The following is a 114,499-nucleotide window of genomic DNA, read 5'->3' on the forward strand; positions in this document are numbered from 1 at the left end:
GCCGTCCAACCATCGCGCAGGGAAGGCCGAGTGATTGGCTACACCTGTATGCTGCTGTGCGGTTTCCTTGCGCTACATTTTCGCGCAGCGGACCGCGGGTGCCAGCCGGCACCCGGCCTTCCCTGCGCCCTCTTGGCTTTGAGGGTGGAATGACCAGGCAAAGCTCGGGCGAAACGCCGCGAGGACGCGAAGGCGTGTCTACGGCTACACACTCCCTGTCATCGCCCGGCTTGACCGGGCGATCCAGTATTCCGCGACGGTGGCGTGGGCGGGATCGCAAGGCGGCGACACCGGTAAGCTCGGCATCATCGGCTTCTGCCGCGGCGGACGCACCGTCTGGGAATATGCCGCTCACAGCGGCAGCCTCAAGGCCGGCGTCGCCTTCTACGGTCCGCCGGTCGATCCAGCCAATCGGCCGTGGCCGAAGAGCCCGATGCAGCTCGCGCCCGAGATGAAGGCACCGGTGCTCGGCCTCTATGGCGGCGCCGATACCGGCATTCCCGTCGCCCAGGTCGAGCAGCTCAAGACAGCCTTGGAGCAGAACAAGAAGACGGCCGAGTTCAAGATCTATCCGGAAGCGCCGCATGGCTTCCATGCCGACTACCGCGGCAGCTATCGCAAGGACGCAGCAGAAGATGCCTGGAAGCAGGCCCAGGCCTGGTTCAAGAAGTATGGCGTGTTGAGCTGACGCTTGATCATGATCCTCCTTCCCCCGCTTGCCACAACGCATCCAGGGCGTGGCGGTAGGTCGGATAAGCAAGCGTGACGCCGAGCTCGCACTTCATTTTCGCGTTGGAGACGCGGGCGCTGCTCGCATAGAAGCTGCGGGCCATCGCCGACATCTCGGCGGTCTCGAACGGCTCTTCCGGCGGCGGTGCAACATTCATCAGCTTCGCCGCGTAAGCGATCACCTCCTGCGGCGGCGCCGGCTCGTCGTCGCAGACGTTCCACGTGCCGCCGCTCGGGTGATGAATCGCAGCCATGATCGCGCTCGCGATGTCGTCGACGTGGATGCGGTTGAACACCTGTCCCGGCTTGATGATGCGCCGCGCCGTTCGAGCGCGCAGCGTCACCAGCGCGTTACGGCCGGGGCCATAGATACCCGCAAGCCGCAGGATCGCGGCGTCGCCACCGGTCGTGTCGGTCCATGCCTGTTCCGCCGCGACCCGCATGCGCGTCCTGTCGAGGTCCGCCTTCGGCGGCGTGCTCTCGTCGACCCAGCCGCCGGCGTGATCACCATATACGCCGATCGTGGACAAATAGACGATCTTGCGGTCGCCGCCCGCCGCCAGCAGGCCGGAGAAGGCCGCGATTGCGGGATCGCCGGCACTGCCGGGCGGGATCGAAACGAGAAGGACATCCGCGTCCCTCATGCGTTCGATCGTCTCGCGTGCCGGACTGCTGCCGGAGAAAGCATGCACCTCGACGCCGGCGAGAGCGCCCCGCTGCGCGGGATCGCGCACCGTGCCGGCGATATGCGAGAAGCGGCCACCGAACAGGCGGACGAAGTGCCGCGCACTGTAGCCGAGGCCAAGGATAAAGAGCAGCATACATCTTCCTTGCAGGTCGGAGTTCCCGTTCGCGCCGCAGCGCGCCTCCGCTCATAAGAGATTTTTGGGTCCGGCAAAAGATATTGCAATTTGTCTCGCCCGCCTGTGCAGGCGATGGTCGCTCACCGGAGGGACGCATCGATCATGCAGGCAGAAGCGCCAGCCATCATGCTATCTGACGCGGCTGAGCTAGTCCGCCGCGCCGCCGCGCTGATCTTCGACGTCGACGGCACCTTGGCTGAGACCGAAGAGCTGCATCGGCAGGCCTTCAACCATGCCTTCGCCCGCCACGGTCTCGATTGGCAATGGGATCGGGCCGTCTACAAGGACCTGCTGCGGGTCACGGGCGGCAAGGAACGCATTCGCGCCCACCATGAAAGGCTGAGGATCGCCGCGCCATTATCGGATGTGGACATCGCGGAACTCCACCGCATCAAGACCGCGCATTATGCCGGACTGGTCCAAACCGGCTGCTGCCCCTTACGGCCCGGGGTGACGGATCTCCTCGTCGCTGCCAAGGCGCGCCGCCAGCGGCTCGCGATCGCGACGACCACGTCGCACGCCAACATCGACGCGCTGCTGTCGCGCGCCCTGGGAAAGTGCTGGGCCGCGGATTTTGATGCGATTGTCGCCGGAGATGACGTGCGGCATAAAAAGCCTGCGCCGGATGTCTATGTCGAGACCCTGGCGCGGCTGAAGCTCAACGCGTCCGACTGCGTCGCGATCGAGGATTCCGCTAACGGCCTGACCGCAGCTTCGCGGGCGAACATTCCCGTGCTCATCACCAGAAGCATGTTCTTCCGGGACGACGATTTTAGCCAGGCGCGGGTCGTGCTGGATGATCTGTCGGGGCTCGGGTGAGGCGGCAAAACAAAAAAACTGAAAAAACAACCCCATGCACAGTAGAATGTGCCTGCGGGCCGGGCGCCCGTTAATGGACGCGGTGGCTCGCTCTATCGTCCTCAGCTTGCTCGACAATCTGCGCGATCGGGCTGGACTGGTGGTGCACCAGGCGCCAGTCGTCGCCGACGCGCCGAAAATGGTTGGCCGCAGCCAATGCCGTGCCGTCGACGATCTCGATGCAGAGCACGCGCGCGCTGTCGCCATCGACGATGGCCTGCGGTTCCGCGCAGACGATCTGCGGCCGCTCCGGACTCTGCAGGATGTCGCGCCAGCTTCCGATCACCGTGGCCCGGCCGATGATGGCCGGCCAGCCGGGATGAATGCAGGAAATGGCGTCATCGTCCGCCCACATCCGCTCCATTTCGTCGAAATCGCCGGTCGAAAAGGCGGCGTAGAACGCTGCGTTCGCGGCGATCACCTTGCTGTCCTTTGCCATGCCTCTCGGGTGGGGCAATGACAGGCAAAAATCAAGCAAGACTTCCGTCGACTTTCCGTCGATCTGGACCGCAACGCAGCATCGCTGCCCGTTTTGTGGTCACGCCGAGACCAGAATCTCCACCGCACGCCGCGCGCCATCCTTGTAGAGCCGGCCGAGCGCAGCGGTCACGGCTTCGCGCAGGCGCGGCTCGGCGCCCAAGGGCCCGAACACTTTTCCGACGCCGAGCAGCGCGGGTGCCAATCGTTCGGCGACGGGACCTGCCTCGCGCGCCAAGCCGGCGAACTCGGCTGCGAGCGGATCGCGCACGTCGATGGTGCGGCCCTTCTCGTCAAGGCCGCTGACGTAGCGCATCCAGCCGGCCACCGCGAGCGCATGCGTCGCGATCGGCAGGTTCCTGGCGAGACGATCCTGGATCGCGCCGAGCAGGCGCTGCGGCAGCTTTTGCGAGCCGTCCATCACGATCTGCCAGGTGCGGTGATGCAGTGCCGGATTGGCGAAGCGCTTGAGCAGTGAGGCGCGATAGGCGGCCAGATCTGCGCCTGATGGCATCGTCAATGTCACCGCGGCCTCTTCCATCACCTGCGCGGCGAGGCGCGCGAAATGCGGATCCAGCATGGTGTCGGCAATGGTCTCGTAGCCTGCGAGATAGCCGAGATAGGCCAGCGCCGAATGGCTGGCGTTGAGCAGCCGCAGCTTCATCAGCTCGAACGGCTTGACGTCGTTCACCAGTTCGACGCCCGCGGCGGCAAGATCGGGCCGGCCGGCCGTAAAGCGATCCTCGACCACCCATTGCGTGAAGGGCTCGGTCATGACGGGCCATGCATCGCGTAAACCGAGCGCCGATGAAACCGCATCGCGGTCACTATCCGTCGTCTCCGGCACGATCCGGTCGACCATGGTCGAGGGGAAGGCCACCGTATCCGCGATCCACTTGCCGAGATCCTTCGAGCGCAGCGCGGCGAATTGCGTCACGATCCGCTGCACGGTGTGGCCGTTGGCGGCGAGGTTGTCGCAGCTCAGCACGGTGAAGGGCGGGGCGCCCAGCGCCCGCCGGCGCGCCAGCGCGGCGACGATGAAGCCGGGAGCCGAGCGCGGCGCGTCGAAATTGTTGAGGTCGTGCACGACATCAGGATGCCGTTCGTCGAGATCGCCGGTCTGGGGCGTGTGGCAATAGCCCTTCTCGGTGACGGTGAGGGAGACGATGCGAATGGCGGGATCGGCCATTCGCTCGACCAATCGTGCCGGGCTTTCGCGCGCGACCACGCTGTCGAGCAGCGCACCGATGATGCGGTGTTCGGTGCCTTCGGCTGCACGGACGGCAACCGTATAGAGATGATCCTGCGGGGCGAGGGCGTCGCGTGTGTCCGGGCTGCGCAGGCTGGCACCGACGATGCCCCACGAGGTGGCGCCGGCCGCAAGGCAATCATCGATGACGACGGCCTGGTGGGCGCGATGAAACGCGCCAAGGCCGAGATGCACGATGCCAGAGGTGACGCGCGAACGGTCGTAGGCCGGGCGGCGGATGCCGGGTGGCAGCCGGTCGAGATTGGCGCGGCCGAGGCGCATGTCGTCTCTCCCCTTGTTTGGCCGCTGCTTGACATGGCGCCCGTCCTCGGTCAATGCTTGCGGTCAATTGGTAAGACCAATTTTCCAAAATTGGCGGGCCGCGGGCAGCGAGAGCTGCCGGCATGACCCTTTCGGGAGGACCAGCGTGCCGCTGGAAGCTGTGGAGGCGAGACGGCTTTATCGCCAAGTCGCCGATCAATTGCGAAGCCTGATCGACAGCGGTGAGTACGCGGTCGGCAGCCGCTTGCCGACCGAGCGCGAACTCGCCGAGCAGCTCAAGATATCCAGGCCGACGGTGCGCGAAGCCCTGATCGCGCTCGAAGTCGAGGGCCGCCTTCGTATCCGCGTCGGTTCCGGCATCTATGTGATCGAGCCTGCGACGGTTGCGGCGACCGCGCCTGCTTCCGTCATCGAGGGCCCGTTCGAGCTGTTGCGTGCCCGCGAGTTCCTGGAAAGCGCCATCGCCGAAGAAGCCGCGCGCGTGGCGACGAAGGACGACCTTGCCCGCATCGATGCGTCCCTTGTCGCGATGGAGAATGTAGAACACCCCGGCGAAGCCTCGATGGTCCACGACCGCGCCTTCCACGTCGCGATCGCCGGAAGCCTCGGCAATGCCGTTCTGGTGCGCGTGGTCGGCGAGTTGTTCGACCAGCGCCTCAATCCCTATTTCGCGCAGCTTGCGCATTATTTCGAGAGCCCGGGCACGTGGCGCACTGCACTCGACGAGCATCGCGCGGTGCGCGACGCGATCGCGGCGCATGATCCCGGGGCCGCGCGCGAAGCCATGCGCGATCATCTCGCGAGATCCCAGGAGCGCTTTGCGCAGAACTTCGGCGCCGAGAGCGCGGCAGGACCGTCCTCCGGGCGCGCGGCGCGATCGACGGCAAAACCGACAAAACCGGAACGTGCGCCGAAGAAGAAGCGAGCTGCGAGCAGCAGCGCGCGACCGCGATGAGATCGTGCGGCCCGCACCCGCGTTTGGGGGCGGGCGGACAAGAAGCAGATTTAAAAGAAGCAGACTTGAAAAATGGAGGAAAAGTCAGTGTTGAAAAAGATGACAATGGTGCTGGCGGTCTCGGCCGCGGCGATGATTGCTACGGCTGGCGCCGGCATGGCGCAGACCAAGCTCAAATGGGCCCATGTCTACGAGACCTCGGAGCCCTTCCACACTGCTTCGGTCTGGGCCGCGCAGGAGATCGGCAAGCGCACCAACGGGCGCTATGCGATCGACGTCTATCCAGCGTCGCAGCTCGGCAAGGAGGCCGACATCAACCAGGGCCTTTCGCTCGGTTCGGTCGACATCATCATCTCCGGCTCGAGCTTCGCGGCCAAGAGCTTTCCGCCGATCGGCGTGACCTATTATCCCTACACCTTCCGCGATGCCGATCATCTGCTCGCCTACACCAAGAGCGACATCTTCAAGGAGCTCACCAAGGGTTATGAGGACAAGAGCGGCCACCACATCGTCGCGGTGACCTATTACGGCGTGCGCCAGACCTCGTCGAACAAGCCGATCAAGACCTGTGCCGACCTCAAGGGTCTGAAGATGCGCGTGCCCGATGTGCCCGCCTATCTCGCCATGCCGCGCGCCTGCGGCGCCAACACCGCGCCGATCGCGTTCGCCGAAGTCTATCTGGCGCTCCAGAACGGTACCGTCGAAGCCCAGGAGAATCCGCTCACCACGATCGAGGCCAAGAAGTTCTACGAGGTGCAGAAGCACATCGTGCTGACCGGCCACATCGTCGACCATCTCAACACGGTGGTGGCCGGTGCGCTTTGGAAGAAGCTCAGCGACGAGGACAAGAAGACCTTCACCGACGTCGCGCAGGAGGCCGCCGCCAAGGCGACCGCGGAGATCAAGCAGAACGAGGCCAAGCTGGTCGCCTTCTTCAAGGAGAAGGGCCTGACCGTCACCGAGGTCGACAAGAGCGAGTTCCGCGACACCGTGCTGAAGAACGTCGCGTTCGAGACCTTCGGCTACCGCAAGGCCGACTGGGAACGCATTCAGGCGGTGAAGTAATGACGTAGTCGCCATCCCGGGGCGGTCCGCTGGACCGAACTACGGTGTGCAATTGCGCACCTGAAAATCTCGAGGTTCCGGGTCTGGTGCTGACGCACCATCCCGGAACGACGTGATCAGTTTGAGGAGCACACCCATGTCCACCGCCGAAACGCACCGGCAGATCACCGCGGACGAGATCGCCCACACCTTCGAGGAAGAGGCGACGCCCAAGGTCGATCTCGGCATCTACGCTTTTGAGGACTGGGTCGCGCTGGCGATCTTCTGGGTGATGGCGCTCGCCGTCTTCCTCCAGTTCTTCACCCGTTACGTCCTCAACGACAGCTACGCCTGGACCGAGGAGATCGCGACCTACTGCCTGATCGGCGTGGTCTTCATCGGCTCCTCGATGTGCGTGCGGCTGTCGCGGCACATCCAGGTCGACCTGCTCTATCGCTATCTTCCGCACCTTGTGGCGCGCGCATTGTCGACAGTGATCGATCTGATCCGGATCGTCTTCTTCGGTTACGCCATCAAGCTGGTCTGGGTCTACATCCAGATCATCGGCGACGAATCCATGACCACCATCAATCTTCCCAAGGACTACGTCTATTACGCCGTGCTGGCGGGCTTCGTGCTGATGTTCGTCCGCTCGGTGCAAGTGGCCATACAACATTTGCGGCAGGGCTACTCGATCCTCGAACGTCCCGGCGCCTACGACGGCTTTGAAGGGTAATTCCATGTTGCTGTTGCTTGGAGGCTTCCTCATCCTCATGCTGCTCGGCGTTCCCGTGGCCATCGCCATGGCGGCGTCGTCGCTGCTCTACATCCTGGTCAGCGGCGTGACGCCCGACGTCACGCTGGCGCAGCGCATGATCGCCGGTGTCGAGAGCTTTCCGTTGCTCGCCGTGCCGTTCTTCATCCTGGCCGGCAATCTGATGAACATCGCGGGCGTCACCGGGCGCATCTATAAATTCGCCGTCGCGCTGGTCGGCTGGATGCGCGGCGGCCTCGGCCACGTCAATATCATTGGCTCGGTGATCTTCTCCGGCATGTCTGGCACCGCGATCGCGGATGCCGCCGGTCTCGGTACCATCGAGATCAAGGCGATGAAGGACCACGGCTACTCCACGGAATTCTCCGTGGGCGTCACCGCGGCCTCCGCCACGCTCGGGCCGATCATCCCGCCGTCGCTGCCTTTCGTGATCTACGGCATGATGGCCAACGTCTCGATCGGCGCGCTGTTTCTGGGGGGCGTCATTCCAGGCGTCGTGCTGACGCTCCTGATGATGGCCACCGTCACCTACTTCGCGCACAAGAACAAATGGGGCAGCGATACGCCGTTCTCCTGGCCGCAATTGGGATCGGCGGGGCTCGAGATCCTCGTCGTATTGAGCTTCCCGATGGCTGTCTGGCTTCTGACGGTCGCCGGTCTCTCCACCAATTGGGCAGTTGGTCTCGGCCTGTTCGCGCTGCTCGCGATCGACTGGTACTTCGACTTCTCCGCGGTGATGGCGCTGATGGCGCCGGTGATCCTGATCGGCGGCATGACGCTCGGCTGGTTCACCCCAACGGAAGCCGCGGTCGCCGCCGTGATCTGGTCGCTGTTCCTCGGCCTGGTACGCTACCGCACCATGACGATGAAAACGGTCGCGAAAGCGACTTTCGACACCATCGAGACCACGGCTTCGGTGCTGTTCATCGTCACGGCAGCCTCGATCTTCGCCTGGCTGCTGACGGTGTCGCAGGCAGCCCAGATGCTGTCGGACTGGATGCTCAGCATCACCCACAACAAATGGGTGTTCCTGGCGCTCGCCAACGTCCTGATCCTGTTCGTCGGCTGCTTCATCGACACCACGGCGGCGATCACCATTCTGGTGCCGATCCTGTTGCCGATCGTGCTCAAGCTCGGCATCGACCCGATCCATTTCGGTCTGATCATGACGCTGAACCTGATGATCGGTCTGCTGCATCCGCCGCTCGGCATGGTGTTGTTCGTGCTCGCGCGCGTCGCAAAGCTCTCGGTCGAGCGCACGACGGTGGCGATCCTGCCGTGGCTGGTGCCGCTGATGGTTGCGCTGATCGCGATCACCTACATCCCCGAATTGACCCTGTGGCTACCGAAATACATGGGACTTTCCAAATGACCTCAACTGCTCTCGCCGCAACCCTGTTTGGCCCCGAAGATCTGCGCATGGTCGAGCATCCGCTCGACAAGCTCGCTGAAGGCATGGTGCGCCTCCGTTTCGGCGCCGGCGGCATCTGCGGCTCGGACATGCATTATTTCCGCCATGCCCGGACCGGCGATTTCGTGGTGAAATCGCCGCTGGTGCTCGGCCATGAAATCTCCGGCGAGGTCGTGGAGATCGCGGGCTCCGCGGCAAATCTGAAGGTCGGCGACCGCGTTGCCGTCAACCCGTCGCGCTGGTGCGGCCATTGCGGCGCCTGCCGCCAAGGCCGGCAGAACCTCTGCGAAAATATCTACTTCATGGGCTCGGCCTCGAAGACACCGCACATGCAGGGCGGCTTTGCCAACTATTTCGACGCGATCCCGGCACAGTGCGTGAAGATTCCCGATCATGTGTCCTATCAGGCCGCGGCGCTCGCCGAACCGCTCGCGGTCTGCCTGCACGCCGTCGCGCGTGCCGGCAACATCGATGGCAAGCGCGGCATCATCTTCGGCGCCGGTCCGATCGGGCTTCTGACCATGCTCGCCGCGCGCCGCGCCGGCATGACCGACATCACGGTGGCCGACATCGCGCCGGCGCCGCTGGCCTTTGCGACCCGGCTCGGCGCCTCTCACGTCGAGAATGTCGCAGCCGGCGAGGAAGGCCTGAAGGCGCAGGCCACCTCGCGCCCCTACGATGTCGCTTTCGAAGTCTCGGGCACGGCTGCAGGCCTTGCCAGTGCGATCGGTATCGTCAGGCGCGGCGGCGTTGTGGTGCAGATCGGCAATTTGCCGGGTGGCCAGATTCCGGTGCCGGCCAATGCGGTGATGGCCAAGGAGATCGACCTGCGCGGCTCGTTCCGCTTCGGGCTTGAGTTCATGACGGCGGTGGAGCTGATCGCGGACGGCAGCGTCGACGTGCTGTCGCTGGTCACCGCCGAGCGGCCGCTGTCCACCGCGCCGGACGCGCTGCGGCTGGCGCTCGACCGCTCGCAGAGCGTCAAGGTCGTGCTGACCGCGAACTGATCGGGGAGAATTCTTATGATGCTCGAGGGATGGCGCTGGTACGGGCCGGACGATCCGGTCTCGCTCGACGATGTCAGGCAGGCCGGGGCGAGCGACATCGTCTCGGCGCTGCATCAGGTGCCGATCGGCGAAGCCTGGACACGCAAGGCGGTCGAGGAGCGCAAGAACTTCATCGAGAGCGGCCAACCCGGGCGCTCGCGGCTGACCTGGTCGGTGGTGGAATCGATTCCGATCCCCGACGACGTCAAGCGTCTCGGGGCTAAAGCGACGCGCTCGATCGAGACATGGATCGCCAGCCTGGAGGCGGCTGCCGCGGCCGGCATCAAGATCATCTGCTACAACTTCATGCCCGTCGTGGATTGGTGCCGCACCGATCTCGAATGGGAGCTGCCGAACGGCGCCCGCGCCATGCGCTTCGATCAAGACCGTTTCGCGGCCTTCGAGCTGCACATCCTGAAGCGTCCCGCCGCCGTCCAGGAATACTCGCCCGAGCAGCAGGCCCGCGCGAAAAAACTGTTCGAGCAGATGAGCCAGGCCGATATCGAATATCTCGTCATGGTCATCGCCAGCGCGCTGCCGGGCTCCACCACCGAGCCGTTGACCATCCCGCAATTCCGCGATCGGCTCGAAACATATCGCGACGTCACGCCAAAAATCCTGCGGCAGCATCTCGCCGAGTTTTTGGGCCGCGTCACCCCCGTCGCCGAGCAGCTCGGGGTCTCATTGACGCTGCATCCGGACGACCCGCCGCGCCCGCTGTTCGGTCTGCCGCGCGTCGCGTCCAGCGCCGATGACTATCAGGCGTTGTTCGATGCGGTGCCGTCAAAGGCGAATGGTATCTGCCTGTGCACGGGGTCGCTTGGCGTGCGCGCCGAGAACAATCTTCCCGCGATGGCCGAACGCTTCGGCCCGCGCATTGCCTTTGCGCATCTGCGCGCGACCAAGCGCGAGGCGGATGGCCTGTCCTTCTACGAGTCCGATCATCTCGACGGTGACGTCGACATGGTCGCGGTGCTGAAGGCGCTGCTGAAGGAGAACGCGCGGCGTTCGCCCGGCCAGAAAATTGTGTTCCGGCCCGACCACGGCCATCGCATGCTCGACGATCTCGCGGCCACCAAGCGCACCAATCCGGGCTACACCGCGATTGGCCGCCTCCGCGGCCTGGCCGAGCTCCGCGGCGCGATCCGCGCGATCGAGCATCGATAGAGGCCAAAACTTTATCCATACCGTCATTGCGAGCGCAGCGAACCAAACCAGAATTCCTCCGCGGAAGGACTCTGGATTGCTTCGCTACGCTCGCAATGACGCGGGGGGAGAGGTGCCTCGTCTCAACCTTGTCCCCTTAGGCGCAAAGGCAGAATACGTCCCGGGCACGCGCACAGATTGTCAAAATTCCAGCCATATGCGAAGGTAGCGTCATTCCGTTTTCGATCGACGTATTGCAGCAATAAGCCATTTAGGAGCTTGATGTGAGCATTCTGGTCGAACTTCCTCCCGATCAATATGACCGACGGGCATTTGCAAAATTCAACGAGACATCAACCGGCTTTGATCTCGACATCGCTCGCGCGATGATGTGGATGTCGCAACTCGCCTACGAGACCCATGTGCCGGACACGATCAACAGGGTCTCTCCTTTCTGGGATCTGTCCGGCGTCAAGTTGCTGAGCCAGCCGGCGCATTCGACGCTGCCGCTGACCGACACGCGCGGGATCATCGCGAGCAAGGGTGACGCAACCATTGTCGCCTTCGCCGGCACCGACCCGCTTCATCTCCTGAACTGGGTCAGCGATTTCACGCTTGGCCGACCGAAGGCGCCCGTGCACCAGGGGTTCGTCGATGCGGCGGCGGCCGTGTGGGACGACGTGAAGAGCGCACTGGCGGCAGCGCTGGCGCGCAAATCACCGATCTTCATCACTGGGCACAGCCTCGGCGCCGCGATCGCGGTGGCAACGGCGGACTTCGCGCGGGAGCAGCTCCAGCTCGCGGATGCGCAGATCTATCTTTACGGTTGTCCGCGCGTGGGCCGCGACGATTTCGTCGCCCTCTACAACGGTACGTTCGGCAGGACGACCTATCGTCTCGTGCACGGCACCGACATCGTCCCGACCGTGCCTCCGCCCGGGCTTGGCTTTCATCACGTCGGCCGTTATCTCGCCTGTGCACGCGGCGCCAAATTCAGCGCCAGCCAGCTCACGACGAATGTTGGTTCGGATGAGCCAATGGCGAATGCTGGAATTGGTGAGCAGGTCCGCAATCTCCTCAGCGGCGTATCCGAGAACACGCGGACGGATGTCGTCGGCAGGCTCACGGTGCTGCTGCCGGCAGGGATCGGCGATCACCTGCCCGATCGTTACTGTGCCGCGCTGACACCCGCCTCACTCCGGTTTTGATGCGTTTTCTTCACGTGAACCGGTCCACTTCGCCCGAAAACGCTCTAGTAGCAAGCCGCCATCGCGCCGAGCTTCGGATAGAGCCGGTCGATCGCGGCGATCTCGCTTTTCATCTGCGCGGTGATCCAGTCGCGGATCTCGGCGGCGATGGGACGCATCGGCCGGTTGCGCGGTGGCAGGAATTCGCAGATGCGGCGTGTGGTGGTGAGCGTGTCGGAGGCGGGCACCAGCGCGCCGGTCAATAGCCAGTGCGAGGCGACCGTCAGCCAACCGAGCGCGATGCCCTGGCCGAGCAGGGCGGCCTGCATCACGACGGCATAGTCCGTGAAGCTCAGCGCCTTGGCCGCACCGCGGCGCCCGGTGAGAAGCGATGCGTAATCCGCGGCCCAGTCGCCCGGCGTCTCGGCGAGCCGAATGATGGTGTTGCCTTCGGCGGGATCGGTTTCGCCGAGATAGGCAGGGCTGCACATCGGCAGCATGACCTCCTTCATCACCAGCGTGCCACCGGATGACGGCTCCTCGCGATCGCGGAAGCGCATGCCGAGGTCGACATTCTCCACTGGTCCGCGCAGCGCGCCGGAGATCAGCTGAAAGCGCAAATCGACCTGAGGAAATTGCTTCTGCAGCTTGTCGATGCGCGGCATCAGCCAATGCGTGGTGAAGGCGGAGGAGACCGACAGTGTCACCGTCTCGGTGCCCTTCCGGCGCCGCTCGATCTCGACCAGCCCGCTTTCGATGCTGCGAAAGCCTTCGAGCACGCGGCGATACAAGAGTTCGCCTTCCTCAGTGAGCACCGCGCGTCCCGCCTTGCGGTCGAATAGGCGAACGCCGAGATGGTCCTCGAACTGACCCAGCATCCGGCTCACCGCAGGCTGGGTGACGTTCAGTTCGGCGGCCGCCGCCGTGAAGCTGCCATTGCGCGCCGCTGCGTCGAAGACGAACAGGGCGTTACTTGAGGGCAGCATCCGGCGCAGCTCGGGCATAACACCATGTTATGACCCAGGTGAGAATTTGGCAATTGCCGAGTTTTGCCAAGTCTGGTGTCATTGGCGTCATAGCCAAAAGACAGGGCCTGCGAGCGAAGATGTTGGTGCGGTGCACGCTTCGACCAGGAGTGCTCAAATTCCTGTCTATAAAGCAGGCTTATGGCGCGCAGTGAAGCACGCCGGCTCAGGACATGGCGAGGTCGATCGTTGGACAAACGAGCGGAAAGCGTCGAGATCAGATCCGCGAGCAAGGCCTATGGCGCCGTTCGTGCCCTCGACGACGTGTCCCTCAATGTCGCCGCCGGCGAGTTCGTCTCGCTGCTGGGCCCCTCCGGGTCCGGCAAGACCACATTGCTCGGCATCCTCGGCGGCTTCATCCTGCCATCGAGCGGAACGATCCTGTTCGGCGGCCGCGACGTCACCTGGATGCCGCCGCACAAGCGCGACATCGGCGTCGTGTTCCAGAACTACGCGCTGTTCCCGCATATGAGCGTCGGCGAGAATGTTGCCTTTCCCTTGCGCGCGCGACGGCTGCCGAAGGCGGCCTGGCCGGATAAGGTGCGCGCGGCGCTTTCGATGGTCGGTCTTGCCGGCTACGAAGAGCGCGGTATCGCGCAACTCTCCGGCGGCCAGCGCCAGCGCGTGGCGCTCGCACGCGCCATGATCTTCGAGCCGCGGCTGATCCTGATGGACGAACCGCTGTCCGCGCTCGACAAGCAACTGCGCGAATCCATGCAGATCGAGCTGCGCGCGCTGCACAAGCGCATCGGCGCCACCATCATCTACGTCACCCACGATCAGCGCGAAGCGCTGACCATGAGCGACCGCGTCGCCGTGATGAAGGACGGCAGGCTGATCCAGATCGACGCGCCCGAGCGCCTGCACGATCATCCCGCGGATTCCTTCGTCGCGAGTTTCATTGGCGAGGCCACGATGCTTCCCGTGCGACGCGTCGATGCCTCCGGCGTTGCGCTCGGCAATGTGCTTCTGCGCAGCGCCCGCGCCATTCCCGACGGGGACGCGCTGATGCTCGCCGTGCACAGCGAAAAACTGCTGATCGACGATGGTGCGCCGGACACCGCCTGCAATCGGCTCACCGGCACGGTCACCGACATCGTCTATCAGGGCGAGAGCCTGCGCATCTTCCTGGCGCTCGCCGATGGCATCGTGCTCAGCCTGCGCCAGGCGAGCTATCACCAGGCCTACAGCCGCATCCCGCCGCTGGGCGGCAGCCTTACCGTGACCCTTCACCCCGAGGACACCATCGTCGTGCCCAGGGTGAGGGACTGAACCCAAGCCTTGTCCAACCGAGAGAAGAAGCCAAAAATGTCGTCAGCAGCCTCGTTCAGCAATTTCAAGGTTCTCACCTTCGACGTCGTCGGCACCTTGATCGATTTCGAGACCGGCGTGCTCTCCGCGGTGCGCCGGATCTCGGGCAAGTCGCCGGCCGAGCTCAGCGACGACAAGATCTTCGAATCCTACAAGCGCGGTCGCGACAAGCACCACGAGCGGTCGAGCGAGGTGATGTTCCATGTCTATCGCTATCTTGCCAAGGAACTCGGGCTGCAGGCCGATGACGCCTCCTGCGACGTGTTCCAGCTCGCGGTGCTGCGCTGGGGACCGTTCCCAGACTCGGTCGAGGCTCTGAAGCGCCTGAGAACCAAATTCCGCCTGGTCGCGATGACCAATGCCGACCGCGTCGCGCTGTCCTGTTACGCGCACGCGCTCGGCAATCCCTTCGACGATACCGTTTGCGCCGACGAGACTGGCGTTGCGAAACCCGATCCGGAGTTTTTCGCCTACAACAAGGGCCGCCAGTCCGCTTTCGGCTACAAGCAGTCCGATATCCTTCACGTCGCGCAGAGCCAGTATCACGACATCGGGATTGCGCGGAAACTCGGCTACAAGGTGTGCTGGATCGAGCGCCGCCAGGGCATGGCCGGTTTCGGAGGCACACCGGCCGTGGAGACGCTGACCAAGCCGGACTTCCATTTTCCGACGTTGAAGGCGCTTGCCGATGCGGCCATCGGGCCGGCGGCGTAAGGCATGAGCGGTGGCATGACACGGGACTGGAAGGCGCTGCCGTCGGCCAACTCGCTGTGGGCCGCCACGGCCGAGCCGGCGCGCGAGTTTCCGGTCGTGTCAGGCGAGCACCAGGCGGATGTGGTGATCATCGGTGCGGGCTACACGGGCCTGTCTGCTGCGCACCACATCGCCAAAAGCGGTTTGTCGCCGATCGTACTCGAGGCCAACCGCCCGGGCTGGGGCGCGAGTGGACGCAATGGCGGCGTGATCACCGCAAAGTTCCGCCTCTCGTTCCGCGAGATCGACGCCGTGCACGGCCGCGCCATGGCGCAGCGCATGCACGGGATCGCGCATGAATCCACTGATACCGTCGAGGAGCTGGTCTCCGAATTTGGCATCACCAGTGCCGCGTTGACGCGCACCGGCCAGGTCAAGGCCGCTCACAACGAGACGACCCTGAAGGCCGCGATCGACGAGGCCAACTGGATGAAGCGCGAGATGGGGGATGCGGAGGTCCGCATCCTCGACAAGGGGCAAGTGCGCGACGAGACCGGCTCCGACATCTTCGTCGGCGGCGTGCTCAATCCCGGCTCCGGCGGCATCCATCCGCTGAATTATCTGCGCGGCCTTGCCGATGGCGTGGCGCGCCGCGGCATCCCGATTTTCCAGGAGTCGCCGGTCGTAAGGCTCCGCCGCGACAACAGCGGCATCGCCGCTGAAACGCCGCAAGGCGCAGTGCGGGCAAAGCAGGCGATCATCGCCACCAACAGCTATTCCGACCTCACCGGCGCGACCGCGAGCATGCAGCGCACGCTGATCCCGTTCCGCAGCGCCATCATCGCGACCGACAGGCTGCCGCGCAACCTCGCGGGAAGCCTGATGCCGACCGGGCGCACCTACACCGAGACCAAGCGCATGATGCGTTGGTTCCGCATGGTCGACAATCGTGTGATTTTTGGCGGCCGCGGCGCCTTCGGCAAGCAGGATTCGGAAACCGCTTTCGACGCGTTGCGCAAGGCGATGGTCGGAATCTTTCCCGACCTTGCCGACGTCCCGCTCGCCTACAAATGGTCGGGCCTGGTCGGGATGACGTTGGACTCGGTGCCGCATATCGGCCGGCTCGACGACCGCACGCTGTTCTCGATGGGCTACAACGGCGCGGGCGTGGCGATGTCGAGCCTGATGGGCCGCTATCTCGCCGCCTTTGTGCGCGGCGAGACGCCAGAGGTCGGGCTGCTCGACGCGAGGCGATTGAAAGCCATCCCGTTCTATCCGTTGCGCGAGCCCGCCGTGCGCATGGTCGCCGGCTGGTACCAGTTTCTCGATGCGATCGGACAGTGACATTTATCTGGAGGAGGCGAGGATGAATACGAATCGGATTTTTGGACTTGGCTACACGCTGGTTGGTGCGATCGCGATAAGCGGCACGGCTGCCAGGGCTGCCGAACAGATCACCTTCGTCTCGCAAGGCGGCGCCTATCAGCAGGCGCAGACGGTGGCGATCCTCGATCCCACGGCAAAGAAGCTCGGCATCACAATCAACCAAGATTCGATTCCCGACGCCTGGCCTGCGATCAAGACGCAAGTCGGCAGCGGCAAGCCGATCTGGGACGTCGTGGATACTCCGACCGGCAACTGCCTGCGTGGGGGCGAGCAGGGGCTGATCGAGAAGCTCGACTTCTCGAAGATCCCGAATGGCGCCGCGATGCCGGAGTCCTATCGCAGCCCCTATTCGGTTTCCTACGAGTTCTATTCCAGCGTACTGGCCTACAGCCAGAAGACCTTTCCGAAGGACGCGCCGAACAGCTGGGCCGATTTCTGGGACGTCCAGAAATTTCCCGGGCGCCGCGCACTGCGCAACCACCCGTTCGCGACGCTCGAGGCGGCACTGATGGCCGACGGCGTCGCGCCCGACAAGCTCTATCCGCTCGACGTCGACCGGGCCTTCAAGAAGCTGGAAGAGATCAAGCCGCACATCACGGTGTGGTGGACCTCCGGCGCACAGTCGGCGCAACTGCTCAACGACGGCGAGGTCGACATGGAGATGGCCTGGAATGGCCGTGTCAGTGCGGTCGCGAAGGAAGGCGCCAAGGTCGCCTTCACCTACAACCAGGGCGTTTTACAAAGCACCTCGCTCTGCATCCTCAAGGGCGCGCCGAATCTCGAGACGGCCGTCAAGTTTCTCAACGAGGCCGTCGATCCCGTGCACCAGGCCAATCTGCCGCTCAATATCGATTACGGCCCGGGCAATCCCAAGGCGTTCGATACCGGCGTGATCAAGCCGGAGCGCGCCGCGCAATTGCCAAGCGAGCCGGCCAATGCGGCCAAGCAGGCCCTGATGTCCTACGCCTGGTGGTCCTCGCCGGCGGGCGAAGCCACCGAGAAGCGTTGGGCGTCGTTCATGCAGAAGTAGGCGAAGCGAGGCCGCGTCGATGACATCCGTGCCGGATCCCTCCCAAAAGCATCAGCGTCGCGAACACGGCCTGATGCTGGCATTGGTGTCGCCGGCGCTGCTGGTGATCTTGGCTCTGATCGTGCTGCCGGTCGGCTGGCTCGCCTGGCAGTCGATCTACCATGACGGCTTCACGCTGGAGAATTATCGCCGCGTCTTCACCGAAGACATCTACTGGCGCAGCTTTGCGCTGACCTTCGAGATCAGCCTCGTGGTCACGGGAATCGCGCTGCTGCTTGGCTATCCCGTGGCCTACCTCGCCAACTCGGTGCCGAAAGGATGGAGCATTCTCATCCTGTCGCTGGTCGTGCTGCCGTTCTGGACCAGTGTGCTGGTGCGCGCTTATGCCTGGCTGGCGCTGCTCCAGCGCACCGGTGTGATCAACCAGCTTTTGCGTTATCTCGAGGTGACGAGCGAACCGCTCGCGCTGGTGCACAACACCTTCGGCACGGTGGTTGCGACGGTACACATCCTCTTGCCGTTCATGGTGCTGCCGCTCTACGCCACCATGCAGAAGATCCCGTCCGACCTCATGCAGGCCGGCGCCAGCCTGGGAGCGAGCCCGTCGCTCACCTTCGTCCGCGTCTTCCTGCCGCTGTCTCTGCCGGGCGTGCTGGCAGGCTGCACCATGGTGTTCGTGCTCTGCCTCGGTTTTTACATCACGCCGGAACTGCTCGGCGGCGGCCGCACGGTGATGGTGTCGATGCTGGTGAGCCGCAATGTCGAGCTATACAACCAGTTCGGCGCGGCGAGCGCAGTCGCCGTCGTGCTGCTCTTAAGCGTGCTCGCGATCTTCTTCGTCGTCAGCCGCTTCATCTCGCTCGATCGCATATTGGGGCAGAAATGACGCGATTGTCACCCGCCCGGATCGCCCTCTATGTGATCAGCGCGCTGGTGCTGATCTACCTGATCCTGCCGGTGCTGATCATCGCGCCGATCTCCTTCTCCAGCGCGCGTTTTCTGACCTTTCCGCCACCGTCGTTCTCGCTGCGCTGGTATCAGCAGTATTTCTCCAACGCGGCCTGGATGCAGGCGACGCGGGTAACGCTGACGGTCGCGCTCCTTACCGTGCTTATCGCAACGCCGCTCGGCGTCTCCGCCGCCTATGCCATCAGCCAGTCGAAGCTGCGGATCATGCGGCTGATCCACATGATGCTGCTGTTGCCGCTGGTGGTGCCGATCATCATCACTGCGGTGGGGATCTTCTTCCTCTATGCCAAAATCGGCTTGGTCGCGACGCTGCCGGGCCTGGTGCTCGCCAATGTGATGCTGGGGCTGCCTTACGTGATCATTTCGGTGCTGGCGGGCTTGCAGAGTTTCGATCCGGCGCAGGAGATGGTCGCACGCAGCCTCGGCATGAATCGCCTGCGTAGCTTCTTCGCGGTGACCTTGCCGCAGATCAAGTCCAGCGTGGTCGCAGGCGGCATCTTCGCCTTCATCTCGGCGATGGACGAGACCATCGTCGCGCTTTTCATCTCCGGCGGCCAGTATCAGCCGCTGACCAAGCGCATGTTCACCGCCCTCCGCGACGAGATCGACCCGACCATCGCTGCCATCTCGACGCTGATGACGGCGGCCTCCTTCGTGCTGGTACTGCTGGCGAGCGCGCGGCAGAAAAAGGGCGGGTGATTTTTGTTCATCGTCCTGGCGAAAGCCAGGAGGTCCTGGCTTCGCCAGGACGACACCGAATGCTTGGCACGAACCTCGCCGTCTCACGCTTTCGCCGCCAGCCACGCCAAAATCATCTCCACGATCTGTGCCCTGCTGTTTGCCGGCACGTCGGCCTCGCTGAGGTCGCGGTCGAATAGGGCACCGATCTGGTTCGGCCAGGTCGTCAACGAAGGCGTCGAAGCTCGCCACCTCTCGTCCGGCAAGCGGCTGCGACATGGGCTGCAGTGCAACCAGCAGGGGCGGGCATGACGCCTGCGCAGGGTGCGAGGAGCCTTTCGATCTTGCGCGCCCTGTCGGCCTGTCCTACGCCAGCTCCGAGCAAAATTTCGCGAAGCTGCGAAACGCATCGCCAAAGCCTTGAGGGAGCCGTCATGACCATTCGCAACGCCCGCACCGGGGGCCAGATCCTGATCGATCAGCTCGTCGCCCAGGGCGTCGAGCGCGTCACCTGCGTGCCGGGCGAGAGCTATCTGGCGGCGCTGGACGCGCTGCACGACAGCCCGATCGACGTCATGATCTGCCGCGCCGAAGGCGGTGCGGCGATGATGGCGGAAGCCTATGGCAAGCTCACCGGGCGTCCCGGCATCTGCTTCGTCACCCGCGGCCCCGGCGCCACCAATGCGAGCCACGGCGTCCACATCGCGATGCAGGATTCCACGCCAATGATCCTGTTCGTCGGTCAGGTCGACACCGGCATGCGCGAGCGCGAGGCGTTTCAGGAACTCGACTACAAGGCGGTGTTCGGCACCATGGCGAAATGGGCGGTCGAGATCGATCGTCCCGACCGGATTCCGGAGTTGGTCGCGCGCGCTTTCCGCGTCGCCATGCAGGGCCGTCCCGGTCCCGTGGTGATCTCGCTGCCCGAGAACATGCTGACCGAGACCGCAGCCGTTGCGGACGCCATGCGCATCGAGCCGGCGGTGAGCTGGCCGGCGCCTGCCGATATCGAGCGCGTCGGCGCCATGCTTGCGAGCGCCAAGGCGCCGCTCGTCATTCTTGGCGGCTCGCGCTGGACGGATGAAGCGACCCGGAGCATCGCGCGCTTTGCCGAGCGGTTCGACCTGCCGGTCGCGACCTCCTTCCGCCGGGCCTCGCTGATCGACGCCGATCACTCGCATTATGCCGGCGATCTCGGCATCGGGCCGAGCCCGAGCCTGAAGGCGCGCCTCGACCACGCCGACGTCATTTTGCTGATCGGCGGCCGCATGTCGGAAATGCCGTCCTCATCCTACACGCTGCTCGACATTCCGACCCCGCGGCAGAAGCTGATCCACGTTCATCCCGGCTCGGAAGAGCTCGGCCGCATCTATCAGCCTGAGCTCGCGATCCAGGCCACGCCCGCCGCCTTCGCGGCCGCGGTCGAGACGCTGAAGCCGGCAGGCGCCGTTGCCTGGAAGGGCGAGGCCGCCAAGGCGCATGCCGACTATCTTGCCTGGACCGAAAAGGCGCGCGAGCTGCCGGGCACGTTCCAGTACGGCCAGGTCATGACCTGGCTGCGCGATCGCCTGCCCAAGGACGCGATCGTCTGCAACGGCGCCGGCAACTACGCCGGCTGGATCCATCGCCATCATCGCTTCCACAGCTTTGCCGCCCAGCTCGCGCCGACCTCGGGCTCGATGGGATATGGCGTGCCGGCGGCGGTGCTCGCGAAACGGCAATATCCGGATCGCACCGTTATCGCGTTCGCCGGCGACGGCTGCTTCCTGATGAACGGGCAGGAATTCGCGACTGCCGTGCAATACGATGCGCCGCTCGTCGTCATCATCGTCGACAATGCGCAATACGGCACCATCCGCATGCACCAGGAGCGCGACTATCCGGGACGCGTGGTCGGCACCCAGCTCAAGAACCCGGATTTTGCGATGTACGCAAAAGCGTTCGGCGGCCATGGCGAGCGCGTCGAGCGCACCGAAGAGTTCGCGCCGGCGTTCGAGCGTGCGCTCGCCTCGGGCAAGCCGTCGATCCTCCACTGCATCATCGATCCGCGCGCGATGTCGGTCGGCAAGGACTTCGCCCCTGCGGTGAAGGCTTAAGCGATGTCGGAGGGCCGCCACGTCGCCATCATCGGTGCCGGCGCGGTCGGCGTGATCAGCGCCATCGAGGCGCTGCGCGAGGGATATCGCGTCACGCTGATCGACGCCGGCGAGCCCGGTGGCGAACAGGCGGCGAGCTACGGCAATGCCGGCTGGCTCTCTTCGCATTCGGTAATCCCGCCGGCCGAGCCCGGTGTCTGGAAGAAGGTGCCGGGTTATCTGGTGGACCCGCTCGGGCCGCTCGCGATCCGCTGGTCTTATCTGCCGAAGGCGCTGCCCTGGCTGGTCAAATATCTGCTCTCGGGCTGGACCGAGGCGCGGGTCGAGACGACGGCCTTCGCGCTACGCGGCCTCCTGAAGGACGCGCCGCAGTTGCACAGGAAGCTCGCGGAGGAGGCGGGCGTCCCTGAATTGATCGAGCGTAACGGCGTGATGCATGTCTTCCCGTCACGCGGCAATTTCGACAACGATCTCGGTTGGCGCGTGCGCAAGCGCGTCGGCGTCGAATGGCTTGAGCTTTCGTCCGACGAGATGCGTCAACGCGAGCCGGATTTGCATCCGCGCTACACTTTTGGCGTGGTGGTGGAGGAGGCCGGGCGCTGCCGCGATCCCGGTGCCTATGTCGCGGCGCTCGCGCAACATGCCCTAGCAAGCGGCGCCAAGCTCGTGCGGGCCAAGGCAATTGGGCTGAAGCTATCCGGCAACAAGCTCGTGGCTGTCCTGACCGAGACCGGCGAGATTGCGTGCGATGCCGCGGTGATTGCCGCCGGTGCGCATTCGAAGCGGCTCACGGCGTCCATCGGCGATCCGCTGCCGCTTGAGACCGAGCGCGGCTATCACGTCATGATCGAGAATCCGGAATCGGGGCCGCGCAGCTCGATGATGGCCTCGGATGCGAAGATGGTGGTGAACTGGACCGACAAGGGTTTGCGCGCCGCCGGCACGGTCGAGATCGCCGGCCTCGAGGCCGCACCGAACTGGAAGCGCGCCGAGATCCTGCGCAACCATCTCGTCAGCATGTTCCCGAAACTGCCCACGGACATTCCGGCTTCGCGTATCAAGACCTGGTTCGGCCATCGGCCGAGCATGCCGGACGGACGTCCCTGCATCGGTTACGCGCGGGCCTCGCGTGACATCGTCTATGCCTTCGGCCACGGCCATATCGGCCTGGTCGGCTCGGCCCGCACCGGTCGTCTCGTCGCCCAGCTTCTGAGCGGCAAGCCGCCGGAAATTCCGCTCGCACCGTTTTCGCCCGATCGTTTTCTCTGAGATCGCATCATGACCGCTCCAGCCAACTCGTCCCCCCGAATAGCCCGCGGCGGCAAGGCCATCTATGGAGCGCCGCTCGGCATCCTGATGCTGGAGGCGCGCTTTCCCCGCATTCCCGGCGACATGGGCAACGGCACCACCTGGCCTTTCCCCGTGCTCTATCGTGTGGTGAGCGGGGCTTCGCCCGAGAAGGTGGTATTGAAGGGCGCCGCCGGTCTGCTGCCTGATTTCATCGACGCGGCAAAGGACCTGGTGCGGCTCGGGGCCGAGGCCATCACCACCAATTGCGGCTTCCTCTCGCTGTTCCAGAAGGAGATCGCGGCCGCGGTCGGCGTTCCCGTTGCGACCTCGTCACTGATGCAGGTGCCGTGGGTGCAGGCGACCTTGCCGCCGGGCAAGCGCGTTGGCCTCGTCACGGTATCCGGTTCGACCTTGACGCCGGCCCATCTCGCAGGCGCCGGCGTGCCGCTCGATACGCCGCTGGTCGGCACCGAGCACGGCAAGGAATTCTTCCGCGTCTTGATCAAGGCCGAGAAGGAGGACATGGACATTGCGCAGGCCGAACGTGATGTGGTCGAGGCCGGCAAGGAGCTGATCGCCAGGAACCCGGATGTCGGCGCGATCGTGCTGGAATGCACCAACATGCCGCCTTATGCAGCGGCGCTTCAGGCCGAGGTCGGATTGCCCGTCTACGATATCTATTCCATGATCACCTGGTTTCATGCCGGGCTGCGGCCGCGCCAGTTTGGCTAGAGGTCGAGAAGTTGTCTATGACTCCTCTTCCTTCTCCCGTGCGGGAGAAGGTGGCGCGAAGCGCCGGATGAGGATATCTCTCCGCGCATATGGATGCGGATGAGTTCGCGGAGAGATACCCCTCACCCAAATGAGTTTGTATCTGTCAGCGGTGATGTCCTCTCCCGCAAGGGGAGAGGGCGCAGCCATGCGCATCGTGCGCTGTCCCACCGGCAGCGGAAGAGGCAGCTATACAATCCCTCGATACCTGATCGCGCCAGACGGTCAGAGCTTTGGCGCCTGAACATCGCTAGAGTGCCTCTCGAAATCCACGGAGACCAGCGGTGCACAGCCTTCAATCCAATCCCGACACGCGCGCAGACGATTGGCCGTCCGAGCTCTACCGCATCCTGAAAGCCGCCGACGTGCGGCAGATGTTCTACGTTCCCGATGCCGGTCACAGCCAGCTCATCCGCCTGTTCTCCGCCGACCGCGACGTCACCACCAACGTGCTGACGACGGAAGAGGAGGGCGTCGCCATCGCCGCAGGCGCCTGGCTCGGCGGCCAGCGTAGCGTGCTCTTGATGCAGTCGAGCGGGGTCGGCAATTGCATCAACATGCTGTCGCTGTCGGCGATCGGACGATTTCCACTGCTGATGCTGGTGACGATGCGCGGCGAATGGGCCGAGTTCAATCCCTGGCAGGTGCCGATGAGCCGTGCGACGCAGCCCTCGCTGGAAGCGATTGGTTTGAAGGTGATGCGCGCGGAGACGGCGGAGGATCTGGTCGAGACCGTGGAATCGGCCGCAGCGCTCGCCTACGATTCCGATCAGCAGATCGCGGTGCTGATCGGGCAACGCCTGATCGGCAAGAAGAAGTGGTGATGCCAATGCAAGCTCAGCTCGACCGCCGCGCCGCCGTCGCCGCGCTCCTGAAGAATCGCAAGGACACGCTGGTCGTGTCCGGCCTCGGCTCGCCGACCTATGATCTTCATTCGGTCGGCGACCATGACGGCAATTTCTATCTCTGGGGCGCCATGGGCGGCGCCGCGCTGATCGGGCTTGGCCTCGCGCAAGCCCAGCCGGGAAAGCGCGTCCTCGCTTTGACCGGGGATGGCGAGCAATTGATGGGCCTCGGCGGCATCGCCACCATCGGCGTCGCGCGCCCGCGCAATCTCGACATCGTCGTGATCGACAACCAGCATTTTGGCGAGACCGGTATGCAGGCCAGCCACACCGGGCGCGGCGTCGATCTCACTGCGATCGCTGTGGCCTGCGGCTTTGCCGCGACCGGGACCGTGCGGACGCTCGAGGAGGTGGAACGTCTGGCGACGCAGCTCGACGAGCCGGCCGATGGCCCGCGCCTTTTTGTCATCAAGGTTCTGGCCGAAAATCCGCCGCGCTCGCTACCCTCGCGCGATGCCGTCTTTATCAAGAACCGGTTCCGTGCTCATCTTAGCTTCGCGTCGGTCTGAGCCGGGTTTCTCGCCCGGCGACAGTCTGCTGTCGAAGCAGCTACTCTGGAGTGAGACCATGAAACTATCCGGCAAGGTCGCCGCCATCACCGGCGCGGCGCGCGGTATCGGCAAGGCTTGCGCAAAGCGATTCCTGGACGACGGCGTCAAGGTCGTCATCTCGGATGTCGATGCCGAGGGCTTGGCCGCGACGGCCGCCGAACTCGCGCGACCGGATGCCTTGCGCACTGTCGTCGGCAATGTCGCAAAGCGTGCCGATGTCGACCAGCTGGTCGCAACTGCCGCAAAAGAGTTCGGCCGGCTCGATATCATGGTCAACAATGCCGGCGTCGCTCGCAACCGGGACCTCCTGGAGATCTCCGAAGAAGAATTCGATGAAATCATCGGCATCAACCTGAAGGGCGCGTTCTTCGGCGTGCAGGCGGCGGCGAAGCAGATGATCGCGCAAGGCGGCGGCGGGGTCATCATCAACATGTCCTCGGTCAATGCACTGCTGGCAATCCCGGCGCTTGCGACCTACGCCATGTCCAAGGGCGGCATGAAGCAGCTCACCTCGGTCGCTGCCGTCGCACTCGCTCCGCACAATATTCGTGTCGTCGCGGTCGGGCCGGGCACGATTCTGACCGACATGGTGGCATCGTCCATCTACACCTCGGAAGATGCCCGCAAGACCGTGATGTCACGCACGCCGGCCGGCCGTGGCGGCGAGCCGAGCGAAGTTGCCTCCGTCGTCGCGTTTCTTGCGAGTGACGATGCGTCCTACATCACGGGGCAGACGATCTATCCAGATGGTGGGCGGTTGATTCTGAATTACACGGTGCCGGTGAAGTAGATCACTCCGCCGCAGCCGTCATCCCGTGACCCAGTCGTTTCGAAATGCCGCCCGCGCAATCGCGTAGCGCATGGGCGATCGGGCTGTCCCAGCGCGCGTCAAAAGTGCCTTCCGGCCCCATCGCGGTGATTACCAGCGCGACATGGCCGGAATGATCGAACACCGGCGCAGAGAATGCGTTGACGCCGGGCAGGGGGTCGCCGAGCGCGCGGGCGAGGCCGTGCTTGCGGACCTCTGTGAGCATCTCAGTGACCTTCGCGCCTTTCACGGCGCGCTTCGGATTATAGCCGACGCCATGACGATCGAGGCCGCTTTCGAGCGCGGCGTTGATCGTCTTCTCCGGCAGGAAGGCCGCAAAGGCGCGGCCCGTGGCCGTCTCCAGCAGTGCCATCACCGAGCCGGCGCGCATCACGATGTGAACGGGCTGGCCGGGTTCTTCGAGCTGCACCACGGTCGGGCCGTGCGTCCCCCACACCGCGAGCGAGACCGCATGCCCGATCTGACTTGCGAGCGCCGCGATCTTCGGTCCTGCGATGCGTACGCCGGATAGTCGGCGCAGGCTGATCAGGCCGAGCTCCAGCGCCAGCGCGCCGATCTCGTAACGGCCGGTGGTCTCGTCCTGCTCGATCAGGCCGATGCGGGAGAAGCTGGCGAGATAGGGATGCGCTTTGGCCGGCGTCATGCCGGCCTCGCGCGCGAGATCGCGCAGCATCATCGGCTCGCCGCATCTTGCAAGCGCGCGGAGCAATTCTCCGCCGACCTCGATCGACTGGATGCCGCGGCTCTCTCTTTTCATGCGCCTCCTGGCGTGGCTTACGCCGCGTTGCGCTTGGCGGCGCTGTCGGCGAGATGACGGCCGGCAATGTAGCCGAAGGTCAGCGCCGGCCCAAGCGTGATGCCGGCGCCCGGATAATTGCCGCCCATGATGCTCGCCATGTCGTTGCCGGCGGCATAGAGCCCGGGAATCACCCGTCCCTCCGCATCGAGCGCCCGCGCGTTCTCGTCGGTGACGATGCCGGCATAGGTGCCGAGATCGCCGACCACCATCTTGATGGCGTAGAACGGGCCGTTCTCGATCGGCGCGACGCAGGGGTTCGGGCCGTGCAGCGCATCGCCCTGGTAGCGGTTATAGGCCTTTGAGCCCTTGCCGAAGGCGGCGTCGTGTCCCTGTGGTGCGGTCGCATTGAACTGCTTGACGGTCTCGGTAAACGCGCTGGCATCGATACCCGCTTTTGCCGCGAGTGCCTCCAGTGTCTCGCCGCGCATGAGATATCCCGTCTTGAGGTGATGACCCAGCGGCATCGGGAACGGCGGCACGCAGCCGAGGCCGTATTTGCGCAGGGTCTGGTGATCGCAGACCAGGTACGCCGCGATCTCCTCGCCGGGTTTCGCCGCCTTGACCATGGCCTGGACGAAGTCGTGATAGGAATTGCCCTCGTTGGCAAAGCGCTTGCCGTCACGCATCACCGCGATCACACCGGGTTTGGCGCGGTCGATGAAATGCGGCATCACGCCGTGTGAGCCGTCCTTGCGCTTGGTGACCGAGACCGGGACCCAGGCTGCCGCGTTCGGCAGCCTGTCCTCGACATGTCCGCCGGCGCGTTCTGCGAGCCGCAGCCCATCGCCGGTGTTGCCGGTCGGTCCCGGCGAAAAATGCTCGTTCCCGGTCGGCGCGTGCGGGAACATCTTCTTGCGCCGTTCGACATCATGCGGGAAACCGCCGCAGGCGAGCACGACGCCTTGTCTCGCACGAATGCGGACGTCGCGTCCGTCGCGGGCGACAATGGCGCCCGTGACAGTGCCGTTCTCGACAGTGAGCTCGCGCACCGGCGAGGACAGCCACATCGGTATCTTCAGGTCCTGGGCCGATTTTGCCAGGCGCCCGGCGAGCGCATTGCCGTTGGTCAGCGTCATGCCGCGGCCATAGCGCAGTACGTCCATCAGATGCCGCGACAGGCGCTTTGCGACATAGACCGCCGAGCTTAGGGACTTCGTCGCGCGCATGAAATGGACGATGTCTTTGCCGGATCCGAGCATCATGCCGAATACGGTCAGCTCGGGCAGGGGCATGCCGAGGGTCTTGATCTGGTCGCCGAGTTCGCGGCCGTCGAACGGGCGCGCCACCATCGAACGACCACCCTGGGCGCCGCCGGGCGCCTCGGCGTGGTAGTCCGGGAACACCAGCGGCATGTCGAAACGGAGCGCCGTCTTGCTGGTGAAAAAATCGATCGCCTCGGGCCCGGCGCTCAGGAATGCATCGACGCGCGCGGCTTCAAAGTTGTTGCCGGCTTCGTGCCGCAGGTAAGTCCGCGCCTGCTCCGGTGTCTCCTCGATGCCGTAGGCCTTGGCCAGCGAGGTACCGGGAATCCAGAGCCAGCCGCCGGAGCGGGCGGTGGTGCCTCCGAAGCGCGGCTCCTTCTCGACGATCAGCACGTCGAGGCCGCGATAGCGCGCGGTGATGGCGGCCGACATGCCGGAGCAGCCCGATCCGGCCACGAGCACATCGCACTCGTAAGTCTCGTTGCGCTCGTTGCCGGTCATGCAGGCCTCACTTCTTGAGCAACGGACATTTCGACTCGGAGACCGGGCGGAAGGCGTCCTCGCCCTTCACCGTCTTGATGATCTCCAAATAATCCCACGGTTCCTTGGACTGCTCGGGTGTTTTCACCTTGGCGAGATACATGTCGCGAATGACGCGGCCGTCCTCGCGCAAGCGTCCGCCATGAACGAATGTATCCTCGATCGGCAGCTCGCGCATCTTGGCCATCGCCTTGGCGGGATCATCGGTGCCGGCGGCCTTGATGGCCTTGAGATAATGCAGCACCGAGCCGTAGACGCCGGTCTGAATCATGGTCGGCATCACCTTGGTGCGCTCGTAGAATTTCCGCGACCATGCGCGGGTCGCCTCGTCCATGTTCCAGTACGAGGCCGTGGTCATGTAGGTACCCTGCGCGGATTTGAGGCCGATCGCGTGGACATCGGTGTCGAACATCAGGAGGCCGACCAGCTTCTGGCCACCCTGCACCAGGCCGAACTCGCCGGACTGCTTGATGGCATTGTCGGTGTCCTGGCCCGCATTGGCGAAAGCGACGACGTCCGATTTCGAGCTTTGCGCCTGGAGTGCAAAGGACGAGAAATCGGCCGTATTGGTGGGGTGCTTCACCCCGCCCAAAACCTTGCCGCCCATCTCGTTGATGAAGCGCGTGGCATCCTTCTCGAGCTGCTGCCCGAAGGCGTAGTCGGCGGTGATGAAGTACCAGGATTTTCCGCCTTCCTTGATCACGGCGGAGGCCGTCACCTTCGACAGCGCGTAGGTATCGTAGGTGAAGTGCACGGTGTTCGGGCTGCAAAGCTCGTCGGTCAGCGAACTCGCGCCGGGCCCGGAGAGCAGCGCAATCTTGTTGCGCTCGCGCACCATATTGTGGACGGCGATCGCGATGCCGGAATTGGGGATGTCGACGACGGCATCGACCTTGCCGTTGTCGAACCAGCCGCGCACAATCTGCACGCCAACATCGGTCTTCATCTGGTGATCGGCGCTGATGATCTCGATCGGCTTGCCGAGCACGGTGGGCCCGAATTCCTCCAAGGCCATTTTCGCGGCCTCCACGGAGCCCGGCCCGCTGTTGTCGCGGCCCCAGCTCGACAGATCCGTCAGCACGCCGATCCGCACGGCGTCGTCGGAGATTTGCGCGTTCGCAACGGTGGTCATGGCAGCCGAAGTCATGGCCGCGAGCATGGCGCAGGCCAAAAACCCTCTCATCGTCGTTCCCTCTCGTTTATGGGCGCGCTTGGCGCGGCCGGTTATTGTGGCAGCAAGTTAGATATTAGCAAATAAGTTTGTCAATGGAGAATAAAGGCTCCGCGTCGTCTTGGCGAAGGCCGGGACCCATACCGCGTGATCTCTCGAAGTCGGGCGGTCGCAGTACCGGGGCGCCGGTCTTTGCCAAACTCCTCCCTGTGATTATGGGTCCCGGCCTTCGCCGGGACGACAGTGAGGAGGCAGTGGCGCGAAAATCTCGCATTCTGATCTTGGGAGAACTAACACTCCCGCAAGTTGCAACCGCCACAACGATTGGCCATCATGTCGCCCAGGAATCTTGGGGCGGATGGCAATGACGGCAGCATCGGGAGTCTCCACTGCGGCGGAGAAATCGACGACGGCGCATGTGGTGTGGGCAGCCGCGCTCGGCACCGCGATCGAGTGGTACGACTTCCTGATCTACGGCACGGCGGCGGCGCTCGTGCTGAACAAGCTGTTCTTCCCGAGTTTCGATCCCATGGTCGGCACGCTGGCGGCGTTCTCGACCTATGCGGTCGGCTTTGTCGCGCGGCCGATCGGCGGTGCGATCATCGGGCATTACGGCGACCGGCTCGGCCGCAAGAAGATGCTGGTCGCGACCATGTTCGCGATGGGACTGGGCACGTTCCTGATCGGTTGCCTGCCGACCTACAGCCAGATCGGCGTCTGGGCGCCAATCTTCCTCGTCATTTTGCGCTTCGTCCAGGGCATCGGGCTCGGTGGGGAGTGGAGCGGCGCGGTGGTCATGGTGGCCGAGCACGCCGGCAACCGTCGCGGCTTTTACGGCAGTCTGGTGCAGATCGGCTTCCCCGTCGGCGTCGCCGCGTCCACCGGCATTTTCGGTCTGATGACGCAGCTGCCCGAAGCGGACTTCCTGAGCTGGGGCTGGCGCGTGCCGTTTCTGATCAGCATCCTGCTCGTCGGTGTCGGCTTCATCGTGCGGCTGAAACTCGCGGAGACGCCGCACTTCAAGGAGGTGCTCGAGCGCAAGGAGGTGCTGGCGCAGCCGGTGCTGGAAGTCCTGCGCCGCGACTGGCGCAGCTTCCTGCTGGCGATCGGCATCACGGTGTCCGAAGTCGGGCTCGCTTATCTCCTCACTGTTTTCACCGTGGTCTATGCCACGACGCAGCTCGGCCTTCCGCGGCAGGTGATCCTCAACGCGGTGGTCTATGCCGCGCTCGTCGAGCTCGCGACGCTGCCCCTCGCAGGCTGGCTGTCCGACATCTTCGGCCGCAAAGCGCTGTATCTCGCCGGCGGCGTGTTCTCGGTGGCGCTGGCGTTTCCGTTGTTCTGGTTCCTCGACACCAGGGAGCCTGCGCTGATCACGCTCGCGCTCGTCGTGACGATGACACTGACGCATGCGCTGTTGTTCGGGCCGAAGGCGGCCTTCATGCCGGAGCTGTTCCGTACCCAGGTGCGCTATAGCGGCGCATCGCTGGGAGCCAACGTTGCCGCCGCGCTCAGTGGCGGCTTCTCGCCGCTGATTGCGACGGCACTGCTTGCATGGGCCGCCTCGTACCGGCCGGTGTCGGTGTATATCATCGCACTGTCGGTCATCACGATCATCGCAACGTTGATAGCGCCGGAGACCGCGCGGGACTCGCTCAGGTCCTGAGGGCCGCCTTCATCTTATGCGCGTTGCCAAAAGCCGGTGCAGCGGGGCGAATCATTAGCCGCGTTTATGCAGCGAATTTTTACTTCCAATTTTACTTCACGACCTCCCGCCCATAGCCTCCCTCGCAATTGATCACATCCGCAGCCGGTCAATGGCGACCGGTGCGCACGTTCATTGTAGCCAACGAGGGTTGCCATGCTTGACAGGGACAAGGGGACATCCACTGCCAATCCGGCGGGGACGAGCGACAAGTCTGCGAAAAAGCTGAGCAGGCGCACGCTGTTGAAGGGCGCCGCGGCGGTGGCCGGCGCGGCTGCAGGATCGGACGCGATCCGCGGATTCCCAACCATCTGGGCGCAGGAGATCAAGGACATCGAGCTGCGCCATGTCGGCGTGTCCTATTCGGTGGTGAAGGCGATCGGCGACCAGGCGGCCAAGGATCTCGGCTTCAAGGTGACGATGCAGAACCTCGACACTTCCGCCGCTATCAACCGCTTCATAAGCCAGCCAAATACGGTCGATATCGCCGATCTCGAGGGCTGGCAGGCCAAGCTCGCTGCCAAGCGCGGCGTGATCCAGGGCATCGAGGTCAAGAAGGTCAAGGAGTTCGACAACATCCTGCCGATCTTTACCAAGGGCGAGATCGACGGTCACAAGATCCCGCGCCAGGGCATCTCGCCCTACGAGGCCATGTATATCGCCAAGCCCGATTCGACCGATTTGAGCGACGGCGTGACCGAATGGGCGACCTTCCTGCCGCAGGTCTACAACGCCGACTCCATCGGCTATCGCCCCGACCTCGTCGGCCAGGAAGTCACGGAATGGAAGGATCTGATCGATCCGAAATTCAAAGGCAAGGCCGCGATCCTCGACGTGCCCGCAATCGGCATCATGGACGCCGCGCTCTGCTTCGAAAGCGCCGGGCTGATCAAGTACGGAAACAAAGGCAACATGACCAAGGAGGAGATCGACTTCACCTGCAACAAGCTGATCGAGCTCAAGAAGCAGGGCCAGTTCCGCGCGACCTGGACCACCTTCGACCAGTCGGTGCAGCTGATGGCGGCGGGCGAAGTGGTCATCCAGTCGATGTGGTCGCCGGCGGTTGCCGCGGTACGCGTGAAGGAAATCCCCTGCGTCTACGCGCCGGTCAACATCAAGAACGGAAAGGAAGGCTATCGCGGCTGGTGCAACGGCATGGGCCTGATGAAACATCTCTCCGGCAGGAAGCTGGACGCGGCCTACGAATATCTCAACTGGTATCTGTCGGGCTGGCAGGGCGGTTTCGTCGCGCGCTACGGCTATTACAGCCCGGTCCCTTCGACTGCGAAGAAATTCCTCACGGCGGCCGAATGGGCGTTCTGGTACGAGGGCCAGCCCGCGCCCGAGGTGTCAACGACCCCTATGGCGTGCCGATGGAGAAGAGCGGCACCAAGCGTGACGGCGGCTCGTTCCTCGACCGCGTCAAGAACATCTCCTGCTGGAACACGCTGATGGACGAAGCCGCCTACATGAACAAGCGCTGGAACGACTTCAAGGTGGCCTGAAACCTGCTTTCCCTGACGTGAACGAAGCGCCGGCGCGGCGATGCGCCGGTGCCAAATGACCGACTTCGAGGCGTTTGCCGACATGCAGCCAAGTCTTAGTCCAGCTCAAACCCCACCACGCGCAAATCTCGCCGGCTGGCTCTACGTGTCGCCGCTCGTGCTGGTGCTTGTACCGTTCTTCGTGGCGCCGATCCTGGTCGTGCTGGCCGCGAGCTTCTTCGCCACCGACGGCTTCGGCGGGCTGACGCCGGGCTTCACGCTCGCAAGCTATGTCGAGGTGCTGCATTCGGCGCTGACGCTGAAGCTGTATCTGGCGACGATCAAGTTCACGTTGCTGACCTGGATCTTCACGCTGATCATCGGCTTCTTCGTCGCATACTTCCTGGTTTTCCACGTCCGCAACCAACTACTGGCGATTGGCCTGTTCCTGCTCTGCACGGTGCCGTTCTGGACCTCGAACATCATCCGGATGATTTCCTGGATTCCGCTGCTCGGCAAGGAAGGCCTGATCAACCAGGCGCTGCTGGGACTCGGTGTGATCCGCCAGCCGCTTGAGGTGCTGCTGTTCTCCGACCTTGCGGTGGTCATCGCCTATGTCCATCAGCTCACCATTTTCATGATCGTGCCGATCTTCAATTCCATGGCACGGATCGACAAGAAGCTGATCGAGGCCGCGATCGATGCCGGCGCCAGTCGTTTCGACATCATGCGGCTGATCGTGGTGCCGATGTCCAAGAGCGGCATCGCCCTCGGCACCATCTTCGTCGTCTCGATCGTGATGGGCGATTTCTTCGTGGTCAAGGTGATGTCCGGCGGCGGCTCGGCCTCTGTGGTCAGCGCCTTCTACGAGGATGTCGGCGTGCTGCAATATCCGACCGCGGCGGCGAGCGCAGTATTGCTGACGCTGGTGCTGGTCGCGATCGTCTCGCTGATCCTGCGCACGGTCGACATCAGGCAGGAGATCACGCGATGAGTGCGGTTCTCGCCGACATGCCCAAGGCTGATGTGTCAAAGGCGATCGCGCCGGTGACAAAGGCGATTGCGCCGAGCAAGGGCGGTCGGCCGTGGACGTTCTATGTTCTGGCGACACTGTTCGCGTTCTATGTGATTGCGCTGTACGGCCCGATGTTCTGTATCTACGTCCTGTCGTTCCAGGACATCCGTGGCGGCCTCGTGTTCCCGATGAAGGGCACTTCGCTGCACTGGTTCGTCGATCTCTTCACCCAAGTGCGGACCGGCGACGTCAAGGGCTCGTTCGATCGTTCGATCAAGCTCGCGATCATCGTCACTATCATCACAGTGGTGGTGTCGTTCCTGGCCGGGCTCGGTTTTCGCAAGCGCTTTCGCGGCGACACCGTCGTGTTCTACATGATGATCGGCAGCCTGGTCGCACCGGGACTCGTGCTCGGCCTCGGTACCGGTCTGTTGTTCCAGGCCCTCGGCCTCAATGCGAGCTGGTACACCTCGGCGCTCGGCGCGCAACTGTCATGGACGCTGCCGTTCGGCGTGCTCGTGATGTTCGCGGTGATGTCGCGCTTCAACCACGTCTGGGAGGAGGCGGCCTACGACCTCGGCGCCAGCCGTTGGCAGTCGATCCGGCTGGTGATGATCCCGGTGCTGGCACCCGGCCTGGTGGCGGTCGCGCTGTTCGGCTTCACGCTCTCCTACGACGAGTTCGCCCGCAGCCTCCAGACCGCGGGCTCGCTCAACACGCTGCCGCTGGAGATCTGGAGCATGACGCTGAACGTCACCTCGCCTTCGCTCTATGCGCTCGGCACCGTGACTACCATCGTCTCCGTCATTGTCATCGGCGCGAGCCTGGGCAGCATCGTGCTGATCCAGAAGAAGCGCGGCAGCAGCACAAAGGGTTGAGCTGGGAAATGAAGAACGATCGCGGCGATATCGAACTGGCGGGCGTCTGCAAGAGCTTTGACGGAGTCGGCAATGTGGTCGACGGCGTCAACCTCAAGATCGCCGACGGCGCCTATTGCTGCTTCATCGGCCCCTCCGGCTGCGGCAAGACCACGATACTGCGCATGATCGCCGGCCACGAGGACCCGACCGCCGGCGAGATCGTGATCGGCGGCCAGAACGTCGTCGGGCTCGCGCCGGTGCAGCGGCGCACCGCGATGATGTTTCAGTCCTACGCGTTGTTCCCGCATCTCACCGTGCGCGAGAACATCGCCTTTGCGCTCCGCGTGCGCGGCATGTCGAAGGCCGATCGCCTCCGCGCAGCCGATGCCATGATCGAGAAGGTGCATCTGACGCAATTCGCCGACCGCCTTCCAGCGCAGCTCTCCGGCGGCCAGCAGCAGCGCGTGGCGCTGGCGCGTGCCGCGATCACCGAGCCGAGGGTCCTGTTGCTCGACGAGCCGCTGTCCGCGCTCGACGAACAGCTCCGCGTGCAGATGCGTCAGGAGCTCAGGCGAATGCAGCAGGAGCTCGGCATCACCTTCGTCCACGTGACCCACACCCAGCTCGAGGCGATCGCGCTCGCCGATCTCGTGGTGGTGATGGAGCAAGGCAGAATCAAGCAGGCGGGCGCGGCACGCGATGTCTACGCCCATCCGCATGATCGTTACGTCGCCGAGTTCATGGGCGGGCAGAACGTGCTGTCGGGACGGGTCGAGAAGGTCAACGGTTCGACCTTTACGCTCGCACAGGCCGCGCCTGATGGCATCGAGGTCCCGCTTCAGGCGCGGTCCACGGTCAGCGTCGGCGACAAGATCGACATCGCCGTGCGCCGCGACGATGTCGCGCTGGTCCGGCCGGGCAGGGCGCTGCCGCCGGGCTGCTCCACCTCGCTGCCGAGTCGCGTGCTCGCGATCGAATACCAGGGCTATTTCGTCAAGGTCATGCTCGACACCGTGCCGGACGACGCGTTCGTGGCCTACGTGCCGGAAAAGACTTTCTTCGCGGATCCCTTCACCGTCGGCGATGTCGTGATGGCCACATGGGCCACCGGCAGCGCGCTTCCACTCGCCTAAAGACCCGTCGCGCACAGGAGTATGATCGTGCAGATATCCTTCACACTCAACGGACGGCCGACAACTGTGGATGTCGAACCGGCGACGCTGGTCGCCGAGCTGCTGCGCGAGCGGCTCAACCTCACCGGCACCCATATCGGCTGTGACACCAGCCAGTGCGGCGCCTGTGTCGTGCACCTCGACGGCCTGCCGGTGAAGAGCTGTACGCTGCTTGCGCCCGCGCTCGACGGTGCGACGCTGCTCACCATCGAGGGCCTGCAAGGTGTGCCGGGTTCGAACCGGCTGCATCCGATGCAAGAGGCATTTCGCGAGCATCACGGTCTGCAATGCGGCTTTTGCACACCCGGCATGCTGATGACGGCGGTGGCGCTCGCGGCCGAGAAGCCGAACCTGACGGAGGTCGACGTCCGTCACGGCCTCGAAGGCAATATCTGCCGCTGCACCGGCTATCAGAACATCGTCCTCTCGGTCATGGCAGGCGCCGCCGCCATGAACGTGGCCAAGGGAGAGTGACCATGGGCCATGTGATCGGGATCGGCGCTTCACCTAAACGGAAAGAGGACCAGCGCTTCCTCACCGGACGCGGCAGTTACGTCTCCGACATCAAGCGTCCGGGCATGACGGCGGGTGTGTTCGTGCGCTCGCCGCACGGACACGCGATCCTGCGCGGCATCGACAAGAGTGCGGCCCTGGCATCGCCCGGCGTCATCGCGGTGCTGACCGGCGAGGATGCCGCCGCCGACAAGCTGGGCTCGCTGCCCTGCGGCTGGGGTATCTCGGATGCCAAGGGCGTGCCGATGAAGGAGCCGCCGTTCCCGATGCTGGCGCAGGGCAAGGTGCGCTTCGTCGGCGACATGGTGGCTTTCGTCGTCGCGGAGACGCCGGCGCAGGCCGGCGCGGCAGCCGAGCTGCTGACAGTCGATTACGAGGTGCTGCCCTCGGTGGTCGGCGTGCTCGAAGCCGTGCGGCCCGGCGCGCCGCAACTGTTCGACGACGTTCCGAACAACATCTGTTGCGATTGGGAGCTCGGCGACAAGGCCGCGGTCGAGACCGCCTTCCGGAAGGCGGCCCATGTCGCAAAGCTCAGCCTCGTCAACAACCGGTTGATCGGCAACCCGATGGAGCCGCGCGCGGCGATCGCCGAATACGAGCCCGGCACGGATCGCTTCACGCTTTGGACCACCAGCCAGTTCCCGCATGTCGTGCGCTTCCTGATGGGCGCGCTGGTGCTGAACATTCCGCAGCACAAGCTACGCGTGGTCGCGCCCGATGTCGGCGGCGGCTTTGGCGTCAAGCAGTTCCACTACGGCGAAGAGGCCGTGATTACCTGGGCCGCCAAGCGCGTGATGCGGCCGATCAAATGGGTCGCGAGCCGGTCGGAAGGCTACGTCTCCGATCGCCACGGCCGCGATCACGTCACCGAGGCCGAACTCGCACTGGACGAGACCGGAAAATTTCTGGCCTTCCGTGTCAACACGCTCGCCAATATGGGCGGCTATCTCTCGACCTTCGGACCGAACATCCCGACCAATCTCTACGGACCGCTGCTCGGCGGCGTCTACACCACGCCAGCGATCTACTGCAACGTGAAGGTGGTGTTCACGAACACGGTTCCGGTCGACGCGTATCGCGGCGCGGGCCGACCCGAGGCGACCTTCGTGCTGGAGCGCATCGTCGACGTCGCAGCCAGCGAGATGGGCATCGACCGCGTCGAGATCCGCCGACGCAACATGATCCCGAAGGGGGCCTACCCGTATCAGACGCCGGTGCTGGTGCAGTACGATTCCGGCGATCCGATGGGGTGTCTCGACGGCGCTCTTGTCGCGGCCGACGTCAAGAACTTCGGTATCCGCAAGGCGGAGTCGGCGCGCAGGGGCAAATTCCGTGGACTCGGCTACTCGACCTATGTCGAGGCCTGCGGCCTCGCGCCGTCACGCTTCGCGGGGCGATTGGGCGCGCGTGGCGGGCTCTATGAGAGTGCCACCGTGCGGGTGCATCCGACCGGCCAGGTCACGGTCATGATCGGCACGCACAATCACGGCCAGGGCCACGAGACGACGTTCGCGCAGATCGTCTCGGAAAAGCTCGGCGTCGCGTTTGACAATGTCGACATCGTGTTCGGCGATACCGATCGCGTGCAGTTTGGCATGGGTACCTATGGCTCGCGATCGCTGGTGGTCGGCGGCGCGGCGCTGTCGAAGGCGACGGACAAGGTGGTCGCGAAAGGCAAGAAGATCGCGGCGCATCTGCTTGAAGCGGCCGAAGTGGATATCCAGTTCGAGGCCGGAAAATTCTCGGTCGCGGGCACCGACCGCATGAGGACGTTCGAGGAGATCGCGGGCGCCGCCTACGTGCCGCACGACTATCCGCTCGAAGTGCTGGAGCCGGGGCTCGAAGAGCAGGCTTATTATGATCCCGTCAACTTCACCTATCCCGGCGGCTGCCACATTGCCGAGGTCGAGATCGACCCGGAGACCGGCACGGTGACGCTGGTCAATTACACCGCGGTGGACGACGTCGGCACTGTCATCAACCCGATGATCGTGGAGGGCCAGTTGCACGGCGGCATCGTGCAGGGCGTCGGTCAGGCGCTGTACGAGAACGCGGTCTATGACGAGGGCTCGGGCCAGCTGCTATCGGGCTCGCTGATGGACTATTGCATGCCGCGCGCCGACCACATGCCGATGATGAACATCGCGACCCATTCGACGCTGTGTACGCACACGCCGATGGGCGTGAAGGGCTGCGGCGAGGTCGGCACCATCGGTTCGCCGGCCGCCGTCATCAACGCGGTGGTCGATGCGCTGTCGCATCTCGGCGTCACCCATGTCGACATGCCGGCAACGCCGAACCGGATCTGGCGCCTGCTGCAGAACGCGTCGCTGCCGGTCGCTGCGGAATAGGGAGGATGACAATGAAGCCGTTTGCCTATCACCAGCCGGACCGGATTCCCGACGCTGCCAAACTGCTGACCTCGATCGAAGACAGCAAGCTCCTCGCCGGCGGCATGACGCTGATCCCGACGCTGAAGCAGCGGCTCGCCAGTCCGCCAGCCCTAGTCGACCTGTCGAGGCTCGGAGATCTGAAGGGCATCACCAACGACGGCGGCACCATCACCATCGGTGCAATGACGCCACATGGCATGGTAGCAGCCTCGAAGCTGGTGCAGACGAAGATCCCGGGTCTCGCCGCGCTGGCCTCGATGATCGGCGATCCCGCCGTACGCATCCGCGGCACTATCGGTGGCTCCGTCGCGAACAACGATCCGTCGGCCGATTATCCGGCAGGTGTGCTCGGATTGGGCGCGACCATCGTCACCAGCACGCGCGAGATCGCGGCCGACGGGTTCTTCCGTGGTCTGTTCGAGACCGCGCTTGAACCTGGCGAGATCATCACGGCGATCCGCTTTCCCGTGCCGCTCAGGGCGGGCTACGCCAAGTTCAAGGCGCCGGCGTCGCGCTATGCGCTGGTCGGCGTGTTCGTCGCGAAATTCGCCGATGGTGTTCGCGTGGCCGTGACCGGCGCGGGCTCCGGCGTATTCCGCGTTCCCCCGATGGAAGAAGCACTGTCGCGAAATTTCGATCCGTCCGCGATCGCGGCGATCAGGATCGACACCGACGGTCTCACCTCCGATGTCCACGCCGAAGCCGACTACCGTGCACATCTCGTCACGGTCATGGCCAAGCGCGCCGTCGACGCGGCGCTCAGCTAGCTCTTTTAGGGTTGATGATGACTGATGGTTCCGGCCGAACGGCCTTCCCGCCGGTGCCGACTGGCCTTGGCTCGCTTTCCGCAACCGAGATCCTGGCCGGCTACCGGCGCAAGGCGTTCACTCCGCGCGATGTCGTCGACGACACCATTGCCGCACTGGAGGCGACGAACGAGGCCTGCAACGCGGTGGTGACGCCGATGTACGGGCAGGCGAGGGCGGAGGCCGACCGTCTCACCAGGGAGATGCGCGCCGGCGAGACCAAGGGAGCGCTCGCCGGTGTCCCCGTCACGATCAAGGACCTGGTCTTTGTCGCGGGCGTGCCGGCCTATGGCGGCTCACCGATGAACAAGGCGTTCGTGCCCGATGTCGACGCGGCGGTTGTCTCAGCGCTGAAGGAAGCGGGTGCGATCGTCACCTGCAAGACCACGACCTGCGAGTCCGGTTACAAGTTGACGGCGGACAGCCCGGTCACCGGCACCACGCGCAATCCCTGGAACCCGGGTCGCACCAGTGGCGGATCGAGCGGCGGCGCGGCGGCGGGCGTTGCCGCCGGCTGCGGTCCGATCGCGATCGGAACCGATGGGGTCGGCTCGATCCGCGTGCCCTCGTCCTTCTGCGGTGTGTTTGGCCTGAAGCCGACCTTTGGCCTGGTGCCCCGTTCGCCCGGCTTCTCGCCACCGTCCTGGGGCTCGCTCGCGCATACCGGGCCGATTACGCGCACGGTCGCGGATGCCGCGCTGACGCTGGAGATCATCGCTGCTTACGATCTGCGCGATCCCGCGAGCCTGCCGGTGGCGGCGCGTCGGTTCGATACGAAGGCCGCGCCGTTGAACGGCATTCGCATCGGCGCCAGCGTCGATCTCGGCTACGCCGCGGTCAGCCCCGATGTGCGCGCGGCGTTCGGCAAGGCGCTGGCCATTCTCGATGCCTGCGGCGCGCAGGTCACCATGGATGGTCCGGGCCTCGATCCCGGGATCCTGGAGCACACGCTGAAGCCGATCGCCTTTACCGAACAGGCGGGCGCGGTCTCGAGCAAGACCACGGCCGATCTCGCCAGCTCCGAAGCAGATTATCTTGACGTCATCAGTGCCGGCAGGCGCTACAGCGGCACGGACTATATCGAAGCAGGGTATCGCCGCGCCCAGGCTCGCAGCAGCTTCCTGAAGCTGTTCGAGCGCGTCGATGCGCTGGTGACGCCGACCGTCGCGGTGACCGCGTTCGAGGCCGGCCGCCTCGGCGTCGACACGATCGACGGCGGCAATGTCGATCCGCATCTCGGCTGGTCGCCCTTCACCTGGCCGATCAATCTCGCCGGCCTTCCGGCCGCGACGCTGCCCTGCGGCTTCGATCGCGATGGGCTGCCGATCGGCTTGCAGATCGTCGCTCCCTGGCTCGACGAGCCCACGATCTTCCGCATCGCCGCTGCGTTCGAAGCGGCCCAGCCATGGGCGGCGTTCTGGCCGCAGCTGGCGTTGCGCGAACCGGATCGTGCCCGCGCGAAGGCGTGAGCCGAACCCGGCCTGGAGCGGGCCGGCCGCGTCCTGCCGGTCGGCCTCTGCGCCCGAAAAATTTTTCGAGGGGCCCTCTTGAAGTCGACTTGCGTTCTTCTAAGTCATTTTCGCCGCGAGAGCGGTGTGCCGGGTGCCCGCGAGGGGCCCGGAGCGGGCGCCGGGCCGGTGTCTTTGGACCCGTCTAAAACCCTGTCCTGCGCTCCTTCGTATCCATCTTGCTCTTTGGAGGACTTGGTTATGAGGACCACGTTTGACTTCGCGCCCCTGTGGCGCTCCACCGTCGGCTTCGATCATCTGGCGGGTCTCGTCGACAGCGCGCTGCGCCAGGCGAGCGAAGACAACTATCCCCCCTATAACATCGAACGCTCCGGCGAAGATCACTACCGGATCAGCCTCGCTGTGGCGGGCTTTGGCGTCAACGATATCACGGTGACGGCCGAACAGAATGCGCTGACCGTCGAGGGCAAGAAGCCCGAAGGTGCGACGGGCGAATATCTGTACCAGGGTATCGCCGCACGGCCGTTCCGGCGCGTGTTCAACCTGGCCGATTATGTCCAGGTGAAGCAGGCGTCCTTCCAGGACGGCCTCTTGATCATCGACCTCGTCCGTGAGGTTCCGGAAGCGATGAAGCCGCGCCGGATCCAGATCGCGGGCGCGGCCTCTCCTGCAACTCAGATCGAGCAGAAGAAAGCAGCCTAAGCGCTCGATCGAGGGGAATGGTGGAACGCGGCGCTCAGATATGCGCGCCGCGCTCCCACATGCATGAGAGAACGGCCATTCGATCATCAGCACATCCATCCCTTCGAAAGGAGCGTCAGGGGAGGCCCAACCGATGACAAACGTGAATACGAATTCCGGAAATCTCAACCCGCTGTTTCATCCCGCGGTTCACTACGGTTCGCCCGCGGATGTCCTGAATGCAAAGGAGCTCTCCACGCCGGAGAAGCGGATCATTCTGTCGTCATGGGCGTCCGACATGTACGCCGTCGAATCCTGTCCCGCTTTGCGTGAAATTCCCGGCATGAACCGTACGATTCGGCTCGCCGATATTCTCGCGGCCCTGCGCCGGCTCGACGGCGACAATGACGACGACCCGCCGCGCGGCGGCGGCGTCCCGATGCGCTTGCGGCGGCCTTGGGCCGCCGCAGAACGGCGAGGCGCGTGATGCTCACGCAGGCCGTTCTTGCTCTGGTGCTGGTCGGCCAGGTCTCCGCGGCCTGGGCCATTCCATTTCTAGCCTTGCAAGGCTGGCTCGACGTGCCGCCAGACAAACGTGAAGCGGCTCTCTGATTTCAATCTCAGACGATGCGACTGGTCATGAAGACGATTGCTATGCGTTCGTTCTCGCTTGCGTTGCTGGTGCTGATACTGACGGCGTCACATCCCGCCGCAGGCCAGATCCCCGATCTGAAGCCGGGCGGCTCGGTGCCGACTTTGGCGCCTCTGGTTCGGCAGGTGACGCCGGCGGTGGTCAACATCTCGGTGCACGGCCGGGTACGCGAGGACAATCCGCTCTATCGTGACCCGCTGTTCCGCGAATTCTTCGACGTTCCGAGGCAGATCGAGAAGGAAGTCAGCGCGACCGGCTCCGGCGTGATCGTCGATGCCCGGAGCGGCTACGTGCTGACCAACAACCACGTGGTCGAAGGCACCTCCGCCCTCCAGATCACGACCAAGGACGGCCGGCAGTTTTCCGCAAAGGTCGTCGGCCGCGACTCGCCGACGGACGTCGCCGTGCTCCAGATCCAGAATCCGACCGGACTGAAGGCGCTTCCCCTCGGTGACAGCGACGCACTGGAAGTCGGGGACTTCGTGCTCGCGATCGGCAATCCCTTCGGCCTCGGCCAGACGGTGACGTCGGGCCTCGTCAGCGCCCTAGGCCGAACCGGCCTCGGCAAGCAGGGTTATGAAGACTTCATTCAGACCGACGCCGCTATCAATCCCGGCAATTCCGGCGGCGCGCTGGTCAGCCTGCAGGGCAAACTGGTCGGCATAAATTCGGCCATCATCTCGCCCGCTGGCGGCAATGTCGGTATTGGCTTTGCCATTCCCGTCAACATGGCGCGCAAGGTGATGGAGCAGATCATCGCCACCGGCAGGGTCGAGCGCGGTCGCATCGGCATTTCGCTGAAGGACCTCCACCCGTCCGTCAACAAGGGACGCACCGAAGGCGCGCTCATCGCCGAAGTTGCCGCGGATTCGCCGGCCGAGAAGGCTGGCCTGCACAAGGGCGACATTGTCACCACGGCGGAGGGCCGCCCGATCCGCACCGCCGCGCAGCTGCGCAATACCATTGGTCTTGCGCGGGTCGGCGACGAGGTGAAGCTCGCTCTGCTGCGCAACGGCACACCGCTCACGGTCCTCGTCCGAGTGGCTCCAGCAACCGAGCCGCGCAATGCCAATGCAGGAAGCAACCGCCTCGTTCGCTAGGCCAATCAAAGAGGATATCACCGCAGCAAGCCGGTCGCTCTTTGTCTGCGATCGTGGACCCGGGACGCAGTTTGGGACGACCGCTGCGCGAACGTCCGGATGGCTTTATCCCAGCTCGATCGGCTCGCCGCGGCCGCTGAGCTCCTCGTCGAGGCGCAGATAGTGCGCGAGATAGTCGTGCAAGGCGGTCGCCGCCTTCGAGGTCGCGCCGCTCGACTTGTAAAGCAGCAGCTCGATCTTCGGCAGCGGCGGCAGGCCCTCGTTCGGGCCGATCTCGCGCATCGCCGGCACCAGCGCGCTGCGGCCGAGTACGGTCACGGCCATGCCGGCGAAGGCCGCCGCCTGGAGGCCGCCGACGCTTTCGCTGACGCAGGCGATGCGCCAGCGCAGATTCGCACGTTCCAGCGTGTCAATCGCGTAGTCGCGATAGATGTTGCCGGGCGGCAGCAACGCCAGCGGGATAGGCCGTTCCTGGTGCGCGGAGGACTGCTCGCCGGTCATCCAGACCAGTTGCTCGCGCCGTACCACCTGGCCGCCCGTAAAATCGTTCATGCGGGTGACGAGCGCGATGTCGACATCGCCGCGCTTGACGAGGCCCACCAGCGGCGTCGAGAGCGCGCAATTGAGCTCGACCTGGACGCGCGGGAATGATTTTCGGAACACGCTGAGGATCTGCGGCAGCATGAAGGCGGCATAGAGGTCGGGCGTGCCGAGCACGACCTGACCCTCGATCTCCTGTGACGCCAGCTGCGAAATCAATTCGTCATGCAACCTCAGGATGGATTTGGCGTAGGTGAGAACCGTGGTGCCGTCCTCGCTCAGCGTGAGCCGGCGCCCGACATGCTCGAACAATTGCTTGCCGGTGAGCTCCTCCAGCCGCTGCAATTGCAGAGTGATCGCCGGCTGAGTGCGGCCCAGCCGCCGCGCGGTCTCGGTGATGCTGCCGGTCTCGACCACGGAGATCAGCGACCGGAGCATGCGGATATCGAGGCTGATGAGGTTCATGCGGCGTCCATGTCGCCCAGAATTTATGCAAGTTCCATGCTAGGGTGAAAGGGAGCCGGTTCGGAAGGCTCGGCTGCAGCCGGCCTGTTCTAAATTAGTCGACGTGCCGGTCCAGCATTGCTGGCATACTGAATATTGATTATCAGGCGGCTCGGCGCGCATTATGCGCCCAACGAACATAAAAAGGGAGCACAAGCCATGAAAGAGACATCAGCAACGCGACGGGAGCTGCTCGCAATTGCCGCGGCGGCAAGTGCTGCCTCAATCGCGGAAGTTGCGCCGGCCGCGGCGCAGGCCGGCCCGAAGCCGATCTTTCCAGTGCCGATGGTCACCATCCCGATCGTCGGCGAAACTCAGGTGTTCCAGGTCCGCCGCATCTACTGCATCGGGCGCAACTACGCGGCGCACGCGATCGAGCGCGGCTCGGACCCGAACCGCGAGCCGCCGTTCTTCTTCCAGAAGCCCACCGACGCGATCCAGAACGTCGCCGTGGGCGAAGTCGCCGATCATCCCTATCCGTCGCTGACCAAGAACTATCACCACGAGGTCGAGCTGGTCGCCGCGCTGAAATCCGGCGGCAGCAACATCCCGGCCGAGAAGGCGCTCGACCACGTCTATGGCTACGCGCTCGGCCTCGACATGACCCGGCGCGATCTCCAGAACGGGATGGCCGCGGAGAAGAAGCCGTGGGAGATCGGCAAGAGCTTTGACCACGCCGCGGTGATCGGCCCGATCCACCCGGCCAGCAAGACCGGGCATTTCGACAAGGGCGCCATCTCGCTGGCGATCAACGGGACGGTGAAGCAGAGCTCGGATCTCAGCAAGATGATCTGGAGCGTGGCCGAGCAAATCGCAAAACTGTCGGAAGCGTTCGAGCTGAAGGCCGGCGACATCATCTATTCCGGCACGCCGGAGAATGTCGGCCCGGTCGTGAAGGGCGACGTGCTGTTGTGCAAGCTCGACGGCTTGCCGGATATGTCGATCAAGATCGTCTAACGCTCCCCTCTCCCCGCCTGCGGAAAGTGAGGGGCCGGACGTTTCGCTTCGTCATGCCCGGGCTTGTCCCGGGCATCCACGTTTTGGGTGCCGGTTGCGTGGAAGCCCTGGATGGCCGGGACAAGCCCGGCCACGACGACGCTGAGAGTGGCTTCGATCCCATCTGTCGCAGCGCGGCGTCCTGATCTAACTCTGGCCGAGGATCTTCTTTGCGGCGCGAAGATGCGGCTTGTCGATCATCTGGCCGTCGAGGCGCAGCGTGCCGGAGTTCGGATTGCTCGCGAACGCCGCGATCACCTTCTCGGCCCAATTGCGCTCGGCTTCGGTCGGCTCGAACGCCGCGTTGACCACGTCGACGTGCTTGGGATGGATCAGCGCTTTCGCCGAAAAACCGTCACGCCGCGCCGCGCGCGTTTCCTGTTCGAGTCCGGTGAGATTGTCGATGTCGGTATAGACGGTGTCGATCGGCGCGACCTCGGCCGCGGCGGCCGCCATCAGGCAGAGATCGCGGGCCAGACGATAAGGGCTGTGGAACACGCCGCCCGCCGCTTTCTCAGTCGCGCCGAGCGAGGCCGAGAGATCTTCCGCGCCCCACATCAGGCCCGCGAGGCGAGGAGAGCAGCCCTTGTAGCTGCCGAGCCCGAAGATCGAAGCTGCGGTTTCGGTCGCGACGCAGACGATGCGTGTTGAGCCAATGGCGATACCAGCCGCAGCTTCCAAAGCTTCCAGCCAGGTCGCGACCTGTCGCACGTCGTCGCCGCCCTGCGATTTCGGCAGCACGATGCCGTCGGGCTGGCCCGGAATCACCGCGGCAAGGTCGGCGAGCGTCATGCCGGTGTCGAGCGCGTTGACGCGGACATAGAGCTGGTGGGGCTTGTTGCGGCCCTTCAGCATCGTCAGCGTCAACCCGCGCGCCTCCGGCTTCTTGTCGGTGACGACGGAATCTTCGAGATCGATGATCAGCGCGTCGGCGTTGCCTTCGCTGGCCTTCTCGAATTTGCGCGGGGAGTCGCCCGGCACGAACAGCATCGAACGCATCAGACCGGCCTCTTGTGCATCATCGCCATGCGGCGGCATTTGCCGACGATCTCGTCGTTCTGGTTGAGAGCGTGGTGCTCGAACTCGACGATGCCCGCCTTGGGGCGCGATTTGGATTCCCGCAACGAAAGCACCTTTGTCGTCGCCCGCAGCGTATCGCCATGGAAGACCGGTTTCGGAAAAGTGACGTCCGTCATGCCGAGATTGGCAACGGTGGTCCCCATGGTCGTATCATAGACCGTCATGCCGATCATGATGCCGAGGGTGTAAAGGCTGTTGAAAATGCGCTGGCCGAACTCGGTCTGGGCCGAAAAATGTGCGTCGATGTGCAGCGGCTGCGGATTGAGCGTCAGCAGGCTGAACAGGGTGTTGTCCATCTCCGTGACGGTCCGCGTCAGGGGATGCCTGAACTCCTGGCCCACCGAAAACTCCTCGAAATAAAGTCCGGCCATCGCGGTTTCCTCCCTGCGAAATAACGGCGCGCTCGCATCCTCGCGCCGCATGACCCTATGCATGCTACACACAGTTGATAGGGAAATTCACGTATCTGTACCCTGCTTTTCAAGTTAAAGAACGCAAGCGAAGGCACGTTCGGGCGCACCAATCCGCCACGGCCTTCGCGTGGGGAACGCGACGAGGGGGAGATTGCGCGTTCGCTTCTCCCAAGAAGGAGATCAAGAATATGGATTTCGCGCTCACCGCTCAGCAGGAAGCCATTCGCGACGCCGTCGCAAAGGTTTGCGAAGACTTTCCCGACGCCTATTGGCTGAAGAAGGACCACGACGGCGGCTTCCCGCACGACTTTCACAAGGCCATGGCGGACGCCGGCTGGCTCGGCATCTGCGTGCCGGAGGAATATGGCGGCTCCGGCCTCGGCATCACCGAAGCCGCGATTATGATGCGCGCCATCGCGGAATCCGGCGCCGGCATGTCCGGCGCCTCCGCGGTGCACATCAACGTGTTCGGTCTCAATCCCGTGGTCGTGTTCGGCACCGAGGAACAGCGCAAGCGCATGCTGCCGCCGATGGTCGAGGGCCGCGAGAAGGCGTGCTTTGCCGTGACCGAGCCCAACACCGGCCTCAACACCACACAGCTCAAGACCCGAGCGGTGGCCAAGAACGACCGCTATATCGTCAACGGCCAGAAGGTGTGGATCTCCACCGCGCAGGTCGCGCACAAGATCCTGCTGCTGGCGCGCACCACGCCGCTGGAGGACGTGCGCTCGCCGACGCATGGGCTGAGCCTGTTCTATACGGACTTCGACCGCAACAGGATCAAGGTCCACGAGATCGAGAAGATGGGCCGCAAGGTCGTCGATTCCAACGAGCTGTTCTTCGAGGACTTTGAAATCCCGATGGAGGATCGCATCGGCGAAGAGGGCAAAGGCTTCCAGTACATTCTCGAAGGCATGAACCCCGAGCGCATTCTCATCGCCGCGGAAGCCGTCGGCCTCGGCAAGCTCGCGCTGTCGCGCGCGACCGAATACGCCAAGACCCGCGTGGTGTTCAACCGGCCGATCGGCAAGAACCAGGGCATTCAGCATCCGCTGGCTGTAAACTGGGTCGAGCTCGAGGCGGCCTGGTTGATGGTGATGTCGGCGGCCTGGCAATACGACAAGGGCATGCCTTGCGGTGGCGCCGCCAATGCCGCGAAATACATTGCGGGTGAGGCCGGATATCACGCCTGCGAGCAGGCGGTGATGACCCATGGCGGTTTTGGCTATGCCAAGGAGTTTCACGTCGAGCGTTACTTGCGTGAAGTTCTGATTCCGCGCATCGCGCCGGTCAGCCCGCAGCTTGCGCTGAGCTTCATCGCGGAAAAGGTGCTTGGACTGGCCAAGTCATACTAAGCTCGAACACGTACCATTGCCGGGCGCCGCGATATTCGCGCCCGATCACCGTGACGCGCTACGGCAGAGCTATTCGGCCGCGATCCGGTCCATCGCCATGGCCCGAAGCCGGGCGCGCTGGATCTTGACGCCGTTCGCGCTGTCGGTGACGGGGAAGGCCTCCACGACGTAGATCCGAGCCGGGACCTTGTAGCCGGCGAGCCGCTCGCGCAGGCGCGCGATCAGCGCGTCCTGCCGCGGCGGCTCGTGGTGGGTTTCCCGAGCGGGGATCACGAAGGCAACGCAGCGTGCGTTTCCCTTCAGATCGACCGCGACGACCTGGGCGTCGGCCACGCCAGCGCACGATTTGAGTTCGTCCTCGATCTCGCCGGGCGCAACCAGGAAGCCGCCGAGCCGCATGGCGTCGCCCGCGCGGGTTTCGTAGACGAAGGAGCCGTCGCCGCGCAGCTGGCCGATATCGCCGGTGCGGAAGAAGCCGTCCGCGGTGAAGGCGTCGCGCGTCGCGTCGGGATTGTTGTAGTAGCCGAGAAAGAGTGACGGCGCACGGATCTCGATCTCGCCGGAGACGCCGCGAGGGGCGAGTTCGCCGGTCTCGGTGTCGCGCACCCGGACCTTGGCCTCCGGCGACATCGGCCAGCCGCCGCCCTCGATGCGATCGGCGAAGCCATCACTCGAGCGTGCGATCGAGAACAGCGCCTGCACCTCGCTCGAACCGTAGAGGCCGTGCAACGGCATGCCGCGCGCTTCGGCCTCCGCCGCAAGCTCGCGCCAGCCGGGCTGGAACGCGGCAAAGCCGCATGCCTCGAGATGCGGAAATGGATGCGGCGCGTCGGTGAGGGCGAGGATGCGGCGGAACATCTCGTCGGAACCAAAGGCGTGCGTGATCCCGCACTCGCGGAGAATCTTCAGCGCCGGCGCGGCCTCGAAGGCGTCGAGCGCATGGACGGCCGCGCCCGCTGCGACGAAGCCGAGCAGGCTCGTCATGCCAAAAGTGCCGCAGAACGGCAGCATCGCCAGCAGCGCATGGCGCTGCGGCGAGAGTTTGAGCGCCTTGGCAACGGCGGCGGCGTGCGTGGCCAATGTTCGCTGTGAATGCGCGACAAGCTTCGGTCCCTTGGTGGTGCCCGACGTCGTGTAGAGCAGCAGAGGCAGACCGACGTCCTCCTCCTCCGGCGTAGCCGGCGGATAAGGCTTGTCGAAGGCGTCGAAGCGTACGCATGGCCATTGGGCGGGAATCTCATCCGCGCCGACCACCGCGAGTTCTCGCAGCGCGGGCACCTCGTCCTTGGCGACGTCGGCGAGAATAGCGGCAAAGTCGATCGAGCGGAACGCGGCTTCGATCACCATCACACGGGCGCCGGACAGCTTCAGGAGATGCGCGACCTCCGCGCTGCGGTAGCGTGTATTGACGGCGGCGACGATTGCCCCACGCCGGGCGGCGGCGAACAGCAGTGCGATCCATTCGATCCGGTTGACCAGCCAGACCGCGACGACGTCGCCCTTGCCGATACCGCGCGCGGCAAGCCAGGCGGCGGTCTGCTCGATCTGTTCCGAGAATTCGGCGCGCGAAACCAGCGTGCCGTCGAACACGAAGGCGGGATCAGCGGCCGCCTCGGCCCGGATCAGCGATTGCAGCGAGAATTCATTGGCGCTCATGGCAACCGGACTAACCCGACCGCGCGAACCTGTCTACTTGGTGCCGAACATCCGGTCGCCGGCGTCGCCCAACCCCGGCACGATGTAGCCGTGGTCGTTGAGCCGCTCGTCGATCGCGGCGGTCCAGACCGGCACGTCCGGATGCTCGCTCTGGAACTGCGCGATACCTTCAGGCGCGGCCAGAAGGCAGACGAAGCGGATGTCGCGGGCGCCGCGCGCCTTCAGCAGCGAGGCGCCGGCGCAGGCCGAGTTGCCGGTCGCCAGCATCGGATCCATCAGGATCACGGTGCGATCCGACAGGTCCTGCGGCGCCTTGAAGTAATACTCCACGGCCTGCAACGTATCAGGATCGCGGTAGAGCCCGATATGAGCGATGCGCGCCGAGGGCATCAACGCCAGCATGCCGTCGAGGAAGCCGACGCCGGCGCGCAGGATCGGCGCCAGCGTGAGCTTCTTGCCGGCGATCTTGGGCGCCCGCATCGGCGCAATCGGCGTCTCGATCTCGACCAGCTCCAGCGGCAGGTCGCGCGTCACCTCGTAGCCGAGCAGCATCCCGATCTCGTTCAGGATTTCGCGAAAGCTCTTGGTCGAGCGGTCCTTCTCCCGCATCAGGGAGAGCTTGTGCTGGACCAGGGGATGGGCGACCACGTTGACGTTGCTGATGCTCATGAAACCGATCTACACGGTTCCGTGAAACTGCGCCAGATCGGCCGAGTGTTTTTGGTGTGGGAGACGTGCCCTCAGCCGGGCGTCGCGACCGCGCTGCGGAGCCGGTTGCTCGCCCCGTAGGCAGCCATGGTCAATTCGCGGTCGATGGGCGTGACGGTTTATGCTCCGAGCCCGCGCGCCACGAGTGTGATGACGAGCGTCAGGACCGCGCCCACTAGCCGAAATTTTCGCAGCCTACCGGCTCGTAGAGCGGGTCAGGCGCGGGGCGAACAGTGGGAACACTCGGACGCGAAACTTCCAGGGCCAATGCCTGAACCTCGATGAAAGCCGACAGCAGTGCGAGCGCGAGATCGGAGTAGCGCGCCTCGACCGCGGCGTCGAGCCAGTCCGGCAATTCGCGCTCGCGCGAGAGAGCGCAATGCCATTCACCCTCGTCATAGGCGATGCGGCGGACTTGCCAGAGCGGCAGCTCCAGCTCCATCAGTGCGCGGCATCGGCCCAGGCCTCTGCTTCGATCAGGCGCGTGACGCGCGCGGTGGGCTCGATCTGTCCGAGCTGAAGGGAAGTGCCGACACGCCTTGTCGATGATCTCGAGCATCAGCGGTTGCGTCATCACCTGCGCATTGCGCAAGCGGTTGCCAAGTGACGGTGGATCGTAGTGTCGGAGAGCGGCGGTGGTCATGTCAGGCCTCCTGGAGGTGGCGTCGGTCAGTCGGCCGGCCTCTCCAAGATGGCCAAAACGGCATTTGAAAACGAGATGGGGGCGGGGCGGGAGATATAGGGATTTCATAAGTGCGGGATGGGGGCGGTCGCGCGCCATTCTCCGCCTTCGCCGGGACGACGATGTGATGTGCCTCGCGAGCGTTGTCCGACCAGGCCAGCCTCGGCCTTTTATGAGATTCCTATAACTTCGCCACGGCCCTCGTCTCGAAAACCTATGCCTGGGGTGGCACTTCAGCACGGTCAAAGGTCCCGGTGGGCGCGGTGGAAATGCACTGGCATTTCCTTTCACGCGCCGACCGGGTCTCCCGAGAAACGGTTGCGTCCAAATCAATGGCGCAACGAGGAGTATCTCCATGATGGACATTCTGATGCTGGCGCTGGGCTTCGGCTTCTTCGCCCTTGCGATTGGCTACACCTACGCCTGCGAACGGCTTTGAAGGAGCGGCCATGATCTTCGATTATTCGCTCGCCGGCGCCGTTTCGCTCGGCCTCCTGTTCTACCTCACTTACGCGCTGCTGCGGCCCGAGCGGTTCTGACCGTGCTCACGAAGCCTGAAGGGTTGATATCATGACTATGATCGGTTGGCTCCAGATCATTCTCTTTTGCGTCATTACCGTCGCGCTCACAAAACCGCTCGGCTGGTACATGACGCGCGTGTTCAACGGCGAGCGGACCTTCCTGTCTCCGGTGCTGCGTCCGATCGAGGCCGGCATCTACCGGTTCTCCGGCGTCGACGAGAAGCGCGAGCAGCATTGGCTGACCTATACGGTCGCCATGCTGTTGTTCCATGTCGGCGGCTTCCTCATCATCTACGGCGTGATGCGGTTGCAGGCCGTCCTGCCGTTCAATCCGGCCGGCCAAAGCGCTGTCGCCGCGGATCTCTCCTTCAACACCGCGATCTCCTTCATCACCAACACCAACTGGCAGAATTACGGTGGAGAGAGCACGCTGTCCTATCTCGTGCAGATGCTCGGCTTGACGCACCAGAACTTCTTGTCGGCGGCAACCGGCATCGCGCTGGCGGTCGCCCTGATCCGCGGCTTCTCGCGCGCGTCGGCGCGCACCGTCGGAAATTTTTGGGTCGACGTCACCCGCTGCAGCCTCTATGTGCTGTTGCCAATCGGTATTGTCTATACGCTGTTCCTGGTCTGGCAGGGCATCCCGCAGACGCTCGGTGACTATGTCGAGGCCACCACGCTCGAGGGTGCCAAGCAAACCATCGCGGTCGGCCCGGTCGCCTCCCAGGTCGCGATCAAGATGCTCGGCACCAATGGCGGCGGCTTCTTCAACGCCAATGCGGCGCATCCGTTCGAAAATCCAACCGCGCTGTCGAACTTCGTGCAGATGCTGTCGATCTTCGTTCTGGGTGCGGCGCTGACCAACGTGTTCGGCCGCATGGTCGGCAACCAGCGCCAGGGCTGGGCGATCCTGTCCGTGATGGGTGTGCTGTTCGTCGCCGGTGTCGCCATCACCTATTGGGCGGAAGCCAACGGTACTTCGACCCTGCACGCGCTCGGCCTGACCGGCGGCAACATGGAAGGCAAGGAGGTTCGCTTCGGCATCGTCGCGTCCTCCCTGTTCGCGGTGATCACGACGGCCGCCTCCTGTGGCGCGGTCAACGCCATGCATGACAGCTTCACGGCGCTCGGCGGCATGATTCCCCTGATCAATATGCAGCTCGGCGAAATCATCGTCGGCGGGGTCGGCGCCGGCCTTTATGGCATGCTGCTGTTCGTCGTGCTCGCGATCTTCGTGGCAGGCCTGATGGTCGGCCGCACGCCGGAGTATGTCGGCAAGAAGATCGAGGCGCGCGAAGTGAAGATGGCGATGCTCGCGATCCTGGTGCTGCCGCTGATGTATCTGGGATGGACGGCGGTCGGCGTGGTCTATCCGGCGGCGGTCGCCTCGATGGCGAATGCCGGGCCGCATGGCTTCACCGAGGTGCTCTATGCCTTCACCTCGGCGACCGGCAACAACGGCTCGGCCTTCGCGGGCCTCACCGGCAACACCTTCTTCTACAATCTCACGCTCGCAAGCGCGATGTTCGTCGGCCGCTTCTTCATGATCATCCCGGCGATGGCGATCGCGGGTTCGCTGGCCGCCAAGAAATCGATCCCGCCGTCCGCGGGCACCCTCCCGACCACGGGCGGGCTGTTCGTCGGCCTCGTCGTCGGCGTGATCCTGATCATCGGCGGCCTCACCTTCTTCCCGGCCCTCGCCCTCGGCCCCATCGTCGAGCATCTCGCGATGAACGCCGGCCAGGTGTTCTGAACGACTAGTGTTCTGATCGACCGCCTTCTGATTGTTTGGAGTGACCTCCATGGATACCACGAAACTGCAAAAACGCGCGTCCGTCTCGGCGATGCTCGATCCCAAGATCGTCGTGCCTGCGATCCGCGCGTCCTTCATCAAGCTCGATCCGCGCTTGATGATCAAGAATCCGGTGATGTTTGTGGTCGAGATCGTGGCCGCGCTCACCACTGTGATCTTCCTGCGCGATCTCCTCACCGGCGGTGAGAATCTCGGCTTCACCTTCCAGATCATCGTCTGGCTCTGGTTTACGGTGCTGTTTGCCAACTTCGCCGAAGCGGTAGCAGAAGGCCGCGGCAAGGCGCAGGCGGAATCGCTGCGCAAGACCCGCACCGAGAGCCAGGCCAAGCTACTGACCGGCTCTGACCGCACCTTCAAGTTGGTGCCCGGCACCAGCCTCAAGGTCGGCGACATCGTGCTGGTCGAGGCCGGCGATACCATTCCCTCCGATGGCGAGGTGATCGAGGGCGTCGCGTCCGTCAACGAGGCCGCCATCACCGGCGAGTCCGCACCCGTGATCCGCGAATCCGGTGGCGACCGTTCGGCGGTGACCGGCGGCACCCAGGTGCTGTCCGACTGGTTTCGCGTGCGGATCACGGCAGCGCAGGGCTCGACCTTCATCGACCGTATGATCAAGCTGGTCGAGGGCGCCGAGCGGGCGAAGACTCCGAACGAGATCGCGCTCAACATCCTGCTGGCGGGCCTCACCATCATCTTCGTGTTCGCCACCGTCACCATCCCGAGCTACGCGGCCTATGCCGGCGGCTCGATCTCGGTGGTTGTGCTGGTCGCGCTGTTCGTGACGCTGATCCCGACCACGATCGGCGCACTGCTGTCGGCGATCGGCATCGCCGGCATGGACCGTCTGGTCCGCTTCAACGTGCTGGCGATGTCCGGCCGTGCGGTCGAGGCCGCCGGAGACGTCGACACGCTACTGCTCGACAAGACCGGAACGATCACGCTCGGCAACCGCCAGGCGACCTCCTTTCGCCCGGTGCGCGGGGTCACCGAGCAGGAGCTCGCGGACGCGGCCCAGCTCGCCTCGCTCGCCGACGAGACCCCGGAGGGCCGTTCGATCGTGGTGCTGGCCAAGGAAAAATACAGTATCCGTGGCCGCGACATGGCCGAGTTGGGAGCCACCTTCATCCCGTTCACGGCGCTGACCCGCATGAGCGGCGTCGATGCCGGCGGCTCGTCGGTGCGCAAGGGCGCGGTCGATGCGATCCTCAACTATGTCGGTGGCGGTGCGCCGCTGGTGGTCGCCTCCGGCAACACGGCTCGTTCCATCCAGCCCGCCGGGCTCTCGGACATCGGCCGCGAGATTCAGACCATCGCCGACGACATATCGAAGGCCGGCGGCACGCCGCTGGCGGTCGCCCGGGACGGCAAGCTGCTCGGCATCATCCAGCTCAAGGACATCGTCAAGGGCGGTATCCGCGAGCGCTTTGCCGAGCTGCGACGCATGGGCATCCGCACCGTCATGATTACCGGCGACAATCCCATGACGGCGGCCGCGATTGCAGCGGAAGCCGGCGTCGACGACTTCCTGGCGCAGGCAACTCCCGAGGACAAACTCAAGCTGATCCGCGACGAGCAGGCCAAGGGTAAGTTGGTGGCGATGTGCGGCGACGGCACCAACGATGCGCCGGCGCTCGCGCAGGCAGATGTCGGTGTCGCCATGAACACGGGCACCCAGGCGGCTCGCGAGGCCGGCAACATGGTCGACCTCGACTCCAATCCGACCAAGCTGATCGAGGTGGTCGAGATCGGCAAGCAGCTCCTGATGACGCGCGGCGCGCTGACTACATTCTCGATCGCCAACGACGTCGCGAAATATTTCGCGATAATCCCGGCGATGTTCCTGGCGTTCTACCCCCAGCTCAATGTGCTCAACATCATGAATCTGTCGAGCCCGCAGAGCGCCATCCTGTCGGCGATCATCTTCAACGCGCTTGTTATCATCGCGCTGATCCCGCTGGCGCTGAAGGGCGCCGCCTATCGCGCGGTCGGGGCCGGCGCACTGCTCCGGCGCAACCTGCTGATCTACGGCCTCGGCGGAATCGTCATTCCCTTCATCGGCATCAAGGCGATCGACCTCGTGGTGACCGCTTTGCATTTGGCCTAACCCCGTCATTGCGAGCGAAGCGAAGCAATCCAGAATTCTTGCCGCGGCTGAGAGACTGGATTGCTTCGTCGCTTCGCCCCTCGCAATGACGAAAGAAATAGGAGAAACACATGCTCAGAGAAATCCGCCCCGCCATCGTCCTGCTGCTGGTGCTCACCGCCATCACTGGCTTAGCCTATCCGCTCGCGATGACCGCTATTGCCGGCGCGATCTTCCCCGCGCAGGCGCAGGGCAGCCTGATCGAGCGCGACGGCAAGGTGGTCGGCTCCGCCCTGATCGGGCAGGAGTTCAAGGACGACAAATATTTCCACGGCCGTCCCTCGGCGACGGTGGCGCCGAATCCGAACGATTCGACCAAGACGGTACCGGCGCCCTACAACGCCGCGAATTCGGGTGGCTCAAATCTCGGCCCGACCAGCAAGGCGCTGGCCGACCGGCTGCAGGAAGACGTGGACAAGCTCAGGGGCGAGAATCCGAATGCCGCCGTGCCGGTCGACCTCGTGACGACCTCAGCCAGTGGCCTCGATCCGGATATCTCGCCGGAAGCGGCGCAATTCCAGGTGCCGCGCGTCGCGAAGGCGCGAAACGTGCCGGAGGATCAGGTCAAGCAACTGGTGGCTTCCAACACCCAGGGCCGCCTGCTCGGCCTGATCGGCGAGCCCCGGGTCAACGTGCTGACTCTGAATCTCGCGCTCGATCGTGCCACGAAGTAGTCTAGGCTAGGTCCGCGCGGATGATTATATTGATCTGATGGTCCGAGAGCGCCGCGATCCCGAACAACGTCCTTCGCCCGAGGCGCTGCTGGAGGCCGCGCGCCGGGAGGAGGGCGTGAGCGGCAAGCTGAAAATCTTCGTCGGCGCCGCTCCCGGCGTCGGCAAGACCTACGAGATGCTGCAAAGCGCCCACGCCAAGCGCAAGGCCGGCATCGACCTCGTGGTCGGCTTCGTCGAGACCCATGGCCGGGCCGAGACAGAGGCGCTGGTGCGTGGGCTGGAAGTGATCCCGCGCAAGAAGCTCGACTACCGCGGCCAGATTGTCGAAGAAATGGATCTCGACGCCGTGATCGCGCGCCGCCCGAAAATCGCGCTGGTCGACGAGCTCGCCCACACCAATGCTCCCCTTTGCCGCCATCCAAAACGCCATCTCGATGTCGAGGAGCTGCTGTCCCACGGCATCGACGTCTACACCGCCGTCAATATCCAGCACATCGAGAGCCTGAACGACGTTGTCGCGCAGATCACCCATGTGCGGGTGCGCGAGACCGTGCCGGATTCGGTGTTCGACCGCGCAGACGCCATCGAGCTGATCGACCTCACGCCCGACGACCTGATCCAGCGCCTGAAGGAAGGCAAGGTCTATGTCCCCAGGCAGGCCGAGCGGGCGCTGGAGCATTATTTCTCGCCGGGCAACCTGACCGCGCTGCGTGAACTCGCGCTGCGGCGCACGGCCGAACGGGTCGACGAGCAGCTACTCAGCCACATGCAGGCGAACGCGATCGCCGGTCCCTGGGCCGCAGGCGAGCGCATCCTCGTCTGCATCAGCGAAGATCCGCGCGCGGCCAGCCTCGTGCGTTACACCAAGCGGCTGGCCGACCGGCTGCACGCGCCGTTTATCGCGGTGTCGATCGAGACGCGGCGGTCCCTGCAAATGTCCGATGAGGAGCGCGACCGGCTCGCCGATACGCTGCGGCTCGCGGAATCGCTCGGCGGCGAGGCACTGACGATTCCGGGCGTCGGCCGCCGCCTCGCCGACGACGTGGTCAACTTCGCGCAGGGCAACAACGTCACCCAGATCGTGATCGGAAAGTCCACGCGCTCGCTCTGGTTCGAGATGACGCGCGGCTCCGTCGTGCACGATCTGGTGCGCCGCGCCGGTAACATCAGCGTGCATGTCATCCCTGGCGACGAATTCACGAACGAGCCGCCGCCGAAGACGGCGGTACAGACCGCAACGCGATCGGACCCGTTCGATGGGCGGCCCTATCTGAAGGCGGTCGGGATCACCGCGCTTGGCCTCGCTGCCGCCGTGGCGATCAAGCCGTATTTCGGCATTGAGAACGTCGACCTGATGTTTCTGACCGCCGTGGTGACGGTTGCCGTGCGCTACGGATTGTGGCCGTCGTTGCTTGCGAGTGTCGCGGCGTCCCTCGCCTACAATTTCTTCTTCCTGCCGCCGGTCTATACCTTCACCATTACCGATCCGACCAATGTCGCGGCGTTCTTTTTCTTCATGCTGATTGCGTTCGTGGTGTCGAATGTGGCGGGGCGGGTCCGCACCCAGGCTGATGCTGCGATCGGCCGCATCCGGACCACCGAGCAGCTCTATGCTTTCAGCCGCAAGCTCGCCGGCACCGGCACGCTCGACGACGTGCTGTGGGCGACCGCCTACCAGATCGCGCTGATGCTGAAAGTCCGCGTGGTGCTGCTGTTGCCGGACGAAGGGCTGCTCACGGTGAAGTCGGGCTATCCGCCCGAGGACGATCTCGATCAGGCCGACCTTGCGGCCGCCAACTGGGCCTGGAGCAATGACCGGCCTGCAGGCCGCGGCTCGGACACGCTGCCTGGTGCAAAACGGCTATTCCTGCCGATGCGCACCGGGCGCGGCCCGATCGGGGTCATCGGAATCGACAACGACCGCAGCGGTCCCTTGCTGACGCCGGACCAGCGCCGGCTGCTCGACGCGCTGGTCGACCAGGGCGCGCTGGCGATCGAACGCGTGCTGCTGGTCGAGGACGTCGATCGCGTCAAGCGCTCCGTCGAATCCGAGCGGCTGCGTTCCGCATTGTTGACCTCGATTTCACACGACCTGAAGACGCCGCTCGCATCCGTGCTGGGTGCGGCCTCGACCATGCGCGATCTCGCCAGCGCGCTCTCCGACACCGAGAATCGCGACCTGCTCGCGACGGTCATCGACGAATCCGAACGGCTCAACCGCTTCATCGCCAATCTGCTCGACATGACCAAGCTCGAATCCGGCGCCATCGTGCCCAACGCTGCGTTGCACGATCTCGGAGAGATCGTCGGCAGCGCGCTCCGGCGGGCAGCCAAGATCCTCACCGCCCACAAGGTGGAGCTGGAGTTGGCCGCAGACCTTCCTATGCTCCAGCTCGATGCGGTGCTGTTCGAGCAGGTGCTGTTCAACCTGCTCGACAACGCCGCCAAATATTCGCAGCCCCACGCGACGGTCTCGATCCGCAGCCGGCGCGACAGCGATCATGTGGTGCTCCAGATTGCCGACGAGGGCGACGGCATTCCGTCTGAGGAGCTCGAGAGGGTGTTCGACAAGTTTTATCGCGTGCAGAAGGGCGACCATGTCCGTCCCGGCACCGGGCTCGGGCTCGCCATCTCCCGCGGCTTCGTCGAGGCGATGCGTGGCACGATCTCGGCGGCGAATCGCAGCGACCGGAGCGGCGCGGTTCTGACCATCCGTCTGCCCATTCCCGCCCGGACCCGTGCATTGGATACCGCCGCATGAGCGCCGCCCCGATCAAAGTGCTGGTCATCGACGACGAGCCGCCGATCCGCAAATTGCTGCGGATGGGGCTCTCGACGCAAGGCTATGAGATCCTGGAGGCGTCGAACGGCAAGACCGCGCTGGAGAAGCTCAGCGAGGATCCCGCGCTGATCATCCTCGATCTCGGCCTGCCCGACATCCAGGGCCATGAGCTGTTGCGTACCATCCGCGCCCGCAACGAAGCTGTGCCGATCGTGGTGCTGTCGAGCCGTGGCGATGAGGCCGGCAAGGTGCAGGCGCTGGATCTGGGTGCCGACGATTACCTGACGAAGCCGTTCGGCATGGACGAGCTGCTGGCGCGCCTGCGCGCCGCGCTGCGCCACCAGCTTCAGATCCAGGGCGAACGGCCGGTGTTTCGTGCCGGCGATCTCTCGGTCGATCTGGTGCGCCGGGTCGTCAGGGTCGGCGAGCGCGACGTCAAACTGTCGCCGAAGGAATATGACCTCCTGCGTGTGCTGGTGCAGCACGCCGGCAAGGTGCTCACCCACCGCTTCCTGCTGAGGGAGTTATGGGACGAGCTGACCGACGCGCAATATCTCCGCGTCTATGTCCGCCAGCTCCGGCAAAAGATCGAAGCGGATCCGGAACGGCCGCAACATGTGCTGACGGAGACGGGGATCGGCTATCGGCTGAAGGCGGGGGATTGACGCTGCATCCCTCATCCTGAGGAGCGCGGAACGCGCGTCTCGAAGGATGAAGGTCCCGACTGTTGCAGCGAGGCCTGCATGGTTCGAGACGGCGCTTCGCGCCTCCTCACCTTGAGGGAAGAGAGTGAGGTGCGCGGTGGAGAGCTAACCCGCCTTCCTCTGCCGCGCTGTCGACCGATGCGTCTTCTTCGCGGCGCCCGTTCGCCCCGACGCCCGGCGCGCATGGGACTTCGCCGCCGTCTTCTTCCCGCCGCGTCCCTTCAAGCTCTGCTTCAGCGCATCCATCAGGCTGACCACATTGCTCGGCTTCTCCTCGGGCTCCGGCAGTTCGATTGTCTTGCCGCTGGCCTTGCGCTTCACCAGGGCCTTCAGCGCGGTCTCGTAGTCGTCCTTGAACTTGCTGGGATCGAAATGGGAGGTCTTGGTCTGGAGGATATGGCCGGCGAGCTCAACCATGTCCTTGGTGATCTTCGGGCTCTTGATGTCGTCGAAGAACTGGTCCTCGTCGCGCAGTTCGTAGGGGAAGCGCAGCGTGGTGCCGAGCAGGCCCTTGCCGAGCGGCTCGATCGCGATGATGTGCTCGCGATTGGTGAGCACGATCTTGGCGAGCGCGACGCGATCCTGGTCCTTCATGGCGTCGCGGATCACGGCAAAAGCATCGACCGCGGCCTTGCCGTCGGGCGCGATGTAGTAGGGGTGGTTGAGATAGCGCTGGTCGATCTCGTCGCTCGGCACAAAGCTCTCGATGTCGATGGTGTGGTTGCTCTCGATCTGGACCGCTTCGAGCTCCTCCGGCTCGATCTCGACATATTTGCCCTTGCGCAGCTCGTAGCCGCGCCCCTTCTGGTCGCTCTCGACGACGTCGCCGGTCTCGGCGTCGATCATCTGCTGCTTCAACCGGTTGCCGGTCTCCCGGTTGATCATGTGAAACCGCGTCTTCTCGGCCGCGGTGGTCGCCGGATAAAGCACAACGGGGCAACTGACCAGCGAGAGCTTCAACGTTCCCTTCCAATAGGCGCGCGGTGCCATTCCGTTCTCCAGCGTCTGCGAGTCATTTTGGAACCCCAACCGTCCCGCGGGGTTTTGGTTCCGGGTGGGATGCGGGCCGTGATAGGCTTCACGCCAAAGAGAATCCGGGACCAGTCGTGCTGCAAAAGCTCTCCAAGTATCGACAGAAACGTGATTTCGAGAAGACGCCCGAGCCATCGGGCAAGACCGCGGTGGCGCCGTCGAAGCAGCGCCGCTTCGTGATTCAGAAGCATGACGCTTCGCGGCTGCACTACGATCTGCGGCTCGAGTTCGATGGCGTCTTCAAGTCCTGGGCGGTGACAAAAGGGCCCTCGCTCGATCCGCACGACAAGCGGCTGGCCGTCGAGGTCGAGGACCATCCGCTCGACTATGGCGACTTCGAAGGCACGATTCCGGAAGGCCAGTACGGCGGCGGCACGGTCATGCTGTGGGATCGCGGCACCTGGGAATCCGATGATCCCGAACGCGGTTTCAAGAAGGGCGATCTGAAGTTCACGCTGCACGGCGAGAAGCTGCACGGCAGCTGGGTCCTGGTGCGCATGCGCAACGACCGCACCGGCGGCAAACGGACCAATTGGCTCCTGATCAAGCATCGCGACGAATATGTTCGCGAGGGCGCAGACAACGACATTCTCGAGGAGGACAAATCGGTCGCCTCCGGCCGCGCGATGGATCAGATCGCCGAAGGCAAGGGCCGTGCGCCAAAACCGTTCATGCTGGCGAAGGGCACCAAGGCCAAGGCCGACGCGGTCTGGCAGTCCAACCGGGCGGACGAGGCGAAAGAGCGCACGGTCAAGCCGGCGCCCCGCGCGGCGTTGAAAACCGGCAAAACAGTCAAGAAGAAAGCGACGACCGCGACGACCGCGAACAAGGCGGCGGAGATGCCGGATTTCGTGGCGCCGCAGCTCTGTACGTCGGTCGAGCGCCCGCCGAGCGGCGACGGCTGGTGCCACGAGATCAAGTTCGACGGCTACCGCGTGCAGCTGCGGGTCGAGGGCGGCAAGGCGACGTTGAAGACGCGCAAAGGCCTCGACTGGACCGAAAAATTCGCAACTATCGCGAAGGAGGCGGGCGCGCTGCCGGATATGATGGTCGACGGCGAGATCGTCGCGCTCGACCACAATGGAGCACCCAATTTTTCGTCGCTCCAGGCGGCGCTGTCGGACGGCAAGACCGAGGAGCTCATCTTCTTTGCGTTCGACCTGCTGTTTGCGGAAGGCCTCGATTATCGCCGGCTGCCGCTCGGCGAGCGCAAGGCGCGCTTGAAGGAGCTGCTGGAAGCGCGTAAGCGCAAATCGAGCCAGATTCGCTATGTCGAGCATTTCGAAAGCGGCGGCGACGCCGTGCTGCAATCCGCCTGCAAGCTCGAGCTCGAGGGCGTGGTGTCGAAGAAGCTGGACGCGCCCTATCGTTCGGGGCGGACAGAAAGCTGGACCAAAGCAAAATGCCGCGCCGGCCATGAGGTCGTGATCGGCGGTTACAAGACCACCAATGGCAAATTCCGTTCGCTGATGGCCGGCGTGCACCGCGGTGATCATCTCGCCTTCGTCGGCATGGTCGGCACCGGCTTCGGCGCGGACAAGGTCAAGCGCATCATGCCGTCCTTGAAGGCTATGGAGGCGAAGCAAAGCCCCTTCGGCGGCAAGAACGCACCGAAAAAGACGCGCGAGGTGCACTGGCTGAAGCCGGAGCTCGTGGCGGAGATCGAGTTCGCCGGCTTCACTGCCGACGGCAATATCCGCCAGGCCGCCTTCAAGGGTTTGCGGCAGGACAAGCCGGCGGAGGAGGTCGAGGCCGAGACACCGGTCGATACCGAGCTTGCCGAGCCCTCGACGAAGCAGCGCGCGAAGCCGCGCGCGCAAGCGAAGACCGGTGCACGAACAGCGCAAGCCGGCACTGCCGAAGTGATGGGTGTCGTGCTCTCGAAGCCGGACAAGGCGCTGTGGCCGGACGACGGCAATGGCGATCCCGTTACCAAGCTGGATCTCGCGCGCTACCTCGAAGCCGTCGGCGAATGGATGATCGTGCACCTCAAGGGCCGGCCGTGCTCGCTGATCCGCGCCCCTGATGGCATCAAGGGCGAATGCTTCTTCCAGCGCCACGCCATGCAGGGCACCTCGAACCTTCTGGAGCTCGCGCGGGTCTCCGGCGACCGCAAGCCCTATTTGCAGATCGACCGCATCGAAGGGCTCGCGGCCGTGGCGCAGATCGGCGGCGTCGAGCTGCATCCCTGGAATTGCGCGCCCTACGCCTACGATACCCCGGGCCGGCTGGTGTTCGATCTCGATCCCGCGCCCGACGTCGTCTTCGCCGAGGTCGTCGAGGCCGCCAAGGAGATGCGGCAGCGGCTGACCGACATCGGCATGGACAGCTTCTGCAAGACCACCGGCGGCAAAGGTCTGCACGTCGTGGTCCCGCTGCGTCACGGCGCGCGCGACCAGGTGAGCTGGAAGGAGGCCAAGGCCTTCGCGCAAGGCGTCTGCCAGTGGATGGCGGACGACGCTCCCGAGCGCTATCTGCTCAACATGTCGAAGAAGCTGCGCAACGGAAAGATCTTCCTGGACTATCTGCGCAACGATCGGATGTCGACGGCGGTGGCGCCGCTGTCGCCGCGTGCGCGAGATGGTGCGACTGTGTCGATGCCGGTCACGTGGGCGCAGGTGAAGAGCGACCTCGATCCGAAGCGGTACACGGTGCGGACGGTGCCCGGCTTGCTGGCGCGATCGAAGGCGTGGGATGGTTATGACGATGCAGCGGCGTCGATCAAGGCGGCGATCAAGAAGCTCGCCGGGAAAACGAAGTAGGGTGGGTAAAGCGAAGCGTGCCCACCATCTTCTCTCAGCCGAGCAAAAAGGTGGGCCCGGCGCATTCCGCCTTTGCCCACCCTACTAGATCTTCGTTTGGTGGCTAGATCCGTCCCAGCAGGAGCAGGATCAGCAGGATCACGATGACGAGCCCGAGACCGCCGCCGCCGTAATAGCCGGTGCCGTAGAACGGGCCGCCGCCGATGCCGCTGAAGCCGCCGAGCAGCGCGATGACCAAAATGATCAGAATGATCGTACCGATAGACATGCGGAAATCTCCTCCAGCCCTTCGTTAGAAGGGTCGTTTGCAACCTGTCCCGTGGTGCGAGGGCAACTTGCCGCAGGTTCTAAAGTTCCGCCAATGAAACACCGTGCACGCGCAACTTGCATGGAACCTTTGTGGTACCGCCGGGCATGACTATGTGAGGTTCAATCACTAACCGGGCAGAGCCATGTCAGCACCGCTTGTCGTCTCCATTCCCCACCGCTTGGGCCGCGAGGAGGCGGTGCGCCGGCTCAAGACTGGGCTAGGCCGTGCTGCGGCGAGCATTCCCGTGATGCAGGTCGAGGAGGAGAGCTGGAGCGGCGACAGCATGAATTTCCGCATCCGCGCGCTCGGGCAGATCGCGACGGGGCAGGTCGACGTCGCCGACGACCATGTCAAGGTGCAGGTGGTGCTGCCCTGGCTATTGCAGCGCTTTGCGGAGATGGCGCAGGCCACGATTCGCAAGCGCGGCCAGCTGCTGTTGGGCAAGGACGGGAAAAGCTAGCGTTCAAGCGCGGGTGCGCTGTCGCACCGGCTTCGCCGCGCCCGCTGGGCGCGCGGGGATGACCGAAGCGGGAAAACCGCGAAGCGCCTGCGCGAGCGGCAGATCGTTGCCGGCGAAACCCGGCACATTATAGCCCGTGACGTCAATAGTGGCGTCGGCCCCATCGAACGCCGGCCATTCGCGGCCTGCTTGCGTGAAAGGTGCGAACTGGCGCCCGACCACGACGATCGCCGCAGCCCGGCCGTGGCGGCGGGCAAACGCTACGACATGGTCGGCATGTGCGCCCCGCACCTGAAGCGGCTGGTAGTCACCTCGCGCGAAGACGTCGGGCAGCTCGTTGCGCAGCTTGAGCAGGTGCCGCGTCCAGGCCAGCTTGAGCTGACCGTCCGGCCAGCTCTTGATCAGATGATTCCAATCCGGGTTGTCCAGCGTGCCCAGCGCCGCGTGTCGCGCGGAAAAATCCACCGGGCGGCGGTTGTCGGGATCGACCAGCGACAGATCCCAGAATTCGGTGCCCTGGTAAAAGTCGGGCACGCCCGGCAGTGTCGCCTTGAGCGTGAGCTGGCTCAGCGCGTTCAGCGCGCCGAGCAGCGCGACGCGGCGAGCCAGCGTGTTCAGCGCCTCCAGGAATTCGCCTGATTGCGCGGGATCGAGGATCTTCGCGATGAAGCTCTTGACGCCGTTCTCATAGGCCTCGTGCGGGTTGAGCCAGCTGGTCTCCTCCTTGCCCTCGCGCGCGGCCTTGAGCGCATAGGCCTGGATACGCGCGACGAAACCGGCATCGGCCGGCTCCACGAGCGGCCAGGCGCCGAGCAGGGTCTGGTAGAGCATGTATTCGAACGTGGCCGACGGAGCGCGCAGATTGCCGTCGAGCGCGAGGTGCGGTGCGTTCAGGACTTTCCAGCGTGCCACAGCGCTGGTCCATTCGCCGGGAATTTCACTTAAGGCAGCGATCCGCGCCCGGGCGTCCTCGCCACGTTTGGTGTCGTGCGTGGCGGTCGCCGTCATCCCTTGCGGCCATTCCCTGGCGCGGGCCTGCATGGTCTCGTGGAAAGCGGGAATGGTGAGGCCCTTGCTCGCGGGATCGCCGCCGACTTCGTTCAGGGCGAGCAGCCGGTGAAATTGATAGAAAGCAGTGTCCTCCAACGACTTCGCCATCATCGGCCCGGTGAATTGCTGCACCTTCAGCGCAAAGCGGCGCACCCGCGGGGCACTGTGCGGGGGACGGCCAGGCTTGAGCAGGTCCATGGTGAGGGCGTCGCGCAGGAAGTCGAAAATGCCTTCGTCCGCGGCGAACCATTCCCGGCGAGCGTGCTCGATGGTGTTGTCGATCAGCTTACGATCGTTCGCCGTTGGCGCGCTTGTCGTCAAATAGGTGCGGTACACCGGAAAATGCAGCACATAGAGCTCGAGCGCCTGCCGCAGGCTGTCAGCGGAAAAGTCGCGGGTCGAGTAGTGCCCGTTGGCGATGCGCGCAAGCAGGCGCGTCAGAACCGTGAATTCGCTGGTCAGCAGCGTCTCCAGCACGCGCCGTTTGGCATCCTTGACGTAAGGCGCGAGCCGCGGCGGCCGGTTGCTGATCTGTCGCCAGGTCTCGTCCATGGCCTCCAGCCCCTTGGCGTCGACCAGAACGTGAGTGATGGCATTCATCCACTCATAGCCGGTGGTGCCCTGGACGCCGGCGAAATGCGGCAGGCGCTCGTGCTCGCACAGGATTTTCTCGATCACCGTATAGAACGGCTTTGTGGTGCCCTGAGCGTCGCGCACCAGCCGGCGCAGCCGCTGGCAATATTGCGCGGGATCGCGCAGGCCGTCGATATGATCGAGCCGGATGCCTTGCAGTTTGCCGTCGGCAATGAGTTGCTTCACCAGCCGGTGCGTGGCGGCGAACGTGCCGGGATCCTCGACGCGCATGCCGGCGAGCCCGTTGACGTCGAAGAAACGTCGATAGTTGATGTCGCTGGAGGCAAGCCGCCAGTGCCCCAGCTTGTAGTGCTGGCGCTCCAGCAAATGATGCAGCGCCAGCGTCTGCGCGGGACGGTCCTTGGCCGCGCGATAGGCGCCGAGGCCGCGCCCGATGATATCGGCGCTGCCTGCGATCTCCCTGAGCTCCGCCTTGAAGCCGGGTGCTTCCTTGCGGTTGGGGCGGCGCAGTCCCGTGTAGCGCGCCGCGAGCGACAGCAGGCGCTTGCCCGTCTCGGTCTCGGCGGCGTCGGCGTCCTTCACGATCATCCGCAGCACCTCGCCATAGCGCTCCGGCGCGATCGGCAATCGATGTTCGAAATACCAGGCGGAAAAACTACCTTCGTTGGGATCGTAGCGCAGCTCGATATCGCCGCTCTCGAGCGCTTCGCCATAGGACGCTCCGAGGATCGGCAGCAGCACGCCGCCGCGGGCGCGGAAGGCCAGTTGATCCCAGTCGATATCGAAGGAGACGGCGTGCGGCGAGGCCTGGCCCCATTCCAGCACGTCCAGCCACCAGGGATTGTCGGCGAAGTGCACGCCGACATGGTTCGGTACGAAGTCGATGATGAGGCCGAGGTCGTGTCGCGTCAGCGCCTCGCTCAGCCGCGCGAAGCCGGCCTCGCCGCCGAGCTCCGGATTGAACTGGCTGTGGTCGACGGTGTCATAGCCGTGCGTCGAGCCCTTGCGGGCCTTCATCACCGGCGAGGTGTAGAGATGCGTGATTCCCAGCGCCTTCAGGTAGGGCACCACCGCGGCGGCCTTGTCGAAGTCGAAATCCGCGGTGAGCTGAAGCCGGTAGGTTGCGAGAGGAATGGCTGGAGGCATCTCAACCTCCGAGGCGCCAGACCACCGACCAGGGCGCAAGCCGGTCGCCGGTTGCGCCGCCCCAGATCAGGGTCCCCACACCGCCGTCGGAACACGCGATGTCCTTGTCGGAGAGATTGGCCACGAGGCGCAACGTCGCGCCATCTCCCATGTGCCAATGTGCGGTGAGCAGGCCGCTATCGGCCACGGCGGCATCACCGAAGCGCGCACCTTTCAGTCGTGGCGCGATCTCCTTGTGGCGGAGTGCGAGCAGCTCCCGCACCAGCGCGAGACGCGCATCCTGCTCCGGCGTGTGGTCGGTCCAGTCGAGCACGGCCGATTGCAGTGTTGCCGGATCGAGCGGGTCGGGCACCTCGTCGCCGTACTTTTCATAGGCCCAGGCGTATTCCTGCCTGCGCCCCCTGCGGACGGCATCAGCCAGTCCGCCCTGGAAGTCGCAGAAGAACGGGAAGGGCGCGATGGAGCCCCACTCCTCGCCCTGGAACAGCATCGGCACCATCGGTGCGAGCAGGGTCACCGCGAGTGCGGCTTCGATCTGCTCGGGCGATGCCAGGCTTTCGAGCCGGTCGCCAAGCGGCCGGTTGCCGATCTGGTCGTGGTTCTGCAGGAAGTTGACGAAGGTTGCCGGCGGCAGCTCGCCGCTGTTCTCGCCCCGCGGCTTCTTGCCCCAGAATTCCGAGATCTCGCCCTGATAGACGAAGCCGGAGGCGAGCGCGCGTGCGAGATCGAGCCGCGGCGTTTGATAGTCCGCATAATAGCCGGCGAGTTCGCCCGTCAGCATCACGTGCCAGACGTGGTGGTAGTCGTCGTTCCACTGGCCGCGATATTTGCCGTTCGGAGGCTCCTGCGCCGCGTCGAGCAGGCTCGCGCGGTTGTCGCCGTTCTCCAGCACGAGATGGATATGGCGCTCCGTCGCCTTGGCAAGCTCGCCCGCGGCGACGCTAAGGTCTTGCAGCATCGATTGCTCGCCGGGGATCGCCATGATGTGATTGGCGGCATCGAGCCTCAGGCCGTCGAAGCGATAGTCGCTGAGCCACGACAGCGCGTTCTCGACGGCAAAAGCGCGAACCTGCGGCACGCGATAATCGATCGCACTGCCCCATGGCGTGTGCGCGTCGGTGAAGAAGGCCGGCGCGTAGCGGCCGAGGTAATTTCCCTCGGGGCCGAAATGATTGTAGACGACGTCGAGGAACACCATCAGCCCGCGCAGATGGGCTTCGTCGATCAGCGTCTTCAATTCATCGGGATGACCATAGGCGCTGTCGGGCGCGTACCACAGCACGCCATCATAACCCCAGCCGCGGCGACCGGCGAAGTCAGCCAGCGGCATCAGTTCGATCGCGGTGATGCCGGTCGCGACGAGATGATCGAGCTTGTCGATCATGGCACGATAGGTGCCTTCCGCAGTGAAGGTGCCGACATGCGTCTCGATCAGCACCGTCTCTCCCCACGGGCGGCCGCGCCAATCGGATGCGCGCCAGGCGAAGGCGTCATGATCGATCACCTCGCTCGGGCCGAACACGTCGTCGGGTTGGAATGCAGACGCCGGATCGGGCACGTCGATCTCGTCATCGATCCTGAATTTGTAGTTGCTGCCGACGGGCAGATTGGCAATCTCGGCGACATACCAGCCATCCTGCCGGCGCTGCATCGCGTGTCGTCTGTCGAGCAGGAGATCGACACGGCGCGCGGCAGGCGCCCACAGCCGGAACGATACGCCGTCCCTCGTCGGCCTCGCCCCGAAGGATGGCCTCATAGCGCCCCCGCGAAAACGAGCACGGAGCGCGGCGGCGCCTTGCTGTCGCTCCCGGGCTGGAAGTCGATCGTATTCAGCTTGGCGTCGGTCGTGTTCAGGATCTGCTGCCAGCTCTTGTATTCAGTCATTTTTGGCAATTTGAATGCGATCTCTTCGGGGGCTGCGTTGAGTACGATAAAGATCGCGGCGCTGCCCGGTTCCATCGGCCCCATCACATAGGAGAGGAACCGCCCTTCCGGGAATTTCCAGTCGCTTTCCGTCATTTCGTCGCCGGCCGGCGTCAGCCACAGCGCGCCATAGGAGATGCCGTCCTTGGGGCGGCCGTCGAGCCAGCGATGGCTGCGAAGCTGCGAGAACCGGCGGCGGATATCGGCGAGTTCGGCGACAAAACCGACCATGTCGTCGCCGTCCTTGCCGAGATTGTCCCAGCCGACCCAGCCCACCTCGTTGTCCTGGCAATAGGCGTTGTTGTTGCCTGATTGCGAATTCCCGACCTCGTCGCCTGCGAGGATCAGCGGAATGCCCTGCGCCAGCATGAGGCAGGCCAGTACGTTCTTGCGAAGCTGCCGGCGCAAGCTGACGATTTGGGGATCGTCGGTCGGACCCTCGACACCGCAATTGTTGCTGTGGTTGTCGTTGGAGCCGTCGCGATTGTCCTCGCCATTGGCCTCGTTATGCTTCTCGTTGTAGCTGAAGAGATCGGCCAGGGTGAAGCCGTCATGCACGGTGATGTGGTTGATGCTGGCGCGCGGCCGCCGTCCGTCGTGGTTGAACAGGTCGGAGGACGCCGTCATGCGGCTGGAGATATCGCCGATCAGGCTGCCTTCGCCGCTCCAGTAGCGGCGCATGGCGCTGCGGTAACGGTCGTTCCACTCCGACCATTGCGAGGGAAATGCGCCCACCTGATAGCCGCCAAGGCCGAGATCCCAGGGTTCGGCGACGAGCTTGACGCTCGCCAGCACCGGGTCCTGGCGGATCGCGGTCAGGAACGAGCTGCCTCGATCATAACCGTTCGGTCCGCGGGCCAGCGTGGTTGCGAGGTCGAAACGGAAGCCGTCGACGTGGCAGACCTCGACCCAGTAGCGCAGTGAATCCATCACCATCTGCAGCACGCGCGGGTGGGTGAGGTTCACCGACGAGCCGCAGCCGGTAAAATCGTCGTAGTAGCGCGGGTTTTCGCGGTTCAGCCAGTAATAGGAGGCGTTGTCGATGCCGCGATAGCACAGCGTCGGACCGAGATGATTGCCCTCGGCGGTGTGATTGTAGACGACGTCGAGCATCACCTCGATGCCGGCATCGTGCAGACGTGCGATCGTGGTGCGGAAGGAATCGAGAGCGTTGTCCTGGGCGTAGCGCTGCTCGGGCGCGAAGAAGGACAGGGTGTTATAGCCCCAGTAGTTGACGAGCTTCTTCTCCACCAAGATGCGGTCGTCGACGAAGCTGTGCACCGGCAGAAGCTCTACCGTGGTGACGCCGAGCTTCTTCAGGTGCTCGATCATCGCGGGCGAGGACAGGCCGCCATAGGTGCCGCGCAAATTCGGCGGCACGTCGTCGCGCTTCTGTGTCAGTCCCTTGACGTGGGCCTCGTAGATGATGGTATCTTCCCAGGGAATGTTGGGCCGGATCTCGCGGCGGCCCCAGTTGAAGGTCTCGTCGACGACGACGGCCTTCGGCATGCCGCGCGCGTTGTCGCGCCGGTCGAACGACAGGTCTTCGCGCGGGCTTCCGGTGCGATAGGCGAAATGCGCGTCACTCCAGACCAGCCGCCCGGAAAGCCGCTTGGCATAGGGGTCTAGCACGAGCTTGTTGGCATTGAAGCGGTGGCCGTGCTCCGGCTCGTAGGGGCCATGCACGCGGTAGCCGTAGAGCTGGCCGGGCGAGACGTCGTTGAGATAGCCGTGCCAGACATCCTCGGTGCGCTCCGGCAGCTCGACGCGCTCGAGTTCGCGGCGGCCCTGCATGTCGAACAGGCACAGCTCGACCTTCTGCGCGTTGGCGGAGAACAGCGCGAAATTGGTGCCGCGTCCGTCCCAGCTTGCGCCGAGGCGTGCGGGCGATCCAGCAGTCAGGCGCATCGTTCAGCTTTCCGGAACGAGGAAGATCGCGGCGAGCGGCGGAATGGTGAGGCGGAGCTCGCCATTGACGGCGTGGACTTCGCCGATGTTGCCGACATTGCTGCCGCCGTAATGAGCGGAGTCCGAGTTGAACACTTCCTTCCACTTGCCACCGAACGGCGCGCGAACGCGGTAATTGCGATAGACATTGGGTGAGAAGTTGACGATCACCATGCACCGGGCGTGCTCGTCAAATCCCTTGCGCAGCCAGGCGAACACGTTGCGGTTGGCGTCGTCGGTGATCAGCCATTCGAAGCCGGCCTGCTCGCAGTCCATCTGGTGCAGGGCGGGCACCGCGCGATAGAGCCGGTTGAGATCGCGGATCAACGCCTGGATGCCTGAATGGGGCTTGTACTCGAGCAAGTGCCAGTCGAGCGATTGGTCGTGATTCCATTCTCGGCTTTGCGCGATCTCGGCGCCCATGAACAGCAGCTTCTTGCCGGGATGGCCGAACATGAAGCTGTAATAGGCGCGCAAATTCGCGAAGCGCTGCCATTCGTCGCCGGGCATGCGCCCGAGGATAGAGCGCTTGCCGTGCACGACTTCGTCGTGCGACAGCGGCAGGACGAAGTTCTCCGAGAAGGCGTAGTGCAGGCCGAACAGGATGTCGCCGTGATGATGCTTGCGGTGGATCGGGTCCTTGCTGATGTAGTTCAGCGTGTCGTGCATCCAGCCCATATTCCACTTGTAGCCGAAGCCGAGCCCTCCGAATTCGACCGGGCGCGAGACCTGCGGCCAGGCGGTGGACTCTTCGGCGGCCGTGGTCGCCTGCGGGAAACGCGCGAACAGCTCGGTGTTGAAGCGGCGCAGGAACGCGATCGCCTCGATGTTCTCCCGGCCGCCATGCTGGTTCGGAATCCACGCGCCGGGCGGACGGCTGTAGTCGAGGTAGAGCATGGACGCGACGGCATCGACGCGCAGTCCGTCGATCGCGTAGCGCTCGAGCCAGAACAGCGCGTTCGAGACCAGGAAGTTCGTCACTTCGGTGCGGCCGTAATTGTAGATCAGCGTGCCCCAATCGAGATGCCGGCCCTGGAGCGGATTGGCGTGCTCGTACAGCGCTGTGCCGTCGAAGCTGCCGAGCCCGTGCGGATCGTCCGGGAAGTGGCCGGGCACCCAGTCGAGCAGCACGCCGACGCCCTCGCGGTGGCAGGCATCGACCAGCGCGGCAAAATCCTCCGGCGTGCCGAAGCGGCTGGTCGGCGCATACAGCCCCGTCGGCTGATAGCCCCACGAGCCGTCGAAAGGATGCTCGCTGACGGGGAGGAATTCGAGATGGGTGAAGCCCATGTCGCGGGCGTAGGCCGGCAGCTGCTCGGCCAGCTCGCGATAGGTCAGCCATTCATTGCCGTTCTTGCGCCGCCATGAGCCGAGATGGACCTCGTAGATCGACATCGGCGCGGACAACGCGTTGATGCCGTCGGGCGCCGGTCGCGGCCGGGGCAGATGTGCTTCGTCGAACACGATAGAAGCGGTCTTCGGGCGCACCTCGCTTGCAAAAGCCATCGGATCGGACTTCAGCGGAAGCAGATGGCCATGCGGTCCGATAATTTCGAACTTGTAGTGGTCGCCGGCCTTGGCGTGCGGGATGAACAATTCCCAATAACCCGCGCCGCGCACCCGCATCGGATGGCGCCGTCCGTCCCAAAAATTGAAATCGCCGACCACGGAGACGCGCCGGGCGTTGGGCGCCAGCACCACGAAGCCGATGCCATCGATGCCTTCGAGCCGCATCGGATGCGCGCCGAGCTTGTCGTAAAGGCGCTGGTGGGTGCCTTCGCCAAGCAGATAGAGGTCGAAATCGGTCAGGATCGGCGGAAAGCGATAGGTGTCCTCGAATTCGATGACGTTGTCGCCGAACTTCGCGCGGAGCTGGTAGTGCTTCGCGCCGTTCGGCAGAGCTCCGATGAACAGGCCGGCATCATGGACGCGATCGAGCTTCGCCACCTCGCCGTGCTCGCCCACCGCCTCGACGTTGGAAGCATCGGGAAGAAACGCGCGCACCACGCTCTTGTCGCCCTCGGGATGCAGCCCGAGATAGTGGAACGGATCGGAGTGGCGACCCTCGATGATCGCATAGGCCTCGGCAGGGAGTTTAGGCATGGGCTTCGCTCTCGATACTGGACAGAATGCGAAGCAGTCCGGACAGCGGCGCATGGAGCCCCTCAGGCCGGTGGGACAGCTCGTACTCTACTTCCTCGAACGCTTGATCAAGCAGGAAAAACCTTAACAGGCCAGCCGCAGATTGCGGATCTTCCGGCCACAGCCGCCGATCGGTCATGGCTTCGCGGTAGGCGGTGAGGAACGTCGCGGTGGTGCGCTCGCGCCATTCGTCGAGCGCTGCCGTGAGACGGCCCTGTTCGTCGGAGGCGCCCGTGAGCGCGCGGTGAAGCGCCGCGTTAACCGAAAGATCAATCGAGCGGATCAGGCCGGCAACGTCACGCGCCGCAGGCAGCTTGCGCCGCTTGTCGGCCAGCGGCAAACGCGGATCTCCGTCGAAGTCGATGATGAAGATATCGTCCTTCACAATCAGAGTTTGCCCGAGGCGGAAATCGCCATGATGACGGATGTTCAACCCGCCGAGCTCGGAAGGTAAGAGCGCGTTGAGCCGGCCGGACAGGGTCGCGCGCTCCGCGGCGAGCTGATTGATCAGCGGTCGGTCCACCTCCCGCAGGCGGTCGGTGCTGGCGGCCAGCCGCTCGAAAACCCGCTCGGCCCGTGTCTCGAGCTCGGATGACCAGCGCTTGACGTGTGCGGAGCCAATGGGCTCCGGCGCGAGATCTCCGGGCTTTGCAGCGGCCAGAGCCACATGCAGCTCGGCGAGCCGTCGGCCGATCTGCGTAATGAAGTGCAGATAGGGCGCTTGCTCCTGGGTCTCGCGGGGCATCTCGCCCGGTGGCAGCACCCGTTGCTCGTCGATATAGCGGTCGAGATAGCCCGCGGTGACGCCCCAGCCGTCGCCCTGGTTCTCGACATAGGCGTGCAGCACGCCGACTGCGCTGCGACGGTCGTCTTCGACCAGCTCGACGCTGCCGAGCAGTGCCGGCGTATTGGCAAAGCGGGCGATCTCGGTGAGGTAGGAGCCGATCTCGATCTCGGGATTGATGCCGGCTTCGAGCTGACGATAGATCTTGGCGACATACTGGTTGTCGACCAGCGCGGTGCTGTTCGACTGCTCGATCGTGCGGATGCGTTCGGGCTCCTTGATGGTGTACTCGGCAAACCGGCTGGTCGCCTTGAACTCCAGCCGCAGATTGTTTTCTTCCACCACCAGGTTCTGCGACAGATTGCGCAGGAACAGGCCGATGAAGATCTGCTCGGTTGCCACGTCCAGCAGCGTCCCTTCGCGGGCCCCCTGACGCACGGCGGCGAGCGCCCTGGGATTGAAGCGTTCGCGGTCGAAGCGCACCCATTCGATCTGCATCGGCAGCACGTAGCGCGTGGTGACGTCGCCCTGCGCCGCCTCGAAGAACGCGATCCAGGGCCTGTTGTCGCCGATGTCGCAGAACGGCACCGCCGAGGTCAGCGTCGGCTTGATGTGCTTGGGATTGTGCTCCGGATACCAGCGCGTGCGCGACAGGAATCCCGGCAGCACCTCGTGCTCGAACACGCCGCGCTCGCGCGCCAGCGACACCCAGGTCGAGTTCACCGGCACCACCAGCGTCTCGAATTCGGGCACTGCGCGCGGCGTCACCGGCTCGGACTTGTCGCGCTCGGTGAGCTGGAACCAGTAGAAGCCATAGGGCCCCAGCGTGACCATGTAGGGCAGTTCGCCGATCGCCGGAAAACGCGTGCGGCCGAGCATCTCCTGCGGGATGCGGTCCTTCCAGGGCGACAGATCGAGCTCGGTCGCCTGGGCCGCGCGCGACAGATTGGCGACGCAGAGGATCACCTCGTCGCGGTACTGCCGGACATAGGCCAGCACGGCGCGGTTGGCCGGGCGGATGAAGGTCATGGTGCCGCGGCCGAAGGCGAGCGTCGATTTGCGCACCGAGATCAGACGCTTGGTCGCGCTGAGCAGCGAGGACAGGCTGCGCGACTGCGCCTCCACGTTCACCGATTCATAGCCGTAGACCGGATCCATGATCAGCGGCGCGTAGAGGCGGGCCGGGTCGCAGCGCGAGAAGCCGCCGTTGCGGTCCGGGCTCCACTGCATCGGCGTGCGCACGCCGTTGCGGTCGCCGAGATAGATGTTGTCGCCCATCCCGATCTCGTCGCCGTAGTAGATGATCGGCGTGCCGGGGAAGGACAGCAGCAGCGAGTTCATCAGCTCGATCTTGCGCCGGTCGTTGTCCATCAGCGGCGCGAGGCGCCGGCGGATGCCGACATTGATGCGGGCGCGCGGATCGTTGGCGTAGGTGGTCCACAGATAGTCGCGCTCGACGTCGGTCACCATCTCCAGCGTCAGCTCGTCATGGTTGCGCAGGAACAGCGCCCATTGGCAGCTCGCCGGAATATCCGGCGTCTGGCGCAGGATGTCGGTGATCGGGAAACGGTCCTCCTGGGCGATCGCCATGTAGATGCGCGGCATCAGCGGGAAGTGGTAGGCCATGTGGCACTCGTCGCCGCGGCCGAAATATTCCTGCACGTCCTCCGGCCATTGATTGGCCTCGGCCAGCAGCAGCTTGCCCTTGGAGTAGGAATCCAGCTCGTGGCGGAGCCGCTTGATGATGGCATGCGTCTCGGGGAGGTTCTCGTTCGAGGTGCCTTCGCGCTCGCAGAGATAGGGAATGGCGTCCAGACGGAAGCCGTCGACGCCGGCATCCAGCCAGCGCTTCATCACCTGGATCAGCGCGCTGACGACGCGCGGATTGTCGAAATTGAGATCCGGCTGGTGCGAGAAGAAGCGGTGCCAGTAGAACGCGCCGGCCTCGTGATCCCAGGTCCAGTTCGACTTCTCCGTGTCGGTGAAGATGATACGGGTGCCCTGGTATTTCTGGTCGGTGTCGCTCCAGACATACCAGTTGCGGGCGCTCGAGCCTGCCGGGCTGCGGCGAGCACGCTTGAACCAATTGTGCTGGTCCGAGGTGTGGTTGACGACGAGCTCGGTGATGACGCGCAAGCCTCGCTTCTGGGCCTCCTGGATGAAGCGCTTGAAATCCTTCATCGTCCCGAAATCGGGATTGACCGAACCGTAGTCGGCGATGTCGTAGCCGTCGTCGCGGCCGGGCGAGGGATAGAACGGCAGCAGCCAGAGCGCGGTGACGCCGAGCTCCTGGAGATAGGGCAGCTTCTCGGTCAGCCCGGCGAAGTCGCCGATGCCGTCATTGTTGCTATCGGCAAACGCCTTGACGTGAAGCTGATAGATAATGGCGTCCTTGTACCAGAGCTCGTCCACGATCTCGGCAGCCTCGGCTTTCTTGGTGTCGACGGAAGACAATACGTTCATGGCGTGCGCCCTTACGCCAGGCAGCGGAACAGCAGCGCCGGATCGCGCTCGGGATCGATACGCAACCTGATCCCGCCCCATTCGATGCGGGCCTGTTCGCCGGTGAGGAGGTTTTCGAGTGCCGACACATGGTGTCGCTGCCCGCCGGCGTCAACCGTGACGTCGCCGAGCGGCAACCAGAATTCGCGCACGTGGCACGAGAGCGCAACCACGGCCACGACGATGTTGGCCGGGTCGGTCGCTTCCTTGACGAAGGCGATCGTCTCGCCGTCTTCGATGCCGAGGAAGCGCAGGTTCGCCGTCTGCTGAAGCGCAGCATTCTCGTTGCGGATGCGATTGATCTCCGTGATGTAGGCCTTGATGTGGCCGGGCTTGTTCCAGTCGCGCTGCTTGATCTGGTATTTCTCGGAGTTGAGATATTCCTCGCGGCCGGGGATCGCGTCGTGCTCCAGCAGCTCGAACCCGCTGTAGACGCCGTAATTGCCGGACAGCGTCGCCGCCAGCGCGACGCGCGATTTGAACGCCCATGTCTCGCCGCCCTGGAGATGATAGGGCAAAAGATCGGGCGTATTCACGAACAGGTTCGGCCGATAGAAGTCACGTTCGGGATAGCGCGTCAGCTCGCCGAGATATTGCTCCAGCTCCCACTTCGCCGTGCGCCAGGGGAAATAGCTGAACGATTGCGCAAAGCCGAGCTTGGCGAGGCCCTTCATCAGCTTCGGGCGCGCGAACGTCTTGGAAAACAGGATCACCTCGGGATGCCGGCGGCGGATGTCACGGATCAGCCACTCCCAGAAGGCGAGCGGCGCGGTGTCGTGATTGTCGATGGCGAAGATGGTGACGCCGTGGTCGATCCAGAACAGCATGGCGTCGCGAAACGCGTTCCACAGTCCAGCCCGGTCGACGGACGCGAAATCGGGGATGACGATATCGGAATAGGGCCCGTCAGCCGTCCGCACCGACCGATCCGGGCGCCATTTGAACCATTCCGGATGCTGCGTCAGCCACGGGTGGTCCGGCGAGCATTGCACGGCGAAGTCGAGCGCGAGTTCGAGGCCGTATTCCAGGCAGGTCGCGACCAGCGCGCGAAAATCCTCGATCGTGCCGAGTTCGGGGTGCAGCGCGTCGTGCCCGCCCTCGATGGCGCCGATCGCATAAGGCGAGCCGGGATCGCCGTCGCCCGCCACCGGCATGTTGTTGCGGCCCTTGCGCCGGGTGCGGCCAATGGGATGGATCGGCGTGAAGTACAGCACGTCAAAGCCCATCGCGGCGATGTCGGGCACGCGCGCGATGCAGTCGCGAAGCGTGCCATGCTGTCCTGGCACCACGCTCTGGCTGCGCGGCATCATCTGATACCAGGCGCCGAAGCGTGCCTTGTCGCGGTCGACGAACAGTGGGAATAGCGCCGAGCGCGTGAGATCAGGCCGCAACTGGCTCTCGGCCATGGCTGCGCCGAGCTCGGTTGCTAGCAGCGGGGCAACGTCGCCGGTCTGAAGATAGTCCTCGCATCGCCTGACGATGACGGCGGCGGCGTCCTGCTGCGCGCCATGCGCCTTGGTCAAAAGGCCGGCGCCCTCGATCGCATCGAGCGTGACGTCGGCACCGGAGCGCTGCTTGCGCGCGACCGCGTGCGACCAGGTGGCGAATTCGTCGGTCCAGGCTTCGATCGCATAGACATATTTGCCGGGCTCGACGGGTGTGAACGCGCCGAACCAGCGGTCATTGCCGTGAGGGATCATCGGCTCGCTCTGCCATTCGCGGTCCTGCTCCTGTCGCCAGATCAGCGCTGCGCCGATCACGGCGTCGCCGTCCCGGTAGATGTCGGCCCAGACCTCGACCGGTTCGCGCGCGATCCGCTTCACGGGGAAGCGCCCGCCGTCGATCAGGGGATAGACGTCCTCGATGAGGAAAGTGCTGCCGGCTGCGGCACTCTCGACAGTTTGAATTGTCTTGTTCACGGTGATGCCATTGACAAGAAAGCAGGAGCCCGTTTCCCTTGCCGGGAACCTACGCTTGATACCACTATAGAAAGCCGCTTGTGTGTCATTGGTTCCCTGGGGAACGGCAGGCGCGGCTCGCGAGTTAACCCTGACTAACTTCTTCCGCGACCTCGTTAAAATCGATGCCCCCGGCCACAAAATGGCCTGCAAGCTGCGTGCCGAATGGATCTTTTAGCTCAAGCCCGGATCAAGGGCGTTCAATCCGAATTCGTCGATGCCCTCGGAAAGCTGCGGGTCACCGATCCCGTGGCCCTCAAATCCATCCTCGACGCCTTGCCGGAAAAGCGGGTTTACCGCTTCGTCAGCGGGCCTGTGGTGGTACGCGCCTTGGGCCATCCGCGCACCGAATTGGTGACGATCGGTGCGCCGCCGCTCAAATGGAAGATGACCGGCAACGGCAATTTGATCGCGCAAGGTGAGACGCGCGAGCCCGTGATTGCCTGGCCGGCCGGCCTGCCGCTCGGCTATCACCGGCTGACGCTGACGGATGCCGGAGGCGTGACGGAAGAGGTGCCGATGATCGTGGCGCCGGAGCGGGCCTTCGGCGGCGATTTCGACCGGGGCTGGCTGCTTGCCGTGCAGCTCTACAGCGTCCGCTCGGACCGCAATTGGGGCATCGGCGATTTCACCGACCTCGCCGGTCTGGTCCGGCTCGCGAAGCAGTTGGGCGCCGACGGCGTCGGGCTCAATCCCCTGCATGTGTTGTTCGATGACCATCCGGCCGATTGCAGCCCCTATTCGCCGAACAGCCGGCTGTTTCTGAATCCGCTCTATATCGACGTCGAGGCGATCCCGGAATTTTCCCCCGACCTCGTCCCCGATGCGGCCGCGACCGCCGCGCGGCTCCGCGACGGTGATCGTGTGCCCTATCCGGACATGGCGGCCTTGAAATGGTTGGCCTTGCGTGCCGCCTTCGACAGCTTCGTGAAAACCGCGAGCGGCGTCCGCCGCAACCAGTTCGACGCCTTCCGGGCGGCTCGCGCGCCGCTGTTGTCCCGTTTTGCCTGCTTCGAGGTGCTACGCCATCGCTTTGCGGCGCCGTGGTGGGAATGGCCGCAGGAATGGCAACAGCCGGATGAGACGAAATGCGCCGAGCTGCGCAACGGCCCGGACAAGCACGAGGTCGAGTTCGTCGAATTCGTGCAATGGACCGCCGATAGCCAGTTGCATGCGGCCAAGGAGCTGGCCGGCCAGCTCGGCATGCGGGTCGGGCTCTATCTTGACGTTGCCGTCGGCGTGCAGTCGAACGGCTTCGATGCTTGGAACGAACAGGGGGCGATCTCCCGTCATCTCGCCGTCGGCGCGCCGCCGGACGTGCTCAATACCATTGGCCAGGATTGGGGCTTGGCCGGCTTCAATGCCGGCGGCCTGGAGGCGCAATCCTTCGTGCCATTCGCCGATATGCTCGCGGCTTCGATGCGCCATTCCGGAGCCATCCGTCTCGATCACGTGCTCGGCTTGAAGCGGCTTTATCTGGTGCCGCGCGGCTTCAAGCCCGACAACGGCGCCTATGTGCAGATGCCGTTCGAGGCGCTGCTGGCGACCGTGGCGCGGGAGAGCGCGGCCCATAAGTGCATTGTGATCGGCGAGGACCTCGGCACGGTGCCGGAAGGTTTTCGCGAGACCATGCAGGATTTCGGCATCTGGTCCTACCTCGTCATGATGTTCGAGCGCGACGATGCCGGTCACTTCCGGCCCGTCGATCACTACCGGCCCAACGCGCTGGTGACGTTGAACACGCATGATCTGTCGACCTATGCCGGCTGGCGCTCTTTCAGCGATCTCAGGATGAAGCGCTCGCTCGGGCTCGATCCGGGCGAGAACGATCAGGCCCGCTGGGATGCGCTCGGCCTGCTCGACGAGATCCTGCGTGCCAACGGCATCCGTGCCAATGATGTCTATTCGGTGCTCGCCTTCCTGTCGCGCACGCCGTCGCGGCTGCTTGCGGTGTCGCTGGAGGATCTGCTCGGCGTGATCGACCAGCCCAACATTCCCGGTACGATTGACGAGCATCCGAACTGGCGCCAGCGCCTGCCTGTGACGCTCGACAAGATCGTTTCGAAGGTCGATGTCGCAGCCTTGAAGGCCGCGACACGGGAACGCTCGTTACCCGGCGGGCGTTGATCGCCGGGGTCTCCGGACGTCGTTTTCGAGGCTCGCACGACATTGTCTCAGAGGATTGAAGATTATGCGCTGATCGGCGACTGCGAGACCGCGGCGCTGGTCGGCCGCAACGGCTCGATCGACTGGCTGTGCTGGCCGGCCTTCGATTCCGACGCCTGTTTTGCAGCGCTCCTCGGCACGCACAAGAACGGCCGCTGGCTGATCGCGCCGGACGAGGGCGTCACCGCCACGTCGCGCCGCTATCTCGGCGACACCCTCGTCCTCGAAACGCGCTTTGAGACTGACGGCGGCACCGTTGCGCTGATCGACTTCATGCCGCCGCGCGGCAAGGCCTCCGACATCGTGCGGCTGGTCCGCGGTGTCAGCGGCACGGTGAAGATGCGGATGGAACTCGTCATCCGCTTCGGCTTCGGCGTCGACATCCCTTGGGTGCGGCGGATCGATCATTCCCTGCTGGCGGTCGCCGGGCAGGACATGACTGTGCTGCGGACACCGGCCAAGACCCGAGGCGAGGATCTGACCACGGTTTCCGATTTCGAGGTGAAGGCCGGCGAGACCGTGCCGTTCGTGCTGACCTACGGCCCCTCGCATCTCGAGCCGCCCGCGCCAATCGATCCGGAGGTCGCACTCAAGGAGACCGAGAAATTCTGGCAGGACTGGTGCAGCCACTGCAATCGCGATGGCGACTATCGCGACCTGATCGTGCGCTCGCTGATCACACTCAAGGCGCTGACCTTCGCTCCGACCGGCGGCATCGTCGCGGCGCCGACCACCTCGTTGCCGGAGAAGCTCGGCGGCGCCAGGAATTGGGACTACCGCTTCTGCTGGCTGCGCGATGCCACCTTCACGCTGCTGGCGCTGATGAACTCGGGTTACACCGAGGAAGCCTCGGCCTGGCACAATTGGCTGTTGCGTGCGGCGGCAGGCTCACCGGCGAACATGCAGATCATGTACGGCATCTGGGGCCAGCGGCGGCTGCTGGAATGGGAGGCCGGTTGGCTCGATGGCTACGAGGGCGCACAGCCGGTGCGCGTCGGCAATGCCGCGCATGCGCAGCTCCAGCTCGACGTCTACGGCGAACTGATCGACGCCTTCCACCAATCGCGGATGGCCAAGCTCAAGCTCGACGACGAGAGCTGGGCGCTGGAATGCGCCGTGCTCAAGCATCTCGCCGAAGTCTGGGACCAGCCCGATCACGGCATCTGGGAGCGGCGCGGACAGCCGAAGCACTATGTCTTCTCCAAGGTGATGACCTGGGTCGCCTTCGACCGCGGCATCAAGAGCGCCGAGACCTTCGGCTTCAAGGCGCCGCTGCTGCACTGGCGCACCTTGCGCGACGCCATTCATCGCGACGTCTGCAACCGGGGCTTCGACGCGGAGGAGAATGCCTTCGTGGAGTCCTACGGCTCGAAGCTGCTCGATGCCAGCGTGCTGCTGCTGCCGTCCGTTGGCTTCCTGGAAGCGTCGGATCCGCGCATTCGCGGCACCATCGCGGCGATGGAAAAGCACATGATGCCTGACGGCTTTGTGCTGCGGCACGATCCGCGCGAAGTGTCCGAGGAGAAGCAGCCGATCGAGGGCGCCTTCCTCGCCTGCAGCCTGTGGCTGGCCGATGCCCATGTACTGGCGGGCGATCTCGACAAGGCGCAAGCCTTGTTCGATCGCGTGGTCGGTGTCGCGAATGATGTGGGACTGCTGGCCGAGGAATATGATTCAGGCGCCAGGCGTCAGACCGGCAATTTCCCGCAGGCGCTGACTCATATCGCGCTGGTCAACACCGCGCATAACCTGTCGGCCGCAAGGCAGGGCAGCAAGAAGCCTGCAATGCAGCGGTCGAAGCAGTGACCTAGGCGACCTCGTTCCGCTTCAAAATCATCTCCATCGCTTCCGCAAAACCGTCGTGCTCGTTGGTCGCGGTGACGTGGGTGGCCTGGTCCTTGACGTTGTCGGCCGCATTGCCCATTGCGATCGAAACGCCGCTGACGCGAAACATCGCGAGGTCGTTCTGCATGTCGCCGATGGTGGCGACCGCGTCCGTTGAAATGCCGAGGCGCTTGGCCATGGCTTGCACGAATGTGCCCTTGTCGAAGCCGGGCGGGGTGATGTCGAGGTAATAGGTCTGCGAGCGCACCGCCATCGCCTCGCTGCCGAGCGCCTTCTGCATCGCCTTCTCGCAAGCTTCGAGGCCGGCTGCATCGGCGCTGGCCCCGACGATCTTGCAGGCGCTCGCGAGATACGGCGAGAAATCCGTCACGATGGTCGGGTCGGAGCGGATGGTGTGCTGCTCATGTGCCACGTATTGGCCATCAGGCTTGTCGATCAGCCATTTGTCGGTGGTGAACAGCCAGATGTCGGCGCCGAAGTCCCGCAGAATTTGCAAGCTTCGCTCGGCCGCCGCGGCGGGGATGAGATGCTGTTCGACCGGATTCATCTCGGGGTCGACGATCGAGGAGCCGTTGAACGGGCCGACCGGCAGCCAGAGCGCCAGCGGTTCGATCAGGAAACGCATGCCGATCGCGGGGCGGCTCGACGTAATCGTGAAGCCGATGCCGGCCTGGTGCAGACGCTGAACCGCGGACCTCGCGCGGTCGGTCAGCGTCTTGTCCTTGGTCAGCAGCGTACCGTCGACGTCGGAGACGACGAGCGAGATTTTTGTCATGACGGTCCCTTGGGTGTTTCTTGGGTGTTTGGCCTCAGCGTTTCGCGCCGCCCAGTTTCAACTGCCGCACCGCGCCGTCTACGATCGCTTCCACGGATTCGTCGATCGAGACTGTGATCACGTGCTCGCCAGCCTCCGGCGGCTCCAGCGTGTTGAACTGGCTCGTCAGCAGGCCGGGCGGCATGAAGTGCCCCTTACGTTGCGCCAGGCGTGCGGCGATCAGCTCCTTCGTGCCCCTCAGGAAGATGAAGCGGACGTCGTCGCGTCCGCGCAGGAGCACGTCCCGATAAGTATGCTTCAGCGCCGAGCAGGCGATGATGACGTGCTCGCCCTTGTCACAGACCCTCGCGATCTCGTCGGCAATGGCGTTGAGCCAGGGCCAGCGGTCCTCGTCGGTGAGGGGATGGCCGGCCCGCATCTTCTCGACATTGCTGGCGGGATGAAAGCTGTCGCCGTCCTCGAAACGCCAGCCGAGGCGCTCGCCGAGCGCTTTTGCAACCGTGCTCTTGCCCGAGCCCGACACGCCCATCACGATCAATGCACAAGGTGCTTCAACGCCGGCCACGAATTCCCTCCGGAAGCGCGGCCCGGTCGACCAGCCAGACGGTCTCGCCATTCGAGCGCGCGCGTACAGCCGGCAGAGTCTCGCCATTGAGCAGGCGCGTCAAGATCGGCTGCTTGTCGTGCCCCGCTATCTCGAACAGCATTTCGCGGCAGGACGCCAGTGCGGGCAGGGTGAGCGAGACCCGCGGCACTAAGGGGGCAACATTGGCCTTGGGGACGCCGACCACCCAGCGTCCCGTCTCCTCGATCGCGGGGTAGCCCGGGAAGAGCGAAGCCGTGTGGCCGTCCGGCCCCGCGCCCATCAAGACCATGTCGAACAGCGGCCGTGCCGGATCCAGGCTTTCCGCGCCGTAGAAAGACTGCAGCTCGCGCGCATAGGCCTCGGCGCTCTGATCAGGGTCGTCAGCCGTCGTCGGGATCGGGTGAACATGGCCGGAGGGCGCGTTGCGATCGAGAAAGGTCGCGCGCGCGACCGCCATGTTGTTGAGGGGATCGCTTTCGGGCACGAAGCGCTCGTCACCGATGAACCAGTGCACGCGCTCCCACGGGATTTTTTCGCGCCAGGCCTCGCTGCCCAGCAGCTGGTAGAGCCTCTTCGGGCTGGAGCCGCCGGTCAGGCAGATCGCAATGCGCCCGGGATTGGCCGCGATTTGCGCCATCACCCGTTCGGCCGCGCCTCGCGCGAGAGCCTCGGCGTCGGCCTCGACGATCAGCTTCGGCTGTCTCGCCGCCGTCACGAAAACTTACGCCAGCTTCGGCCGTCGCGGCGGAGCAATTCATCGGCGCAGGCGGGGCCGTCGCTGCCGGCTTGATAGGTTTCGATGCCGTTGCTGCCCGCGTTCTTCCAGGCGTCAAGGAACGGCTGCACCGCCTCCCATCCGGCTTCGATGCCGTCGGCGCGCTGGAACAGGATGTTGTCGCCGATCATGCAGTCGTAGATCAGCGTCTCGTAGCCGGTCGAGGGATCGGCCCGGAAATAGTCGCCATAGCGGAACTTCATCTCGACGCCGTCGATGGTGACGCTCGGCCCCGGGATCTTGGCGTTGAACTGGAGCTCGATGGTCTCGGTGGGTGCGATGCCGATCGTGAGGAAGTTTTGGGAGAGGCGATCGACAGCGGTGCCTGAGAACATCGACAACGGTGCCTGCTTGAACTTGATCGCCACCTCGGTGCGCTTGTGGCCGAGCGCCTTGCCGGTCCGCAAATAGAACGGCACGCCGGCCCAGCGCCAATTGTCGATCATCAGCTTCAGCGCGACATAGGTCTCGGTAGTGCTGCCGGGTTTGACATCCTCGGTCTTGCGATAGTCCGGGATCTCATCGTCGCCGATGCGCCCTGCGAGATATTGGGCGCGCACCGAGCTCTTCAGCGCTTCCTCTTCGCTCGGGCGCTGAATCGAGGTCAGAATCTCGGCCTTCTCTGAGCGCACCGAATGGGCGTCGAAACGCGCCGGCGGCTCCATCGCGACTAGCGACATCAGCTGGAACAGGTGGTTCGGCACCATGTCGCGCAGCGCGCCGGTGGCATCGTAGAAGCCGCCGCGATGGCCGACGCCGAGCTTTTCCTCCACCGTGATCTGGATGTGGTCGATATGGTTGCGATTCCAGATCGGCTCGAACATGCCGTTGGCAAAGCGCAGCACCAGGATGTTCTGCACCGTCTCCTTGCCGAGATAGTGATCGATCCGGTAGATCTGGTGCTCGTCCATGATCTTCAGCAGCTCGCCATTCAGCGCGCGCGCCGAGGCGAGGTCGGTGCCGAACGGCTTTTCGATCACCAGGCGCCGCCACGCCCCGTTCTCCTTCATCATGCCGGTGCGGCCGAGCTCGCGCGCGGTCGGCGCGAACGCAGCCGGCGGGGTCGCGAGGTAGAACAGCCGGTTGCCGCCGGTATCCTGCGCGCATTCCAGGGAATCCAGATGCTCGCGCAGGCGATCAAAGGATGGCGGATCCTTTGCGTCGGCTTCGACGAAGGTCACGCATTCCAGCAGCTTCTTGGCAATGTCGTCGTCCACCGGCCGGGTCGCGAACTGGCGCAAGCCCTTCAATAGGCTGTCGCGCAGCTCGTTGTCCGACTGGCCCCGGCGGGCGACGCCGACCACGCAGAACTTTTCGGGTAACAGATGCTCGGCCGCCAGATTGTAGAGCGATGGCATCACCAGCCGATGGGTGAGGTCGCCGGTGACACCAAAGATGACGAAGGCGCAATTTTCCGGCTTGCGCTTGGCTTGCGGGTCTTTTGTCACGAACTATTGGCCTTCGTTCTGCTAATTGCTATTTCGGCTTCGAAGCAGTCGGCTGCTTCGGCTCCTTGTGGCCGCCAAAACCGGCTCGCATCGCTGAGAGAATTTTCTCGGCGAAAGTGTGTTCCTTGCGGGAACGGAAACGTGCGAACAGCGCCGCGGTCAGGACTTCGGCCGGCACGGCCTCGTCGATCGCCGCGTTCACGGTCCAGCGTCCTTCGCCGGAATCCTCCACGAAACCCGAATACTCCGCCAGTGCAGGGCTATCCGCGAGCGCGGTCGAGGTAAGGTCGAGCAGCCAGGACGGGATCACGCTGCCACGCCGCCACACCTCGGCGATATCGGCGAGATCGAAATCGTAACGATGATCCGCCGGCAAGGCCTCGATGTTGGCGTTCTTGAGGATGTCAAAACCTTCGGCGTAGGCCTGCATCAGGCCGTATTCGATACCGTTGTGGATCATCTTGACGAAATGACCGGCGCCGACGGGGCCGGCATGGATGTAGCCCTGCTCGATGCGGGGATCGCGCCCCTCACGTCCCTCCGTGCGCGGAATGTCGCCGGCGCCGGGCGCGAGCGCGGCGAAGATCGGATCGAGCCGATCGACCACCTGTTTCTCGCCGCCGATCATCATGCAATAGCCGCGGTCGAGGCCCCAGACGCCGCCGGAGGTGCCGACGTCGACATAGTGGATGCCGCGCTCCTTCAGCGCCTTGCCGCGGCGGACGTCGTCCTGCCAGAACGTGTTGCCGCCGTCGATGATGACGTCGCCGTCCTGCATCGCAGCCGCGATCGTGTCGATCGTGGTCTCGGTGATGTGGCCGGCCGGCAGCATCACCCAAGCCGTGCGCGGCCGCTCCAGTTTCGCAATGAACTCTTCGAGCGTCGCCGAGCCTGTCGCGCCGTCTGCGGCAAGGCCCGCGACGGCCTTGGCGTCCTTGTCATAGACCACGGTCGAATGTCCCTGGCGCATCAGGCGGCGAACGATATTGCCGCCCATCCGGCCGAGGCCGATCATGCCGAGTTGCATTTGAGGAATTCCCTTAGTTCAGTGCGTCGTTAAGCGCCGCATTGAGCGTCGCGAGACCCTTCTTGAGCCCGCCCTTCAAGTGGACCCGCAGCGCGCGCCGGCCGCGCTCGGTAAGCACGTCGAAGTCGCCGCGTGCCTGCGCGGCCTTGATCACGCCGAAGCTGGCCTTCTGGCCCGGCACCGGCAGGTCCCTGGCATCGTCGGCGGTGATCTGGAGGAACACACCGGTGTCGGGGCCGCCCTTGTAGGCCTGTCCTGTCGAGTGCAGGAAGCGGGGGCCGAACTCGGCGCAGGTCGCAACGTGTCGTTTCTCGCGCACCTCGAGCCGCATGGTCTGGAGCGCGTCGATCGTCGCCTTGTCGCGCGCGATGTAGCCGAGCAGGGCGACATAATCGCCATGGTTGGAGCGCGACAGATGCGCCTTCAGCCACGAGGTGAGGTCGCCGTTGGCGCCGGCGGCGCGCAGGGCTGCGGCATTGGTCTCGTCGGTGTAGAGATCGGCCTCGGTGGTGCTGACCACCGGCTGCTCGGCCGGCAGCGCGCCGGTCTTTTCGAACGAGGCGGTGAGCTCTCGGGTCTTGATCTTGGCCGCTTCCACGTCCGGCTGGTCGAACGGGTTGATGCCGAGGATGCTGCCCGCGACCGCCGTTGCCATCTCGAAGCGGAAAAACTCCTGGCCGAGATGGTCGATCGACTTCATCACGATGCGCACGACGGGATGGCCGGCCGCTTCGATCGCAGCAAGCTGCGAGTCATGGGCGGCGTCCGCTTCGCCCTCGATACGGATGTCGATGAAGAGCCGGTCATTGCCGTAGACCGCCGGCTCGCCCAGCGGCTCGCCGTCGATCGGGATCAGGCCCTTGCCGTCCTTGCCGGTCGATTCCGCGATGAGCTGCTCGGCCCAGGCGCCGAAATCGGCAATCTTCTTCGACGACAGGATCGTCACCTTGTCGCGGCCTTCGAGCGCTGCATGGCCCATGGCAAGGCCGAGCTGCACGCCGGGGTTCTCGGCCGGCGGCACGTCCGGTCCGCAGGAGCGGGCCATCGCAAGCGCGTGCTTGATGAAGGTCTTGATATCGACGCCCGCGGTTGCCGCCGGCACCAGGCCGAACGGCGAGAGCACCGAGTAGCGTCCGCCGATGGAGGGCTCGCCGTGGAAGATGCGCGCATAGCTTAGCGTCTTCGCCGCCGTCTCCAGCGACGATCCGGGATCAGTGACCGCAATGAAGCGACGGCCGGTCTTGACCTTCGGTCCGACCGCCTGCGCGACGCGCTCGTGGAAATAATCCTTCATCGCATTCGGTTCGGTGGTGCCGCCGGACTTGCTGGAGACGATGAACACGGTGTTGGCGATGTCGATCCTGGCCTCCATTGCCCGCACCTGCGCCGGATCGGTGGAATCCAGCACGTGCAGCTTCGGGAACCCGGGCTTCTTGCCGAAGGTCTCGGCCAGCACCTCCGGCCCGAGGCTTGACCCGCCCATGCCGAGCACGACGGCGTCGGAGAATTTCTGGCCTTTCACGCGGCTGGCATAATCCTCATAATCGGCGACGTCGGCCTTGGCGGCGCTGTCGAGCCAGCCGAGCCATTTGTCCTCGTCGGTGCCGGTCCAGACCGATTTGTCCCGTTGCCACAGCCTGCGGATCTTTGCCGACGCGCGCCATTCCTCGGTGCTCTTGGCCACGGCCTTGCCGAGGCCGTCGCCGAGCGAGAGCAGCTGGCGGTCGATCGCAGGCCCGAGCACGGTGGCGCGCTTGTGGGCGACAGCGCCATAGAGCTTGTCGGCGGCGTCGGCGAACTGCTTGACGCCGTCCTTGACGAGTTCCTCGGTGATAGCATCGAGCGAGACGCCGGAGCGCTCCAGTTCTTCCAGCACGCGCCTGGCGTCGTCGACATTCTCTTCCAGGCTGTCCCGCGGCGTGCCGTGGTCGCGGAACGCATCCAGTGTCGCCGGCGGCACGGTGTTGATGGTGTCGGGACCGATCAATTCCTCGACATAGAGGACGTCGCTGTAGTCCTTGTTCTTGGTGCCGGTCGAGGCCCACAGCATGCGCTGCGGCTTGGCGCCCTTGGCCGCGAGCTTGTCCCAGCGCGGACCTGAGAACAGGCGCTTGTAATCCTGGTAGGCGACCTTCGCATTGGCGATCGCGACCTTGCCCTTCAGCGCGGCGAGCCGTTCCTTCTCACTCGGGTCGTTGGCGCGGGCGATCTTCTCGTCGAGCTGTTTGTCGACCACCGAGTCGATACGGCTGACGAAAAAGCTCGCCACGCTCGCCACGTGCAAGGGGTCGCCGCCGCCTGCGACGTATTTCTCCAGGCCGGCGATATAGGCCTCGGCAACCTGCAGATAGACGTCCCTGGAGAACAGCAGCGTGATGTTGATGCTGATGCCGTCGCCGATCAGGGTCTCGATCGCCGGCAGGCCCTCCGGCGTCGCCGGCACCTTCACCATCAGGTTCTTGCGGTTGACGTCCTTCCAGAGCCGCCGCGCCTCGGTGACCGTGCCGGCGGTGTCCATCGCCAGATAGGGCGAGACTTCCAGGCTGACATAGCCGTCGCCGCCCTTGAGGCGGTCATAGACCGGACGCAGCACGTCGGCGGCGTTCTGGATGTCCTCGACCGCGACGGCCTCGAACAGGTCGGCGACCGACTGATCGCCGCGCTTCAACGCCTTGCCGATCGGCGCGTCGTACTCGTCCGAGCTGCCAATCGCTTTCTCGAAGATCGAGGGGTTGGAGGTGACGCCCTTGACGCCGTCGGTATCGATCAGCCGCTTCAGGTCGCCCTTGGCGATGAAGCCGCGGGCCAGGAAGTCCAGCCAGACGGCTTGTCCGTGCTTTTCCAGTTCTTTGACGGGATTCATGATGCTAATTTATCTCCAAGCCTGCGGGCGAGGGGTTTCCGCGCCGGTCCTGACGCGCTATCCTCTAGCTTACATGCTTCCTTGAGGGAACCAATCAAGGGTATGGGCGTCATATCCTCCAGTGTAACTCCGTCGCGATCATGGCGATCCGCGTAGAGGGAGCCGAGTTGCGTAAAAGGTCGTTGGCCGTGAGGAATCGGCTAGGCCCTTGTTGTGTAACGCCAGCTGCCTCGCCTCGCCGCCAGCGGCTGCGTGGAGTACTCATCAGCGGATTCCGGTCCGCCTGATGCATCGTGGCTCGGTCGCGAATGGCCATGCTGGGGGAAAGCATGCAAGCACATCATGACCGTCTGGCGCTCGCTGTCACAGACAGCCCCCAGTCGGTCACGTCGACCGGATGCGTCGATGCGTCCCACGATCTCGAAATCGGTCCATGTACGACCCAACTGCGGTTGCTGATCGTTGCGGGTTTCGCCATGACGCTGCTCAGCGCAACGCTCGCCTTGGGCTGGTGGAACGCTTTTGGCGATTACGACACGACGGTCGGCTATGCCGGCGTGGTGGCGTTCGCCGCGATGACCGGCCGGCTGATCTGGATGCTCCCCGCCGAGCGGGCATCGGTGGTGATCGTCACCCCCTATGGCATTCGCGACCTTCGCATCGGCAATGAATTTCTGCTGTGGGACTCGATCGCGGAGATTTCGGCTGAAGAACGCCGCGGGCGCAAGGTGATCGTGCTGACGCCGACGCCGGCCTTGCAGAGGCAGCTCTGCAGCATCCGCGGCTTGGCCCGCGGTGTGACGGACGATCGCATCGTCATCCGGTCGGAGGGCCTGGCGACCGATTTTGATACACTGCTGCGCGTTTGCCGCGACTGTCACGCCGCCGGCGGTCCACGCACCGCATTGCAGCAGGAAGATGAACGCGCCACGCAAGGCTTCGCCGCACAAGCGTCATAAGATCGCCGTTCGCAGACGGCTATGATGCGGCGCCGGATGAACGCATCCCCGGTAATGCCCGGATGTTGCGAGCGAGTGACATTTTCTGGAAATGAGCCAATATAGACAAAGATTCGCTCAAATATCAGGCAGGTGCCTGTTCGTAACTCACCCTGTGCCTACGTTGTGCGTTGCGCCGAGAAGGCGCCCGGGTGTCGAATGATCGTCATGTGCTCACGCTGATTCGAGAGTGGCGCTAAGGAACGGTCCGGTCGCTGCTTTCGTTCAATTGTGTAGCGGAACTCACGCGGAGAGGGATCATGTACAACGATTCTCTATTCAACGCTTTCGCTAAGTCGTTCGAGGCGAGAAGCCAACACGACATGTCGATGGCGGAGTATCTGGAATCGTGTCGAAGCGATCCCATGAAATACGCAAACGCGGCCGAACGACTGCTAGCAGCGATCGGTGAGCCCCAGACGATTGACACGGCCAAGGACCCACGCCTTGGCCGTATTTTTTTGAACCGCACGATCCGCACCTATCCGGCCTTCGCCGGCTTCTACGGCATGGAAGAAACCATCGAGCGCATCGTCGGTTTCTTCCGTCACGCGGCGCAGGGCCTCGAAGAGCGCAAGCAGATCCTGTATCTGCTCGGTCCGGTCGGCGGCGGCAAATCCTCGCTCGCCGAGCGGCTCAAGTCGCTGATGGAGGTGCATCCGATCTACGTGCTCAAGGCCGGCGACGAGCTCTCGCCCGTGTTCGAAAGCCCGCTCAGCCTGTTCGATCCGGATCAGCTCGGCCCAATGCTGGAAGAGAAATACGGCATTCCGCGCCGCCGTCTCACCGGCCTGATGAGCCCGTGGTGCTACAAGCGGCTGGAAGCCTTCGGCGGCGACATTTCCCAGTTCCGGGTTGCAAAGATCCAGCCGTCGCGGCTGCGCCAGATCGGGATCGCGAAGACCGAGCCGGGTGACGAGAACAACCAGGACATTTCCTCGCTGGTCGGCAAGGTCGACATCCGCAAGCTCGAAACCTACGCGCAGAACGATCCCGACGCCTACAGCTATTCCGGCGGCCTCAACCGCGCCAACCAGGGCGTGCTCGAGTTCGTCGAGATGTTCAAGGCGCCGATCAAAATGCTGCACCCGCTGCTCACCGCGACGCAGGAAGGAAACTATATCGGCACCGAGAATATCGGCGCGATCCCCTTCACCGGCGTCATCCTTGCGCACTCCAATGAAGCCGAGTGGTCGAGCTTCAAGGCCAACAAGAACAACGAGGCCTTCATCGACCGCATCTGCGTGATCAAGGTGCCGTACTGCTTGCGGATCACGGAGGAGCAGAAGATCTACGAGAAGCTGATCCAGGGCTCCGAGCTCGCGGCCGCGCCTTGCGCGCCCGCGACGCTGGAAACGCTGGCGCGGTTCTCGGTGATGTCGCGCCTGCGCAAGCACGAAAATTCCACGATCTACGCCAAGATGAGGGTCTACGACGGCGAGAGCCTGAAGGAGACCGATCCGAAGGCGCGCAGCGTCCAGGAATATCGCGATGCCGCCGGCGTCGACGAGGGCATGGACGGTGTTTCCACCCGCTTTGCCTTCAAGATCCTGGCTGCGACCTTCAACCACGATCCGCAGGAAGTCGCCGCCGACGCCGTGCATCTGATGTACGCGCTGGAGCAATCGATCAAGCGCGAGCAACTGCCCGAGGAAGTCGAGAAGCGCTACCTCGAATTCATCAAGGCCGACCTTGCGCCGCGTTATGCCGAGTTCATCGGCAACGAGATCCAGAAGGCTTATCTCGAATCCTACTCGGATTACGGCCAGAACCTGTTCGACCGCTACGTCGACTACGCCGATGCCTGGATCGAGGACCAGGATTTCAAGGACGCCGACACCGGCCAGCTGCTGGATCGTGAGCTTTTGAACCAGGAGCTGACCAAAATCGAGAAGCCGGCGGGCATCGCCAACCCGAAGGATTTCCGCAACGAGGTGGTCAAATTCTCGTTACGGTCGCGCGCCCAGAACGGCGGCAAGAATCCGACCTGGATCTCCTACGAGAAGATTCGCGATGTGATCGAAAAGCGGATATTCTCCCAGGTTGAGGACCTGCTTCCGGTCATCTCCTTCGGGTCGAAGAAGGACGGCGAGACGGAGAAGAAGCATGGCGAGTTCGTCGCACGCATGGTGGAGCGCGGCTACACCGAGCGTCAGGTTCGCCGGCTCGTCGAATGGTACATGCGCGTGAAGCAGGCCGGTTGAGGCGGATGGAAAAGTGCCGATTCACATTATTGACAGGCGCCTGAATCCAGGCGGCAAGAGTCTCGAGAACCGGCAGCGGTTCTTGCGTCGGGCCAAATCCCTGGTGCAGGGCGCCGTCAAGAAGACCTCGCAGGAACGCGACATCAAGGACGTCCTGGAGGGTGGCGAGGTCACCATTCCGCTCGACGGCATGCACGAGCCGCGTTTCCGCCGCGACGGCGGAACGCGCGACATGGTGTTGCCCGGAAACAAGAAGTTCATCGAGGGCGACTATCTCCAGCGCTCCGGCCAGGGCAGTGCCAAGGATTCCGGTCCGGGCGAAGGCGACAGCGAGGACGCCTTCCGCTTCGTGCTCAGCCGCGACGAATTCGTCGATCTCTTCCTCGATGACCTCGAACTTCCTGATCTCGCCAAGCGCAAGATCGCGCAGACCGAGAGCGAGGGCATCCAGCGCGCCGGCTACACCACGTCGGGCTCGCCATCCAACATCTCGGTGAGCCGGACGGTTCGGCGCGCAATGGCGCGCCGTATCGCGCTCAAGCGTCCCAGCAAGGAGGAGATCGAAGAGCTTGAATCCGCCATCGCTGCCTGCGCAGATGAGGACGAGCGTCTGCTGCTGCTAGCCCAGCTCGAAAAACTGAAGGCGAAATCCAAGCGCATTCCCTTCATCGATCCGCTCGACATCCGCTACCGCCGCTTCGAGACGGTTCCAAAGCCCGTTGCCCAGGCTGTGATGTTCTGCCTGATGGACGTGTCGGGCTCGATGTCCGAGCACATGAAGGATCTCGCCAAGCGCTTCTACATGCTGCTCTACGTATTTCTGAAGCGCCGCTACAAGCATGTCGACATCGTCTTCATCCGCCACACCGATCGCGCCGAGGAGGTGGATGAGCAGACCTTCTTCTATGGCCCGGCTTCCGGCGGCACGCTGGTCTCCAGCGCGCTGCAGGCCATGCACGAGATCGTGCGCGAACGCTTCAGCCCGTCGGACTGGAATATCTACGCTGCGCAAGCTTCCGACGGCGACAATTCCTATTCCGACGGCGAGCTCGCGGGCATGCTGCTGACCGACAAAATCCTGCCGGTCTGCCAGTTCTTCGCCTATCTCGAGGTCGGCGAGTCCGGCGGCAGCGCCTTCGATCTGTCCGACTCCTCGCTCTGGACCCTCTACGAGCGCTTGCGCAACAGCGGCGCACCGCTCTCGATGCGCAAGGTCAGCGAGCGCAGCGAAATTTTTCCGGTGTTCCACGATCTGTTTCAGCGCCGCGACACTGCCCAGGAGAAAGCCGCTCCATGACGGAACGCTTGTTCGAAGGCGCCGATTGGGATTTTCACACCTTGCAGCGCATCACGGATGCCTGCGAGGAGGTGGCGACGAAAGATCTCGGGCTCGACGTCTATCCGAACCAGATCGAAGTCATCACCGCGGAGCAGATGCTGGACGCCTATTCGTCGGTCGGCATGCCGCTGTTCTACAAGCACTGGTCGTTCGGAAAGCACTTTGCGTATCACGAGGCCTCATACCGCAAGGGCCTCATGGGCCTCGCCTATGAGATCGTGATCAACTCCTCGCCCTGCATCTCCTACCTGATGGAAGAGAACACGGCGACGATGCAGACGCTGGTGATCGCGCACGCCGCCTTCGGCCACAATCACTTCTTCAAGAACAACTATCTGTTCAAGCAGTGGACCGACGCCGATGGCATCCTGGACTATCTGGATTTCGCCAAGAACTACGTCATGCAATGCGAGGATCGCTACGGCCGCGTGGAGGTCGAGCGCACCCTCGATGCCGCGCATGCGTTGATGTCGCATGGGATCGACCGCTATCCCGGCAAGAAGAAGCTCGACCTCCGCGCCGAAGAGAAGCGGGCAGGGCGCCGCCGCCAGCACGAGGAGGAGGTCTTCAACGACCTCTGGCGCACCGTGCCGGCGGGAAAGAGCAAGACCCGGTCCGCGCTCAGCATCGAACGCCGCCGCAAGCTGCTCGGCCTGCCGCAGGAGAACCTGCTGTATTTCCTCGAGAAGAGCGCGCCGCGGCTGGCGCCCTGGCAGCGCGAGCTGTTGCGCATCGTCCGCCACATCGCGCAATATTTCTATCCGCAGAGCCAGACCAAGGTGATGAACGAGGGGACGGCGACCTACGTCCACTATCGCATCATGACCAAGCTGCATCAGCAGGGCCGCATCAGCGACGGCAATTTCCTCGAATTCCTGCAGTCGCACACCAATGTCGTGTTCCAGCCCGAATTCGATGACCAGCGCTTTTCCGGCTTTAATCCCTATGCGCTCGGCTTCGCCATGATGCAGGACATCGAGCGCATCGTCACCAGGCCGGAAGACGAGGACCGCGAATGGTTCCCGGACATCGCCGGCAAGAACGACGTGATGGGCGTGCTGCGCGACGTCTGGGCCAACTACCGCGACGAGAGTTTCATCGCCCAGTTCCTGAGTCCGAAGCTGATGCGGCACCTCCGCATGTTCCACCTGCATGATGACCCCGAGGAACGCGCCGGCATCCGGGTCGACGCCATTCACGACGAGCGGGGCTTCCGCCGCGTTCGGCGCGAGCTGGCACGGCAGCACGATGTCGGCTACATCGACGCGAATATTGAGGTGGTCGACGTCGATCTCTCCGGCGACCGGCGGCTGATCCTGCATCACCATGTCATCAAGGGCGCGCAGCTCAACGAGACCGACGCCAAGCGCGTGCTCCAGCATCTGGCCGATCTCTGGACCTACGACGTCGCACTGATCGAGGTCGACGCCAATGACAAGGTGCTGCGCGAATATGTCGTGAGCCCGCGCCCGATCTCGGCGGTGGCCTGACGCTGCTGACTATGCGGAGCAATACGGCGAGATGCGCGTTGATGCGCCCTCGCCCCTTGTGGGAGAGGGCGGCGACGCTCGGAGACACAAGCTCACTGCGGTGAGGGGTATCTCTCAACGTTTCCCGTGTCGATAGAGACCCCTCATCCGGCGCTTCGCGCCACCTTCTCCCACAAGGGGAGAAGGAAAGCGTTCGTGGCTCCACAACGGCTGTTCTATCCGGAACGTTTCGCCGGCTTCTTCTTGGACGCATTCAGCGCCACGGCTGCGCGGATCAGCGCCTTCAACGCCTTCTCGTTGATCTTCTCGCCTTCGCGAATATCGATCGCGCGCCGCACGTTGCCGTCGAGGCTCGAGTTGAACAGGCCGGCTGGATCGTCCAGCGCTGCGCCCTTGGCAAACGTCATCTTCACCACGGCCTTGTAGGTCTCGCCGGTGCAGATGATGCCGTCGTGCTCCCACACCGGAACGCCGCGCCATTTCCATTCCTCGACGACGTCAGGATCGGCCTCCTTGATCAGGCCGCGGATTCGTCCGAGCATGTCGCCGCGCCAGTCGCCGAGCTCCTTGATCCTGCCGTCGATCATCCTGGATGGCGAAGCGCCATCCGCCTTCGTCGCGCTGCTGTTTTTCACGGTGACGGCCTTCTTCATGTTCACGCCTCTTGTCGGGCGCCGCGGCGGCGGCCGAGATATGGCAGCGCGAACATGTAGAGTCCGGTCGCAAGCAATGGGATCAATGGGACGAAGGCGAGCAAGCCGATCCACGTCGCCTGGACTTGCAGCGTCAGGGCGACGATGTTGGCGATGACGGCAAGCGTGAAAGCGATCGACAGCCAACGATGGATCTGTCGAACCCACATGTTTCCGGTCAATGAAACCTCCTCTTGAGATGATTGAATGAAGGCCGGCGGCCGAGCTAGTCTGCCCTTGCCAGCAGCTCGTCCAGCTTGGCGAGAAACTGCTTCCAGCCGGCATGCGCGCCGCCAAAAGCCTGCTTCTGCGTCGGGCTGAAGCCCGCTTGCTCGACGCGCAGATGCGTGCCTGCGCCCGCCGGCGTCAGCGTGAAGGTCACGACACTCTTGAGATCGAACGCCGCGTCGTCATGCGAGAAATTCCAGGTGTAGGCGAGCGTCTTCTGCGGCTCGATGGTGAGGACCTCGCAGTCCAACACGCCGCCCCACTCGCCGCGAAGGTTGAAGCGGTGGCCCACGGTCGGCTTGAAGTCGTTCTTCATCAGCCATTCCTCGATCAGATGCGGCTGCGTCAGCGCGCGCCAGATCCGCTCTGCCGGAAAGGCATATTCGCGCTCGACGACGACAGATCGGGTTTCGGTGGGGGATTCGTTCATTGGTCCATCCTCTTCAGGAGATCGTCGAGCGCATCGAGCCGGTTCTGCCAGAATCCGGTCATCTGGCTGGTCCAGTCGATCAGCGGATTGAGCGCGCCGGGCTGGGCGCTGTAATGCGTCTGCCGCCCTTGATGCCGGTCGCGCACCAGACCAGCCTGCTTCAGCGCGCCGAGATGTTTTGAGACTGCGGGCTGGGAAACGCCCGACAGTGCTGTCAGGGCTCCGACCGTCTGTTCGCCCTCGCGGCACAATCGCTCGAAGATCGCCCGACGAGTGGGGTCGGCGAGCGTCCTGAACAGAAGGTCGTGGGCGATGGCGGGCATAAAATCCATAACCTGCAAGTTATGGATATATTCATAACCCTGGGGTTATGGGTACGTCAAGGGGGATGTCGAGCGCGCGCTCCTACGGCCGCAGATAGAGATAACCCTGCGACTGGAGCTCGGCCAAACGGACGACGCCACCCTTCTCCGCGCTGACGAAGCCCGGCAGGAGATCCGTGAGCGTGACGTTCTGCGCCTTCATCGTGTTGCCGCAGGCGGCAAGCTCGACGCCATCCTTGGAAAAATCGCCGACGCGCTTGCTAATGTCAGGGTTGGCCTGCGCCGAGTGAAACGCCTTCAGTGCCGGGCCGTGGATCACCAGCGCGATCGTCACATGGTCGGGGCCGCCGACGCCATCGATGTGGTTCTGGATGTTGCCGAGGACGAAGTTGACCTTCTCGGCATCGCTCAGGTGATAGACCACCTTCAGCTTGTTGCCCGTGCCGGCCTCGGTCGCGGCCTTCGCGCTGGAGGCGCCAAGTGCCGCGCCCAGGCCTGAGACGGCGCTCCACAAGATGTTCCGGCGGTTCATGACGATCTCCCCTCGATTGTGCCGGACACATATCATTTGTGGCGGAGCGCGGCGAGTTCCTTGCGGTCGGTCACGAGCGAGGCGCATTCCTTATTGTCCGTTCGATCTAGGCGGAAAATCCCGTCGTCGGCCCCGGCGACCAGTGACAGTTCGGCATCGTCGTCCGGCTTGTTGTTCTGCCAGACCCTGACCCGCGCCAGCCGCACGATCGCCGATTTGTCGTCCTTCGAGAGCGCGACGCCGATGCCGCCGCCCTCGCAGTCGACGCCGCAACCGAGGCGGATTTCGGTGCCGTCCTTGGTGAACACAGCGTGATGACAGGAGCCGCTGGAATCGAAATCGCCGGAGCGGTGACGATATCTGAAGCCGAGGCGGAAGGAGTTGTGGAACTGCTTGTCTTCGGTGTCCATCTCCGCCGAGATCAGCAGCTTCATCGAGGCGACCTTCTGCTTCGGATGGTGCGCCAGATGCTCGGCATCGTAGCGGCGCACGAAGCAGGCATAGGCCTTGTTGCCGGGTTCGCCGGCATACATGCGCGCGTTGAAGGTTTCGGCTTCGGCCTTGATGGCCTCACGGATATCGTCGGCCTCCTCGGCGTGAGCGGCGCCGCCGAGCGCGGCAAGGAAGACGGCCGCAACGAGAAAAGACTTCATGATGGCCTCGCGTGCAGCAGCTGAGCTGTACGCTGTAGACGCAGCCCCGGTGCGACGCGTTCAACGTCCGCACAGCTGACAGCATCATCGCAGGGCGGAGCGAGGTGATTAGTTCCACGCCGGGCATTAGTCGTCGGTGGGGTCCTGAAGGTTCATTCGACGTGACGCCTTCGCCTTTCGGAACTCGGCGCCTGCGATTCCACGGACATTGCCCGATTCCATCGATGTGATAGCCTTCACAGACGATCGCCTTTGGCAGTCGTAGGCTGGGGTCTGCCTTTGCAAGTTTGTGGAGTCCCCGCAATGGGCGAAATTCGCAACTTCAGATCCGGGAATGACGAGCCGCCTTCGCACGGCCCTATGCCTCGTCGCCTCGCGGCCATCATTGTCGGTGACATCGCTTCCTACAGCCGCCTGATGCAGGCCGACGAAGAGGGCACGCACGTCCGCGTCAAGCGGATCGAGCGGGATCTCATCCAGCCCAGCATCGTCGAGCACAACGGAAGTCTGGTGAAGACGACGGGCGATGGCTTCATCGCGATTTTCGACAGTCCGGTCGAGGCCGTCCGATGCAGCATCGTCATCCAGCAGAATCTCATCGGCCGCAACGCCTCGCTTCCGAAGAACACCCGGATCGAGTACCGGATTGGCGTCAATCTCGGTGACGTCATCGTGGAGCCTGACGACGTCTACGGCGACGGCGTCAATATCGCCACGCGTATCGAGGGCATCGCCGAGCCAGGCCAGGTCTTTATCTCCGGCGCGATCTACGAGCAGATCAAGCACAAGGTCGTGTGCGGTTACGAGTCGCTCGGGGACCGCAAGGTCAAGAACATCACCGATCCCGTGCGCGTTTATAAAGTGCTGCCGGATGCAGACGCGGTCGGCAGGACGCGGGGGCGGCGCGAGAATGCCCTGATCTTTCTCCTGGGTATCACGCTGTCGGTGATGGCCGCCGGCGTGCTGTGGTATCTTCTGGCTCAGGCGCCGGGCAGGGTAGGCGAGCAGGCCGCCGTCACTCCCGCCTCTCCTGCCGCATCGCCGAGCCCGCAGCCTCCGCCGCGCGAAGCGGCGCCGCAGACGCCGCAGCCTTCTCCCTCGTCGGCTTCATCATCTCCATCGCCCGCTCCGGCGCCAAATCAATCGACGAGTCAATCGGTAAGTCAATCGCCGATTCCCGTCCGCGAACCCGAGATGGTCGCCATTCGCGGCGGCAGCTTTGCGATGGGAAGCAACGACGACCCGACCGAGCGTCCCGTCCATCAGGTGACGGTGAAGCCGTTCTCGATCAGCAAATATCCCGTGACCGTGCAGGAATGGAACGAGTGCGCCGCTGCAAAGGCGTGCAGCTTCACCGCCATCGGCAAGGACGATGCGCCGGTCAGCAATGTGAGCTGGACCGACGCGCAGCAATATGCGGCCTATCTCGCCAAGGCGACGAAGAAGACGTATCGGCTTCCGAGCGAAGCCGAATGGGAATATGCCGCGCGGGGCGGAACGCAGACCAGATATTGGTGGGGCGACAAGCTGCAGCCGGGCATGGCCGGTTGCAAGGATTGCGGTGATCTCGCGGCCGAGCAGCCAGCGAAAGTCGGCAGCTTCAAGCCGAACCCGTTCGGGCTCCACGACATGGGCGGCGGCGTCGATCAGTGGGTCGAGGACTGCTGGCACAAGACCTATCAGGGCGCGCCCACCGACGGCTCGGCATGGAGCAGCGGGGACTGCAGCGCTCATGTCCTGCGCTCGGGCTCCTGGAAGAACGATTCGAGATATGTGCGGCCGTCCAACCGCGATGGCTACGACACCAATGTTCGTTACCCCACGCACGGATTCCGCGTGGCGCTCAGTCCTTAAGTGGTGGAGTTGGTTTGATGCAGATCCTTCGTTGCGTCGCGCTGGCGGCGGCGCTCGCATTGCTTCCGGGGGCAGCCTTTTCGCAGGGCAAGGCAGCGCCCAAGGACGCAAAGCTCTATTTCATCACCCCGCGTGACGGGCAGAAGGTGCGCGGCGGATTCTGGGTCCGGTTCGGCTTGCGCAACATGGGAGTGACCCATGCCGGCGACGAGTACCAGAACGCCGGTCACCATCATCTGCTGATCGACGTCAACGACCCCATCGATCCCAAGGAGCCGATCCTGCAGGACAAGTCGCATCTGCATTTCGGGGCAGGGCAGACCGAAACGCTGCTCGAGCTTCCGCCCGGGACGCACACGCTTCAACTCGTGCTGGGCGATGCCAAGCACTATCCGTTCGAGCCGCCCATCGTGTCGGAGAAGATCACCATACGCGTCCGGCAGCCGGCCGCGGCACGATAGGCAATCACCGCAGGCTGGCGTTGAACTTGTCCAGCGCCGCCGAGCCGGGGCAGAGCGTGTCGGCTTCCAGCGTGTTGAGCGGCGTTTCGACCGTGTTGAGATGCTCGTGCAGGTCTTCCGCGTCGGGATCGACATAGAGCAGGCCGGTGACGATCTGTCCCTTGGCGGCGTGCTTTTGCAGGAAGGTTTGGGCGCCGAGCCGGTCGTGCGGATCGTAGTCGGCATCGATCTTGCGCAGCGCGATCCTGCTGCCGTCATGCTGCTCGACCATTTGCACGGTGCCGGGTGCGTAATCCACCGCAATCGGATCGCGGCTGACCAGCACATCGAGCCGGTTCACCGCGTCATTGTGCTCGCGGACATAGTCGAAGCTCTTGGTCGAGCCGGCATGGTTGTTGAAGGCGATGCAGGGGCTGATGACGTCGATGAACGACGCGCCCTTGTGGCGGATCGCGGCCGCGATCAGCGGCACGAGCTGGGTCTTGTCGCCGGAGAACGAGCGCGCGACGAAAGTCGCCCCCAACTGCAGCGCGATCGCGACGAGGTCGATGGCGTTGTCGGTGTTGGTGACGCCCTTCTTGGACTTCGAGCCGCGGTCGGCGGTCGCCGAGAACTGGCCCTTGGTCAAACCGTAGACGCCGTTGTTCTCGACGATATAGGTCATGTTGACGCCGCGCCGGATCGAATGCGCGAACTGGCCGAAGCCGATCGAGGCGGAATCGCCGTCGCCGGAGACGCCGAGATAGATCAGGTCGCGATTGGCGAGATTGGCGCCGGTCAGGACGCTGGGCATGCGGCCGTGCACGGAGTTGAAGCCGTGCGAATTGCCGAGAAAATAGTCCGGCGTCTTCGACGAGCAGCCGATACCCGAAATCTTGGCGACCCGGTGCGGCTCGATCGAAAGCTCATAGCAGGCCTCGATGATGGAGGCCGTGATCGAGTCATGGCCACAGCCGGCGCACAGCGTCGAGATCTTGCCCTCGTAATCGCGATGGGTGTAGCCGAGCTCGTTCTTCTTCAGCCCGGGATGGTGGAATTTCGGCTTTGCAATGTAGGTCATGACACGGCCTTGCGGAGCGGGGTCACCTTGATGTGATCCTGGTGGTCGCCAATGGCTTTTGCGATGAAGCGGGCGGTGATCGGCGAGCCGTCGTAATGCACGATCGGCACCAGCCGCACCGGGTCGATGCCGTTTTCGTTGACGATGAGCTGGCGCAGCTGGCTGTCGCGATTCTGCTCGACTACATAGACGAAATCGTGCTCGGCGAGGAAGCTCGCCACGCTGGAGTGGAACGGGAAGGCGCGGATGCGCAGGCGGTCGAGCTGATGCCCGCGCGCTTCAAGCAATCCGATCGCCTCGTCCATCGCCGGCGTGGTCGAGCCGAAATAGATCACGCCGTATTTGGTTGGCCGTTCCGCATTGGCCTGGAGCGGCCGCGGCACCAGATCCTGCGCGGTCTCGAACTTGCGCATCAGGCGCTGCATGTTGTCGGCGTAGACCGAGCCTTCTTCGGAGTAACGCGCATAGCGGTCACGCGACGTGCCACGGGTAAAATAGGAGCCCTTGGTCGGATGCGTGCCGGGATAGGTTCGGTAGGGGATGCCGTCGCCGTCGACGTCGAGATAGCGGCCGAAATCGCGGCCTTCGTCCAGCATCTCCGCGGTCATCACCTTGCCGCGGTCATATTGCTTGGCGTCGTCCCATTTCAGCGGACGGCAGAGCCGGTGGTTCATGCCGATGTCGAGGTCGAGCATCAGGAAGATGGTGGTCTGGAGCCGCTCGGCGAGATCGAAAGCCGCGGCCGCGAACTCGAACGCTTCGGCGGGATCCTCCGGGAACAGCAGCACATGCTTGGTGTCGCCATGTGAAGCATAGGCGCAGGCGATGATGTCGCATTGCTGGGTACGGGTCGGCATGCCGGTCGAGGGACCGGCGCGCTGGATGTTCATGATCACGGCCGGGATTTCGGCGAAATATGACAGGCCGATGAACTCGGTCATCAGCGAGATGCCGGGGCCGGAGGTCGCGGTGAAGGCGCGCGCGCCGTTCCAGGAGGCGCCGATCACGATTCCGATCGAGGCGAGCTCGTCCTCGCCCTGCACGATGGCGTATTTCGCCTTGCCGGTTTCCGGGTCGTGCCGGTACTTCTTGCAGTGCGCGGTGAAGGCCTCGGCCACGGACGAAGACGGCGTGATCGGATACCACGCGCACACCGTGGCGCCGCCATAGACGGCGCCGAGCGCGGCGGCGCTGTTGCCTTCGATGAAGATGCGGTCGCCGACCTTGTCGGACTTCTTCACCCGCAGCCCGGTCGGGCATTTCAGGTTTTGCAGTGCCCAGTCGCGGCCGAGATGCAGCGCGTGGACGTTGGACGAGAGCAGCTTCTCCTTGCCCTTGTACTGCTCGCCGATCAGCTGCTCGATCAGCTTCGGATCCATGTCGAGCAGCGCCGAGAGCGCCCCGAGATAGATGATGTTCTTGAACAGCTGGCGCTGGCGCGGATCGGTATAGGTCGAGTTGGTGATCGCGGTCAGGGGGACGCCGATCACGGTGATGTCGTCGCGGAATTTGGTCGACGGCATCGGCTTGGTGGAATCATAGAACAGATAGCCGCCGGGCTCGATGCCGGCGACGTCCTTGTCCCAGGTCTGCGGGTTCATGGCGACCATCATGTCGACGCCGCCGCGGGCGCCGAGATGGCCGTCTTCGGTCACCCGCACCTCGTACCAGGTCGGCAGGCCCTGGATGTTGGAGGGGAAGATGTTACGGGGGCTCACCGGAACGCCGTGGCGCAGGATCGCGCGCGCAAACATCTCGTTGGCGCTGGCCGAGCCGGATCCGTTGACGTTGGCGAAGCGGACGACGAAGTCGTTTACGCTGCTGATCGGCTTTTTGTCGGACATGCTGAACCTGCGTGAGTCATCTCGATCAAATATTTCTGCATGTCCCAGGCGCCGGTGGGGCAGCGCTCGGCGCACAGCCCGCAATGCAGGCAGACATCCTCGTCCTTCACCATCACCCGCCCGGTCTTGAGGTCGCTGGAAACATAGAGATCCTGGTCCGGATGCAGCGAGGGTGCTTTCAGGCGCTGACGGAGATCGCCTTCCTCGCCGTTGTCCGTGAAGGTGATGCAATCCATCGGACAGATGTCGACGCAGGCATCGCACTCGATGCAGAGCGAGGTCGAGAACACGGTCTGGACGTCGCAGTTCAGGCAGCGATGAGCTTCGCCCAGCGCCAGCTTGACGTCATAGCCGAGCTCGACCTCGGTGCGGATGTCCTTCAGCGCGATCACCTTGTCGCGATGCGGCACCTTGTAGCGCTTGTCGTTGGAGATGTCGTTGTCATAGCTCCATTCGTGGATGCCCATCTTCTGCGAGGAGATGTACACGTCGGGCAATGGCCGCTCGGTGATGTCCTCGCCCGAGAGCATTTTGTGGATCGACAGCGCGGCGTCATGGCCCTGCGCCACCGCCCAGATGATGTTTTTCGGCCCGAACGCGGCGTCGCCGCCGAAGAACACCTTCGGGTTGGTCGAGACGAAGGTTTGCGGATCGACCTTGGGCATGTGCCATTTATCGAACTCGATGCCGCAGTCCTGCTCGATCCAGGGGAAGGCGTTCTCCTGGCCGACCGCGACCAGCACGTCGTCGCATTCGATGGTCTGGTCCGGCTCGCCCGAGGGCACGAGGTTGCGGCGGCCCTTGGCGTCATATTCGGCCTTCACCTTCTGGAAAGTGATGCCGATGAGCTTGCCGTTGTCGTGGACGAAGGCTGTGGGCACGAGGAAGTTGAGGATCGGGATGTCCTCGTGGAGCGCATCTTCCTTCTCCCAGGGCGAGGCCTTCATTTCCTCGAAGCCGGAGCGTACGACGACCTTCACCTCTTCGCCGCCGAGGCGACGCGCAGTGCGGCAGCAATCCATCGCGGTGTTGCCGCCGCCGAGCACGATGACGCGCTTGCCGATCTTGTCGGTATGACCGAACGAGACCGAGGACAGCCAGTCGATGCCGATATGGACGTTGGCGGCTGCTTCCTTGCGTCCGGGGATGTCGAGCTCGCGGCCGCGCGGTGCGCCGGAGCCGACGAAGATTGCGTCGTACTTCTCCGCGAGCAGCGCCTTCATGCTCTCGATGCGATGGCCGCCCTTGAAGTCGACGCCGAGACCCAGGATGTAGCCGGTCTCCTCGTCGATGACCGAATCCGGCAGGCGGAATTTCGGGATCTGCGAGCGCATCATGCCGCCGGCTTGGGCATCGGCGTCGAACACGGTGCAGTGATAGCCGAGCGGCGCGAGATCGCGGGCGACCGTCAGCGAAGCGGGACCACCCCCCACGAAGGCAACGCGCTTGCCGTTCTTGGCCGAGGGGCGCGGCAAGCGCTGCGTGATGTCGTCCTTGAAGTCGGCGGCGACGCGCTTCAGGCGGCAGATCGCGACCGGCGTCTCCTCGACGCGTCCGCGGCGGCACGCCGGCTCGCATGGACGATCGCAGGTCCGTCCCAGAATTCCGGGAAACACGTTCGATTTCCAATTGATCATATAGGCGTCGCTGTAGCGGCCTTGGGCGATCAGTCGGATGTATTCGGGAACGGGAGTGTGCGCAGGACAGGCCCATTGGCAATCGACCACTTTGTGAAAGTAGTCGGGGGCCGCAATATCGGTCGGTTTCATTCCTACCCTGTCCGCGCAGGCTCAAAGACCCCGCGGCCTTTTCTTGAGCTTGCGAACGCTAACGCGCGGCGATCTGGTTTCTGAATGACGTCATTAGGTTAGCTTATTAGAACCGCTCCGAAGTACAACGGCAAATTTCGCGCTTCCCCTCTTTCATGGGAGCTACGCGCGCACAGCATTAACGGCCGTGCGCAGTATGTGGCGGTGCAGCATGTTGCGATGCGTCCGATGGCTTAGTTGCGCGCGATGTCGCTCTTCGCGAGGTCCCACATCAGGCAGTAGGAGCCGACCGACACGGGAAGCGGGAATGGCGAGGCGGCAGGGCCGGTGAAGCGCTCGGCGATCACGGACGAGACCGCGCCGACATGCGTGCCGTCGATCAGCACGAACCAGTCGCGCGCGCCTTCGTTGCGCACCGCCGGAATATCCGCGGTCGCGCCTGATAGTTCCGGCTCGCTTTCGAGCAGATGCATGGAGATGATGCCGTCGTGTTTTTCCGGCGCCAGCCGTTCTTGCAGTGCGTCACGCCACGCGACTGCATTGTCCGGCGTCGGCCGCAGCCGCACGAGGCCGAGCGCCGCGCCGCGTCCGGTACCGTTGCTGATCGTGATGCGGGCGACCACGCGGAGCATGTCCTTGAAATGCGCCATGCTCCGCCGCGACCATTCGGTCTGATTGGCGAGCCTCGCCCGGTAGGCGGGACTGTCGAGCACGTCGAGCGTCGCGGTTGAATACAGCGAGAGATATTTGGGATTGGCGGCGTGCGCGACATAGCGCCGCGCTTCGAGAAAGCCCTCGATCGCAACGCGCTCTTCCAGATGCTCGCGATCGTACCAGCGGTTGAAATCGGGTTCATTTGGAACGTCGATATTCATCGACGTGAGCAACATGCCCTTCCCGGCGAGTGGCATTTTCTTGTCCCGCTATCGCGAAATCTTCGAAGCGATATCTGCGATCGACTTCATGACCGCGTCCCGCACGCCGGTATCATAGAGCGAATGGCCGGCTTCTTCCACGATGCGAATCTCGGAACCCGGCCACACTTTCGCGAGCGCCTGCGATGTCTCGGGAGGGCACAACAGATCGTAGCGGCCCTGGACGATGATGCCGGGAATGCCGTCGAGCTTGCCGGCGTTCCGCAACAACTCGTTCTCCGTCATGAAGCTGTCTTGGACGAAATAATGCGCCTCCATGAACGGCGTCGCCGGCAATGTGCGCCACACGTTCAGCGACGCCAGATCCAGCCGTGTCTTTGCCGCCTTGTGCTCCGACAAGGCGCGTTCGGTATCGTGCCAGGCGCGCGAGGCCGGGCCATGCACCGCCGGATCGGGATCGAGGATGCGGCGATAGTAGGCTTCCACCGGTTGCGCGCGCTCCTCGACCGGCAGCACGCTCAGAAAATCGTCGTAGAGCGCGGGGTAGAATTGCGACAGGCGCGAGGTGAAGGCGATCTCGACTTCAGCACGCGTGCCGAGAAAGGTCGCGCGCAGCGCAATTCCGGAGACGCGCTCGGGATGCGCCTGCGCATAAGCCAGCGCCAGCGTCGCGCCCCAGGAGCCGCCGACCACCATCCAGCGCGCGACGCCGAATTTCTCGCGGATCTTTTCCATGTCCGCGATCAGATGCTGTATGGTGTTGTGCTGTCGCGATCCCTTCGGCCGGCTGCGACCGCAGCCGCGCTGGTCGAACAGCACGGCATGGAAACGGTCGGGATCAAACAGGCGGCGGTGGTCGGGCTGGCAGCCGCTGCCGGGGCCGCCATGCAGATAGACCGCGGGGATGCCGTCGGTGCGGCCGACGCTCTCGACATAGAGTTCGTGGCCGTCGCCGACGTCGAGCATTTCGGAGGTCAGCGGTGCAAAGGGATCGGCGCGCTTGACTGAGCTGGCCGCGTCGGCGTCAGGCACCATTCTCGGATTCCAGGGTGCCGCCGGCGAAATTGCGATAGAGGAAGCGGTTGGTTTCGCCCTCAGCCTCGCGCTCGGCCTGCTTGAAGATGGTCTCGTGCAGCGGCGACAGCGCGCAGGCGGGATCGGTGTTGGCGGCGTCGCCGGTCAGCGCAAAGGCCTGGCAGCGGCAGCCGCCGAAATCGATCTCCCGGAATTCGCAACTCTTGCACGGCTCCTTCATCCAGCCGGTGCCGCGGTAGCGGTTGAAGGCGTCCGAGTTCTGCCAGATCCAGGCGATCGAATGGTTGGAGCGCACGGATTCGAAGTCGAGCCCGGTGATGCTCTCGGCGGCGTGGCAGGGCAGCACCTTGCCGGCCGGCGAAATGTTGAAGAACTGCCGACCCCAGCCGCCCATGCACTTCTTCGGCCGCAGCGCGTAATAATCGGGCACGACATAGTCGATCGTGAGCCGGCCCTTCAGCCGCTCGCGCGCCTCCTCGACGATGCGGGTGCACTCGTCGAGCTGCGCCACCGTCGGCATCAGCGCGGCGCGGTTCTTTAGCGCCCAGCCGTAATATTGGACATTGGCGACCTCGAGCCGGTCGGCGTCGAGGTCCACCGACATCTGGATGATATCAGACAGCTGGTGCAGGTTTTGCCGATGCATCACCGCATTCACGGTGAGCGGCAAATCGAGCTCGCGCGTCCATTTTGCGACTTCGAGCTTCTTGCGGTGCCCGTTTTTGTAGCCGCCGACGCGGTCGGCGAGGGCTTCTTCAACGCCCTGAAAACTGATCTGGACGTGGCAGAGCCCGGCATCGGCAAGTTCGCTCAGCCGCTCGCGCGTCAGCAGCACCGCCGAGGTGATGAGGTTGGTGTAGAGCCCGACGTCGCTCGCATGCTTGACCAGTTCGACCAGGTCTTTGCGCGCCGTCGGCTCGCCGCCGGAGAAATGCACCTGCAGCACGCCGATCTCGGCGAGCTCGCTCAATACCTTCTTCCATTCCTCGGTGGTCAGCTCCTTGCCCGAGCGGTCGAGCTCGACCGGGTTGGAGCAGTAGGGACATTGCAGCGGGCAGCGATGGGTGATCTCGAGCAGCACGGCGAGCGGAATGCCGAATGTCTCTGCCGTCGAGCGGCTCTTCTCCAGCACCGCGAGGCTGTCGCTGGCGTCGGGCGGGATGGTGGGATTGCCGAGCACATCGCTCATGACGTCTTCTCCCGGGCCTCCGTGAGAAAGCCCTTGTCGGCGAGATCCTGCAGCATGACAATGACGTCGGCCAGGATCGCCTCGCGCGGCGCGGCGTATTTTGCCGCGAGTTGGTCGGACATTTCGCCGACATTGCGCTCGCCGTCGCAGAGCTGCAAGACCTCGACCGCGATCTCGTCCGGCGCCAGCACGCGTTCGGGCGCCAGGATCACCCAGACTTTTCGCGTCTCGTCATATTTCAGCTTGGCGTGCCGCGGCAGAACCGGCCGGCTGGTCTCGCTGACGCTGATGTGACGCGGCTCGGCCATCGCTCGTTCCTTAGCTCGCCTTTTGGTGTTCTTGGGGCACGAACGCGCCCGGCGGAATGTGGCCCTCGACATAGGCGTGCTGGAGTGCGTCGAGCTGCACCCATAGCACGTTGGTCTTGAAGATCAGCGCATTGCAGACGGACGCGCGTTGCTCGGGCGTGGTGGCATGCGCCTTGACATAGTCGAGCGCAAACCCGGCGTCGCGCGGCGCCTGCGCCAACCGGCGGTTGAAGTAGCTCATGATATCAGGATTGACGAAGTCGTAGTGCTCCAGCATCCCGGAGATGCGCTCTTCGTGCAGGTTCGGCGCGAACAATTCGGTGAGCGAGGACGCGATCGCCTCCAGCGGCGACTTCTCGCGGCAATAGTGCACATAGGCTTCCACCGCAAAGCGCGTCGCCGGCAGGATGCCTTCGGTCGATTCCACGTAAGCTGTGTCCAACCCGAGGCCTTCGGTCAGCTTCAGCCAGCGCTCGATACCGCCTTCGGAGCCGATGTCGCCGTCATGATCCTCGATGCGGTGGCGCCATTCCAGCCGCGTGGCGCGGTCGCGGAAGCGCGAGATCACCACCGCGTCCTTGATCGGGATGGTGCTCTGGTAATAGTAGCGGTTCAGCGCCCAGGCCTGCACCTGGCCCTTGTTGAGCTTGCCGCCATGCAGCAGTCTATGGAACGGATGCAGGCTGTGATAGCGCGTCGCACCGATGTGACGCAGCGCCGCCTCCAGCTCCTCGGCGCTAGTGAGCCTGATGTCCTTGCCGATCGAGAGCGCGGTCATTCCAGTCAGTGACGCGGCATTCACAGCACGATCTCCGTTCCGTCCGCGGGTATCTGCCAGCCCGCCGCTTCAGCGGCCTTGCGCTCCGGGGAAGCGGGCAGCAGCGCCGGATTCGAATTATTGATATGCAGAAATATCTTCCTGTCGAGTGTGAGGTCGGCGAGCCGCGCGATGGCGCCGTGGTCGCCGGACATCGCGACGTGGCCCATGCTTTTGCCGGTCTTGTGGCTAAGCCCGGCCTTGATCATCTCGTCGTCCTGCCACACCGTGCCGTCGAAGAACACCAGCGCAGCGCCGTCGATCTCGGCCTTGAGCGCGTCGGTGACCTCGGCGCAGGCGGCGATGAAGTAGAAGCATTTGCCGGTTGCTTTGTCGGTGATCTTCAGCCCCAGCGTATCGCCTTCGCCGCTGTCGCCGCCCGGATGCGTCTTGCCTTCCAGGTACCAGGCCGATTTGCCCGAGACCGCGAAGGGCAGCACCTCAAGTCCTGAGCGCGCCCCGTCCGGCAGCCGCGGCTCGAACGGCTCATTGATGTCGACCGGCAGGCGCTGCACGTTTTTCTCGTTCAGCACATTGAAGATGCTGTTCGCCTTCAGGATCGCCAGCACCTTCTCGTGCGCATAGACCGTGAAGGGCGAACCCTCGCGCATCGACAGCAGGCCGGCCACTGCGTCCACCTCGCTGTTGGTCAGGATCACGCCTGCGATCGGCGTATGGCGCAGCGCGCCTGCCTTCGGATGCAGCTGTGGCGTCGCATTCAATTGCTGGCGGAGGTCGGGGGAGGCGTTGATCAAGAACCAGTGCTCGCCGTCGCCGCTGAAGGCGACCGAGGCTTGGGTCCGTTGCAGCTCTTGGCCGTTATCACGGGCCGTCCGGCAGCCCTCGCAGCCGCAATTCCATTGCGGCACTCCGCCGCCGGCTGCGGCGCCCAGGACGACGACGCGAAGCATGATCCGTCTCCTGGAGGCAATGTCGCGAGGTGGACCTCACGCAAACACAAATCCTGTCTTCCGGACATGCATCGTGACCGAAAGATCCACCTGCGCAGAACGCGAACTCACCAACCGCTTACTTGCGGGTGGCGCTCACATACATGTTGATTTCCATGCCACAGGGCACTTCGACGATCTTCGGGGCTTTCCAGGCCATTTTCGGCTCTCCATTTTCGAGAATTCGGACGTATCCGCCCAATCCTTAAGTTAGTGCGGGTGGAAAAGTTCGCCAGTGAAATTTTCCCGAGAAAGCCATGTTGCGGCGCAAAAAATGCTGCCGGAACGATACTTGCTGGTGATGCTGCCTTGCGCCCGGCGCATTCGGTCGCGAACCCTCTCCTGATAAAGCGGTTGTGAGTGCAGTGCAGCTTTCAATCCGGTACAGGCGACCCAACTGGAACTTCGTGATGCCCAGATATTTCTTCAACACCCGTATCGGCGACGAACTGATCGTGGATCCTGAGGGAGAGGATTTGCGCAATCCCGATCGCGCCTGGGAGGTTGCCCGCCAGATGATTCTGGAGGTGCTGAGATCGGAAGGCACCCAGCCGGCCCTGCTTGAGGCCGTCATCGAGGTCACCGACCGGGAAGGCGAGATCGTGCTCGAATTCCCCTTCACCGAGGCACTCCTGGACATTCCGGACCAGTCCGCCACCCGGCATTAAGGCTTGCTCTCGCCACCGTCGCAATGGCGGAGGAATCCCTGCGAAATCCGCATGGCTTTGCCGCGTTCCCGGGGCTAAAAGACGCCGGTTACACGGAGCAAGTCATGCAAGATCTCTGGCGCCTGTCGGCGGCCGACCTCGCCGATCTCGTCAAAACCAAAAAGGTCTCCGCCAGGGAGGCCGCGCAGGCCGGCCTCGGCCGGCTCGACGCGGTCAATCCGAGCCTCAACGCCGTGATCGACCACCGGCCCGAGGACGTGCTCAAGCAGGCCGACGCCGTCGATGCCGCCATCGCCAGGGGCGAGGACCCCGGCGTGCTGGCCGGAGTGCCCGTCACCATCAAGGCCAATGTCGACCAGGAGGGCTTTGCCACCACCAACGGCCTCAAACTCCAGCGCGACCTGATCGCGCGCGAGGACAATCCGGTGGTCGCCAATTTCCGCAAAGCCGGCGCCGTTCTGCTTGGGCGCACCAATTGCCCGGCCTTTTCCTATCGCTGGTTCACCACCAACCTGGTCCACGGCGACACCAAGAACCCCCGCGACGCCTCGCTGACGCCGGGCGGCTCGTCCGGCGGCGCGGGCTCGGCGGTCGCGGCCGGCATCGGCCATATCGCCCATGGCACCGACATTGCCGGCTCGATCCGCTATCCCGCCTATGCCTGCGGCGTGCATGGCTTGCGCCCGACCTTGGGCCGCATCCCGGCCTTCAATCCGGCCCTGCCGGAGCGCCCGATCGGGCCGCAGATCATGGCGGTGTCGGGGCCGCTGGCGCGCACCGTCAACGACATCAGGATTTCGCTCGCGGCCATGTCGGCCCGCGACATCCGCGATCCCTGGTTTGTGCCGGTGCCGCTGGAAGGCCCCGCGCGGCCGAAGCGCGCCGCGCTCTGTCTCGACCCGGACGGCCTGGCCAGCGCGCCCGAGGTGAAGGCCGCCGTCATCGACGCCGGCAAGCGGCTCGAACGGGCCGGCTGGACCGTCGAGACAATCGAGAACACCCCGCCGATGCGCGAAGCGGTCGAGTGGCAGATCAAGCTCTGGCTCGGCGACGGCTATGAGGCGCAGCTCGAGATGGCCGAGCGTGAAGGCGATCCCGGCGCGCTGGCGTGCCTGCGTGGCAACCGTGCCAGGGTCACGCCGATGGACCAGGCCAATTACGCCAAGGCATTGACCCGCCGCGCCACGCTGACCCGCGACTGGATGCTGTTCTTCGAGACCTATGCCGTGCTGCTGACGCCGGTCTCCGGCGAACTGCCGTTCCCCGATCATCTCGACCGCAAGGACGACTCTTCCTTCAAACGCGTCTGGGAAGCGCAGTTGCCGCAGATCGCCATTCCCTTCATGGGCCTGCCGGGCCTCGTGGTCTCCACGGGCCTCGTCCGCAAGGCGCCGGTCGGCGTGCACATCGTGTCGGGCCGCTATCGCGAGGATCTCTGCCTGCTCGCAGGCGAGGCGATCGAGGCGGGCGGCGTGCCGCCGTCGCCGATCGATCCCGTAGGTTAGCGATGTCCGCGATCTACGACTTCAAGGCCAACTCGCTTCTCGGCGAAGAAGTGCCGATGCGCAGCTTCGAGGGGCAGGTGCTGCTGATCGTCAACACCGCGAGCAAATGCGGCTTCACGCCGCAATATCGCGGGCTGGAGGATCTGCATCGCGACCTGTCCCCGCGCGGCTTCTCGGTGCTCGGCTTTCCCTGCAACCAGTTCGGTGCGCAGGAGCCAGGGCAGGCGAGCGAGATCCAGGCGTTCTGCTCGACCAATTACGACGTCACCTTTCCCCTGTTCGAGAAGATCGACGTCAACGGCAGCAATGCCCATCCGTTGTATGAGTACCTGAAACGCCAGCAATCCGGCCTGCTGGGCGCCTCCATCAAATGGAATTTCACGAAATTCCTGGTGGACCGCGCCGGCAAGGTGGTTTCGCGCTATGCGCCGACCGCGCGGCCCGAAGGATTGCGGCAGCAAATCGAGACCCTGTTATGAGCGAGACAATCATGAGCGACGAATTTCCGGACCGCCTCTCGGTCGATCCGAACAGCCCCTTTTACAATGCGGACATCCTGGCGCGCGACGTCGGCATCCGCTTCAAGGGTGTCGAGAAGACCAATGTCGAGGAATACTGCATCAGCGAAGGCTGGGTCCGCGTCACCGCAGGCAACGCCAAGGACCGCCACGGCAACCCGCTGACCATCAAGGTGCACGGCCCGGTCGAGCCGTATTTCAGGGATAAGAAGTAGTTTTGGAATGCGAAGCGTGCTTGGGGCACGCCGTCATGCCCGGGCTTGTCCCGGGCATCCACGTTCTTCGAGCGGCTAAGACGTGGATGGCCGGGACAAGCCCGGCCATGACGAGAGGAGGGAGCCCGCAGAAAGCCAAACCCCATGTCCGTCCGCATCGTCGACGTCCGCGAGATCACGAAGCCGATCTCTTCGCCGATCCGCAACGCCTATATCGATTTCACCAAGATGACGACGAGCCTCGTGGCCGTCGTCACCGACGTCGTTCGCGACGGCAAGCGCGTCGTCGGCTACGGCTTCAACTCCAACGGCCGCTACGGGCAGGGCGGCCTGATCCGCGAGCGTTTTGCCTCGCGCATCCTGGAGGCCGATCCGAAATCGCTGCTGAACGCGGCCGGCGACAATCTCGACCCCGACAAGGTCTGGGCCGCGATGATGACCAACGAGAAGCCGGGCGGTCACGGCGAGCGCTCGGTCGCGGTCGGCACCATCGACATGGCGGTGTGGGATGCGGTCGCGAAGATTGCGGGCCAGCCGCTGTTTCGCCTGCTGGCTGAGCGTCACGGCGTCAAAGCCAATCCGCGCGTGTTCGTCTACGCTGCCGGCGGCTACTACTATCCCGGCAAGGACCTCTCGATGCTGCGCGGCGAGATGCGAGGCTATCTCGATCGCGGCTACAACGTCGTGAAGATGAAGATCGGCGGTGCTGATATCGAGGACGACCGCACCCGCATCGAAGCGGTGCTGAAGGAAATCGG

Annotated in this window: 98 protein-coding genes and 3 pseudogenes (1 of these 101 cut by a window edge); 57 read left to right on the forward strand and 44 right to left on the reverse strand. The window is 64.1% G+C overall.

What is annotated here, in order from left to right; translation table 11 throughout:
- Positions 1-253: 253 nt before the first annotated feature.
- Positions 254-688, forward strand: a pseudogene (locus tag IVB36_RS35895) (dienelactone hydrolase family protein); the annotation flags it as partial.
- 7 nt (positions 689-695) lie between these two features.
- Here the strand turns inward: IVB36_RS35895 and IVB36_RS35900 are convergent.
- Complete coding sequence (locus IVB36_RS35900; protein ID WP_085351943.1) at positions 696-1,550, reverse strand: SDR family oxidoreductase; 855 nt, start codon at positions 1,548-1,550, stop codon at positions 696-698.
- Positions 1,551-1,694: 144 nt separating this feature from the next.
- Between IVB36_RS35900 and IVB36_RS35905 the strand changes: the two genes are divergently transcribed.
- On the forward strand, positions 1,695-2,411 hold the full coding sequence (locus tag IVB36_RS35905; protein WP_204512155.1) for an HAD family hydrolase: 717 nt from the start codon (positions 1,695-1,697) through the stop codon (positions 2,409-2,411).
- A gap of 70 nt (positions 2,412-2,481) precedes the next feature.
- Here the strand turns inward: IVB36_RS35905 and IVB36_RS35910 are convergent, their stop codons facing one another.
- Positions 2,482-2,889, reverse strand: a complete 408-nt coding sequence (locus tag IVB36_RS35910; protein WP_018453996.1) for a nuclear transport factor 2 family protein — start codon at positions 2,887-2,889, stop codon at positions 2,482-2,484.
- Positions 2,890-2,988: 99 nt separating this feature from the next.
- A complete protein-coding gene (locus IVB36_RS35915) occupies positions 2,989-4,458 on the reverse strand; it encodes a mannitol dehydrogenase family protein (protein WP_204512154.1) in 1,470 nt (489 codons plus the stop codon).
- A gap of 145 nt (positions 4,459-4,603) precedes the next feature.
- Between IVB36_RS35915 and IVB36_RS35920 the strand changes: the two genes are divergently transcribed.
- From IVB36_RS35920 to IVB36_RS35950, 7 genes are all read left to right on the forward strand, one after another.
- On the forward strand, positions 4,604-5,413 hold the full coding sequence (locus IVB36_RS35920) for a FadR/GntR family transcriptional regulator (RefSeq protein ID WP_204512153.1): 810 nt from the start codon (positions 4,604-4,606) through the stop codon (positions 5,411-5,413).
- 105 nt (positions 5,414-5,518) lie between these two features.
- Entirely contained in the window at positions 5,519-6,478 is a 960-nt protein-coding gene (locus tag IVB36_RS35925; RefSeq protein ID WP_018453999.1) for a sialic acid TRAP transporter substrate-binding protein SiaP, read from the forward strand.
- 136 nt (positions 6,479-6,614) lie between these two features.
- On the forward strand, positions 6,615-7,193 hold the full coding sequence (locus tag IVB36_RS35930) for a TRAP transporter small permease (protein ID WP_018454000.1): 579 nt from the start codon (positions 6,615-6,617) through the stop codon (positions 7,191-7,193).
- A gap of 4 nt (positions 7,194-7,197) precedes the next feature.
- Positions 7,198-8,604 (forward strand): TRAP transporter large permease, encoded by a 1,407-nt coding sequence (locus IVB36_RS35935; protein ID WP_085351941.1) that lies wholly within the window; start codon positions 7,198-7,200, stop codon positions 8,602-8,604.
- The gene (locus IVB36_RS35940; protein ID WP_085361528.1) at positions 8,601-9,650 is read left to right on the forward strand and encodes an L-idonate 5-dehydrogenase; all 1,050 of its coding nucleotides are present in this window, start codon (positions 8,601-8,603) and stop codon (positions 9,648-9,650) included. Before IVB36_RS35935 ends, IVB36_RS35940 begins: the two co-directional genes overlap by 4 nt.
- Positions 9,651-9,665: 15 nt before the next feature.
- Positions 9,666-10,856: a mannonate dehydratase gene (gene uxuA / locus IVB36_RS35945; RefSeq protein ID WP_204512152.1), complete on the forward strand. Its 1,191-nt coding sequence runs from the start codon at positions 9,666-9,668 to the stop codon at positions 10,854-10,856.
- 263 nt (positions 10,857-11,119) lie between these two features.
- Positions 11,120-12,043, forward strand: coding sequence for a lipase family protein (locus IVB36_RS35950; protein ID WP_247394751.1), 924 nt, complete (start codon positions 11,120-11,122; stop codon positions 12,041-12,043).
- 44 nt (positions 12,044-12,087) lie between these two features.
- Here IVB36_RS35950 and IVB36_RS35955 read toward each other — a convergent pair whose 3' ends face one another.
- Entirely contained in the window at positions 12,088-13,026 is a 939-nt protein-coding gene (locus IVB36_RS35955) for a LysR family transcriptional regulator (protein ID WP_204512151.1), read from the reverse strand.
- A 210-nt stretch (positions 13,027-13,236) separates the two neighbouring features.
- Between IVB36_RS35955 and IVB36_RS35960 the strand changes: the two genes are divergently transcribed.
- Genes IVB36_RS35960 through IVB36_RS35985 form a run of 6 tightly spaced genes read left to right on the forward strand, consistent with a single transcriptional unit; the run spans position 13,237 to position 19,135 of the window.
- Positions 13,237-14,319, forward strand: a complete 1,083-nt coding sequence (locus IVB36_RS35960) for an ABC transporter ATP-binding protein (RefSeq protein ID WP_018454006.1) — start codon at positions 13,237-13,239, stop codon at positions 14,317-14,319.
- 36 nt (positions 14,320-14,355) lie between these two features.
- On the forward strand, positions 14,356-15,072 hold the full coding sequence (locus IVB36_RS35965) for an HAD family hydrolase (protein ID WP_018454007.1): 717 nt from the start codon (positions 14,356-14,358) through the stop codon (positions 15,070-15,072).
- A 15-nt stretch (positions 15,073-15,087) separates the two neighbouring features.
- Positions 15,088-16,395 carry an FAD-binding oxidoreductase gene (locus IVB36_RS35970; RefSeq protein ID WP_247394753.1) on the forward strand — a complete coding sequence of 436 codons (1,308 nt, stop codon included), beginning with the start codon at positions 15,088-15,090 and terminating at the stop codon, positions 16,393-16,395.
- 22 nt (positions 16,396-16,417) lie between these two features.
- On the forward strand, positions 16,418-17,467 hold the full coding sequence (locus IVB36_RS35975; protein ID WP_247295057.1) for an ABC transporter substrate-binding protein: 1,050 nt from the start codon (positions 16,418-16,420) through the stop codon (positions 17,465-17,467).
- Between the two features lie 19 nt (positions 17,468-17,486).
- The gene (locus IVB36_RS35980; RefSeq protein ID WP_026232651.1) at positions 17,487-18,353 is read left to right on the forward strand and encodes an ABC transporter permease; all 867 of its coding nucleotides are present in this window, start codon (positions 17,487-17,489) and stop codon (positions 18,351-18,353) included.
- Positions 18,350-19,135 (forward strand): ABC transporter permease, encoded by a 786-nt coding sequence (locus IVB36_RS35985; protein ID WP_085361521.1) that lies wholly within the window; start codon positions 18,350-18,352, stop codon positions 19,133-19,135. Before IVB36_RS35980 ends, IVB36_RS35985 begins: the two co-directional genes overlap by 4 nt.
- Before the next feature lie 83 nt (positions 19,136-19,218).
- Here the strand turns inward: IVB36_RS35985 and IVB36_RS40230 are convergent, their stop codons facing one another.
- Positions 19,219-19,344, reverse strand: coding sequence for a hypothetical protein (locus tag IVB36_RS40230; protein ID WP_256464935.1), 126 nt, complete (start codon positions 19,342-19,344; stop codon positions 19,219-19,221).
- A 204-nt stretch (positions 19,345-19,548) separates the two neighbouring features.
- Between IVB36_RS40230 and IVB36_RS35990 the strand changes: the two genes are divergently transcribed.
- The 6 genes from IVB36_RS35990 to IVB36_RS36015 all read left to right on the forward strand — a co-directional run bounded on the left by IVB36_RS35990 (position 19,549) and on the right by IVB36_RS36015 (position 25,517).
- Positions 19,549-21,210 carry a thiamine pyrophosphate-binding protein gene (locus IVB36_RS35990; protein WP_247295055.1) on the forward strand — a complete coding sequence of 554 codons (1,662 nt, stop codon included), beginning with the start codon at positions 19,549-19,551 and terminating at the stop codon, positions 21,208-21,210.
- A 3-nt stretch (positions 21,211-21,213) separates the two neighbouring features.
- Positions 21,214-22,479: an FAD-binding oxidoreductase gene (locus IVB36_RS35995; protein ID WP_085351932.1), complete on the forward strand. Its 1,266-nt coding sequence runs from the start codon at positions 21,214-21,216 to the stop codon at positions 22,477-22,479.
- A 9-nt stretch (positions 22,480-22,488) separates the two neighbouring features.
- Positions 22,489-23,232, forward strand: coding sequence for an aspartate/glutamate racemase family protein (locus tag IVB36_RS36000; RefSeq protein ID WP_085351931.1), 744 nt, complete (start codon positions 22,489-22,491; stop codon positions 23,230-23,232).
- A 323-nt stretch (positions 23,233-23,555) separates the two neighbouring features.
- The gene (locus IVB36_RS36005; RefSeq protein ID WP_085351930.1) at positions 23,556-24,095 is read left to right on the forward strand and encodes a thiamine pyrophosphate-binding protein; all 540 of its coding nucleotides are present in this window, start codon (positions 23,556-23,558) and stop codon (positions 24,093-24,095) included.
- Complete coding sequence (locus IVB36_RS36010; RefSeq protein ID WP_143273367.1) at positions 24,095-24,685, forward strand: thiamine pyrophosphate-dependent enzyme; 591 nt, start codon at positions 24,095-24,097, stop codon at positions 24,683-24,685. Before IVB36_RS36005 ends, IVB36_RS36010 begins: the two co-directional genes overlap by 1 nt.
- 58 nt (positions 24,686-24,743) lie before the next feature.
- Positions 24,744-25,517: an SDR family oxidoreductase gene (locus IVB36_RS36015; protein ID WP_085351929.1), complete on the forward strand. Its 774-nt coding sequence runs from the start codon at positions 24,744-24,746 to the stop codon at positions 25,515-25,517.
- Position 25,518: 1 nt separating this feature from the next.
- Here the strand turns inward: IVB36_RS36015 and IVB36_RS36020 are convergent, their stop codons facing one another.
- From IVB36_RS36020 to IVB36_RS36030, 3 genes are read right to left on the reverse strand one after another with little or no spacing between them, the layout of a single operon-like run.
- Positions 25,519-26,313, reverse strand: a complete 795-nt coding sequence (locus IVB36_RS36020) for an IclR family transcriptional regulator (RefSeq protein ID WP_085361518.1) — start codon at positions 26,311-26,313, stop codon at positions 25,519-25,521.
- 17 nt (positions 26,314-26,330) lie between these two features.
- Complete coding sequence (locus tag IVB36_RS36025) at positions 26,331-28,058, reverse strand: FAD-dependent oxidoreductase (RefSeq protein ID WP_085385314.1); 1,728 nt, start codon at positions 28,056-28,058, stop codon at positions 26,331-26,333.
- A gap of 7 nt (positions 28,059-28,065) precedes the next feature.
- Complete coding sequence (locus IVB36_RS36030; protein WP_085351926.1) at positions 28,066-29,280, reverse strand: ABC transporter substrate-binding protein; 1,215 nt, start codon at positions 29,278-29,280, stop codon at positions 28,066-28,068.
- Positions 29,281-29,632: 352 nt separating this feature from the next.
- On the opposite strand from IVB36_RS36030, the gene IVB36_RS36035 reads away from it, so the two are divergent.
- From IVB36_RS36035 to IVB36_RS36090, 13 genes and pseudogenes are all read left to right on the forward strand, one after another.
- Positions 29,633-30,934, forward strand: coding sequence for an MFS transporter (locus tag IVB36_RS36035; protein ID WP_204512143.1), 1,302 nt, complete (start codon positions 29,633-29,635; stop codon positions 30,932-30,934).
- Positions 30,935-31,129: 195 nt separating this feature from the next.
- Positions 31,130-32,478 (forward strand): annotated as a pseudogene (locus tag IVB36_RS36040) (extracellular solute-binding protein).
- A gap of 55 nt (positions 32,479-32,533) precedes the next feature.
- Complete coding sequence (locus tag IVB36_RS36045; RefSeq protein ID WP_085361515.1) at positions 32,534-33,451, forward strand: ABC transporter permease; 918 nt, start codon at positions 32,534-32,536, stop codon at positions 33,449-33,451.
- On the forward strand, positions 33,448-34,350 hold the full coding sequence (locus tag IVB36_RS36050; protein WP_247394756.1) for an ABC transporter permease: 903 nt from the start codon (positions 33,448-33,450) through the stop codon (positions 34,348-34,350). The genes IVB36_RS36045 and IVB36_RS36050 overlap by 4 nt, the downstream gene beginning before the upstream one ends.
- Before the next feature lie 8 nt (positions 34,351-34,358).
- On the forward strand, positions 34,359-35,465 hold the full coding sequence (locus IVB36_RS36055; RefSeq protein ID WP_247394759.1) for an ABC transporter ATP-binding protein: 1,107 nt from the start codon (positions 34,359-34,361) through the stop codon (positions 35,463-35,465).
- A gap of 21 nt (positions 35,466-35,486) precedes the next feature.
- On the forward strand, positions 35,487-35,978 hold the full coding sequence (locus IVB36_RS36060; RefSeq protein ID WP_247394761.1) for a (2Fe-2S)-binding protein: 492 nt from the start codon (positions 35,487-35,489) through the stop codon (positions 35,976-35,978).
- A 2-nt stretch (positions 35,979-35,980) separates the two neighbouring features.
- Positions 35,981-38,368 (forward strand): xanthine dehydrogenase family protein molybdopterin-binding subunit, encoded by a 2,388-nt coding sequence (locus tag IVB36_RS36065; RefSeq protein WP_247295049.1) that lies wholly within the window; start codon positions 35,981-35,983, stop codon positions 38,366-38,368.
- A gap of 11 nt (positions 38,369-38,379) precedes the next feature.
- The gene (locus IVB36_RS36070) at positions 38,380-39,177 is read left to right on the forward strand and encodes a xanthine dehydrogenase family protein subunit M (RefSeq protein ID WP_247295047.1); all 798 of its coding nucleotides are present in this window, start codon (positions 38,380-38,382) and stop codon (positions 39,175-39,177) included.
- 17 nt (positions 39,178-39,194) lie between these two features.
- On the forward strand, positions 39,195-40,685 hold the full coding sequence (locus IVB36_RS36075; RefSeq protein WP_085352025.1) for an amidase family protein: 1,491 nt from the start codon (positions 39,195-39,197) through the stop codon (positions 40,683-40,685).
- Between the two features lie 240 nt (positions 40,686-40,925).
- A complete protein-coding gene (locus IVB36_RS36080) occupies positions 40,926-41,387 on the forward strand; it encodes an Hsp20 family protein (protein ID WP_018454031.1) in 462 nt (153 codons plus the stop codon).
- A gap of 133 nt (positions 41,388-41,520) precedes the next feature.
- The gene (locus tag IVB36_RS36085) at positions 41,521-41,853 is read left to right on the forward strand and encodes a hypothetical protein (RefSeq protein ID WP_085395707.1); all 333 of its coding nucleotides are present in this window, start codon (positions 41,521-41,523) and stop codon (positions 41,851-41,853) included.
- Positions 41,853-41,978 carry a hypothetical protein gene (locus IVB36_RS40235; protein ID WP_018454033.1) on the forward strand — a complete coding sequence of 42 codons (126 nt, stop codon included), beginning with the start codon at positions 41,853-41,855 and terminating at the stop codon, positions 41,976-41,978. The genes IVB36_RS36085 and IVB36_RS40235 overlap by 1 nt, the downstream gene beginning before the upstream one ends.
- A 27-nt stretch (positions 41,979-42,005) precedes the next feature.
- On the forward strand, positions 42,006-43,118 hold the full coding sequence (locus IVB36_RS36090; protein WP_247394764.1) for a trypsin-like peptidase domain-containing protein: 1,113 nt from the start codon (positions 42,006-42,008) through the stop codon (positions 43,116-43,118).
- Between the two features lie 105 nt (positions 43,119-43,223).
- On the opposite strand, the gene IVB36_RS36095 is transcribed toward IVB36_RS36090, so the two are convergent.
- Positions 43,224-44,123: a LysR substrate-binding domain-containing protein gene (locus IVB36_RS36095; RefSeq protein WP_018454035.1), complete on the reverse strand. Its 900-nt coding sequence runs from the start codon at positions 44,121-44,123 to the stop codon at positions 43,224-43,226.
- A gap of 198 nt (positions 44,124-44,321) precedes the next feature.
- Between IVB36_RS36095 and IVB36_RS36100 the strand changes: the two genes are divergently transcribed.
- The gene (locus IVB36_RS36100) at positions 44,322-45,119 is read left to right on the forward strand and encodes a fumarylacetoacetate hydrolase family protein (protein WP_085361511.1); all 798 of its coding nucleotides are present in this window, start codon (positions 44,322-44,324) and stop codon (positions 45,117-45,119) included.
- Positions 45,120-45,305: 186 nt separating this feature from the next.
- On the opposite strand, the gene IVB36_RS36105 is transcribed toward IVB36_RS36100, so the two are convergent.
- Positions 45,306-46,157, reverse strand: a complete 852-nt coding sequence (locus IVB36_RS36105) for a CoA ester lyase (protein ID WP_162496395.1) — start codon at positions 46,155-46,157, stop codon at positions 45,306-45,308.
- Positions 46,157-46,660 (reverse strand): MaoC/PaaZ C-terminal domain-containing protein, encoded by a 504-nt coding sequence (locus IVB36_RS36110; protein WP_018454038.1) that lies wholly within the window; start codon positions 46,658-46,660, stop codon positions 46,157-46,159. The genes IVB36_RS36105 and IVB36_RS36110 overlap by 1 nt, the downstream gene beginning before the upstream one ends.
- Before the next feature lie 179 nt (positions 46,661-46,839).
- On the opposite strand from IVB36_RS36110, the gene IVB36_RS36115 reads away from it, so the two are divergent.
- Positions 46,840-48,006 carry an acyl-CoA dehydrogenase family protein gene (locus IVB36_RS36115; RefSeq protein ID WP_007613843.1) on the forward strand — a complete coding sequence of 389 codons (1,167 nt, stop codon included), beginning with the start codon at positions 46,840-46,842 and terminating at the stop codon, positions 48,004-48,006.
- Positions 48,007-48,075: 69 nt separating this feature from the next.
- On the opposite strand, the gene IVB36_RS36120 is transcribed toward IVB36_RS36115, so the two are convergent.
- The 3 genes and pseudogenes from IVB36_RS36120 to IVB36_RS36130 all read right to left on the reverse strand — a co-directional run bounded on the left by IVB36_RS36120 (position 48,076) and on the right by IVB36_RS36130 (position 51,013).
- Positions 48,076-49,662: an AMP-binding protein gene (locus tag IVB36_RS36120; RefSeq protein WP_247295044.1), complete on the reverse strand. Its 1,587-nt coding sequence runs from the start codon at positions 49,660-49,662 to the stop codon at positions 48,076-48,078.
- A 33-nt stretch (positions 49,663-49,695) separates the two neighbouring features.
- Positions 49,696-50,331 carry a uracil phosphoribosyltransferase gene (gene upp / locus IVB36_RS36125; RefSeq protein ID WP_018454040.1) on the reverse strand — a complete coding sequence of 212 codons (636 nt, stop codon included), beginning with the start codon at positions 50,329-50,331 and terminating at the stop codon, positions 49,696-49,698.
- Positions 50,332-50,545: 214 nt separating this feature from the next.
- Positions 50,546-51,013 (reverse strand): annotated as a pseudogene (locus IVB36_RS36130) (hypothetical protein).
- Between the two features lie 488 nt (positions 51,014-51,501).
- On the opposite strand from IVB36_RS36130, the gene IVB36_RS36135 reads away from it, so the two are divergent.
- The 6 genes from IVB36_RS36135 (at position 51,502) to IVB36_RS36160 (ending at position 59,650) form a co-directional block, all read left to right on the forward strand.
- Entirely contained in the window at positions 51,502-51,591 is a 90-nt protein-coding gene (locus tag IVB36_RS36135; protein ID WP_018454042.1) for a K(+)-transporting ATPase subunit F, read from the forward strand.
- 31 nt (positions 51,592-51,622) lie between these two features.
- Complete coding sequence (gene kdpA / locus IVB36_RS36140) at positions 51,623-53,326, forward strand: potassium-transporting ATPase subunit KdpA (RefSeq protein ID WP_247295041.1); 1,704 nt, start codon at positions 51,623-51,625, stop codon at positions 53,324-53,326.
- Positions 53,327-53,375: 49 nt separating this feature from the next.
- Complete coding sequence (gene kdpB / locus IVB36_RS36145) at positions 53,376-55,490, forward strand: potassium-transporting ATPase subunit KdpB (RefSeq protein ID WP_247295038.1); 2,115 nt, start codon at positions 53,376-53,378, stop codon at positions 55,488-55,490.
- A gap of 110 nt (positions 55,491-55,600) precedes the next feature.
- Entirely contained in the window at positions 55,601-56,203 is a 603-nt protein-coding gene (locus IVB36_RS36150; protein ID WP_018454045.1) for a K(+)-transporting ATPase subunit C, read from the forward strand.
- A 37-nt stretch (positions 56,204-56,240) separates the two neighbouring features.
- Positions 56,241-58,964 carry a sensor histidine kinase KdpD gene (locus IVB36_RS36155; protein ID WP_247295034.1) on the forward strand — a complete coding sequence of 908 codons (2,724 nt, stop codon included), beginning with the start codon at positions 56,241-56,243 and terminating at the stop codon, positions 58,962-58,964.
- The gene (locus IVB36_RS36160; protein ID WP_018454047.1) at positions 58,961-59,650 is read left to right on the forward strand and encodes a response regulator transcription factor; all 690 of its coding nucleotides are present in this window, start codon (positions 58,961-58,963) and stop codon (positions 59,648-59,650) included. The genes IVB36_RS36155 and IVB36_RS36160 overlap by 4 nt, the downstream gene beginning before the upstream one ends.
- A 144-nt stretch (positions 59,651-59,794) precedes the next feature.
- Here IVB36_RS36160 and IVB36_RS36165 read toward each other — a convergent pair whose 3' ends face one another.
- Positions 59,795-60,679 carry a Ku protein gene (locus tag IVB36_RS36165; RefSeq protein WP_018454048.1) on the reverse strand — a complete coding sequence of 295 codons (885 nt, stop codon included), beginning with the start codon at positions 60,677-60,679 and terminating at the stop codon, positions 59,795-59,797.
- Positions 60,680-60,795: 116 nt separating this feature from the next.
- Between IVB36_RS36165 and ligD the strand changes: the two genes are divergently transcribed.
- Positions 60,796-63,483 (forward strand): DNA ligase D, encoded by a 2,688-nt coding sequence (gene ligD, locus IVB36_RS36170; RefSeq protein WP_085361508.1) that lies wholly within the window; start codon positions 60,796-60,798, stop codon positions 63,481-63,483.
- Between the two features lie 103 nt (positions 63,484-63,586).
- Here the strand turns inward: ligD and IVB36_RS36175 are convergent, their stop codons facing one another.
- A complete protein-coding gene (locus IVB36_RS36175) occupies positions 63,587-63,751 on the reverse strand; it encodes a DUF3309 family protein (RefSeq protein ID WP_007595743.1) in 165 nt (54 codons plus the stop codon).
- A gap of 184 nt (positions 63,752-63,935) precedes the next feature.
- Between IVB36_RS36175 and IVB36_RS36180 the strand changes: the two genes are divergently transcribed.
- Positions 63,936-64,253: a polyhydroxyalkanoic acid system family protein gene (locus IVB36_RS36180; RefSeq protein WP_085351913.1), complete on the forward strand. Its 318-nt coding sequence runs from the start codon at positions 63,936-63,938 to the stop codon at positions 64,251-64,253.
- Between the two features lie 3 nt (positions 64,254-64,256).
- Here the strand turns inward: IVB36_RS36180 and treY are convergent, their stop codons facing one another.
- The 6 genes from treY to IVB36_RS36210 are packed head-to-tail and all read right to left on the reverse strand — an operon-like array spanning position 64,257 to position 78,260.
- Positions 64,257-67,043: a malto-oligosyltrehalose synthase gene (gene treY, locus IVB36_RS36185; protein ID WP_247295031.1), complete on the reverse strand. Its 2,787-nt coding sequence runs from the start codon at positions 67,041-67,043 to the stop codon at positions 64,257-64,259.
- Position 67,044: 1 nt separating this feature from the next.
- On the reverse strand, positions 67,045-68,799 hold the full coding sequence (gene treZ, locus IVB36_RS36190; protein WP_247394767.1) for a malto-oligosyltrehalose trehalohydrolase: 1,755 nt from the start codon (positions 68,797-68,799) through the stop codon (positions 67,045-67,047).
- Positions 68,796-70,874, reverse strand: coding sequence for a glycogen debranching protein GlgX (glgX, locus tag IVB36_RS36195; protein WP_247394770.1), 2,079 nt, complete (start codon positions 70,872-70,874; stop codon positions 68,796-68,798). The genes treZ and glgX overlap by 4 nt, the downstream gene beginning before the upstream one ends.
- Before the next feature lie 3 nt (positions 70,875-70,877).
- Positions 70,878-73,016 carry a 1,4-alpha-glucan branching protein GlgB gene (gene glgB, locus IVB36_RS36200; RefSeq protein ID WP_018454055.1) on the reverse strand — a complete coding sequence of 713 codons (2,139 nt, stop codon included), beginning with the start codon at positions 73,014-73,016 and terminating at the stop codon, positions 70,878-70,880.
- Complete coding sequence (gene treS / locus IVB36_RS36205) at positions 73,009-76,302, reverse strand: maltose alpha-D-glucosyltransferase (protein ID WP_085351909.1); 3,294 nt, start codon at positions 76,300-76,302, stop codon at positions 73,009-73,011. Before treS ends, glgB begins: the two co-directional genes overlap by 8 nt.
- Before the next feature lie 11 nt (positions 76,303-76,313).
- On the reverse strand, positions 76,314-78,260 hold the full coding sequence (locus IVB36_RS36210) for a maltotransferase domain-containing protein (RefSeq protein ID WP_247394773.1): 1,947 nt from the start codon (positions 78,258-78,260) through the stop codon (positions 76,314-76,316).
- A gap of 204 nt (positions 78,261-78,464) precedes the next feature.
- On the opposite strand from IVB36_RS36210, the gene malQ reads away from it, so the two are divergent.
- Together malQ and IVB36_RS36220 are read left to right on the forward strand one after the other, a co-directional pair.
- A complete protein-coding gene (gene malQ, locus IVB36_RS36215; protein WP_204512130.1) occupies positions 78,465-80,426 on the forward strand; it encodes a 4-alpha-glucanotransferase in 1,962 nt (653 codons plus the stop codon).
- A gap of 42 nt (positions 80,427-80,468) precedes the next feature.
- On the forward strand, positions 80,469-82,271 hold the full coding sequence (locus tag IVB36_RS36220) for a glycoside hydrolase family 15 protein (protein WP_247295025.1): 1,803 nt from the start codon (positions 80,469-80,471) through the stop codon (positions 82,269-82,271).
- 1 nt (position 82,272) lies between these two features.
- Here IVB36_RS36220 and IVB36_RS36225 read toward each other — a convergent pair whose 3' ends face one another.
- Genes IVB36_RS36225 through IVB36_RS36250 form a run of 6 tightly spaced genes read right to left on the reverse strand, consistent with a single transcriptional unit; the run spans position 82,273 to position 89,784 of the window.
- Positions 82,273-83,085 carry an HAD family hydrolase gene (locus tag IVB36_RS36225; protein ID WP_085351905.1) on the reverse strand — a complete coding sequence of 271 codons (813 nt, stop codon included), beginning with the start codon at positions 83,083-83,085 and terminating at the stop codon, positions 82,273-82,275.
- A gap of 34 nt (positions 83,086-83,119) precedes the next feature.
- Positions 83,120-83,650 carry a gluconokinase gene (locus IVB36_RS36230; RefSeq protein ID WP_026232661.1) on the reverse strand — a complete coding sequence of 177 codons (531 nt, stop codon included), beginning with the start codon at positions 83,648-83,650 and terminating at the stop codon, positions 83,120-83,122.
- On the reverse strand, positions 83,637-84,386 hold the full coding sequence (pgl, locus tag IVB36_RS36235; RefSeq protein ID WP_247394776.1) for a 6-phosphogluconolactonase: 750 nt from the start codon (positions 84,384-84,386) through the stop codon (positions 83,637-83,639). The genes IVB36_RS36230 and pgl overlap by 14 nt, the downstream gene beginning before the upstream one ends.
- Positions 84,383-85,894, reverse strand: coding sequence for a glucose-6-phosphate dehydrogenase (zwf, locus tag IVB36_RS36240; RefSeq protein ID WP_018454061.1), 1,512 nt, complete (start codon positions 85,892-85,894; stop codon positions 84,383-84,385). The genes pgl and zwf overlap by 4 nt, the downstream gene beginning before the upstream one ends.
- A gap of 28 nt (positions 85,895-85,922) precedes the next feature.
- Entirely contained in the window at positions 85,923-86,921 is a 999-nt protein-coding gene (gene gnd, locus IVB36_RS36245; protein ID WP_247295021.1) for a phosphogluconate dehydrogenase (NAD(+)-dependent, decarboxylating), read from the reverse strand.
- A 13-nt stretch (positions 86,922-86,934) separates the two neighbouring features.
- Complete coding sequence (locus IVB36_RS36250) at positions 86,935-89,784, reverse strand: bifunctional transaldolase/phosoglucose isomerase (protein WP_247394777.1); 2,850 nt, start codon at positions 89,782-89,784, stop codon at positions 86,935-86,937.
- Positions 89,785-90,092: 308 nt separating this feature from the next.
- Between IVB36_RS36250 and IVB36_RS36255 the strand changes: the two genes are divergently transcribed.
- The 4 genes from IVB36_RS36255 to IVB36_RS36270 all read left to right on the forward strand — a co-directional run bounded on the left by IVB36_RS36255 (position 90,093) and on the right by IVB36_RS36270 (position 95,815).
- A complete protein-coding gene (locus tag IVB36_RS36255; RefSeq protein WP_085351899.1) occupies positions 90,093-90,743 on the forward strand; it encodes a hypothetical protein in 651 nt (216 codons plus the stop codon).
- 299 nt (positions 90,744-91,042) lie between these two features.
- On the forward strand, positions 91,043-92,986 hold the full coding sequence (locus IVB36_RS36260; protein WP_018454065.1) for a PrkA family serine protein kinase: 1,944 nt from the start codon (positions 91,043-91,045) through the stop codon (positions 92,984-92,986).
- Positions 92,987-93,005: 19 nt separating this feature from the next.
- Positions 93,006-94,283 carry a YeaH/YhbH family protein gene (locus tag IVB36_RS36265; protein ID WP_026232663.1) on the forward strand — a complete coding sequence of 426 codons (1,278 nt, stop codon included), beginning with the start codon at positions 93,006-93,008 and terminating at the stop codon, positions 94,281-94,283.
- Positions 94,280-95,815, forward strand: coding sequence for a SpoVR family protein (locus IVB36_RS36270; RefSeq protein WP_007613791.1), 1,536 nt, complete (start codon positions 94,280-94,282; stop codon positions 95,813-95,815). The genes IVB36_RS36265 and IVB36_RS36270 overlap by 4 nt, the downstream gene beginning before the upstream one ends.
- A gap of 215 nt (positions 95,816-96,030) precedes the next feature.
- Here the strand turns inward: IVB36_RS36270 and IVB36_RS36275 are convergent, their stop codons facing one another.
- The 6 genes from IVB36_RS36275 to IVB36_RS36300 form a co-directional block, all read right to left on the reverse strand.
- On the reverse strand, positions 96,031-96,468 hold the full coding sequence (locus tag IVB36_RS36275; RefSeq protein WP_085352024.1) for a DUF1801 domain-containing protein: 438 nt from the start codon (positions 96,466-96,468) through the stop codon (positions 96,031-96,033).
- Between the two features lie 2 nt (positions 96,469-96,470).
- Complete coding sequence (locus tag IVB36_RS36280) at positions 96,471-96,689, reverse strand: hypothetical protein (RefSeq protein WP_085385331.1); 219 nt, start codon at positions 96,687-96,689, stop codon at positions 96,471-96,473.
- Between the two features lie 44 nt (positions 96,690-96,733).
- Positions 96,734-97,165, reverse strand: a complete 432-nt coding sequence (locus IVB36_RS36285) for an SRPBCC domain-containing protein (protein ID WP_085361497.1) — start codon at positions 97,163-97,165, stop codon at positions 96,734-96,736.
- Positions 97,162-97,488 (reverse strand): metalloregulator ArsR/SmtB family transcription factor, encoded by a 327-nt coding sequence (locus tag IVB36_RS36290; RefSeq protein WP_085361496.1) that lies wholly within the window; start codon positions 97,486-97,488, stop codon positions 97,162-97,164. Before IVB36_RS36290 ends, IVB36_RS36285 begins: the two co-directional genes overlap by 4 nt.
- Before the next feature lie 82 nt (positions 97,489-97,570).
- Positions 97,571-98,020, reverse strand: a complete 450-nt coding sequence (locus IVB36_RS36295) for a DsrE family protein (RefSeq protein ID WP_085385332.1) — start codon at positions 98,018-98,020, stop codon at positions 97,571-97,573.
- Positions 98,021-98,052: 32 nt separating this feature from the next.
- Positions 98,053-98,673 carry a hypothetical protein gene (locus IVB36_RS36300; RefSeq protein ID WP_018454073.1) on the reverse strand — a complete coding sequence of 207 codons (621 nt, stop codon included), beginning with the start codon at positions 98,671-98,673 and terminating at the stop codon, positions 98,053-98,055.
- 303 nt (positions 98,674-98,976) lie between these two features.
- Between IVB36_RS36300 and IVB36_RS36305 the strand changes: the two genes are divergently transcribed.
- Positions 98,977-100,527: an SUMF1/EgtB/PvdO family nonheme iron enzyme gene (locus IVB36_RS36305; protein WP_085385333.1), complete on the forward strand. Its 1,551-nt coding sequence runs from the start codon at positions 98,977-98,979 to the stop codon at positions 100,525-100,527.
- A gap of 17 nt (positions 100,528-100,544) precedes the next feature.
- Positions 100,545-100,988, forward strand: a complete 444-nt coding sequence (locus IVB36_RS36310) for a DUF4399 domain-containing protein (protein ID WP_018454075.1) — start codon at positions 100,545-100,547, stop codon at positions 100,986-100,988.
- A gap of 4 nt (positions 100,989-100,992) precedes the next feature.
- On the opposite strand, the gene IVB36_RS36315 is transcribed toward IVB36_RS36310, so the two are convergent.
- The 10 genes from IVB36_RS36315 to pqqA all read right to left on the reverse strand — a co-directional run bounded on the left by IVB36_RS36315 (position 100,993) and on the right by pqqA (position 110,995).
- A complete protein-coding gene (locus IVB36_RS36315; RefSeq protein ID WP_085351892.1) occupies positions 100,993-102,048 on the reverse strand; it encodes a 2-oxoacid:ferredoxin oxidoreductase subunit beta in 1,056 nt (351 codons plus the stop codon).
- Entirely contained in the window at positions 102,045-103,892 is a 1,848-nt protein-coding gene (locus tag IVB36_RS36320) for a 2-oxoacid:acceptor oxidoreductase subunit alpha (RefSeq protein WP_085385335.1), read from the reverse strand. The genes IVB36_RS36315 and IVB36_RS36320 overlap by 4 nt, the downstream gene beginning before the upstream one ends.
- Complete coding sequence (locus tag IVB36_RS36325) at positions 103,862-105,661, reverse strand: FAD-dependent oxidoreductase (protein WP_247295015.1); 1,800 nt, start codon at positions 105,659-105,661, stop codon at positions 103,862-103,864. The genes IVB36_RS36320 and IVB36_RS36325 overlap by 31 nt, the downstream gene beginning before the upstream one ends.
- Before the next feature lie 233 nt (positions 105,662-105,894).
- Entirely contained in the window at positions 105,895-106,572 is a 678-nt protein-coding gene (locus IVB36_RS36330; RefSeq protein ID WP_247295012.1) for a DUF4286 family protein, read from the reverse strand.
- A 12-nt stretch (positions 106,573-106,584) separates the two neighbouring features.
- A complete protein-coding gene (gene pip, locus IVB36_RS36335; protein WP_247361130.1) occupies positions 106,585-107,571 on the reverse strand; it encodes a prolyl aminopeptidase in 987 nt (328 codons plus the stop codon).
- Positions 107,561-108,760 carry a pyrroloquinoline quinone biosynthesis protein PqqE gene (gene pqqE, locus IVB36_RS36340; RefSeq protein WP_018454081.1) on the reverse strand — a complete coding sequence of 400 codons (1,200 nt, stop codon included), beginning with the start codon at positions 108,758-108,760 and terminating at the stop codon, positions 107,561-107,563. Before pqqE ends, pip begins: the two co-directional genes overlap by 11 nt.
- Positions 108,757-109,068 carry a pyrroloquinoline quinone biosynthesis peptide chaperone PqqD gene (pqqD, locus tag IVB36_RS36345; protein WP_247295006.1) on the reverse strand — a complete coding sequence of 104 codons (312 nt, stop codon included), beginning with the start codon at positions 109,066-109,068 and terminating at the stop codon, positions 108,757-108,759. Before pqqD ends, pqqE begins: the two co-directional genes overlap by 4 nt.
- A 10-nt stretch (positions 109,069-109,078) precedes the next feature.
- Positions 109,079-109,870: a pyrroloquinoline-quinone synthase PqqC gene (pqqC, locus tag IVB36_RS36350; protein WP_247295004.1), complete on the reverse strand. Its 792-nt coding sequence runs from the start codon at positions 109,868-109,870 to the stop codon at positions 109,079-109,081.
- On the reverse strand, positions 109,867-110,796 hold the full coding sequence (gene pqqB, locus IVB36_RS36355) for a pyrroloquinoline quinone biosynthesis protein PqqB (protein WP_085361488.1): 930 nt from the start codon (positions 110,794-110,796) through the stop codon (positions 109,867-109,869). Before pqqB ends, pqqC begins: the two co-directional genes overlap by 4 nt.
- Positions 110,797-110,914: 118 nt before the next feature.
- Positions 110,915-110,995 carry a pyrroloquinoline quinone precursor peptide PqqA gene (pqqA, locus tag IVB36_RS36360; RefSeq protein ID WP_007595659.1) on the reverse strand — a complete coding sequence of 27 codons (81 nt, stop codon included), beginning with the start codon at positions 110,993-110,995 and terminating at the stop codon, positions 110,915-110,917.
- Positions 110,996-111,245: 250 nt separating this feature from the next.
- On the opposite strand from pqqA, the gene IVB36_RS36365 reads away from it, so the two are divergent.
- From IVB36_RS36365 to tarD, 5 genes are all read left to right on the forward strand, one after another.
- Complete coding sequence (locus IVB36_RS36365) at positions 111,246-111,503, forward strand: hypothetical protein (protein ID WP_007613759.1); 258 nt, start codon at positions 111,246-111,248, stop codon at positions 111,501-111,503.
- A 104-nt stretch (positions 111,504-111,607) separates the two neighbouring features.
- Complete coding sequence (locus IVB36_RS36370; RefSeq protein ID WP_247394780.1) at positions 111,608-113,008, forward strand: amidase family protein; 1,401 nt, start codon at positions 111,608-111,610, stop codon at positions 113,006-113,008.
- 2 nt (positions 113,009-113,010) lie between these two features.
- The gene (locus IVB36_RS36375) at positions 113,011-113,487 is read left to right on the forward strand and encodes a glutathione peroxidase (protein ID WP_018454085.1); all 477 of its coding nucleotides are present in this window, start codon (positions 113,011-113,013) and stop codon (positions 113,485-113,487) included.
- Entirely contained in the window at positions 113,484-113,741 is a 258-nt protein-coding gene (locus IVB36_RS36380) for a DUF3297 family protein (RefSeq protein ID WP_007613756.1), read from the forward strand. Before IVB36_RS36375 ends, IVB36_RS36380 begins: the two co-directional genes overlap by 4 nt.
- Positions 113,742-113,885: 144 nt before the next feature.
- Positions 113,886-114,499 carry the 5' portion of a D(-)-tartrate dehydratase gene (gene tarD, locus IVB36_RS36385; protein ID WP_085361487.1) on the forward strand. Its footprint extends 556 nt past the window's final position, so 614 of the gene's 1,170 nt are visible here — the first part of the coding sequence; its start codon is at positions 113,886-113,888; its stop codon lies beyond the right edge, outside the window.

It is taken from the genome of Bradyrhizobium sp. 35 (genome assembly GCF_023073215.1).
In the GTDB taxonomy this organism is placed as follows: domain Bacteria; phylum Pseudomonadota; class Alphaproteobacteria; order Rhizobiales; family Xanthobacteraceae; genus Bradyrhizobium; species Bradyrhizobium canariense_D.

Bases quoted from the DNA above. Each gene is read 5' to 3' on its own strand.
- IVB36_RS35900 (WP_085351943.1), bottom strand. From the start codon at position 1,550: ATGCTGCTCTTTATCCTTGGCCTCGGCTACAGTGCGCGGCACTTCGTC.
- IVB36_RS35905 (WP_204512155.1), top strand. From the start codon at position 1,695: ATGCAGGCAGAAGCGCCAGCCATCATGCTATCTGACGCGGCTGAGCTA.
- IVB36_RS35910 (WP_018453996.1), bottom strand. From the start codon at position 2,889: ATGGCAAAGGACAGCAAGGTGATCGCCGCGAACGCAGCGTTCTACGCC.
- IVB36_RS35915 (WP_204512154.1), bottom strand. From the start codon at position 4,458: ATGCGCCTCGGCCGCGCCAATCTCGACCGGCTGCCACCCGGCATCCGC.
- IVB36_RS35925 (WP_018453999.1), top strand. From the start codon at position 5,519: ATGGTGCTGGCGGTCTCGGCCGCGGCGATGATTGCTACGGCTGGCGCC.
- IVB36_RS35930 (WP_018454000.1), top strand. From the start codon at position 6,615: ATGTCCACCGCCGAAACGCACCGGCAGATCACCGCGGACGAGATCGCC.
- IVB36_RS35935 (WP_085351941.1), top strand. From the start codon at position 7,198: ATGTTGCTGTTGCTTGGAGGCTTCCTCATCCTCATGCTGCTCGGCGTT.
- IVB36_RS35940 (WP_085361528.1), top strand. From the start codon at position 8,601: ATGACCTCAACTGCTCTCGCCGCAACCCTGTTTGGCCCCGAAGATCTG.
- uxuA (WP_204512152.1), top strand. From the start codon at position 9,666: ATGATGCTCGAGGGATGGCGCTGGTACGGGCCGGACGATCCGGTCTCG.
- IVB36_RS35955 (WP_204512151.1), bottom strand. From the start codon at position 13,026: ATGCCCGAGCTGCGCCGGATGCTGCCCTCAAGTAACGCCCTGTTCGTC.
- IVB36_RS35965 (WP_018454007.1), top strand. From the start codon at position 14,356: ATGTCGTCAGCAGCCTCGTTCAGCAATTTCAAGGTTCTCACCTTCGAC.
- IVB36_RS35970 (WP_247394753.1), top strand. From the start codon at position 15,088: ATGACACGGGACTGGAAGGCGCTGCCGTCGGCCAACTCGCTGTGGGCC.
- IVB36_RS35975 (WP_247295057.1), top strand. From the start codon at position 16,418: ATGAATACGAATCGGATTTTTGGACTTGGCTACACGCTGGTTGGTGCG.
- IVB36_RS35980 (WP_026232651.1), top strand. From the start codon at position 17,487: ATGACATCCGTGCCGGATCCCTCCCAAAAGCATCAGCGTCGCGAACAC.
- IVB36_RS35985 (WP_085361521.1), top strand. From the start codon at position 18,350: ATGACGCGATTGTCACCCGCCCGGATCGCCCTCTATGTGATCAGCGCG.
- IVB36_RS35990 (WP_247295055.1), top strand. From the start codon at position 19,549: ATGACCATTCGCAACGCCCGCACCGGGGGCCAGATCCTGATCGATCAG.
- IVB36_RS35995 (WP_085351932.1), top strand. From the start codon at position 21,214: ATGTCGGAGGGCCGCCACGTCGCCATCATCGGTGCCGGCGCGGTCGGC.
- IVB36_RS36000 (WP_085351931.1), top strand. From the start codon at position 22,489: ATGACCGCTCCAGCCAACTCGTCCCCCCGAATAGCCCGCGGCGGCAAG.
- IVB36_RS36010 (WP_143273367.1), top strand. From the start codon at position 24,095: ATGCCAATGCAAGCTCAGCTCGACCGCCGCGCCGCCGTCGCCGCGCTC.
- IVB36_RS36015 (WP_085351929.1), top strand. From the start codon at position 24,744: ATGAAACTATCCGGCAAGGTCGCCGCCATCACCGGCGCGGCGCGCGGT.
- IVB36_RS36020 (WP_085361518.1), bottom strand. From the start codon at position 26,313: ATGAAAAGAGAGAGCCGCGGCATCCAGTCGATCGAGGTCGGCGGAGAA.
- IVB36_RS36025 (WP_085385314.1), bottom strand. From the start codon at position 28,058: ATGACCGGCAACGAGCGCAACGAGACTTACGAGTGCGATGTGCTCGTG.
- IVB36_RS36030 (WP_085351926.1), bottom strand. From the start codon at position 29,280: ATGAGAGGGTTTTTGGCCTGCGCCATGCTCGCGGCCATGACTTCGGCT.
- IVB36_RS36035 (WP_204512143.1), top strand. From the start codon at position 29,633: ATGACGGCAGCATCGGGAGTCTCCACTGCGGCGGAGAAATCGACGACG.
- IVB36_RS36045 (WP_085361515.1), top strand. From the start codon at position 32,534: ATGACCGACTTCGAGGCGTTTGCCGACATGCAGCCAAGTCTTAGTCCA.
- IVB36_RS36050 (WP_247394756.1), top strand. From the start codon at position 33,448: ATGAGTGCGGTTCTCGCCGACATGCCCAAGGCTGATGTGTCAAAGGCG.
- IVB36_RS36055 (WP_247394759.1), top strand. From the start codon at position 34,359: ATGAAGAACGATCGCGGCGATATCGAACTGGCGGGCGTCTGCAAGAGC.
- IVB36_RS36060 (WP_247394761.1), top strand. From the start codon at position 35,487: ATGATCGTGCAGATATCCTTCACACTCAACGGACGGCCGACAACTGTG.
- IVB36_RS36065 (WP_247295049.1), top strand. From the start codon at position 35,981: ATGGGCCATGTGATCGGGATCGGCGCTTCACCTAAACGGAAAGAGGAC.
- IVB36_RS36070 (WP_247295047.1), top strand. From the start codon at position 38,380: ATGAAGCCGTTTGCCTATCACCAGCCGGACCGGATTCCCGACGCTGCC.
- IVB36_RS36075 (WP_085352025.1), top strand. From the start codon at position 39,195: ATGACTGATGGTTCCGGCCGAACGGCCTTCCCGCCGGTGCCGACTGGC.
- IVB36_RS36080 (WP_018454031.1), top strand. From the start codon at position 40,926: ATGAGGACCACGTTTGACTTCGCGCCCCTGTGGCGCTCCACCGTCGGC.
- IVB36_RS36085 (WP_085395707.1), top strand. From the start codon at position 41,521: ATGACAAACGTGAATACGAATTCCGGAAATCTCAACCCGCTGTTTCAT.
- IVB36_RS40235 (WP_018454033.1), top strand. From the start codon at position 41,853: ATGCTCACGCAGGCCGTTCTTGCTCTGGTGCTGGTCGGCCAGGTCTCC.
- IVB36_RS36090 (WP_247394764.1), top strand. From the start codon at position 42,006: ATGAAGACGATTGCTATGCGTTCGTTCTCGCTTGCGTTGCTGGTGCTG.
- IVB36_RS36095 (WP_018454035.1), bottom strand. From the start codon at position 44,123: ATGAACCTCATCAGCCTCGATATCCGCATGCTCCGGTCGCTGATCTCC.
- IVB36_RS36100 (WP_085361511.1), top strand. From the start codon at position 44,322: ATGAAAGAGACATCAGCAACGCGACGGGAGCTGCTCGCAATTGCCGCG.
- IVB36_RS36105 (WP_162496395.1), bottom strand. From the start codon at position 46,157: ATGCGTTCGATGCTGTTCGTGCCGGGCGACTCCCCGCGCAAATTCGAG.
- IVB36_RS36110 (WP_018454038.1), bottom strand. From the start codon at position 46,660: ATGCGGCGCGAGGATGCGAGCGCGCCGTTATTTCGCAGGGAGGAAACC.
- IVB36_RS36115 (WP_007613843.1), top strand. From the start codon at position 46,840: ATGGATTTCGCGCTCACCGCTCAGCAGGAAGCCATTCGCGACGCCGTC.
- IVB36_RS36120 (WP_247295044.1), bottom strand. From the start codon at position 49,662: ATGAGCGCCAATGAATTCTCGCTGCAATCGCTGATCCGGGCCGAGGCG.
- upp (WP_018454040.1), bottom strand. From the start codon at position 50,331: ATGAGCATCAGCAACGTCAACGTGGTCGCCCATCCCCTGGTCCAGCAC.
- IVB36_RS36135 (WP_018454042.1), top strand. From the start codon at position 51,502: ATGATCTTCGATTATTCGCTCGCCGGCGCCGTTTCGCTCGGCCTCCTG.
- kdpA (WP_247295041.1), top strand. From the start codon at position 51,623: ATGACTATGATCGGTTGGCTCCAGATCATTCTCTTTTGCGTCATTACC.
- kdpB (WP_247295038.1), top strand. From the start codon at position 53,376: ATGGATACCACGAAACTGCAAAAACGCGCGTCCGTCTCGGCGATGCTC.
- IVB36_RS36150 (WP_018454045.1), top strand. From the start codon at position 55,601: ATGCTCAGAGAAATCCGCCCCGCCATCGTCCTGCTGCTGGTGCTCACC.
- IVB36_RS36155 (WP_247295034.1), top strand. From the start codon at position 56,241: ATGGTCCGAGAGCGCCGCGATCCCGAACAACGTCCTTCGCCCGAGGCG.
- IVB36_RS36160 (WP_018454047.1), top strand. From the start codon at position 58,961: ATGAGCGCCGCCCCGATCAAAGTGCTGGTCATCGACGACGAGCCGCCG.
- IVB36_RS36165 (WP_018454048.1), bottom strand. From the start codon at position 60,679: ATGGCACCGCGCGCCTATTGGAAGGGAACGTTGAAGCTCTCGCTGGTC.
- IVB36_RS36175 (WP_007595743.1), bottom strand. From the start codon at position 63,751: ATGTCTATCGGTACGATCATTCTGATCATTTTGGTCATCGCGCTGCTC.
- IVB36_RS36180 (WP_085351913.1), top strand. From the start codon at position 63,936: ATGTCAGCACCGCTTGTCGTCTCCATTCCCCACCGCTTGGGCCGCGAG.
- treY (WP_247295031.1), bottom strand. From the start codon at position 67,043: ATGCCTCCAGCCATTCCTCTCGCAACCTACCGGCTTCAGCTCACCGCG.
- treZ (WP_247394767.1), bottom strand. From the start codon at position 68,799: ATGAGGCCATCCTTCGGGGCGAGGCCGACGAGGGACGGCGTATCGTTC.
- glgX (WP_247394770.1), bottom strand. From the start codon at position 70,874: ATGCGCCTGACTGCTGGATCGCCCGCACGCCTCGGCGCAAGCTGGGAC.
- glgB (WP_018454055.1), bottom strand. From the start codon at position 73,016: ATGCCTAAACTCCCTGCCGAGGCCTATGCGATCATCGAGGGTCGCCAC.
- treS (WP_085351909.1), bottom strand. From the start codon at position 76,302: ATGAACGTATTGTCTTCCGTCGACACCAAGAAAGCCGAGGCTGCCGAG.
- malQ (WP_204512130.1), top strand. From the start codon at position 78,465: ATGGATCTTTTAGCTCAAGCCCGGATCAAGGGCGTTCAATCCGAATTC.
- IVB36_RS36225 (WP_085351905.1), bottom strand. From the start codon at position 83,085: ATGACAAAAATCTCGCTCGTCGTCTCCGACGTCGACGGTACGCTGCTG.
- gnd (WP_247295021.1), bottom strand. From the start codon at position 86,921: ATGCAACTCGGCATGATCGGCCTCGGCCGGATGGGCGGCAATATCGTT.
- IVB36_RS36250 (WP_247394777.1), bottom strand. From the start codon at position 89,784: ATGAATCCCGTCAAAGAACTGGAAAAGCACGGACAAGCCGTCTGGCTG.
- IVB36_RS36255 (WP_085351899.1), top strand. From the start codon at position 90,093: ATGGCCATGCTGGGGGAAAGCATGCAAGCACATCATGACCGTCTGGCG.
- IVB36_RS36260 (WP_018454065.1), top strand. From the start codon at position 91,043: ATGTACAACGATTCTCTATTCAACGCTTTCGCTAAGTCGTTCGAGGCG.
- IVB36_RS36270 (WP_007613791.1), top strand. From the start codon at position 94,280: ATGACGGAACGCTTGTTCGAAGGCGCCGATTGGGATTTTCACACCTTG.
- IVB36_RS36275 (WP_085352024.1), bottom strand. From the start codon at position 96,468: ATGAAGAAGGCCGTCACCGTGAAAAACAGCAGCGCGACGAAGGCGGAT.
- IVB36_RS36285 (WP_085361497.1), bottom strand. From the start codon at position 97,165: ATGAACGAATCCCCCACCGAAACCCGATCTGTCGTCGTCGAGCGCGAA.
- IVB36_RS36290 (WP_085361496.1), bottom strand. From the start codon at position 97,488: ATGCCCGCCATCGCCCACGACCTTCTGTTCAGGACGCTCGCCGACCCC.
- IVB36_RS36295 (WP_085385332.1), bottom strand. From the start codon at position 98,020: ATGAACCGCCGGAACATCTTGTGGAGCGCCGTCTCAGGCCTGGGCGCG.
- IVB36_RS36300 (WP_018454073.1), bottom strand. From the start codon at position 98,673: ATGAAGTCTTTTCTCGTTGCGGCCGTCTTCCTTGCCGCGCTCGGCGGC.
- IVB36_RS36305 (WP_085385333.1), top strand. From the start codon at position 98,977: ATGGGCGAAATTCGCAACTTCAGATCCGGGAATGACGAGCCGCCTTCG.
- IVB36_RS36310 (WP_018454075.1), top strand. From the start codon at position 100,545: ATGCAGATCCTTCGTTGCGTCGCGCTGGCGGCGGCGCTCGCATTGCTT.
- IVB36_RS36315 (WP_085351892.1), bottom strand. From the start codon at position 102,048: ATGACCTACATTGCAAAGCCGAAATTCCACCATCCCGGGCTGAAGAAG.
- IVB36_RS36320 (WP_085385335.1), bottom strand. From the start codon at position 103,892: ATGTCCGACAAAAAGCCGATCAGCAGCGTAAACGACTTCGTCGTCCGC.
- IVB36_RS36325 (WP_247295015.1), bottom strand. From the start codon at position 105,661: ATGAAACCGACCGATATTGCGGCCCCCGACTACTTTCACAAAGTGGTC.
- IVB36_RS36330 (WP_247295012.1), bottom strand. From the start codon at position 106,572: ATGCCACTCGCCGGGAAGGGCATGTTGCTCACGTCGATGAATATCGAC.
- pip (WP_247361130.1), bottom strand. From the start codon at position 107,571: ATGGTGCCTGACGCCGACGCGGCCAGCTCAGTCAAGCGCGCCGATCCC.
- pqqE (WP_018454081.1), bottom strand. From the start codon at position 108,760: ATGAGCGATGTGCTCGGCAATCCCACCATCCCGCCCGACGCCAGCGAC.
- pqqD (WP_247295006.1), bottom strand. From the start codon at position 109,068: ATGGCCGAGCCGCGTCACATCAGCGTCAGCGAGACCAGCCGGCCGGTT.
- pqqB (WP_085361488.1), bottom strand. From the start codon at position 110,796: ATGCTTCGCGTCGTCGTCCTGGGCGCCGCAGCCGGCGGCGGAGTGCCG.
- pqqA (WP_007595659.1), bottom strand. From the start codon at position 110,995: ATGGCCTGGAAAGCCCCGAAGATCGTCGAAGTGCCCTGTGGCATGGAA.
- IVB36_RS36365 (WP_007613759.1), top strand. From the start codon at position 111,246: ATGCCCAGATATTTCTTCAACACCCGTATCGGCGACGAACTGATCGTG.
- IVB36_RS36370 (WP_247394780.1), top strand. From the start codon at position 111,608: ATGCAAGATCTCTGGCGCCTGTCGGCGGCCGACCTCGCCGATCTCGTC.
- IVB36_RS36375 (WP_018454085.1), top strand. From the start codon at position 113,011: ATGTCCGCGATCTACGACTTCAAGGCCAACTCGCTTCTCGGCGAAGAA.
- IVB36_RS36380 (WP_007613756.1), top strand. From the start codon at position 113,484: ATGAGCGAGACAATCATGAGCGACGAATTTCCGGACCGCCTCTCGGTC.